Origin of the sequence: Agromyces bauzanensis (genome assembly GCF_014645655.1) — a bacterium.
In the GTDB taxonomy this organism is placed as follows: Bacteria; Actinomycetota; Actinomycetes; order Actinomycetales; family Microbacteriaceae; genus Agromyces; species Agromyces bauzanensis.
Genome location: NZ_BMMD01000010.1, coordinates 1 through 111,856, shown reverse-complemented (window position 1 = coordinate 111,856; position 111,856 = coordinate 1). Strand labels below are relative to the sequence as shown.

General features: G+C 71.4%; 115 protein-coding genes (1 of these 115 cut by a window edge). 51 read left to right on the top strand and 64 right to left on the bottom strand.

Annotation, left to right across the window (positions count from 1 at the left end):
* The 3 genes from IEX31_RS10255 to IEX31_RS10245 form a co-directional block, all read right to left on the bottom strand.
* On the bottom strand, positions 1–207 hold the 5' end (the start) of the coding sequence (locus tag IEX31_RS10255; protein ID WP_188743357.1) for a cation diffusion facilitator family transporter. It extends 855 nt beyond the left edge of the window; 207 of the gene's 1,062 nt are visible here — the first part of the coding sequence; it begins with the start codon at positions 205–207; its stop codon lies beyond the left edge, outside the window.
* A gap of 14 nt (positions 208–221) precedes the next feature.
* Positions 222–593, bottom strand: coding sequence for an ArsR/SmtB family transcription factor (locus IEX31_RS10250; protein WP_188743356.1), 372 nt, complete (start codon positions 591–593; stop codon positions 222–224).
* Between the two features lie 254 nt (positions 594–847).
* Positions 848–2,341, bottom strand: a complete 1,494-nt coding sequence (locus tag IEX31_RS10245; protein ID WP_188743330.1) for a glycosyltransferase family 39 protein — start codon at positions 2,339–2,341, stop codon at positions 848–850.
* 153 nt (positions 2,342–2,494) lie between these two features.
* On the opposite strand from IEX31_RS10245, the gene lpdA reads away from it, so the two are divergent.
* Positions 2,495–3,895 (top strand): dihydrolipoyl dehydrogenase, encoded by a 1,401-nt coding sequence (gene lpdA / locus IEX31_RS10240; protein WP_188743329.1) that lies wholly within the window; start codon positions 2,495–2,497, stop codon positions 3,893–3,895.
* 55 nt (positions 3,896–3,950) lie between these two features.
* The gene (locus IEX31_RS10235) at positions 3,951–4,334 is read left to right on the top strand and encodes a hypothetical protein (protein WP_188743328.1); all 384 of its coding nucleotides are present in this window, start codon (positions 3,951–3,953) and stop codon (positions 4,332–4,334) included.
* A gap of 127 nt (positions 4,335–4,461) precedes the next feature.
* On the opposite strand, the gene IEX31_RS10230 is transcribed toward IEX31_RS10235, so the two are convergent.
* Positions 4,462–6,075, bottom strand: coding sequence for a monocarboxylic acid transporter (locus IEX31_RS10230; RefSeq protein ID WP_188743327.1), 1,614 nt, complete (start codon positions 6,073–6,075; stop codon positions 4,462–4,464).
* The gene (locus IEX31_RS10225; RefSeq protein WP_188743326.1) at positions 6,075–6,452 is read right to left on the bottom strand and encodes a DUF485 domain-containing protein; all 378 of its coding nucleotides are present in this window, start codon (positions 6,450–6,452) and stop codon (positions 6,075–6,077) included. Before IEX31_RS10225 ends, IEX31_RS10230 begins: the two co-directional genes overlap by 1 nt.
* Before the next feature lie 181 nt (positions 6,453–6,633).
* Between IEX31_RS10225 and IEX31_RS10220 the strand changes: the two genes are divergently transcribed.
* Genes IEX31_RS10220 through IEX31_RS10205 form a run of 4 tightly spaced genes read left to right on the top strand, consistent with a single transcriptional unit; the run spans position 6,634 to position 10,509 of the window.
* Positions 6,634–7,860 carry a sensor histidine kinase gene (locus IEX31_RS10220; RefSeq protein WP_188743325.1) on the top strand — a complete coding sequence of 409 codons (1,227 nt, stop codon included), beginning with the start codon at positions 6,634–6,636 and terminating at the stop codon, positions 7,858–7,860.
* Complete coding sequence (locus tag IEX31_RS10215; RefSeq protein ID WP_188743324.1) at positions 7,857–8,606, top strand: LytR/AlgR family response regulator transcription factor; 750 nt, start codon at positions 7,857–7,859, stop codon at positions 8,604–8,606. Before IEX31_RS10220 ends, IEX31_RS10215 begins: the two co-directional genes overlap by 4 nt.
* Complete coding sequence (locus IEX31_RS10210) at positions 8,603–9,043, top strand: DUF485 domain-containing protein (protein ID WP_229662254.1); 441 nt, start codon at positions 8,603–8,605, stop codon at positions 9,041–9,043. Before IEX31_RS10215 ends, IEX31_RS10210 begins: the two co-directional genes overlap by 4 nt.
* The gene (locus tag IEX31_RS10205) at positions 9,040–10,509 is read left to right on the top strand and encodes a sodium/solute symporter (protein ID WP_188743323.1); all 1,470 of its coding nucleotides are present in this window, start codon (positions 9,040–9,042) and stop codon (positions 10,507–10,509) included. Before IEX31_RS10210 ends, IEX31_RS10205 begins: the two co-directional genes overlap by 4 nt.
* Before the next feature lie 77 nt (positions 10,510–10,586).
* Here the strand turns inward: IEX31_RS10205 and IEX31_RS10200 are convergent, their stop codons facing one another.
* On the bottom strand, positions 10,587–11,240 hold the full coding sequence (locus IEX31_RS10200) for a GNAT family N-acetyltransferase (RefSeq protein WP_188743322.1): 654 nt from the start codon (positions 11,238–11,240) through the stop codon (positions 10,587–10,589).
* Between the two features lie 602 nt (positions 11,241–11,842).
* On the opposite strand from IEX31_RS10200, the gene IEX31_RS10195 reads away from it, so the two are divergent.
* Complete coding sequence (locus IEX31_RS10195; protein ID WP_188743321.1) at positions 11,843–12,340, top strand: YggT family protein; 498 nt, start codon at positions 11,843–11,845, stop codon at positions 12,338–12,340.
* An 11-nt stretch (positions 12,341–12,351) separates the two neighbouring features.
* Here IEX31_RS10195 and IEX31_RS10190 read toward each other — a convergent pair whose 3' ends face one another.
* Positions 12,352–13,638: an adenylosuccinate synthase gene (locus IEX31_RS10190; RefSeq protein ID WP_188743320.1), complete on the bottom strand. Its 1,287-nt coding sequence runs from the start codon at positions 13,636–13,638 to the stop codon at positions 12,352–12,354.
* Positions 13,639–13,641: 3 nt separating this feature from the next.
* Complete coding sequence (locus tag IEX31_RS10185) at positions 13,642–14,187, bottom strand: DUF3151 family protein (RefSeq protein ID WP_188743319.1); 546 nt, start codon at positions 14,185–14,187, stop codon at positions 13,642–13,644.
* 103 nt (positions 14,188–14,290) lie between these two features.
* On the opposite strand from IEX31_RS10185, the gene argG reads away from it, so the two are divergent.
* Both argG and cls read left to right on the top strand, forming a co-directional pair.
* Positions 14,291–15,718, top strand: coding sequence for an argininosuccinate synthase (gene argG / locus IEX31_RS10180; RefSeq protein WP_188743318.1), 1,428 nt, complete (start codon positions 14,291–14,293; stop codon positions 15,716–15,718).
* 142 nt (positions 15,719–15,860) lie between these two features.
* The gene (cls, locus tag IEX31_RS10175) at positions 15,861–17,333 is read left to right on the top strand and encodes a cardiolipin synthase (RefSeq protein ID WP_188743317.1); all 1,473 of its coding nucleotides are present in this window, start codon (positions 15,861–15,863) and stop codon (positions 17,331–17,333) included.
* 127 nt (positions 17,334–17,460) lie between these two features.
* Here the strand turns inward: cls and IEX31_RS10170 are convergent, their stop codons facing one another.
* The 3 genes from IEX31_RS10170 to IEX31_RS10160 all read right to left on the bottom strand — a co-directional run bounded on the left by IEX31_RS10170 (position 17,461) and on the right by IEX31_RS10160 (position 19,672).
* Positions 17,461–17,829: a nuclear transport factor 2 family protein gene (locus tag IEX31_RS10170; protein WP_188743316.1), complete on the bottom strand. Its 369-nt coding sequence runs from the start codon at positions 17,827–17,829 to the stop codon at positions 17,461–17,463.
* Positions 17,830–17,901: 72 nt separating this feature from the next.
* A complete protein-coding gene (locus tag IEX31_RS10165) occupies positions 17,902–18,918 on the bottom strand; it encodes a magnesium and cobalt transport protein CorA (RefSeq protein ID WP_188743315.1) in 1,017 nt (338 codons plus the stop codon).
* Between the two features lie 55 nt (positions 18,919–18,973).
* A complete protein-coding gene (locus IEX31_RS10160) occupies positions 18,974–19,672 on the bottom strand; it encodes a TetR/AcrR family transcriptional regulator (protein WP_188743314.1) in 699 nt (232 codons plus the stop codon).
* A 55-nt stretch (positions 19,673–19,727) separates the two neighbouring features.
* On the opposite strand from IEX31_RS10160, the gene IEX31_RS10155 reads away from it, so the two are divergent.
* The gene (locus IEX31_RS10155; protein ID WP_188743313.1) at positions 19,728–21,074 is read left to right on the top strand and encodes an MFS transporter; all 1,347 of its coding nucleotides are present in this window, start codon (positions 19,728–19,730) and stop codon (positions 21,072–21,074) included.
* On the opposite strand, the gene IEX31_RS10150 is transcribed toward IEX31_RS10155, so the two are convergent.
* Positions 21,037–21,735, bottom strand: coding sequence for a TrmH family RNA methyltransferase (locus IEX31_RS10150; protein ID WP_188743312.1), 699 nt, complete (start codon positions 21,733–21,735; stop codon positions 21,037–21,039). The two genes, IEX31_RS10155 and IEX31_RS10150, sit on opposite strands and share 38 nt — an antisense overlap.
* A gap of 89 nt (positions 21,736–21,824) precedes the next feature.
* Between IEX31_RS10150 and IEX31_RS10145 the strand changes: the two genes are divergently transcribed.
* The 4 genes from IEX31_RS10145 (at position 21,825) to IEX31_RS10130 (ending at position 25,082) form a co-directional block, all read left to right on the top strand.
* Positions 21,825–23,180, top strand: coding sequence for an Nramp family divalent metal transporter (locus IEX31_RS10145; RefSeq protein WP_188743311.1), 1,356 nt, complete (start codon positions 21,825–21,827; stop codon positions 23,178–23,180).
* Between the two features lie 126 nt (positions 23,181–23,306).
* The gene (locus IEX31_RS10140; protein WP_188743310.1) at positions 23,307–23,969 is read left to right on the top strand and encodes a metal-dependent transcriptional regulator; all 663 of its coding nucleotides are present in this window, start codon (positions 23,307–23,309) and stop codon (positions 23,967–23,969) included.
* A gap of 94 nt (positions 23,970–24,063) precedes the next feature.
* On the top strand, positions 24,064–24,318 hold the full coding sequence (locus IEX31_RS10135; protein ID WP_188743309.1) for a hypothetical protein: 255 nt from the start codon (positions 24,064–24,066) through the stop codon (positions 24,316–24,318).
* Positions 24,285–25,082 (top strand): HAD-IIA family hydrolase, encoded by a 798-nt coding sequence (locus tag IEX31_RS10130; protein ID WP_188743308.1) that lies wholly within the window; start codon positions 24,285–24,287, stop codon positions 25,080–25,082. The genes IEX31_RS10135 and IEX31_RS10130 overlap by 34 nt, the downstream gene beginning before the upstream one ends.
* Positions 25,083–25,110: 28 nt before the next feature.
* Here the strand turns inward: IEX31_RS10130 and IEX31_RS10125 are convergent, their stop codons facing one another.
* From IEX31_RS10125 to IEX31_RS19285, 6 genes are all read right to left on the bottom strand, one after another.
* The gene (locus tag IEX31_RS10125; protein ID WP_188743307.1) at positions 25,111–26,043 is read right to left on the bottom strand and encodes a nucleoside hydrolase; all 933 of its coding nucleotides are present in this window, start codon (positions 26,041–26,043) and stop codon (positions 25,111–25,113) included.
* A complete protein-coding gene (locus IEX31_RS10120; RefSeq protein ID WP_188743306.1) occupies positions 26,040–27,017 on the bottom strand; it encodes a ribokinase in 978 nt (325 codons plus the stop codon). Before IEX31_RS10120 ends, IEX31_RS10125 begins: the two co-directional genes overlap by 4 nt.
* Position 27,018: 1 nt before the next feature.
* Positions 27,019–30,069, bottom strand: a complete 3,051-nt coding sequence (locus tag IEX31_RS10115; protein WP_188743305.1) for a septum formation family protein — start codon at positions 30,067–30,069, stop codon at positions 27,019–27,021.
* Positions 30,069–30,641 (bottom strand): orotate phosphoribosyltransferase, encoded by a 573-nt coding sequence (gene pyrE, locus IEX31_RS10110; RefSeq protein ID WP_188743304.1) that lies wholly within the window; start codon positions 30,639–30,641, stop codon positions 30,069–30,071. Before pyrE ends, IEX31_RS10115 begins: the two co-directional genes overlap by 1 nt.
* A 9-nt stretch (positions 30,642–30,650) precedes the next feature.
* A complete protein-coding gene (locus tag IEX31_RS10105) occupies positions 30,651–32,051 on the bottom strand; it encodes a threonine/serine exporter family protein (protein WP_188743303.1) in 1,401 nt (466 codons plus the stop codon).
* A gap of 167 nt (positions 32,052–32,218) precedes the next feature.
* Positions 32,219–32,341, bottom strand: a complete 123-nt coding sequence (locus IEX31_RS19285; protein WP_268236978.1) for a hypothetical protein — start codon at positions 32,339–32,341, stop codon at positions 32,219–32,221.
* A 136-nt stretch (positions 32,342–32,477) separates the two neighbouring features.
* On the opposite strand from IEX31_RS19285, the gene IEX31_RS10100 reads away from it, so the two are divergent.
* The 3 genes from IEX31_RS10100 to IEX31_RS10090 are packed head-to-tail and all read left to right on the top strand — an operon-like array spanning position 32,478 to position 34,737.
* Positions 32,478–33,395 (top strand): LysR family transcriptional regulator, encoded by a 918-nt coding sequence (locus tag IEX31_RS10100; protein ID WP_188743302.1) that lies wholly within the window; start codon positions 32,478–32,480, stop codon positions 33,393–33,395.
* A 30-nt stretch (positions 33,396–33,425) separates the two neighbouring features.
* Entirely contained in the window at positions 33,426–34,226 is an 801-nt protein-coding gene (locus tag IEX31_RS10095) for an enoyl-CoA hydratase/isomerase family protein (RefSeq protein ID WP_188743301.1), read from the top strand.
* Between the two features lie 37 nt (positions 34,227–34,263).
* On the top strand, positions 34,264–34,737 hold the full coding sequence (locus tag IEX31_RS10090) for a CinA family protein (protein ID WP_188743300.1): 474 nt from the start codon (positions 34,264–34,266) through the stop codon (positions 34,735–34,737).
* A gap of 38 nt (positions 34,738–34,775) precedes the next feature.
* Here the strand turns inward: IEX31_RS10090 and IEX31_RS10085 are convergent, their stop codons facing one another.
* The 4 genes from IEX31_RS10085 to IEX31_RS10070 are packed head-to-tail and all read right to left on the bottom strand — an operon-like array spanning position 34,776 to position 37,927.
* Positions 34,776–35,522, bottom strand: coding sequence for an HPr family phosphocarrier protein (locus IEX31_RS10085; protein ID WP_188743299.1), 747 nt, complete (start codon positions 35,520–35,522; stop codon positions 34,776–34,778).
* Positions 35,519–36,178, bottom strand: a complete 660-nt coding sequence (gene dhaL, locus IEX31_RS10080; RefSeq protein ID WP_188743298.1) for a dihydroxyacetone kinase subunit DhaL — start codon at positions 36,176–36,178, stop codon at positions 35,519–35,521. Before dhaL ends, IEX31_RS10085 begins: the two co-directional genes overlap by 4 nt.
* Before the next feature lie 4 nt (positions 36,179–36,182).
* Positions 36,183–37,175, bottom strand: coding sequence for a dihydroxyacetone kinase subunit DhaK (gene dhaK, locus IEX31_RS10075; RefSeq protein WP_188743297.1), 993 nt, complete (start codon positions 37,173–37,175; stop codon positions 36,183–36,185).
* The gene (locus IEX31_RS10070) at positions 37,172–37,927 is read right to left on the bottom strand and encodes an MIP/aquaporin family protein (protein ID WP_188743296.1); all 756 of its coding nucleotides are present in this window, start codon (positions 37,925–37,927) and stop codon (positions 37,172–37,174) included. The genes dhaK and IEX31_RS10070 overlap by 4 nt, the downstream gene beginning before the upstream one ends.
* A 185-nt stretch (positions 37,928–38,112) precedes the next feature.
* On the opposite strand from IEX31_RS10070, the gene IEX31_RS10065 reads away from it, so the two are divergent.
* Positions 38,113–38,892 (top strand): IclR family transcriptional regulator, encoded by a 780-nt coding sequence (locus tag IEX31_RS10065; protein WP_188743295.1) that lies wholly within the window; start codon positions 38,113–38,115, stop codon positions 38,890–38,892.
* 12 nt (positions 38,893–38,904) lie between these two features.
* Here IEX31_RS10065 and IEX31_RS10060 read toward each other — a convergent pair whose 3' ends face one another.
* The 9 genes from IEX31_RS10060 to IEX31_RS10020 form a co-directional block, all read right to left on the bottom strand.
* Positions 38,905–40,455: a CoA-acylating methylmalonate-semialdehyde dehydrogenase gene (locus IEX31_RS10060; RefSeq protein WP_188743294.1), complete on the bottom strand. Its 1,551-nt coding sequence runs from the start codon at positions 40,453–40,455 to the stop codon at positions 38,905–38,907.
* A gap of 3 nt (positions 40,456–40,458) precedes the next feature.
* Positions 40,459–41,787, bottom strand: coding sequence for an aspartate aminotransferase family protein (locus IEX31_RS10055; RefSeq protein WP_188743293.1), 1,329 nt, complete (start codon positions 41,785–41,787; stop codon positions 40,459–40,461).
* 73 nt (positions 41,788–41,860) lie between these two features.
* Complete coding sequence (locus IEX31_RS10050) at positions 41,861–43,009, bottom strand: ABC transporter substrate-binding protein (RefSeq protein ID WP_188743292.1); 1,149 nt, start codon at positions 43,007–43,009, stop codon at positions 41,861–41,863.
* Between the two features lie 88 nt (positions 43,010–43,097).
* The gene (locus tag IEX31_RS10045) at positions 43,098–43,931 is read right to left on the bottom strand and encodes an ABC transporter permease (RefSeq protein ID WP_188743291.1); all 834 of its coding nucleotides are present in this window, start codon (positions 43,929–43,931) and stop codon (positions 43,098–43,100) included.
* Positions 43,931–44,767, bottom strand: coding sequence for an ABC transporter ATP-binding protein (locus IEX31_RS10040; protein WP_188743290.1), 837 nt, complete (start codon positions 44,765–44,767; stop codon positions 43,931–43,933). The genes IEX31_RS10045 and IEX31_RS10040 overlap by 1 nt, the downstream gene beginning before the upstream one ends.
* The gene (locus IEX31_RS10035; protein WP_188743354.1) at positions 44,764–45,594 is read right to left on the bottom strand and encodes an ABC transporter permease; all 831 of its coding nucleotides are present in this window, start codon (positions 45,592–45,594) and stop codon (positions 44,764–44,766) included. Before IEX31_RS10035 ends, IEX31_RS10040 begins: the two co-directional genes overlap by 4 nt.
* A gap of 161 nt (positions 45,595–45,755) precedes the next feature.
* Positions 45,756–46,772 (bottom strand): TIGR03842 family LLM class F420-dependent oxidoreductase, encoded by a 1,017-nt coding sequence (locus IEX31_RS10030; protein ID WP_188743289.1) that lies wholly within the window; start codon positions 46,770–46,772, stop codon positions 45,756–45,758.
* Between the two features lie 14 nt (positions 46,773–46,786).
* Positions 46,787–48,223: a dihydropyrimidinase gene (hydA, locus tag IEX31_RS10025; protein WP_188743288.1), complete on the bottom strand. Its 1,437-nt coding sequence runs from the start codon at positions 48,221–48,223 to the stop codon at positions 46,787–46,789.
* Between the two features lie 111 nt (positions 48,224–48,334).
* Entirely contained in the window at positions 48,335–49,183 is an 849-nt protein-coding gene (locus tag IEX31_RS10020) for a nitrilase-related carbon-nitrogen hydrolase (RefSeq protein ID WP_188743287.1), read from the bottom strand.
* Positions 49,184–49,433: 250 nt separating this feature from the next.
* On the opposite strand from IEX31_RS10020, the gene IEX31_RS10015 reads away from it, so the two are divergent.
* Positions 49,434–50,858 carry an aminotransferase-like domain-containing protein gene (locus IEX31_RS10015; protein WP_188743286.1) on the top strand — a complete coding sequence of 475 codons (1,425 nt, stop codon included), beginning with the start codon at positions 49,434–49,436 and terminating at the stop codon, positions 50,856–50,858.
* A gap of 265 nt (positions 50,859–51,123) precedes the next feature.
* Here IEX31_RS10015 and IEX31_RS10010 read toward each other — a convergent pair whose 3' ends face one another.
* Positions 51,124–53,220, bottom strand: a complete 2,097-nt coding sequence (locus tag IEX31_RS10010; protein WP_308423494.1) for an elongation factor G — start codon at positions 53,218–53,220, stop codon at positions 51,124–51,126.
* Between the two features lie 52 nt (positions 53,221–53,272).
* Between IEX31_RS10010 and cofD the strand changes: the two genes are divergently transcribed.
* Positions 53,273–54,277 carry a 2-phospho-L-lactate transferase gene (gene cofD, locus IEX31_RS10005; RefSeq protein WP_188743285.1) on the top strand — a complete coding sequence of 335 codons (1,005 nt, stop codon included), beginning with the start codon at positions 53,273–53,275 and terminating at the stop codon, positions 54,275–54,277.
* 69 nt (positions 54,278–54,346) lie between these two features.
* On the opposite strand, the gene IEX31_RS10000 is transcribed toward cofD, so the two are convergent.
* Positions 54,347–56,197: a pyruvate kinase gene (locus IEX31_RS10000; RefSeq protein ID WP_188743284.1), complete on the bottom strand. Its 1,851-nt coding sequence runs from the start codon at positions 56,195–56,197 to the stop codon at positions 54,347–54,349.
* A gap of 205 nt (positions 56,198–56,402) precedes the next feature.
* Here IEX31_RS10000 and IEX31_RS09995 point away from each other — a divergent pair, with 205 nt between their 5' ends.
* The 5 genes from IEX31_RS09995 to IEX31_RS09975 are packed head-to-tail and all read left to right on the top strand — an operon-like array spanning position 56,403 to position 60,446.
* A complete protein-coding gene (locus IEX31_RS09995) occupies positions 56,403–57,404 on the top strand; it encodes a putative F420-0 ABC transporter substrate-binding protein (RefSeq protein ID WP_188743283.1) in 1,002 nt (333 codons plus the stop codon).
* The gene (locus IEX31_RS09990) at positions 57,404–58,534 is read left to right on the top strand and encodes a putative F420-0 ABC transporter permease subunit (RefSeq protein WP_188743282.1); all 1,131 of its coding nucleotides are present in this window, start codon (positions 57,404–57,406) and stop codon (positions 58,532–58,534) included. Before IEX31_RS09995 ends, IEX31_RS09990 begins: the two co-directional genes overlap by 1 nt.
* On the top strand, positions 58,531–59,379 hold the full coding sequence (locus tag IEX31_RS09985) for an ABC transporter ATP-binding protein (protein WP_188743281.1): 849 nt from the start codon (positions 58,531–58,533) through the stop codon (positions 59,377–59,379). Before IEX31_RS09990 ends, IEX31_RS09985 begins: the two co-directional genes overlap by 4 nt.
* A gap of 10 nt (positions 59,380–59,389) precedes the next feature.
* The gene (locus IEX31_RS09980) at positions 59,390–59,878 is read left to right on the top strand and encodes a nucleoside/nucleotide kinase family protein (RefSeq protein ID WP_188743280.1); all 489 of its coding nucleotides are present in this window, start codon (positions 59,390–59,392) and stop codon (positions 59,876–59,878) included.
* Positions 59,879–59,888: 10 nt separating this feature from the next.
* A complete protein-coding gene (locus IEX31_RS09975; protein ID WP_188743279.1) occupies positions 59,889–60,446 on the top strand; it encodes an SAM-dependent methyltransferase in 558 nt (185 codons plus the stop codon).
* Positions 60,447–60,461: 15 nt separating this feature from the next.
* Here the strand turns inward: IEX31_RS09975 and IEX31_RS09970 are convergent, their stop codons facing one another.
* From IEX31_RS09970 to IEX31_RS09955, 4 genes are all read right to left on the bottom strand, one after another.
* Complete coding sequence (locus IEX31_RS09970; protein WP_188743278.1) at positions 60,462–61,025, bottom strand: DUF3267 domain-containing protein; 564 nt, start codon at positions 61,023–61,025, stop codon at positions 60,462–60,464.
* A complete protein-coding gene (locus IEX31_RS09965) occupies positions 61,022–61,822 on the bottom strand; it encodes an ABC transporter permease (RefSeq protein ID WP_268236980.1) in 801 nt (266 codons plus the stop codon). Before IEX31_RS09965 ends, IEX31_RS09970 begins: the two co-directional genes overlap by 4 nt.
* Before the next feature lie 127 nt (positions 61,823–61,949).
* Positions 61,950–62,882 (bottom strand): ABC transporter ATP-binding protein, encoded by a 933-nt coding sequence (locus tag IEX31_RS09960; RefSeq protein WP_188743277.1) that lies wholly within the window; start codon positions 62,880–62,882, stop codon positions 61,950–61,952.
* A gap of 11 nt (positions 62,883–62,893) precedes the next feature.
* Entirely contained in the window at positions 62,894–64,132 is a 1,239-nt protein-coding gene (locus IEX31_RS09955) for a LolA family protein (RefSeq protein ID WP_188743276.1), read from the bottom strand.
* 214 nt (positions 64,133–64,346) lie between these two features.
* On the opposite strand from IEX31_RS09955, the gene ggt reads away from it, so the two are divergent.
* Positions 64,347–66,131: a gamma-glutamyltransferase gene (gene ggt, locus IEX31_RS09950; protein WP_188743351.1), complete on the top strand. Its 1,785-nt coding sequence runs from the start codon at positions 64,347–64,349 to the stop codon at positions 66,129–66,131.
* Between the two features lie 201 nt (positions 66,132–66,332).
* On the opposite strand, the gene fgd is transcribed toward ggt, so the two are convergent.
* From fgd to cofE, 4 genes are all read right to left on the bottom strand, one after another.
* Positions 66,333–67,352, bottom strand: coding sequence for a glucose-6-phosphate dehydrogenase (coenzyme-F420) (gene fgd / locus IEX31_RS09945; protein WP_188743275.1), 1,020 nt, complete (start codon positions 67,350–67,352; stop codon positions 66,333–66,335).
* Positions 67,349–68,110: a 2-phospho-L-lactate guanylyltransferase gene (gene cofC / locus IEX31_RS09940; RefSeq protein WP_188743274.1), complete on the bottom strand. Its 762-nt coding sequence runs from the start codon at positions 68,108–68,110 to the stop codon at positions 67,349–67,351. Before cofC ends, fgd begins: the two co-directional genes overlap by 4 nt.
* Positions 68,111–68,299: 189 nt before the next feature.
* Positions 68,300–69,298 (bottom strand): TIGR03557 family F420-dependent LLM class oxidoreductase, encoded by a 999-nt coding sequence (locus IEX31_RS09935; RefSeq protein WP_229662252.1) that lies wholly within the window; start codon positions 69,296–69,298, stop codon positions 68,300–68,302.
* A 34-nt stretch (positions 69,299–69,332) separates the two neighbouring features.
* A complete protein-coding gene (cofE, locus tag IEX31_RS09930; RefSeq protein ID WP_229662251.1) occupies positions 69,333–70,112 on the bottom strand; it encodes a coenzyme F420-0:L-glutamate ligase in 780 nt (259 codons plus the stop codon).
* Between the two features lie 171 nt (positions 70,113–70,283).
* Here cofE and IEX31_RS09925 point away from each other — a divergent pair, with 171 nt between their 5' ends.
* The 10 genes from IEX31_RS09925 (at position 70,284) to IEX31_RS09880 (ending at position 78,366) form a co-directional block, all read left to right on the top strand.
* Positions 70,284–70,436, top strand: coding sequence for a hypothetical protein (locus IEX31_RS09925; protein WP_188743272.1), 153 nt, complete (start codon positions 70,284–70,286; stop codon positions 70,434–70,436).
* Between the two features lie 63 nt (positions 70,437–70,499).
* On the top strand, positions 70,500–71,120 hold the full coding sequence (locus IEX31_RS09920; RefSeq protein ID WP_308423493.1) for a DUF6328 family protein: 621 nt from the start codon (positions 70,500–70,502) through the stop codon (positions 71,118–71,120).
* Positions 71,121–71,129: 9 nt separating this feature from the next.
* Entirely contained in the window at positions 71,130–71,969 is an 840-nt protein-coding gene (locus IEX31_RS09915; protein ID WP_188743271.1) for an exodeoxyribonuclease III, read from the top strand.
* 93 nt (positions 71,970–72,062) lie between these two features.
* Entirely contained in the window at positions 72,063–73,322 is a 1,260-nt protein-coding gene (locus IEX31_RS09910; RefSeq protein ID WP_188743270.1) for a serine/threonine-protein kinase, read from the top strand.
* Entirely contained in the window at positions 73,319–73,771 is a 453-nt protein-coding gene (locus IEX31_RS09905; RefSeq protein ID WP_188743269.1) for a hypothetical protein, read from the top strand. Before IEX31_RS09910 ends, IEX31_RS09905 begins: the two co-directional genes overlap by 4 nt.
* Positions 73,772–73,836: 65 nt before the next feature.
* Complete coding sequence (locus tag IEX31_RS09900) at positions 73,837–74,652, top strand: alpha/beta fold hydrolase (protein ID WP_188743268.1); 816 nt, start codon at positions 73,837–73,839, stop codon at positions 74,650–74,652.
* Between the two features lie 58 nt (positions 74,653–74,710).
* Positions 74,711–75,178, top strand: a complete 468-nt coding sequence (locus tag IEX31_RS09895; RefSeq protein ID WP_188743267.1) for a GNAT family N-acetyltransferase — start codon at positions 74,711–74,713, stop codon at positions 75,176–75,178.
* A 142-nt stretch (positions 75,179–75,320) separates the two neighbouring features.
* Positions 75,321–76,202 (top strand): ABC transporter ATP-binding protein, encoded by an 882-nt coding sequence (locus IEX31_RS09890; protein WP_188743266.1) that lies wholly within the window; start codon positions 75,321–75,323, stop codon positions 76,200–76,202.
* A gap of 49 nt (positions 76,203–76,251) precedes the next feature.
* Positions 76,252–77,283 (top strand): aliphatic sulfonate ABC transporter substrate-binding protein, encoded by a 1,032-nt coding sequence (locus IEX31_RS09885; protein ID WP_188743265.1) that lies wholly within the window; start codon positions 76,252–76,254, stop codon positions 77,281–77,283.
* A gap of 102 nt (positions 77,284–77,385) precedes the next feature.
* Complete coding sequence (locus tag IEX31_RS09880) at positions 77,386–78,366, top strand: ABC transporter permease (RefSeq protein WP_229662250.1); 981 nt, start codon at positions 77,386–77,388, stop codon at positions 78,364–78,366.
* Positions 78,367–78,434: 68 nt separating this feature from the next.
* Here IEX31_RS09880 and IEX31_RS09875 read toward each other — a convergent pair whose 3' ends face one another.
* From IEX31_RS09875 to IEX31_RS09855, 5 genes are all read right to left on the bottom strand, one after another.
* Complete coding sequence (locus IEX31_RS09875; protein WP_188743264.1) at positions 78,435–78,983, bottom strand: polysaccharide deacetylase family protein; 549 nt, start codon at positions 78,981–78,983, stop codon at positions 78,435–78,437.
* A gap of 333 nt (positions 78,984–79,316) precedes the next feature.
* Positions 79,317–81,068 carry a DUF5671 domain-containing protein gene (locus IEX31_RS09870; protein ID WP_229662249.1) on the bottom strand — a complete coding sequence of 584 codons (1,752 nt, stop codon included), beginning with the start codon at positions 81,066–81,068 and terminating at the stop codon, positions 79,317–79,319.
* Positions 81,026–81,493, bottom strand: coding sequence for an LpqB family beta-propeller domain-containing protein (locus tag IEX31_RS09865; protein ID WP_188743263.1), 468 nt, complete (start codon positions 81,491–81,493; stop codon positions 81,026–81,028). Before IEX31_RS09865 ends, IEX31_RS09870 begins: the two co-directional genes overlap by 43 nt.
* Positions 81,490–82,668 carry an RNA polymerase sigma factor gene (locus IEX31_RS09860; RefSeq protein WP_188743262.1) on the bottom strand — a complete coding sequence of 393 codons (1,179 nt, stop codon included), beginning with the start codon at positions 82,666–82,668 and terminating at the stop codon, positions 81,490–81,492. The genes IEX31_RS09865 and IEX31_RS09860 overlap by 4 nt, the downstream gene beginning before the upstream one ends.
* A 43-nt stretch (positions 82,669–82,711) precedes the next feature.
* Complete coding sequence (locus IEX31_RS09855) at positions 82,712–83,071, bottom strand: YciI family protein (RefSeq protein WP_188743261.1); 360 nt, start codon at positions 83,069–83,071, stop codon at positions 82,712–82,714.
* 295 nt (positions 83,072–83,366) lie between these two features.
* Here IEX31_RS09855 and IEX31_RS09850 point away from each other — a divergent pair, with 295 nt between their 5' ends.
* On the top strand, positions 83,367–83,522 hold the full coding sequence (locus IEX31_RS09850) for a hypothetical protein (protein ID WP_188743260.1): 156 nt from the start codon (positions 83,367–83,369) through the stop codon (positions 83,520–83,522).
* A 1-nt stretch (position 83,523) separates the two neighbouring features.
* On the opposite strand, the gene IEX31_RS09845 is transcribed toward IEX31_RS09850, so the two are convergent.
* On the bottom strand, positions 83,524–84,144 hold the full coding sequence (locus IEX31_RS09845) for a TetR/AcrR family transcriptional regulator (protein ID WP_188743259.1): 621 nt from the start codon (positions 84,142–84,144) through the stop codon (positions 83,524–83,526).
* A 59-nt stretch (positions 84,145–84,203) separates the two neighbouring features.
* Between IEX31_RS09845 and IEX31_RS09840 the strand changes: the two genes are divergently transcribed.
* Positions 84,204–85,691 (top strand): DHA2 family efflux MFS transporter permease subunit, encoded by a 1,488-nt coding sequence (locus IEX31_RS09840; protein WP_229662248.1) that lies wholly within the window; start codon positions 84,204–84,206, stop codon positions 85,689–85,691.
* A 43-nt stretch (positions 85,692–85,734) separates the two neighbouring features.
* Here IEX31_RS09840 and IEX31_RS09835 read toward each other — a convergent pair whose 3' ends face one another.
* Both IEX31_RS09835 and IEX31_RS09830 read right to left on the bottom strand, forming a co-directional pair.
* Positions 85,735–86,532: a DNA alkylation repair protein gene (locus IEX31_RS09835; protein ID WP_188743258.1), complete on the bottom strand. Its 798-nt coding sequence runs from the start codon at positions 86,530–86,532 to the stop codon at positions 85,735–85,737.
* Between the two features lie 82 nt (positions 86,533–86,614).
* The gene (locus IEX31_RS09830) at positions 86,615–87,007 is read right to left on the bottom strand and encodes a hypothetical protein (RefSeq protein WP_188743257.1); all 393 of its coding nucleotides are present in this window, start codon (positions 87,005–87,007) and stop codon (positions 86,615–86,617) included.
* Between the two features lie 348 nt (positions 87,008–87,355).
* On the opposite strand from IEX31_RS09830, the gene IEX31_RS09825 reads away from it, so the two are divergent.
* A complete protein-coding gene (locus tag IEX31_RS09825) occupies positions 87,356–88,810 on the top strand; it encodes a DUF6421 family protein (RefSeq protein WP_188743256.1) in 1,455 nt (484 codons plus the stop codon).
* A gap of 1 nt (position 88,811) precedes the next feature.
* Complete coding sequence (locus IEX31_RS09820; RefSeq protein WP_229662247.1) at positions 88,812–89,507, top strand: SDR family NAD(P)-dependent oxidoreductase; 696 nt, start codon at positions 88,812–88,814, stop codon at positions 89,505–89,507.
* A 9-nt stretch (positions 89,508–89,516) separates the two neighbouring features.
* Here IEX31_RS09820 and IEX31_RS09815 read toward each other — a convergent pair whose 3' ends face one another.
* Both IEX31_RS09815 and IEX31_RS09810 read right to left on the bottom strand, forming a co-directional pair.
* The gene (locus IEX31_RS09815; protein WP_188743255.1) at positions 89,517–90,173 is read right to left on the bottom strand and encodes a hypothetical protein; all 657 of its coding nucleotides are present in this window, start codon (positions 90,171–90,173) and stop codon (positions 89,517–89,519) included.
* 109 nt (positions 90,174–90,282) lie between these two features.
* Complete coding sequence (locus IEX31_RS09810; RefSeq protein ID WP_229662257.1) at positions 90,283–91,578, bottom strand: MFS transporter; 1,296 nt, start codon at positions 91,576–91,578, stop codon at positions 90,283–90,285.
* A gap of 166 nt (positions 91,579–91,744) precedes the next feature.
* On the opposite strand from IEX31_RS09810, the gene IEX31_RS09805 reads away from it, so the two are divergent.
* Together IEX31_RS09805 and IEX31_RS09800 are read left to right on the top strand one after the other, a co-directional pair.
* Positions 91,745–91,993 (top strand): hypothetical protein, encoded by a 249-nt coding sequence (locus IEX31_RS09805; protein WP_188743253.1) that lies wholly within the window; start codon positions 91,745–91,747, stop codon positions 91,991–91,993.
* A gap of 130 nt (positions 91,994–92,123) precedes the next feature.
* Positions 92,124–92,504: an SHOCT domain-containing protein gene (locus tag IEX31_RS09800; RefSeq protein WP_188743252.1), complete on the top strand. Its 381-nt coding sequence runs from the start codon at positions 92,124–92,126 to the stop codon at positions 92,502–92,504.
* Positions 92,505–92,775: 271 nt separating this feature from the next.
* Here the strand turns inward: IEX31_RS09800 and IEX31_RS09795 are convergent, their stop codons facing one another.
* A complete protein-coding gene (locus IEX31_RS09795) occupies positions 92,776–93,153 on the bottom strand; it encodes a cupin domain-containing protein (protein WP_188743251.1) in 378 nt (125 codons plus the stop codon).
* Between the two features lie 130 nt (positions 93,154–93,283).
* Between IEX31_RS09795 and IEX31_RS09790 the strand changes: the two genes are divergently transcribed.
* From IEX31_RS09790 to IEX31_RS09780, 3 genes are read left to right on the top strand one after another with little or no spacing between them, the layout of a single operon-like run.
* Complete coding sequence (locus IEX31_RS09790; RefSeq protein WP_188743250.1) at positions 93,284–93,619, top strand: ArsR/SmtB family transcription factor; 336 nt, start codon at positions 93,284–93,286, stop codon at positions 93,617–93,619.
* Positions 93,616–94,110: an SRPBCC family protein gene (locus IEX31_RS09785; RefSeq protein ID WP_188743249.1), complete on the top strand. Its 495-nt coding sequence runs from the start codon at positions 93,616–93,618 to the stop codon at positions 94,108–94,110. Before IEX31_RS09790 ends, IEX31_RS09785 begins: the two co-directional genes overlap by 4 nt.
* Positions 94,107–94,670 (top strand): dihydrofolate reductase family protein, encoded by a 564-nt coding sequence (locus IEX31_RS09780; protein ID WP_188743248.1) that lies wholly within the window; start codon positions 94,107–94,109, stop codon positions 94,668–94,670. Before IEX31_RS09785 ends, IEX31_RS09780 begins: the two co-directional genes overlap by 4 nt.
* Here the strand turns inward: IEX31_RS09780 and IEX31_RS09775 are convergent.
* The 3 genes from IEX31_RS09775 to IEX31_RS19280 are packed head-to-tail and all read right to left on the bottom strand — an operon-like array spanning position 94,645 to position 95,464.
* Positions 94,645–94,986, bottom strand: a complete 342-nt coding sequence (locus IEX31_RS09775) for a hypothetical protein (protein WP_188743247.1) — start codon at positions 94,984–94,986, stop codon at positions 94,645–94,647. The two genes, IEX31_RS09780 and IEX31_RS09775, sit on opposite strands and share 26 nt — an antisense overlap.
* Before the next feature lie 35 nt (positions 94,987–95,021).
* Positions 95,022–95,363, bottom strand: coding sequence for an OsmC family protein (locus IEX31_RS09770; protein ID WP_229662246.1), 342 nt, complete (start codon positions 95,361–95,363; stop codon positions 95,022–95,024).
* On the bottom strand, positions 95,336–95,464 hold the full coding sequence (locus IEX31_RS19280) for a hypothetical protein (protein WP_268236977.1): 129 nt from the start codon (positions 95,462–95,464) through the stop codon (positions 95,336–95,338). The genes IEX31_RS09770 and IEX31_RS19280 overlap by 28 nt, the downstream gene beginning before the upstream one ends.
* A gap of 145 nt (positions 95,465–95,609) precedes the next feature.
* Here IEX31_RS19280 and IEX31_RS09765 point away from each other — a divergent pair, with 145 nt between their 5' ends.
* The gene (locus IEX31_RS09765; RefSeq protein WP_188743245.1) at positions 95,610–96,680 is read left to right on the top strand and encodes a threonine aldolase family protein; all 1,071 of its coding nucleotides are present in this window, start codon (positions 95,610–95,612) and stop codon (positions 96,678–96,680) included.
* 45 nt (positions 96,681–96,725) lie between these two features.
* Here the strand turns inward: IEX31_RS09765 and IEX31_RS18850 are convergent, their stop codons facing one another.
* From IEX31_RS18850 to IEX31_RS09755, 3 genes are all read right to left on the bottom strand, one after another.
* Complete coding sequence (locus IEX31_RS18850; protein WP_229662245.1) at positions 96,726–96,869, bottom strand: hypothetical protein; 144 nt, start codon at positions 96,867–96,869, stop codon at positions 96,726–96,728.
* Positions 96,866–97,210 (bottom strand): hypothetical protein, encoded by a 345-nt coding sequence (locus IEX31_RS09760; RefSeq protein ID WP_229662244.1) that lies wholly within the window; start codon positions 97,208–97,210, stop codon positions 96,866–96,868. The genes IEX31_RS18850 and IEX31_RS09760 overlap by 4 nt, the downstream gene beginning before the upstream one ends.
* A gap of 86 nt (positions 97,211–97,296) precedes the next feature.
* Complete coding sequence (locus tag IEX31_RS09755; RefSeq protein WP_188743244.1) at positions 97,297–97,836, bottom strand: flavodoxin domain-containing protein; 540 nt, start codon at positions 97,834–97,836, stop codon at positions 97,297–97,299.
* A 207-nt stretch (positions 97,837–98,043) separates the two neighbouring features.
* On the opposite strand from IEX31_RS09755, the gene IEX31_RS09750 reads away from it, so the two are divergent.
* Complete coding sequence (locus IEX31_RS09750; RefSeq protein ID WP_188743243.1) at positions 98,044–98,637, top strand: nitroreductase family protein; 594 nt, start codon at positions 98,044–98,046, stop codon at positions 98,635–98,637.
* A gap of 114 nt (positions 98,638–98,751) precedes the next feature.
* On the opposite strand, the gene IEX31_RS09745 is transcribed toward IEX31_RS09750, so the two are convergent.
* Positions 98,752–100,494 (bottom strand): S8 family peptidase, encoded by a 1,743-nt coding sequence (locus IEX31_RS09745; RefSeq protein ID WP_188743242.1) that lies wholly within the window; start codon positions 100,492–100,494, stop codon positions 98,752–98,754.
* 206 nt (positions 100,495–100,700) lie between these two features.
* Positions 100,701–101,750, bottom strand: coding sequence for a zinc-dependent alcohol dehydrogenase family protein (locus IEX31_RS09740; protein ID WP_188743241.1), 1,050 nt, complete (start codon positions 101,748–101,750; stop codon positions 100,701–100,703).
* A 237-nt stretch (positions 101,751–101,987) separates the two neighbouring features.
* Here IEX31_RS09740 and IEX31_RS09735 point away from each other — a divergent pair, with 237 nt between their 5' ends.
* Both IEX31_RS09735 and IEX31_RS09730 read left to right on the top strand, forming a co-directional pair.
* Positions 101,988–103,151 (top strand): Fic family protein, encoded by a 1,164-nt coding sequence (locus IEX31_RS09735; protein ID WP_188743240.1) that lies wholly within the window; start codon positions 101,988–101,990, stop codon positions 103,149–103,151.
* Between the two features lie 64 nt (positions 103,152–103,215).
* Entirely contained in the window at positions 103,216–104,508 is a 1,293-nt protein-coding gene (locus tag IEX31_RS09730) for an MFS transporter (protein ID WP_229662243.1), read from the top strand.
* Positions 104,509–104,658: 150 nt separating this feature from the next.
* Here the strand turns inward: IEX31_RS09730 and IEX31_RS09725 are convergent, their stop codons facing one another.
* The gene (locus tag IEX31_RS09725) at positions 104,659–106,218 is read right to left on the bottom strand and encodes a carboxylesterase/lipase family protein (protein ID WP_188743238.1); all 1,560 of its coding nucleotides are present in this window, start codon (positions 106,216–106,218) and stop codon (positions 104,659–104,661) included.
* A 139-nt stretch (positions 106,219–106,357) separates the two neighbouring features.
* Positions 106,358–108,580 (bottom strand): ATP-dependent Clp protease ATP-binding subunit, encoded by a 2,223-nt coding sequence (locus IEX31_RS09720; protein WP_188743237.1) that lies wholly within the window; start codon positions 108,578–108,580, stop codon positions 106,358–106,360.
* A gap of 190 nt (positions 108,581–108,770) precedes the next feature.
* Here IEX31_RS09720 and IEX31_RS09715 point away from each other — a divergent pair, with 190 nt between their 5' ends.
* Positions 108,771–109,211, top strand: a complete 441-nt coding sequence (locus tag IEX31_RS09715; protein ID WP_188743236.1) for a nitroreductase family deazaflavin-dependent oxidoreductase — start codon at positions 108,771–108,773, stop codon at positions 109,209–109,211.
* A gap of 14 nt (positions 109,212–109,225) precedes the next feature.
* Complete coding sequence (locus IEX31_RS09710; RefSeq protein ID WP_188743235.1) at positions 109,226–109,906, top strand: M23 family metallopeptidase; 681 nt, start codon at positions 109,226–109,228, stop codon at positions 109,904–109,906.
* Positions 109,907–109,917: 11 nt separating this feature from the next.
* Here the strand turns inward: IEX31_RS09710 and IEX31_RS09705 are convergent, their stop codons facing one another.
* Together IEX31_RS09705 and IEX31_RS09700 are read right to left on the bottom strand one after the other, a co-directional pair.
* A complete protein-coding gene (locus IEX31_RS09705) occupies positions 109,918–111,054 on the bottom strand; it encodes an FAD-dependent oxidoreductase (RefSeq protein WP_188743234.1) in 1,137 nt (378 codons plus the stop codon).
* Positions 111,047–111,847, bottom strand: a complete 801-nt coding sequence (locus tag IEX31_RS09700; RefSeq protein WP_268236976.1) for a methyltransferase domain-containing protein — start codon at positions 111,845–111,847, stop codon at positions 111,047–111,049. Before IEX31_RS09700 ends, IEX31_RS09705 begins: the two co-directional genes overlap by 8 nt.
* Positions 111,848–111,856 lie beyond the last annotated feature (9 nt).

Sequence of the window (111,856 nt, the reverse complement as noted above, 5' to 3'; positions counted from 1 at the left end):
CCCCTGTGCGCTCGCCTCGAGCGCGTCGTCGACGGCGTCGGCGGCGTCATGGGTGTGCGGGAGGAACAGCTCGCGGACGAACCCGCGGAACCCGCCCGGGTGGTCGTGATCGTGGTCGTGATCGTGGTCGTGGTCGTGGTGGTGGTCGTGATCATGGTCGTGGTCGTGATCGTGGTCGTGGTCGTGGCCCTGCGGGTGCGCCGGCATGCGGCTGTGCGTGCTCACTCGCCGACTCCCGCGTCGGCGTGGTGGTGGCGAGGCGTTCCTCCGAGCGCGTGCTCGGCCTGGAGGATGGCGGCGGTGACGAGCTGCGTCGCGTGCTCGTCGGTGAGCCGGTAGAACACCCGCGTGCCGTCGTGGCGCGTCGACACCATGCGCGCCAGGCGCAGCTTGGCCAGATGCTGCGAGACGGCCGCCGGCGACTTGCCCGCGACATCCGCCAGCCGGTTCACCGACAGCTCGCCGTACTCCTTGAGTGCGAGGATCAGGCGCACCCGCGTCGCATCGGCCAGCATCGCGAAGACCTCCACCGCGAGCTCCACGTACTGGCTGTCGGGAAGGCGCCCGCACGCGTCTTCGGTATCTGCATTCATACGCAGATTATTGCAGAGTTGCTTCGCTCGCTGCTGCGAGGCGGCGTGGGCCGTCGACCCAGGTGCGGTACGCCACGAAGCGGAACGCCGAGCCGAGCAGGCCATGTGCGCAGACAGCGCGGTGGCGGTGAGCAGGTTGAAGCCGCCGACGTCGACGAACACCCCGGCGCCGCCGACTGCGGCGAACGCGACGACCTGCCGCGCCAGCCGCCGCAGGTCGCGCGCACGGCCGCTGGGCGATTCGGCCGGCGAGGTCATGGCTGCGACCTCACGAGTTCGTAGATCATCGTGCGATGCACGGGGATGGTGCGCTCGACCCGGTACCCGAGGAGGCGCAGCGCCGCGACATCCGACGCATCGGCATCGCTCTCGACCGCCCACACCCGCTGGTGCGCCAGCACCCGGTCGGCCACCTCGGGCAGCGGCGCCACCTCGTCCCAGAGACTGGTATGTGCCTCGTGGGGCTTCACGAGTTCGACGTCCTCGACGCGGGCGAACTTGTCGGGGTACAGGTTCAGTGCCAGGCGCGGGCGCCGCGACGGCTTGACCGTGCGATCGAACACGATCGCGTCGCCCTCGACCGCGTGCGCCGCGATCACCTCGGCGGTCTGGCGGAGGTCGCTCCCGCCGTCCTTCGCGTACGGACCGCGTTGGGCGACGTAGGCGGGCGCGGCGAGCGCGACGACCAGCCCGAGACCGACGAGCGGCACGGTGCGCAGCAGCATCGGCCGCGCGGCGAGCCTCGCCGCGTACACGCCGAGCGCGCGGAGCCCGGCCGCGATGAGCAGCGCGACCGCCGGGGCGCAGAACGCGAGGTACCGAGGGTTGTACAGGGGGGTGAGCCAAGCGTCGCCCGCGAGGAGCACGGCAGTGGGCACCGCCATCCATACGACCACGACCACGACGCCCGAGCGCGTCGAACGACCGGCCTGCGCGAATGCGGCCGTCGCCACGGCGACCGCCATCGCGCACCACGCGGCGACGGCGAGGACCCAGGCCGAGCCGAACCACTGCTCCACGAGCACGGCGCCGGCCGTGGCGTAGTCGCGGCGCGCGAGGAAGCCGATCTGCTCTCGCTGCGACATCGCGAGGACGAGGATCGGCGCGGCGAGCACGGCGGCGCCGACGGATGCCGCGACCCAGCGCAGGACCACGGGGCGCGACGCCCGGGCGCCCAGCACGATCGCGAGGTGCGCGGGCGCGAGCAGGGCGAGGTAGAGGAACAGGTACACGCCACCGGCGAACCCGACGGCGAAGAGCGCCCACGCCCACCACCGCGACTCGCGACGCTGCACGAGCTCGTGCAGCCACACGGTCAGCCAGACCGCCGCGGCCATCGCGAACGCGTAGGAACGCGCCTCCATGCCCATGCGCGTGGCGATCGGCAGCACCGCGAACACGAGGCCGGCGAGGACCCCGATCCCCGGGCCGAGGAGGCGCGAGCCGAGCACGACGACGCCGGCAGCGGCAACGCCGATCGCCACCGCACTCGGGATGCGCACGGCCGCCTCGGAGGTGCCGACCAGCCGGATCCATTCGTGCAGGAACAGGTAGTAGGCGCCGTGCACCGCATCGACCCGGCCGAGGAGGCCGATGAGGCCCGGAACGGATCGCTCCGCGGACAGCACGCTTGCCGCCTCGTCGCCCCAATACGAGGGAACGCCCGCGCCGACGTGCGCGAGGATGCCGGCGAGCACGCCGACCAGCGGCGCACCATGGCGCGACCATCGCGTCGACCAGCGGGTCACCGCGATCTCCTTCCTCGACCTGAGCCGATCGTGACTCGCCCGGCTATGACACGGCTGAGTGCCGCGACGGCCGCGAGCTCGAGGGATCGCACCGACGAGGCGCCGATTCCGCCGCGTTTCCGAGTCCCCCGGGCGCACGCCTAGGCTGGCAGCATGACCAGCCATTTCGATGTCGTCGTCCTCGGCGCCGGTCCCGGCGGTTACGTCGCCGCCGTCCGCGCCGCCCAGCTCGGACTCAAGACCGCCGTGATCGAGGAACGCTACTGGGGCGGCGTCTGTCTCAACGTCGGATGCATCCCCTCGAAGGCGCTCCTGCGCAACGCGGAGCTCGCGCACATCTTCCACGCGCAGGCCAAGACGTTCGGCATCTCGGGCGAGGCGACGTTCGACTACGGCGTCGCCTTCGACCGCAGCCGCCAGGTGGCCGACGGCCGCGTCAAGGGCGTGCACTTCCTCATGAAGAAGAACGGCATCACCGAGGTCGACGGCCGCGGCACGTTCCGTGACGCGAACACGATCGACGTCGCGAAGGCCGACGGCTCCACCGAGACGCTCACCTTCGACAACGCGATCATCGCGACCGGCTCGCGTGTGCGCCTCCTGCCCGGCGTGCAGCTCTCGCAGAACATCGTCACCTACGAGACACAGATCCTGAGCCGCGACCTCCCGAGGTCGATCGCGATCGTCGGCGCCGGCGCCATCGGCATGGAGTTCGCCTACGTGCTGCGCAACTACGGCGTCGAGGTGACGATCATCGAGTTCCTCGACCGCGCGCTGCCCAACGAGGACGTCGACGTCTCGAAGGAGATCACCAGGCAGTACCGCAAGCTCGGGGTGCCGATCCTCACCTCGACGAAGGTGCAGACCGTCACCGACAACGGGGCGAGCGTGACCGTCGCCTACGAGGGGTCGGACGGGCAGCCGGGCTCGCTCGAGGTCGACCGAGTGCTCATGGCCGTCGGCTTCGCGCCGAACGTCGAGGGCTTCGGCCTCGAGGCGACGGGCGTGCAGCTCACCGACCGCGGGGCGATCGCCATCGACGACTTCATGCGCACGAACGTGCCGCACATCTACGCCATCGGCGATGTGACCGCGAAGCTCATGCTCGCGCACGTCGCCGAGGCGATGGGCGTGGTGGCGGCCGAGACGATCGGCGGCGCCGAGACCATGGCGTTCGGCGACTACCGCATGATGCCGCGCGCGACGTTCTGCTCGCCGCAGGTCGCGAGCTTCGGCCTCACCGAGCAGCAGGCGCGCGACGAGGGCCACGACGTCAAGGTCGCGACGTTCCCGTTCTCGGCCAACGGCAAGGCGCACGGCCTCGGCGACCCCGTGGGCTTCGTCAAGCTCGTGGCCGACGCGAAGTACCTCGAGCTCCTGGGCGGCCACATCATCGGGCCGGATGCCTCGGAGTTGCTGCCCGAGCTGACCCTCGCGCAGAAGTGGGACCTCGGCGCCGTCGAGCTCGCGCGCAACGTGCACACGCACCCGACGCTCTCGGAGGGACTGCAGGAGGCGTTCCACGGGCTCGTGGGCCACATGATCAACATGTGAGGTGCGTTCGTTGCGTCCCGACCCGAGCGGATCGAGAATCTGACCCGGGGGGATCATGGAAACCGACCTGTTCGTGCACTTCGCCGAGATAGCCGTCAACCGCTACGGGGTGGAAGATCGCACGCTCTGGCTGTCGTGCGCCGTGGCGGCAGTCGCTGTCTGGGTGATCGCCGTCTTCGGCCTCAACCGCACGGCCGACCTGAGGGCGTTCAACCGGGAGCCCGAACCGATCGATCGATTCTTCCCCGTCGTCGGACTGCCACTGCACCTCGTCATCGTCGGCAGCCTGATGCTCGTGATCGTGGGTGTCTGGCCCGGCGCCGAGGAGGCGCTGTACGTGACGGCACTCACGTCCGGAGTGATCTTCGGCGGGTACACCCTCCTCGTGACCGTGCTCAGCCAGAGGCACCAGTCAGGCGCGGAGCGCGAGGAACCCTGACGGCGGGGTCGGCTCCCGGGCATGACAACGGGGGCGGATGTCACGACTCGCCGTCGTGGCATCCGCCCCCGTCTGTTCATTCGACGCGGCCCGGGCAGGCGTTCCCGCCGCGTCGAAGCTGCGCCCGCTAGTGGTGCGTCGCCTTCTCGGCGCCGATGCCCGTGAGCGAGCGGACCTCCATCTCGGACTGCTTGGCCGGGTCCTCGCGCCGGTTGTCGATGACGCTCACGATCCACCCGAGGAGGAAGGCGAGCGGGATCGAGACGATGCCCGGGTTCGACAGCGGGAACCAGGCGAAGTTGATCCCCTCGGTCTTCAGCATCGAGGTGGCGGATCCCGACACGACGGGCGAGAACGCGATGAGCACGATGGCCGAGATCAGTCCGCCGTACATGCTCCACAGGGCGCCCCGGGTCGTGAAGCGCTTCCAGAACAGCGAGTACACGATGGTCGGCAGGTTGGCGGATGCCGCGACGGCGAACGCCAGCGCCACGAGGAACGCGATGTTCTGGCCGTTCGCCCCGATGCCGCCGATGATCGCGACGATGCCGATGATGACCACGGTACGACGCGCGACCTTCACCTCGGCGCCCGGCTCGGGCTTGCCCTTCTTCACGACCGACGCGTAGATGTCGTGCGCGAACGAGGCCGCCGCGGTGATCGTGAGCCCCGCGACGACCGCGAGGATCGTCGCGAAGGCGACCGCCGAGATGATGCCGAGCAGCAGCGGGCCGCCGAGCGCGAACGCGAGCAGCGGTGCCGCAGAGTTCGGGCCCCCGGGCGCTGCCGCGATGACCTCGGGGCCGACGAGGGCCGCCGCGCCGTAGCCGAGCACGAGCGTGAACACGTAGAAGATGCCGATGAGCCAGATCGCCCAGACGACCGACTTGCGGGCCTCCTTGGCCGTGGGCACGGTGTAGAAGCGCATGAGCACGTGCGGGAGTGCCGCGGTGCCGAGCACGAGCGCGAGGCCGAGCGAGAGGAAGTCGACCTTCGCGAGGTCCGAGACGCCGTACTTCAGGCCCGGGTCGAGGATCGCGGGGTTGCCGGCGACCTCGACGGCGCGGTCGAGCAGCGCCGAGAAGTCGAACCCGTTGAGGGCGAGCACCCACACGGTCATCACGCCGGCGCCGACGATGAGCATCACGGCCTTGATGATCTGCACCCAGGTGGTGCCCTTCATGCCGCCGACCAGCACGTAGAGGATCATGAGGCCGCCGACCACGGTGATGACCACGGCCTGGCCGACGCCGTCGCCGATGCCGAGGAGCAGCGACACGAGGCCGCCGGCGCCCGCCATCTGCGCGAGCAGGTAGAAGAACGACACCGCGAGCGTCGTGATGGCCGCCGCGATGCGGACCGGGCGCTGCTTGAGCCGGAAAGAGAGCACGTCGCCCATGGTGAACTTGCCCGTGTTGCGGAGGAGCTCCGCGACGAGGAGCAGCGCGACGAGCCAGGCCACGAGGAAACCGATCGAGTAGAGGAAACCGTCGTAGCCGGTCGTCGCGATCGCGCCGACGATGCCGAGGAAGGATGCCGCAGACAGGTAATCGCCCGCGATGGCCGAGCCGTTCTGGCCGCCCGTGAACGAGCGCCCGGCCGCATAGTAGTCGGCCGCGGTCTTGTTGTTCCGGCTGGCACGGAAGACGATCACTAACGTGATCGCGACGAACGCGCCGAAGATGCCGATGTTGAGCCAGGGGTTGCCGGGCGAGGTGCTCGCCGCTTCGAGGTGCAGCATCAGCGAGCCACCCCCTCATCGGCCTTGTCGAAGAACACGCCCGTCTCGATCTCGTCGCGGATCTGCTCCGCCTTCGGGTCGAAGTGCGTGTCGGCCCACCGCACGTACCACATGGTCACCGCGAAGGTCGTGACGACCTGTGCGAGACCGAGCAGCATCGCGATGTTGATGCTCCCGAAGACCCGGGTGGACATGAACTCCACGGCGTAGACCGCGAGCAGCACGTAAGCGAAGTACCACACGAGGCATGCGGCGAGGACGGGGAAGACGAAGCTCCGGTGCGTCTTGCGGAGCTTCTGGAACTCTGGCGATTGCTGTACCGCGTGATAGTCGACGTGACTGAGGTCGACCTCCGCGCTCAGGGCGTCATTGCCCATGGCGTCTCTCCTTCGAGTGGGAATCAGCGGGGCGGCAGCCTCGCCGCTGCGTTCGCAGTGCACCAATGCTCACCCTCGCGGCCCGCCGCAGGGGCCGCCTGCCGTTCGTCGTCGGTGAACGGCGTCCACCGTGCGACGAACGGCTCCATTGCGACGACGAACGACGGCTACGCTGGCGTGCATGCCCGAGTCGATGCTGCTCGCCGCTGCCGCCGGCGTCGTCGCGGGCGCGCTCGCCGTGGGCGTCGTGGTGCTGCTGCGCCGGCTCGTGGTGACGTCGAAGGAGCTCGGCACCGACGCCGAGCGGGCCACCTACGAGACGCTGCACCTCGCCTCCCGCGCGGCGAAGCACCTGCGCGGCGACATGACCGAGGCGGATGCCGCGCGCGCCGGCCGCCACCTGCGCTCGATGCTCGGCGCCGACAGCCTCGCGATCGTGATGCCGCACGGACTCGTGGCGATCGACGGCGACGAGTCGGTGCGAAGGGTCGCCGAGCGCCTCGCCGAGGAGGCTACCGCGACCGGGAAGCCGCAGGTGCAGCGACGCATCGCCCTCGCGACGGACACTGCGGAGACGGATGCCGTCGCCGCGCCGATCCGCGCGGGCGGCGCCGCAGTCGGCGCGATCGTGGCCTTCTCCGCTCCCGTCCGGGCGGGGCTCGTGCGCGCCACGGGCGAGGTCGCCGACTGGGTCGCGGCCCAGGTGGAGCTCGGGGAGCTCGACGCGTCGCGCACCGCCCTCGCGGAGGCGGAGGTGCGAGCGCTCCGCGCGCAGATCAGCCCGCACTTCATCTACAACTCGCTCAACGCGATCGCGTCGTTCATCAACACCGACCCGGCGAAGGCGCGCGAGCTCGTGCTCGAGTTCGCCGACTTCACGCGGTACTCGTTCCGCCGGCACGGCGACTTCACGACCGTCGCCGAGGAGCTGCGCTCGATCGACTCCTACCTGAAGCTCGAGCGCGCCCGCTTCGGCGACCGGCTGACGGTCACCCTGCAGGTCGCGCCCGAGGTGCTCTCGACGGTCGTGCCGTTCCTCTCGATCCAGCCGCTCGTAGAGAACGCCGTGCGGCACGGGCTCGAGTCGAAGGAGGGCGGCGGCCGCATCACGATCACCGCCGAGGACCAGGGCGCGTTCGCCGAGATCACCGTCGAGGACGACGGCGTCGGCATCGACCCCGAGGGGCTCGCCGACGTGCTCGCGGGCGGCACCCCGGGCGAGCACGTCGGGCTCCGCAACGTCGACGCGCGCCTCCGGCAGGTGTACGGGGACGAGCATGGGCTCGTCGTCGAGACGAACGTCGGGGCGGGCACGCTCGTGCGTATGCGGGTGCCGAAGTCCCAGCCCGGCCGCACCGCGGCATCCGTCGACGCCGTCTCGCGACCCGATGGGAGACTGGTGCCGTGATCTCCGTGCTCATCGCCGACGACGAGCAGCCCGCCGTCGACGAGCTGGCGTTCCTGCTCGGGCAGGATCCGCGCGTCGGCACGATCCACCGGGCCGACTCGGGGTCCGAGGCGATCCGCCTGCTCACCCGCGAGCCGGTCGACGCAGCGTTCCTCGACATCCACATGCCGGGCCTCACGGGCTTCGACCTCGCGCGGGCGCTGCAGCGCTTCGAGCACCGCCCTGCGTTCGTGTTCGTCACCGCCGACGAGGAGGGGGCGCTCGAGGCGTTCGACCTCGCCGCCGTCGACTACCTGCTGAAGCCCGTGCGCGCCGAGCGGCTGGCGCGGTCGGTCACCCGCATCGTCGAGGCGATGAAGGCGGCGGGCACAGGGGCAGCGGATGCCGCGACGTCGGCGCCCGCACTCGAGATGATCGCCGTGACGCTCGGCGCCACCACCCGCATGATCCGGCGCGACGAGGTGCGCTACGTGCAGGCGCAGGGCGACTACGCCAGGCTGCACACCGACGAGGCGAGCTACCTCGTGCGGGTGCCGATGGCCGACCTCGAGCGGCAGTGGGCGGATGCCGGCTACGTCCGCGTGCACCGCTCGTACCTCGTCTCGCTCGCCCACGTCACTCGCGTGCGGCTCGGCGCCGACCGTCCGACGATCTCGGTCGGGCCGGTCGAGCTCCCCGTGAGCCGACGCCTGCTGCCCGCACTCCGCGACCGACTCGAGGCGGCGACCCTACGGCCTCGGACGTGACCGACGAGCAGCCCGCCGCGCCGCCGCAGCGGGTGCGCGTGACGGCGCCGCGGAACGGTCCGCCCGCGGCATCCGCGCCCGCCCGCACCGGGCCGATCCGGCGCCCGACGCCCGGCGCCGCAGGCGTCGCGCCCCACGCCCCCACGAGCGACATCCAAGGCGTGTACGTGCGCTCGCTCATCCGCTCGCAGCTGCGGATCGGGCTCGTCTTCGCCGCGGGGTTCGCCGTCGCGACCGCGCTGTTCGCGATCGCCCTCGCGCTCACCCCAGCGCTCGACGTGTGGACGATCGCAGGCGTTCCCGTGTCGTGGCTGCTCCTGGCCGTGGGCGTCTACCCGCTCGCCCTCACCGTCGCGGCCATCTACGTGCGGGCGGCGAGCCGCAACGAGGCACGGTATCGCTCGCTGTCGGAGCTCGGCGACGAGGAGCGGCCGTGAACCCCGCGATCGGCTACGTCGCGATCGCCGCGGTCGCGATCGCCTCGGCGCTCATCGGCTTCTACGGGCTGCGCGTCTCGCGCACGACGAGCGACTTCTACGTCGCCTCGCGCACGGTGCGGCCGTGGTGGAACGCGTCGGCGATCGGCGGCGAGTACCTCTCGGCTGCCTCGTTCCTCGGCATCGCCGGGCTCATCCTGCTCACGGGGTCCGACGCGCTGTGGTTCCCCATCGGCTACACCGCGGGGTACCTCATGCTGCTGCTCTTCGTGGCGGCGCCGCTGCGCCGATCGGGCGCGTACACGATCCCCGACTTCACCGAGGCGCGGCTCGAGTCGCCGTGGGCGCGTCGGGTCACGAGCATCCTCGTGATCGTCATCGGCTGGTTCTACATCGTGCCGCAGCTGCAGGGCGCCGCCCTCACGGTGCGCATCGCGACGGGACTGCCGAGCTGGGTGGGGTCGGTCGCCGTGGCCGTCATCGTGGCGGGCGTCGTCGCTGCGGGCGGCATGCGGTCGATCACGTTCGTGCAGGCGTTCCAGTTCTGGCTGAAGCTCACCGCCCTCGCGGTGCCGGTGTTCGCGCTCCTCTTCGTGGTCGCCAGCGGCGCGCCTGCCGCACTGCCCCCCGTCGAGGCGTTCCCGCCGTCGGCCGGCCCCGGCGACCATGACGTCTACCGCACGGTGTCGCTCATGGTGGCGCTCCTGCTCGGCGCCCTGGGGCTGCCACACGTGCTCGTGCGCTTCTACACGAACCCCGACGGCGACGCCGCCCGCCGCACGACGCTCATCGTGCTCGGCCTGCTCTCGGTGTTCTACCTGTTCCCGACGGCGTTCGGCCTGCTCGGTCGCGCCTTCGCCCCCGACCTCGCGACGACCGGCGAGGCCGACGCGCTCGTGCTGCTGCTGCCCGGACGGCTCGTGCCGGGGCTCTGGGGCGACCTGCTCACGGCGCTCGTCATCGGCGGCGCGTTCGCGGCTTTCCTCTCGACGTCGTCGGGGCTCGTCGTCTCGCTCGCGGGCGTCATCAGCCAGGACCTCCTCGGCGGCAGCGTGCGCGGCTTCCGCATCGCGGCCGTCGCCTCCGCGATGGTGCCGCTCCTCGTCGCGCTCGCGACCGAGCCGGCGGGCCTCGCGGGCAGCGTGGGACTCGTGTTCGCGTTCACCGCGTCGACGCTGTGCCCGGTGCTCCTCCTCGGCATCTGGTGGCGCGGGCTCACCGCGCGCGGCGCGATCGCCGGCATGATCACGGGCGCCGTGCTGTCGGGGGCGGCGATCCTCGGCGGTGCGGCCATCTCGGCGGCGGTGCCCGGCGTGCGGCCGCTGCTCGAGCAGCCCGCCGCATGGACCGTGCCGATCGCCGTGCTCGTCACCGTGTTCGTGTCGCGCGCCGACCGTGGGCGGGTGCCGCGCGGCGTCGACGCGTTCCTCTCGCGACTGCACGTGCCCGAGCACGAGACCCGCTGAGCGCGTGCTCCCGGTGCCGGCGAGCGCCGCAAGGCAATGCAGGGTGGGGCAGGGCAAGGCAGGGCGACCGGATGCCGCTACTCCGCGCGTTCCGGCGGCCCGAGCCGCAGGGGCCCGCCGCCCCAGGCCGCGACGCGCGCCTCGAGTCCGGCTCGCACCCCCGGCCACTCGTCGACGATGATCGAGGAGATGGCGGTGTCTCGCCACGTGCCGTCGGCGCGCCGCTTGTGCCGGCGGGCGATGCCCTCGAAGCGGGCGCCGAGCTTCGCCATTGCGGCACGGGAACGCGCGTTCGCGGCATCCGCCTGAATCTTCACCCGGCCGAACCCGTGCTCGAACGCGAGGCCGAGCACGAGCAGCTTCACCTCGGGGTTGACGACCGTTTCCCACACGCGCGGGTCGTAGGCGGTCCAGCCGAGGTGCGCCGACTCGTTCGCGAGGTCGATGTCGCCGAGCTTCGTCGCGCCGATGATCGTACCGTCGTCGTCGCCGCCGCGCACGCGCACGGCGAGGGGGATCGCGTCGTCCGCGGGCGTGTACGAGGCGGCCGCGAAGCGCTGCCACCCGTCGGCGTCGCGCTGCAGCCCGCCCGCACCGCCGCCGAAGCCGCCGGCGAACACCTCGGGCTTCGCGATCGCCTCGGCCAGCGCGGCGTAGTCCGCGGGGGTCATCGGCGTGAGGGTGAGGAAGCGGCCGATGAGCGGTGCATCTGCCGGGCGTCGCGCGGTCACCGGTCAAGTCTCGCACGTGCCGGGTGACCCTCCGGAAGCCATCGGGTGACGGACCGGTGCGCGGCCGGGTGGCCTCGGGCGGCGATCGGATGACGGACCGGTGCGCGGGTCCGATGGCCCGGCTGGAAGCTCGGTGGGAATCCTCCCGCGGCGGCATCCGGTGTGCCGAGACCCACGAATGGGGCGGATGTCGCGTTGCCGCGGCATCCGCCCTCGTCATGTCCGCCCGGGGCATCCGCCCCGCGCCCACCCTCAGGCCGCTGCGGCTGCCCGACGGCGCCATCCGGCCGCATATCAGCGGAACGCAGCCTCGGGATCGGGCACGTACCGAACGGCGTCGGGGCCGGGCGTCGCGAGATCCGGGATCACGACGCTCTTCGCACCGCTGATCCGCCGAGCGATCGCCCGGGAGGACGGCGTGCAGCTCGCACGCCTGAAGGAGTGGATCGAGCGGCCCGTGCCGTCGGCCCACGGCTGACCGCGGCCACGGCCCGGAAATGCCCGGAGCATCGCGCGCTCGCCGGGCCTCGCACAAATGACGCCGAAGTGGGATCCTGAGACCGGGGCCGCGCCGGAGGATGCGCGCCGACGAGGGGGATCTCATGAGCCGAACCACTCCGGACGCGCTTCCGGACATCCACGTGCCGTGGTACCTGACGGTGCTGCGCGTCTTCGCGTGGGTCCTCTACGTCTGGGTCATCGTCGGAATCGTCGCCCTGACGCTCCGGGTGTTCCTGATCCTGTTCGGTGCGAATCCGGAGGCGGGGTTCGCGGCGTTCGTGCTGCGCGTGTCGCAGCCGTACATGCAGCCCTTCCGCGACATCTTCCCGCCCCGACCGGTCGGGGACACCGGCTACTTCGACGTCTCGGCGATGTTCGCCATCATCATCTACGGCCTGCTCGCCGGTCTCGTGGCCGCCGGGATCGCGGCGATCGGACGAGCGGTGATGCGTTCCGAGCGGCGGCAACGCGACGAACTCGCGCGCCGCGTGCTCGCCGAACGGGCCGGGTCGGATGCCGCGACCGGTGCAGCCGGCACCACGGCGCCGCCCGCGGAAGTGCAGGCGCCCCCGCCGCAGGCCTGGCCGCCGACCTCCTGACGGAGGGACGCCTAGTCGAGCAGGTCGTGCAGCTGCACGATCTCGTCCCGACCCGGGCCCACGCCGATCGCCGAGATGCGCGAGCCGCTCATCGCCTCGAGCTCGCGCACGTAGCTCTGCGCGTTCGCCGGCAGCTCGTCGAACGACCGGGCGGCCGAGATGTCCTCGGTCCAACCGGGGAACTCCTCGTAGACGGGCTTCGCGTGATGGAAGTCCGACTGCGACACGGGCACTTCGTCGACGCGCTGCCCGTCGACCTCGTAGGCGACCGCGACCGGGATGCGCTCGAGCCCCGTGAGCACGTCGAGCTTCGTGAGCACGAAGTCGGTGACGCCGTTGATGCGCGCCGCGTACCTGGCGATGGGCGCGTCGTACCAGCCGGTGCGTCGGGCGCGGCCCGTGGTGGTGCCGAACTCGTGACCCTTCTCCGAGAGGAACGCGCCCCATTCGTCGAAGAGCTCCGTGGGGAAGGGGCCCGCGCCGACGCGGGTCGTGTAGGCCTTCACCACGGCGATGACGCGGTCGATGCGGTTCGGCGCGATGCCCGAGCCCGTGACGGCGCCGCCGCTCGTCGCATTCGACGACGTTACGAACGGATACGTGCCGTGGTCGACGTCGAGCATGGTCGCCTGGCCGCCCTCGAACAGCACGGTCTCGCCGCGCTCGAGGGCCTCGTGCAGCAGCAGCGACGTGTCCGTGACCATCGGCCGGAGCCGCTCGACGTAGCTGAGCAGGTCTTCGACGATCTCGTCGACGCCGATCGCGCGGCGGTTGTAGACCTTCACCAAGAGGTGGTTCTTCTGGTCGAGCGCGCCCTCGACCTTCTGCCGCAGGATGTTCTCGTCGAAGAGGTCCTGCATGCGAAGGCCCACGCGGTTGATCTTGTCGGCGTACGCCGGTCCGATGCCGCGGCCGGTGGTGCCGATCTGGCGCTTGCCGAGGAACCGCTCCGTGACCTTGTCGAGGGTTCGGTGGTACTGCGTGATGAGGTGGGCGTTCGCGGACACGTGCAGCTTCGAGACATCCACGCCGCGCGTCGCGAGCGCCTCGAGCTCCTCGAAGAGCACCTCGATGTCGACGACGACGCCATTCGCGATGACGGGCGTGACGCCGGGCGTGAGGATGCCCGACGGCAGCAGGTGCAGGGCGTACTTCTCGTCGCCGACGACGACGGTGTGCCCCGCGTTGTTGCCGCCGTTGAACTTCACGACGTAGTCGAGACGCGAGCCGAGCAGGTCGGTCGCCTTGCCCTTGCCCTCGTCGCCCCACTGTGCACCGATCAGTACGACTGCGGGCATGGCTCAGTCCTCTCCTGCCGCGTGCGCGGCGTGGGGTTCGTCGGTCGGGTCGCCGGCGTGTGCCTCGGTCTCGATCGCGGGTTCGAAGAGGCCGGCGGATGCCACGATCGGCATGAGCTGGGTCGGCGTGAACTCCGAGGCGATGCGCGCGGGCGCCTCGGCATCGGCGGCGGCGAGCTCGCCGGCGAGTCGCGCCGCCCGGTCGTGGAGGCCGAGTTGCGTCGCGGCACGCCGCTGCGCGTCGAGGGCGCGAAGGTACGCGCGGTTGGGCTCGTCGGACCACCGCACGGGGGCGCCCGGCGTCCAGCCGGAGTCCGTCAGCTGCTCGCGGGCGAGGTCGACGGCGACCGCGGCGTACGCGAACGCGCTGATGGGATTGCCCTCCGAGTCGGCGAGATCGGCCAGCTCGGCCCAGGCGAGGGGCGACGACGGATGCTCCGCCACGACCGACGCGATGGATGCGCGATCGGCTTCGGCGAGCGCCTGCCGCACCTCGGGGTCGTCGACGAGCGACGCCTCGGTGTCAAGTGCTGATTCGTCTTGGGTCACACTCAACCTTATCGTGGGGTCTTCCGCGGCCCGGACGTCGCGTGGCCGGCGGGACATCCGTCGCAGTCCTCCCGCGCGAATGCGCGCAAGTAGGCTGGAGGGCATGTCGAAAGTCCTCTCCAGCCTGCCCGTCGGCGAACGCGTCGGCATCGCCTTCTCCGGGGGTCTCGACACCTCCGTCGCGGTCGCCTGGATGCGCGAGAAGGGCGCGGTGCCGTGCACGTACACGGCCGACATCGGCCAGTACGACGAGCCCGACATCGCCGCGGTCCCGGGCCGCGCGAAGGAGTATGGCGCCGAGATCGCACGCCACGTCGACGCCAAGGCGCCGCTCGTGGAGGAGGGCCTCGTCGCGCTGCAGTGCGGTGCGTTCCACATCCGCTCGGGCGGCAAGACGTACTTCAACACGACGCCGCTCGGCCGCGCGGTCACGGGCACACTGCTCGTGCGCGCCATGAAGGAGGACGGCGTCGACATCTGGGGCGACGGCTCGACCTACAAGGGCAACGACATCGAGCGCTTCTACCGCTACGGCCTGATGGCCAATCCGCGGCTGCGCATCTACAAGCCGTGGCTGGATGCCGCATTCGTCACCGAGCTCGGCGGCCGTAGGGAGATGAGCGAGTGGCTCGTCGCGCGCGGCTTCCCGTACCGCGACTCGACCGAGAAGGCGTACTCGACCGACGCGAACATCTGGGGCGCGACGCACGAGGCGAAGCGCCTCGAGGAGTTGAACGCCGGGCTCGACATCGTCGAGCCGATCATGGGCGTGGCCGCCTGGCGCGATGACGTCGAGGTGCGCACCGAGGAGCTGTCGATCCGGTACGAGGCGGGCCGCCCGGTCGCGATCAACGGCGCCCGCTTCTCCGACCCCGTCGCGCTCGTCTACGAGGCGAACGCGATCGGCGGCCGGCACGGCCTCGGCGTCTCCGACCAGATCGAGAACCGCATCATCGAGGCGAAGAGCCGCGGCATCTACGAGGCCCCGGGCATGGCGCTCCTTCACATCGCGTACGAGCGCCTCCTCAACGCGATCCACAACGAGGACACCATCGCGAACTACCATGCCGAGGGCCGCCGGCTCGGCCGCCTCATGTACGAGGGCCGCTGGCTCGACCCGCAATCGCTCATGCTCCGCGAGTCGATCCAGCGCTGGGTGGGCTCGGCCGTGACCGGCGAGGTGTGGTTGCGCCTTCGCCGCGGCGACGACTACACGATCCTCGACACGCAGGGCCCGGCCCTCAGCTACCACCCCGACAGGCTCTCGATGGAGCGCGTGGGCGACGCCGCGTTCGGCCCCGAGGACCGCATCGGCCAGCTCACCATGCGCAACCTCGACATCGCCGACTCCAGGGCCCGTCTCGAGCAGTACGCGATGCAGGGCATCGTGGGCGGCGCCACGGCCGAGCTGGTGGGCGACCTGAAGCCGGGCGAGGCGCCGGAGATCTCGGCCGGCGAGCTCGAGACCGAGTTCGAGCTGGCGACGGACGCCGCAAACGAGGCTGCGGCGTTCGACCTCGGCACCGACTGACGCCCGCGGCACTTTCCCGAGCGCGGCAGCGATGCCATACTCAGACGACTGCCCGTCACGCGGATTCTGGTGACGGGGGACGCTACCGGACGGAGGGGGGCGCGATGGACGCTGTTCTCATGATCCGTACAGGTCAGCGCTCGTGAACGCCGAGACCGCCAACATCGTCGGCGGCGTGCTCATCCTCGTCGACCTGGCGATACGCATCGCGGCGCTCATCATCATCCCTCGCGATCGCAAGCCGACGGCGGCGATGGCGTGGCTGCTCGCGATCTTCCTCATCCCCTTCATCGGGATCCTGCTGTTCCTCCTCATCGGCAACTTCAAGCTGCCGAAGCAGCGTCGAGAGCGCCAGCACGAGATCGACCGCATCATCGCCGAGCACGGCGACAAGGGCGACCTCATCGCGGACCGATCCGACTGGCCCACCTGGTTCGCTTCAGTCGTCGAGCAGAACCGGGTGCTCGGCGCCCTTCCGGTCGTCGGCGGCAACACCGCCACCCTCATCGGCGACTACCAGGCGTCGATCGATGCGATGGCGGCCGACATCGACACGGCGGAGCGCTTCGTGCATGTCGAGTTCTTCATCGTGTCACTGGATACGACGACGAAGGGCTTCTTCGCGGCGATGGAGCGTGCCGTGCAGCGAGGCGTGATCGTGCACGTGCTCCTGGACCACATCTCCACCGGGCGTTCGGCGACCCATGAGGCGACGTACGCCGAGCTCGACCGGATCGGCGCGAAATGGAGCTTCATGCTTCCCGTGCAACCGCTCAAGGGCAAGTTCCAGCGACCAGACCTCCGCAATCACCGCAAGCTCGTGGTCGTCGACGGGAGGGTCGGATACCTGGGCTCCCAGAACCTCATCGACCGCAGCTACAACGCCAAGAAGAACCTCAAGCGCGGACTCCAATGGCAGGAGCTGGTGGCCCGTGTGACCGGGCCGGTCGTCACGGGCATCAACGCCGTCTTCCTCTCCGACTGGTACGCCGAGACCGACGAGGTGCTCCTCGAGACGGAGAACGTGCCGGCCGAGCAGGTCGCGTTCGACACCTCTCCCGACGCGCTCGACTGTCAGATCGTGCCGAGCGGGCCGGCGTACGACGGCGAGAACAACCTCCGCCAGTTCCTCGCGCTCGTCAACTCGGCGCAACGACAGGTCATCATCACGAGCCCGTACTTCGTGCCCGACGAGGCCATGGTCTACGCGATCACCTCGGCGAGCTTCCGTGGTCTCGACGTGCAGCTGTTCGTCTCCGAGATCGGCGACCAGGGCTCCGTCTGGCACGCGCAACGCTCCTACTACGGTGCGCTGTTGCGCGCCGGGGTACGCATCTGGTTGTATCCGGGCCCGTACATCCTGCACGCGAAGCACGTGTCGATCGACGACGACGTCGCCGTGATCGGCTCGAGCAACATGGACATCCGCTCGTTCGTCCTCAACTTCGAGGTCACGATGCTCGTGCGGGGTCGGTCGTTCGTCGCGCAGATGCGCGACGTCGAAGCCGGATACCGGGCCATCGGGCGCGAGCTCACGCTCGAGGAGTGGGAGCGGGAGCCGGCATCCGCCACCTTCCTCGACGGCATCGCCCGGCTCACGTCGGCGCTGCAGTAGGGCCGACGAGGAGGATCGGTGCCGCAGGCCATCGGGCACCTCCTTCGATCGCCCTCGCCGTGGCGATCAGCTCGGTGCCCGTCCTGGCGACGATCGTCATCCTGCTCTCGCCGGACGCGCAGGAACGTCAGGCCGGGGTCAGCTGGTGCGCGGCGACGCGCCACGCGCCGTCGTCGTAGAGGTACGTCGTCGACATCCGCAGGTTCGCCGTGTCGTCGCCGCGACGCGCGATGGCGCGATAGACGAGGATGCCGGCGTGGTCGCCGAGGCGGATGACGGCCGGTTCGTGCAGCTCGTAGGAATCCCACGTCGGCGCGCTGCGGAACGCGGCGAGGACGTCGTCACGGCCGAGCATCGCGCCCTCCACGACCATGAGTGCGTCGCGCGTCATGGCGCGCTGGTAGTGCTCGCCGCCGCGACCGTCGAGGATCGCCTTCCATCCGGCGTGCTCCTCGTGCAGGAGCCGGGCGGGCAGATCGTCGGTGATCTCGGTCATCCTCCAACGCTAACCGCGATCGGATGCCCGCAAAAAACGCGGAGCGGTCCCGGGGCGATGCCGGCAGGAGGCTCAGAGCCAGTTGCGGCGCTTGAAGATGACGTAGAGCGCGACGCCGAAGCCGACCATGAGGAGCAGCGCGAAGGCGTAGCCGTACTCCCAGTAGAGCTCGGGCATGTTCCTGAAGTTCATGCCGTACACCGTGCCGATGAGCGTGGGCGCGAAGATGATCGCGGCCCAGCCCGAGATCTTCTTCACCTCCTCGCTCTGCGCGATGTTCGTCTCGCTGAGCAGCCGCATCTCGTCGTTCTGCCGCTGCGCCACGAGCGTCGCGTGCACCTGCATGGCGTTCTGCAGGAGCGCCCGGAACGACTCGCCGCGCTCCGAGATGCGGATCGAGTGGTCGAGCACGTCACGCAGGTAGTGCTGCAGCTCCGGGTCGACCCCGTACTTCTCGAACCCCCGCTGCAGCGCGGTGATCATGTCCTGGAGCGGGTTCGTGGCCCGCTGCAGTTCCATCACCTCGCTCGCCAGGTCGTAGATGCGGCGGGTGACCGCGGGGTCGCCGTCGAAGAGCTGCTCCTCGATCTCATCGATGTCGTTCTCGAGGCCCGCGAGCACGGGCGAGTACTCGTCGACGACCTCGTCGAGCACCGCGTAGAGCACGGCTTCCTGCCCTTTCGCGAGCAGTTCGGGCGTCCGCTCCAGACGGCGGCGAACACGCCCGAGGTCGGGGGACTCGGCATGGCGGATCGTGATGGCGAAGTTCCGCCCGATGAACACGTGGAGCTCGCCGAACTCGACCCGCTCGACGTCGTCGAGGTAGCGCGCGGGCCGCAGCACGACGAAGAGGGTCTCTCCGTGCCGCTCGAGCTTCGCGCGCTGGTGGCCCTTGCCGGCGTCCTCGATGGCGAGGTGGTGCAGGTCGAACTCCCGAGCGAGCGAGTCGAGCTCCTGGTCGGTGGGGCGGTAGAGGACGATCCACGCGAACCCGCCGTGCTCGACGAGAGCCTCGAAGGTCTCATCGAGGCTCCCGGGGGTGGCGACACGGTGGCCGCCCAGGTAGATCGCGTTGTCGACGACGGGCATCGGGTCCAGTCTCGTGCGCGTCGCACGCCGGACGCCGCCGACACGCGGCAGCGGGTCAGCGGATGCCTCGGCCGCGGTGTTCGGCCGGGCCGCTCGCGACGACGGCACGAGCACCGGCGGCCGCACCAGCGGCCGCCCACTGGCCGCGGGCCGCCGTCGGACGGGAGGCGGCGAGCGTGCCCCGTTCGAGGCCGAGCCGCTCCTCGGCCGCGGTGAAGACGACGCGGTCGGCCTCAGCGCGGTCGATGAGGTCGATAGCGTGGTGCTGCACGGCGAGGCCGTCGACGAGCGCCGTGAGAATCTTGGCATCTGCCGCCGGGTCGGCGCTCGCGCCGCGGCCGGATTCGGCGAGCCGCTCGATGATGCGCGCGAGGCGGCGCTCGCAGTCGCGGTGGTGGCGGGTGAGGGCAGCGAGGAGCTCGGGATTGCGGTGCGCCTCGCTCCACGCGTCGATCCAGACGAAGTAGTGGTCACGCGGTGTCGTGGTGAGCCAGTCGGCGAGCGCCTCGACGGGCTCGACGCGTTCGGCGACCTCTTCGTCGCCCTCGAGTTCGGCGAGCACGGCGGCATCGAACGCCTCGGCCATGAGCTGCTCGCGCGTGGGGAAGTAGTGCCGGATGAGCCCGTGCACGACACCGACCTCGGCCGCGACGTCGCGCAACGTCACGCGCGCGAAGCCGTCGCGTGCCACGAGCCGCAGTGTCGCAGCGAGGATCTGGTCCCGCCGCGCTGCGGGCTCGAGTCGGGTCGCCATGCCACCGATCCTACCGCTCTTGTCCATGCGGACAACGGCTGCTAGCCTACTGTCCATGTGGACAAGAAGGGTCCTGACCCCCGACGCCGTCGACGTGCACCGCCGTCGGCTCACGATCGGAGTGGTCGTCGCGACGGTGCTCATGTCGTCGGGCGCCATGGTGATCTTCCCCCTGCTGCCGGCGCTCCAGCTGCAGCTCGGCATCTCCACCGCCGACGTCGGCGTCGTCGCCGCCGCCGGCTTCGCGGCGTCGCTCGCCGCCGAGCTCATCGTCGCGCCGTTCGCCGACCGCGGGCGTGCCCGCCTCATGGGCGTCGCCGGCGTGCTCCTCATGGCGGCCGCGCTCACGGGATCGGCCCTCGCGACCGAGGCATGGCACCTCGTGGCCGGTCGCGCCGTCGGCGGATTCGGATTCGGCGTCTTCATGGCCGCGGCCAGCGCCCTGCTAGTGCGCGCCGACCCGCTGCGCGCCGGCGAGTCACTTGGCAGGCTGGGCGCGGCCGAGCTCGCCGGCGTCTCGCTCGGCCCGCTCGCTTCCGGCCTCGCGATCGCGATCTCTGTGCCGGGCGCGATCCTCGGATGGTCGGCGGCGGCCGTGCTCCTCGGCGTGGCACCCGTGGCGCTCGCCTTCCGCGAGCGCGTCGCGGCGACGGTGACGGCGCAGGGGGCGGCCGCAGCATCCGCCGAACCCGCTGGAGCGACCCCGCGGGTGAGCTTCGGGCTGCTGCGCTCGCCCCGCGTCGTCGGCGTCCTCCTGCTCTACGGCGCCATCATGGTGCCCACGGGCGCCTACGACGGCATCTGGCCGCGGTTCATGGCCGACATCGGCGCGAGCGAGCAGCTCACCGCGCTCAGCTACACCCTGTTCGCGGTGCCCTACGCGATCGTCGCGGGCTGGGCCGGGCGGCTCGCCGATCGGCGCGGCGGCGTCTCGGCGTTCGTGCGGGGCGCCGTCGTGCTCATGCCGATCGTCGCGCTCTACGGCGTGATCGGCGACCCGTGGGTCGCCACGGGCGTGGGCTTCGTCGAGTCGAGCGGCCAGGCGCTCGCGTTCATCGGGGCGGCCGCCGCCATGGCGCAGGCCGTGCCTGCCGAGCGCGCCGGCGCGTCGCAGGGGTTCATGCGCGCGTTCGGCCTGCTCACCGCCACCGTCGCGGCGGCGCTGTCTGGCGTGGCGTACGAGCTCGGCGGTCCGCTCGCGCTGTTCGGCGGCACGGCGATCGTCGTCATCGTCATGGTCGTCGCCGGACTGGTCGTGGTGCGGGCCGCGCGGCGCCGCCGGCCGAAGCGAGCGGGTTCCGAGACGAGTGCGGCTGCGCTCGGCGCTCCGCGACCGGCGGGCCAGGTTGCGGCATCCGTCGACCTCAGCGACGCGCGTGCCTGCGCACCCACTCGTGCATGACGATCGCCGCGGCCGCGCTCGCGTTGATCGACCGCGTCGACCCGTACTGCGTGATCTCGACCACCAGGTCGGCCGCGGCGAGGGCCTCGGCGCTGAGCCCCGGGCCCTCCTGCCCGAAGAGCAGCACGCAGCGCTCGGGCAACTCCACGTCGTCGACGGGCCGGGCGCCCTCGACGTTGTCGACGGCCACGATCGGCAGCGACTGCGAGCGCGCCCACGCGACGAAGTCGGCGACATCCGGGTGATGCAGCAGGTGCTGGTAGCGGTCGGTCACCATCGCACCGCGCCGGTTCCAGCGGCGTCGCCCGATGATGTGCACCGTCTCGGCGGCGAAGGCGTTCGCGGTGCGCACGATCGAGCCGATGTTGAGGTCGTGCTGCCAGTTCTCGATCGCCACGTGGAACGGGTGCCGCCGCTCGTCGAGGTCGGCGACGATCGCGTCGAGGCGCCAGTACCGGTAGCGGTCGACGACGTTGCGGGTGTCGCCGTGCGCGAGCAGCTCGGCGTCATAGCGCGGATCGTCGGGCCAGGCGTCGGGGCCGCCGGGCCACGGGCCGACGCCGTGCGCGAGCGTGGGCTCGGGGTGGTCGGTCTCGTCGCGCGGGTGCTCGGGCTCGCGGCCGGGCTCGGGCCCCGCGGCATCCGTCGGCTCGTGCGTCACGCGACCACGCTAGCCGCTCGCCCGCATCCGGGATGTGACAGGCATCCGGGGGACTTTTCGGGGTGCCGAAATCTCGATACGATTTCGGTATGCCGAAACCTCCGGATGCCGCGCCGGCGCGTACCGCCGTCGACGAAGCCGTGCCCGCCCCCGCGGGCGCTCCCCCCGCGCTGCCCTCGGTGCCGCGCCTCGCGTGGCTGATCGGCCCGGCGCTCGTCGCCGGCGTCGCCTACCTCGATCCGGGCAACGTCGCGAGCAACATGACCGCGGGCGCCCAATACGGGTACCTGCTCGTCTGGGTCGTCGTGCTCGGCAACGTGATGGCGTGGCTCATCCAGTACCTGTCGGCGAAACTCGGCGTGGTCACCGGCAAGAGCCTGCCCGAGGTCCTCGGCGAACGCATCGGCAACCGGTGGGGCCGTCGTGCCTACTGGCTGCAGGCCGAACTCGTCGCCATGGCGACCGACCTCGCCGAGGTCATCGGCGGCGCGGTGGCCCTGAACCTCCTCTTCGGTGTGCCGCTCGTCTGGGGCGGGCTCATCACGGGCACGATCTCGCTCATCCTGCTCGTCATCCAGTCGCGGCGCGGAGCCCGCCCGTTCGAGTTCGTCATCGTCGGCCTACTCGTCATCATCGCGGTCGGGTTCAGCGTCGGCGTCTTCGTGGCGCCGCCCGACCCCGCCGGGCTGTTCGCGGGTCTCGTGCCGCGGTTCGCGGACACGAACTCGGTGCTCCTCGCGGCATCCATCCTGGGCGCCACGATCATGCCGCACGCCATCTATGCACACTCGGCCCTGAGCCGCGACCGCTTCGCGCCGAACCGCCGGCCCGCGGGCGGCGCCGCCGGCCGCCACGAGACCGAGCAGCCGATCGAGGTCGGCCGCGGCATCCCCACCGCGCGCCTGCTCGTCGCCACTCGCTGGGATGTGTCGATCGCGATGCTGATCGCCGGCAGCGTGAACCTGTGCATCCTGCTGCTGGCCGCCGCGAACCTCGCGGGCGTGGAGGGCACCGACAGCCTCGAGGGCGCGCACGCGGCCCTGGAGTCGTCGCTCGGCCCCATCATCGCCACGCTGTTCGCCGTGGGCCTGCTCGCGTCGGGCCTCGCGTCGACCTCGGTCGGTGCCTACGCCGGCGCCGAGATCATGCACGGGCTGCTGCACGTGCGCGTGCCGCTGCTCGCCCGCCGACTCGTCACGCTCATCCCCGCGCTCGTCATCCTGAGCCTCGGGTTCGACCCCACGATCTCGCTCGTGCTCAGCCAGGTGGTGCTCTCGTTCGGCATCCCGTTCGCGCTCGTGCCGCTCGTGTCGATCACGGCCAGGCGAACCGTGCTCGGCCGATTCGCCAATCACTGGGTCACCACCGGGCTCGGCGTCGCGGCATCCGTCTTCCTGATCACCCTCAACGGCCTGCTGCTCTGGCTGGTGTTCACGGGGGCCTGAGCGGATGCGCCGCCGCGCTCCCGCGCCTGACGTTTCCGTTCGCGCGTGAGGTGCCCGCCCGGGCGGGCACCTCACGCGCGAACGGGAACACGGCGCGACGCCGACCCCCCGGGTATCCTGAGGCCGATGCCCGCCAACAGCCCCGCCATCGAGGACTACCTCAAGACGGTGTACGCCCACACCGAGTGGCAGCCCGATTCCATCACGCCCTCGGGCCTGGCCGGGGCGCTCGGCGTCGCGCCGTCGTCGGTCACCGAGATGGTGAAGAAGATGGCGGCGCAGGGCCTCGTGCAGCACGTGCCGTACGGTGCGATCCGGCTGACGGATGCCGGCCGGGCCCGTGCGCTCGCGGTCGTGCGGCGGCACCGGCTCATCGAGACCTGGCTCGTGCGCGAGATGGGCTACGCGTGGGACGAGGTGCACGACGAGGCCGAGATCCTCGAGCACGCCGTCTCCGACCGTCTGCTCGAGGCGATCGACGAGCGGCTCGGGCGGCCCCAGCGGGATCCGCACGGCGACGCCATCCCCGCGGCCGACGGCTCGCTCGTGTCGGAGCCGTGCGTGCGCCTCGACGAGGCGCCCGCGGGTCACGCCGGCCGCGTCATCCGGATCAGCGACCGCGACCCCGCCGTGCTGCGGGAGCTCGACGACGCCGGCGTGAGGCCGGGATGCGAGCTGAAGCTGGTCGACGCGGCGGGCGCGGCATCCGTCGCCCTCACCGTCGCCGTCGAAGGCACCCCCCGCACCATCGCCCGCGCGGCGGCCGAGGGCATCTGGATCTCCGCATGATCTTCGCAGGCCCCTCCCGCGGCGCGCCTCCGTCGGCTCGACCTCGTGCCTGGCCTACGCGCCCGAGGAGGATCCCACGGTCGACCTCGCCGTCGTGAGCGGCGATCAGCTGACCGCGCAGGCCTCCATGCAGGCGTTCAAGTTCGGCGTGCGCGTCTTCGCGCCCTGCGAGGCGGTCTCGCTCACGTCCGCCCCGGACGCGCGGCACGTCACGCTCGCCGAAGGCGCGGGCATCCACTACGCGGCTGCACTGAGCGTGCGCTCGCGGCATCCCGCGTTCATCGGCTTGCGACCTGGGCATCCTAGGCTTGCCGCATGGGACGACGTGAAGAGGTCGAGGCCTGGCTGACCGACATGGACGGCGTGCTCGTGCACGAGAACCACGCGCTGCCGGGCGCCGACGAGCTGCTGCAGCAGTGGGAGGATGCCGGCACGCCGTACCTCGTGCTCACGAACAACTCGATCTTCACGGCTCGCGACCTGTCGGCCCGGCTGCGGGCGAGCGGGCTCAACGTTCCCGAGGAGCGCATCTGGACCTCGGCCCTCGCAACGGCCGACTTCCTCAAGCAGCAGCTGCCCGGCGGCACCGCATTCGTCATCGGCGAGGCCGGCATCCTCACCGCGCTGCACGAGGCGGGATTCGTGATGACCGAGACGAACCCCGACTTCGTCGTCGTCGGCGAGACGCGCAACTACTCGTTCGAGGCGATCACCAAGGCGATCCGGCTCATCGGCAAGGGCTCGCGGTTCATCGTCACGAATCCGGATGCCACGGGGCCGAGCGCCGAGGGCCCCCTGCCCGCCACCGGGGCGATCGCCGCCCTCATCACGAAGGCCACGGGCAAGAAGCCCTACGTCGTCGGCAAGCCGAACCCGATGATGTTCCGCTCGGCCCTCAACAAGATCGGCGCGCACTCCGAGAACACGGCGATGATCGGCGACCGCATGGACACCGACATCGTCGCGGGCATCGAGGCCGGCCTGCACACGGTGCTCGTGCTCACGGGCATCAGCGACCACGCCGAGATGGAGAAGTACCCGTTCCGCCCCGACGAGGTGCTCTCGGGCGTGAGCGAGCTCGTGGTGCGCGAGCCCGTGGAGACCGAGCTGTAGGCACGCCGCCCCGCCGGGTGCTGCGGCGTCAGGCGAGCCGAGCGACGGCCCCCTCGACGACGCCCCAGAACCGGTCGACGTCGAGCCGGGTCGCGACCCACGCGTTCGGCTCCCGCCGCAGCATGCCGCCGAGATCCACGCTCGTCGCCCCGGAGGTCTCGGTGCCGGCGAGCTCGACATCGAGCCTCGTGTACGTGAGCTCGACCGAGCCGGGATCGGCGAGCACGGCCACCGCGACCGGGTCGTGCAGGGGACTGTCGGGCATGCCGAAGACCTCGTCGTTCGTGCGACAGAAGAACTCGAGCAGCTCGTCGCCGAATGCCGCCGTGCGAGTGCCGACCGCGGCGAGACGCTCGCGCACCGCGGTCGTCACGAGCGCGTGATGGGTCACGTTGAGGCCGACCATGGTGAGGCGGATGCCGCTGCCGACCACGATCGAGAGCGCCTCGGGGTCGACCCACGCGTTGAACTCCGCGTACGGCGACACGTTGCCTCGCTCGGTGGAGCCGCCCATCCACACGATCTCGCGGATGCGGTGCGCCAGCTCGGGCCGGTCGCGCAGGAAGATCGCGACGTTCGTGATCGGGCCGGTCGCGACGATGGCGACGGGCTCATCCGAGGCGGCCAGGGTGTCGGCGATGAGCTCGGTCGCTCCGCGGGCGTCGAGTGGCACCGCGGGCTCGGGCAGCTCGGGGCCGCCGAGCCCGTTCTCACCGTGGATCCACTCCGCGGTCTCGAGCACGCGGCTGAGCGGCCCCTCCGCGCCGGCGGCGACGGGGACGTCGGTCACGCCCGCGACCGTGAGCGCGATGCGCGCGTTCCGGCTCGTGTGCTCGAGCGGTACGTTGCCGCCGACGGTCGTCACGGCACGGAGCTCGAGCGACGGATGCCCCGCCGCGAGCCACAGTGCGAAGACGTCGTCGTGCCCGGGGTCGCAGTCGACGATCACGGGGCTTCTCATGCGGGCGCCGCTCCCCCGGCGGGAGCCGTGCGCTCCGGCGCGGCGCGTCGCGCCGCCTCGAGGACTGCCTCGCGCGGCGCATAGGCGCCGACCGTGCCGCGATCCTGCACCGCGAGCGCACCCGCCGCCACCGCGATGCGCAGCGCCTCGCTCAACGGGAGGCCTTCGGCGAGGAACGCCGCGAACGTGCCCGTGAAGCCGTCGCCCGCCCCCGTCGTGTCGACCACGGTCACGCTCGGTGCTGCGACCGACCACGCGCCGTCGGCCGAGGCCGCGACGGCGCCCGCCGACCCGAGCGTCACGACGACGGAGCGGGAGACCGTGCCGGCGGCGGATGCCGCGACCGAGCGCCAGTCCTCGAGCGTCGCGACCGCGGCATCCGTGCCGATCCCGACCGCCCGCGCCTCGTGCTCGTTGACGACGAGCGGATCGGCGACGGCGAGCGTCTCGGGTGCGACGCCGGCGGGCGGCGCGAGGTTGAGCATGAAGCGCACGCCTGCCTCGTCGGCGACGGCGGCGAGTCGGTCGATCGTCGCGACGGGAAGCTCGCCCTGCGTGAGCACGAGCACGGCGGCGGCGATCCGGTCGCGTTCGGCGTCGACGACGGCCGGCGTGAGCGCGAGGTTCGCGCCGCCCGTCACGACGATCGTGTTCTCGCCCGAGTCGGCGACGGTGATCTGGGCGACGCCGGTCGGGGCATCCGTCTCGCGTGCGATCGCACCGGTCGGCAGGCCGAATCGGTCCAGCGCGGCCACGGCGAAGTCCCCCGCGGCATCCGCGCCGACCCGCGCCACGAGCTCGACGGCAGCGCCTGCCACGTGTGCCGCAACCGCTTGGTTCGACCCCTTGCCGCCGAGCGCGACCTGGAAGCCCCACGAGAGGATCGTCTCCCCGGGCGCGGGGAACGACGCGACGTAGCTCGTCGAATCGACGTTCAGCGAGCCGAAGACGACGACCCGAGCGGATGCCGCCACGCTACGCCGTGGGCCCCGGGCCCTGGATCGAGCCGGTCAGGGGCTCGCCGCCCGAGCGGTTCGCGAAGCAGTAGTACGTGCGCTCACCGCTCGTCCACTGCTCCTCGGTGACCGGGAACGCGGCCTGGACCTGCAGGTCGGGGACGCCTGCGACCAGACCCACATCGATGATGCCGGACGTGCTGCAGAGCTGGCCCATCTGCGCCGCGATGGCCTCCTCCCCGGGGAACGGTGCGGCCGCATCGTCGGGCAACTCCCCGCGGTACACGAGCTGGGCGGTGTGCGGGGCGGCGCAGTCGACGACCGTGAACTCCTCGGCCCACGCCGACTCGAACGGATCGATGCACTCGCCGCCGAAGAGCGTGTTCCACGCGTGCACGCCCATCGGCTGCGGTGCGCTGGGCTCCGCCACGGGCGCCTCGGTGGCGCTCGGCGATGCCGACGGGGACTCCGCCCCGACGCCGCCCGAGAGCTGGGTGCCGAGGTAGAACAGGCCGGCGAGCACCATGGCCACGACGAGGCCGCCCGCGATCCACAGGAGGGTGCGCACGGCTCGGTTGCCGCCTGAGCCCCCGGCCGAGCCGCCGCCGGGACCTCTCCCGGCGCCGGCACCGCCCGGTGCGGGCATGGCCACGGGGTTGCTGGGTGGCGACGCGATGCCGGCCGCCGGGGACGCGAACGCCGTCGGCGCGGATGCCGCGGCAGGCGGCCACGGGGCCGCGCCCGACTGCTGAGCGGCCGATGCGCTGAAGAGGGAGGCGAGCGGATCGTCGTCGTCGGTGGTGTTCGGGGTCGGTGACGCAGGAGCCGGGGCCGCCGGCCGCGTCGACGCCGCGGCCGGGGGGAACATCGCGCTCAGGTCATCGCCGCCGAACGACCACTCGGGGTCGGGCTCAGGTTCGCGCTCGGGCTCGGGCTCGGGCTGCCATGCGGGCTCGACCTCGGCCTGCCATTCTGGCTCCGCCTGCCACGCCGGCTCGGGCTGCCACACAGGCGCGGGTTCGAAGTCCGCAGGCGGCTCCTGGACGCCCTCGGGCTCGACGGCGAACGGCGACGGTTGGTCGAATGGCGAGGGCACCGAGGTGTCGGCCTGCCGCGCCGCCTTGGGATCGGACGCCGTGGGATCCGGGGTCAGGTTCCAGAAGTAGCCGGTCTCGGCGATCTCACGTGCGATCGTCGACTCGACCTCTTCGTCGCTCCGACCGTCGTCGTCGGCTCCGTCGCGGTCGTCGCGGTCGTCGTGGTCGTCGTGGTCGTCGTGCCCGAATCCGAACGCATCCGGTCCATCGCCGGACGGCCCGGACGGCTCCCGGGGCGGCAGATCGCCGCGCCGCGCGGTCCCGAAGCGGTCGGCGCCGTTCCGGTCGCCGGTCCCGTCGTCACGGGAGGATCGGATCCCGCCGCCGAGCGCCGCGAGCAGGTCGTCGACGGGTGCGTTGGGCTGCTCCTCGCCGCGCTCGGGCCGGTCGTCGCCTCCGTTCGACGCGAACACCGGGAACGGACCGCGTCGATCGGCCATCGACCCGGCGGCCGTCGCGCCCACGGTCGGCACCGGTGAGCCGGCCTCGCCACGCACCTCGATGAACGGGAATCCCTGGGAGTGCGACGACCCGGCCGAGGCGGTGGTGGTTGCGGGAGCGGACGGGATCTCGAAGGGCACGGCCGGCTGCATCGGAGCGACCGCCGGCGGCACGGCCGTGACCGGCGGTGGCACCGCAGCGGCCGGCGGAAGCGGAGCGGGCGGCATCGGCGGCTGCGTTGCCGCCGGCGGCTGCTGCATCGGAGCGGGCGGAACCGGATGAGCCGGCGGCGGCTGGCTCGCCGCCGACGGCAACGAAGCGGCCGGCTGCACCGGCGCAGCCGATTCCAGCGCGGCAGCCCACTGCTCGAACGGGAGGGCAGGGCCCGCCGTCTCGGCCGGCGGCACGACCGTCGTGGGCGGCACCGAAGGGGCGACAGGCGGCGGCACCGCAGCAGGCGGCTCCGCGGCGGGCGGCTCCGTCGCGGCGGGCTCGACCGCAGCGGCCGACGACGGCGTGGCGGAGGCCGGCTGCTCGTCGTCCTCATTGAGCGCCGACCACAACTCGTCATCGAAGTGCGTTGGAGCTGTCGGCTGCGCGGCACGCTCCTCCCAGCTCGGCGGTGCGGTCGTCGGCGCGATCGGATGGTGCTGGGGCGTCGGACGCGTCACCGGCGTGAACGACTGATGCGCCACGGGCGGCGGCAGATGGCCGGCGAAGGGGTCGGGTGGGGTCGAGGCCTCGCCCGGGGGCGAAGCCGCGGCATCCGGAACGTGCGGATGCGGCGGCTGAGCAGGCCCGGCCGATGGGGCGGGCGTCGTCTCGGGCATCGCCAGCCCCGACGTCGAGAGGCTGCGGAACGCGGCACGGACCGCCTCCTCGGAGTCGAGGTCGCCACCGCCCCACGTGAGGGCGAACTGCGCGGGCGGCGTCACGGGACCCGGCGGCGGGGCGGGAGCGACGGGCTCGGATGGGAGGACCGGCGCGGCCTCCTGCGGCGGCAGCGATGCGATGCGCTCGGGCGGCGACAGCGGTGCGGCCCGCTCGGACGTCGGCACGGCGCCGACGGGCGGCTCGACCGAGGTCAGCGGCAGCGGCGTGGGAGGCACGGCCGACGTGGGGGGCACCGGCGGCGTGGGAAGCATGGCCGGCGTGGGAGGCACGGCCGGCGTGGGAGGCACGGGCGGCACCGCGGCCGGCGGCACCGCAGCGGGAGGCACCGGCGGCGTGGGAGGCACTGGCGGCGCCGGGGGCGGCGTCACGGCGGGCGGCTCGACCCGCTCTGCGGATGGGCCGACCCCGGGCAGTGCACGCGTCACGTCCGCAGGCTCGCCCTCGGGCTCGGCGAGCGAGAACCAGTCGAGGACCTCCTCGCTGCGCGGTGCCGGGGTCGGAGTGACGATGGGCTGCGCCGGCGGCTGCGCGACGGGCGGGGGGGCGACCGGCGGGTCCTGACGAGCCGGGGTCCGGCCGCTTGCGAGTTGCGCAAGCAGCCAGTCGGCGTCGTCGGCGTCTCGCCCGTCGCGGTTCATCAGGCCAATCCAAGGTCTTCGAGGCCGACTGCGGCGCGGTACGGCACACCTGCCGCCTCGATCACTTCACGTGCACCCGTTGCACGGTCGACGACCACGGCGACGGCGACGACCTCGGCACCCGCCGTGCGCAGCGCCTCGATCGCCTTGAGCGGGGAACCACCGGTGGTCGAGGTGTCCTCGAGCACGATGACACGCTTGCCCGCGACATCCGGACCCTCGACCTGCTTGCCCCGGCCGTGGTCCTTCGGTTCCTTCCGCACGACGAACGCGTCGAACGCGAGGCCGCGCGCGACGCCCTGGTGCAGCACGGCGGCGGCAATCGGGTCGGCGCCCATGGTCATTCCCCCGACTGCGGCGACGTCGGGGATGTCGCCGATGAGGTCGAGCATGACCTGCCCGATGAGCGGCGCGACGCGGTGGTCGAGGCTGACCTTGCGGAGGTCCACGTAGTACGACGCCTTCTTTCCGCTGGCCAGCGTGAAGTCGCCGTGGAACACCGCGTCGGCCGCGATGTGCTCGATGAGCTGGCGGCGCGTGTCGGTGCTCCGGTCCTGAGGCGCAAGGGTCACCCGAATACTCTACGACTCCCCTGTCTGAGAGGAAGGTTCGGATGCCGCGGGCGTGCGCCCCGTTCGGGAGGCATCGGCCCGCCGCCGCCCCCAGAAGGACTTCGGCGTTCCCGGGACGAGCCTCGCCCACAGTGGAGGCGCCGTCTCGTCGGCGAGGGCGGGCACGTCGATGTGGAATTCTGCGATCTCCTGGGCGCCGTGGTGCGCCACCCGGTAGAACGCCGTGCCGATCAGCACGCCGAGAGCGATCGACATGACCGACGTGAGCGCCGTGACGAAGTCGTCGACACCCTGGCTGGATCCGACCGCCTCGGTGAGCCCGACGAGCCCGGCCGCGCCGGGAACGAGCAGCCAGAAGGCGGGCAGGAACGTGAGCTGCGACGGAGCCCCGTTCCGGAGGCTCGCGATCCAGAGCACGACGGGCGTCATCGCGACGGCGCCGATGAAGCCGCTCACCGTAGGCCCGATGAGTGCGGATCCGAGCGACTGTCCCGCGTAGGCGACGACCAGCGTGAGCAGCACCCAGCCGAATGTCGAGGGCGGCGCGGAGAAGTGCAGATGGTTGCCGATTGCGAACAGCAGCACGCCGAGCGCCGCGGTCCACCAGGGAAAGGTCCCGGATGCCTCGAGCGTCTCGTAGGTCGAGCTCGCGACCCCGACGACCGTGCCGGCGGCGATGATTCCGAACGCGAGCAGCGCGAGCTGGACGAGACCGAACACGAGACGTGACGCGCCGGCCAACATCTGACCCGCGGCGAGCTCGACGGTCCCGGTCGTGAGGGCACCGCCGGGCAGGAACGTAGCGAGCGGGGCGATGAGCACGCGGACGGGGTCGCCGACCTCCACGTGCTGCGCGAGGATGAACACGGCGAGCCCGCACGCGAAGGCGGCGAAAACGGGGAAGACGAGCTGCAGAGTGGGCGAGCGCACGAGCTTCGCAAGGCCGATGAACCAACCGAGCACGAACGCCACGAGCGCGCCCTGCCACGTCGGGGTGAGGAGTACTGCGAGTCCCGTGGTCAGCAGCGCGTGGCCCAGGGTACGTACGAACCATCCGTGCCGCGGCCGCATCGCCCCGATCTCGTTCAGCCGACGGATGCCCTCGGCGGGGTCGACCGCACCCCGGCGAGCCTGCTCGATGAGCACGTACAGCGCGGCAATCTGGTCGAACCGAAACGAGACGTTCACCGCCGACCGGATGGCGACCCGGCCCTCCTCACCGACGCCGGTCTCGACGATGATCGCCGTCGGCAGGACGAGGAAGTCGCTGTCCCGCCGCCCGTACGATCGGGTGACCTGCGTCATCGTGTCGCTGATGCGGTCGACGGACTCGGCGGCGGCGATCATTCCCTCGGCCAGGCCGAGGAGGAAGCGCCGAAGCACCGCGCGATCGACGGGGTCGTCGGTCATCGCCACGCCTCCTGTCACGGATGCTGCATCCCGGCACACGCTATCGCCGCTGGTCGACGACGGCAAGGAGCGCGGCTGCTGACGCGGAACGACGAAGGGCCGCTCCGGGGGGTGTTCCTCCCCGCCCTGCGGCCCTGCACCCGGTCGCGCCGGGTGGTGCGACGACCTCAGACGGTGCGTGCGAACGTCTCCCGCGGCTGACGGCGGTAGCCGTCGCGCGCGGAGACGACGATGGAGCCGACGATGCCGGCGACAGAAGCAATACCGAGCATGACCAGAAGCGTGAACACGGTTGGTTCCTTTCGACGGAGTGACGGTTCGTCGAGCGACGGAGGCGCCGTTGCACGTGTTCGACCCTTCAATCATTGCGCCGCGGACCATGCAGCACAAGCGCACGATCCTTCACTGACGATGTAGTCTGGCTACATGGACGTTGGGCGGCTCGACTTGCTCAGGGAACTCGCGGAGCGCGGCAGCGTCACTGCGGTCGCCGAGGCCACCGGCCGCACCCCGTCGGCCGTGTCCCAGCAGCTCAAGGTGCTCGAGCGCGAGGCCGGGATGCCGCTCACCGCCCGCAGCGGCCGCGGCCTCGTGCTCACCAGCGCCGGGCAGGCACTTGCACGCAGCGCCGCCGAGGTCGCGATCGCCGTCGAGCACGCCGCTGCGCTGTGGGACGAGTTCCGCAACCACCCGAGCGGGGAGGTGACGCTGCTCACGTTCCCCACGATCGGCGCCACCCTGCTGCCCGCCGTGCTCACCGACCTCGCGCAGGTCGCGGGGCTCGTGGTCCACTGCACCGACCTTGATCCCGAGCTCGCCGAATTCCCCGACCTCACGGCCGACTTCGACATCGTGCTCGCGCACACCATGCCGGGCGAACTGCCGTGGGGCGGTCGCGGGCTCAGGGCCGTCCCGCTCCTCACCGAACCGCTCGATGTCGGCGTCCCGGCCGACCACCGTCTCGCGAACCGGGCATACGTGACGCCGGCCGACCTCGTCGAGGAGACCTGGCTCGGCGTGCCGCCCGGGTTCCCGTTCGAACGCATCCTGCACGCCATCGAGCAGGAGGGCGGCAAGCGGGTGCATGTCGCCCAGCGCTTCAGCGACATGCGCATCGTCGAGGCGTTCATCGAGGCGGGCTTCGGCATCGCCCTCGTGCCCAGGCTCACGTCGGGCACGATGACCTCCGGGGTCGTGTTGAAGCCCGTCCGCGGCGTCGCGTCGGCGCGCCAGATCGTCGCGCTGCTGCGTCCGGATGTCGCGGAGCGGCTCGCCGTGCGCACGGTGCTCGACGTGCTCGTGGCGCGGGCCGCCCGGCTGGCCGAGGCCCACGCCGAGGTCTGATCCCGGTGCCGCGAAGTAGACTCCAGCACCATGAGCGACGACGCGATCCTGTTCCATGTCCACGAGGGGCTCGCCCATGTCACGCTCAACCGACCCGCACGACTCAACGCAGTCGATCCCGACGCGATCGGGCGCTGGCAGTCGATCACGCACGAGATCGCCGAGCGCGACGACATCGGCGCGGTGCTCTTCGACGCGGTCGGCCGCGCCTTCTGCGCGGGCGGCGACGTGATCGCGATGTCGGGTCTCGCTGCGGACCAGCCCGACGCCGGCCGTATCATCCAGGGCCTCGCCGACCGGATCCACGACGGCCATCGCACGCTCCGCGAGAGCTCGAAGCCCATCGTCGCGGCCGTGCAGGGGCCGGTGGTGGGCGGCGGCCTCGGCTTCATGCTGGTCGCCGACCTCATCATCGCCTCGGAGGCCGCGACGTTCGCGAGCCGCTACTCGGACGTTGGACTCACGCCGGACTGCGGCGTCAGCACGCTGCTTCCCGAGGCGGTCGGCACGCGGCGCGCGCTCGAGCTCACCCTCACCTCCCGCACGCTGGGCGCCGCCGAGGCGCTCGACTGGGGACTCGTGAGCGAGGTCGTTCCGGCCGATGCGGTCGCGGCGCGCGCCCGCGCGGTCGCGGACTCGTGGCTCTCCGGCGCGACGGCGGCGTTCGGACAGGCCAAGCGGCTGGTGCGGTCCGGACTCGGACGCGCCTTCCAGGAGGCGCTCGATGACGAAGCGCGCACGATCGCGGCCTCGTTCGAGACACCCGACGCGCAGGCGGCCATCGCCGCGTTCACCGGGGCCTCGCAGCGCGGCTCGCGGCCGCGGGACTGACGCGCGCGGGGCGATCGGAAGCGAACAGGGGGACGACATGCAGGATCCGGCCGACGAGTTCGCCGGGCTCGCGGCGGAGGTCGCGCGCCGAGCCACGGCCGCGGGCCTCACCGTCGCGGCGGCGGAATCGCTCACGAGCGGCGCCATCACCAACGCGCTCGGCGCGGCACCGGATGCCTCGGAATGGCTGCGCGGCGGCGTGATCGCCTATGCCGAGGAGGTGAAGCGAGACCTCCTCGGCGTCACCGCCGACGACATCACCTCGGCGCAGTGCGCGCGCGAACTCGCGACCGGGGTCGCCCGACTCCTCGGGGCGGATGCCGCGGTCAGCGTGACCGGGGTCGGCGGCCCCGAGCCCGACGACGGGGAGCCGGCGGGCAGCGTCTACGCGGCCGTAGCGGTACGCGGAGACATCCGCGATGTGCACTTCCAGTTCGACGGCGACCCGTCGGAAGTCGTGCACGCGACCGTGCGAGCCGGGCTCGAGCTGCTGCGCGACGCGCTCGCCTGACGTGCCGACCGCGGCCGAACGCCTACAGCATCGGGTCGTCAGCCAGGTGCCGACGTCGCCTCGCCGAACCCGTCGACGAGCAGGCGGCGGAGCGCGCCGACCGCCGTCGCCGCGTCGGGCCCCTGTCCGTCGAGCCGAATGCGGTGGCCCTGCTTGGCCCCGAGCGACAGCAGGCCGATGAGGCTCTTCGCCGTGACCGGTCCGGTGCCCGTGGTCAGGTTGGTGACGTCGACGACGGCGTCGTAGCCGCCGACGGCCTGCACGAACATGGCGGCGGGCCGGGCGTGCAGGCCTTCGGGGTTGATGAGCACCTCGTCGGCGGAACGCGGATCAGGCGCATCCGGAACATCCGAAGTGTCCGGAGCGGCGGCGACCGCCGCCTCCGGCAGCGGTTCGAGCTGCGCGGCCTTGGCGTCGAGCGCGGAGGAGACCTCGCGCGCGACCTCCGCCAACGGCGCACCGGTCGCGGCGAGGACGAGCGCCGCGGTGATGCCTTCGACGAACGGACCGCCGCTCAGGATCACCTCCGTGCTCGACCCCGTGAGCTCCAGGGCGAGCCCGGCACTCAGCACGGCCGAGCCGAGGTCGGCGATGACGAGCACGCCGTCGGAGCCTCCGACCTCGTCGATGGCCGCCGCGACCGCCGCGGCATCCGTGCCGAAGCGCCCTTCGACGCCAGCGGCGATGCGAGTCGGCGGAACACTCCCGTGCACCATCTGCAGCGCCAGCTCGACCGCCGCCTCCGCAAGCCGAGGGCTGTGCGAGACGATGACGAGCCCGATCACCGGCCACGCTCCGCCAGCGAGTCCGCCAACGCCTGCACGAGGATCGCCGCGGAGGTCGCACCGGGATCGAGGTGGTCGGCGCTGCGATCGCCCAGGTAACTGGCGCGACCCTTGCGGGCGACGAGCGGGATGGTCGCATCCCGTCCGGCCGCGGCGGCGTCCGCCGCGGACCGCAGTGCGTCCGCGAGGGGGACGCCGTCGGCAGCGGCCGTGTCCAGGACGTCGACCGTCGGCTGGAGCGCGTCGACCATGGTCTTGTCGCCGAGCTCGGCGCGGCCCCGGGCGACGACGCCGGCGACGCCCGAGCGGAACGCAGCGGCGAAGACGGTCCTGTCGAGCTCCGAGGCCGCGCCGACGCGCCTGGCCATCTCGAGGAACAGCGTGCCGTACAGCGATCCGCTCGCACCGCCGACCGTCGACACGAGCGCCATGCCGCAGGACTTCAGCAGCGCGCCCGCGTCGTCGGGACGCGCGGCCGAGAGCCGCGACCGCACGGCGGCGGTGCCCCTGGCCATGTTCGTGCCATGGTCGGCGTCGCCGATCGCGGAGTCGAGCTCAGTCAGGCGCTCGGCCTGCCGGGTGATCTGCTCGTCGAATCGCATCAGCCACGCGATCAGGTCGTCGACCGTGAGTCGGCTGTCCTCGAGCGTGCGCATCGCCTCATACCCCCCAGCGAAGCGCCGCGGTGCTGACCGGCGCGTCCCAGAGGCGAAGCAGCTCCTCATCCGCGCGGAGGAGGGTGATCGAGCATCCGGCCATGTCGAGGCTCGTGATGTAGTCGCCGACGAGCGCCCGCTCGACGGTGACGCCACGCTGCTCGAGCAGGGCGGCGACGTCGCCGTACATCGCGTACAGCTCGATGAGGGGCGTGCCGCCGAGGCCGCTGAGCATCGCGATCACGGGGGCGCCCGTGAAGTCGAAGTCCGCGAGGATCGACGACACGAGCTCCTCGGCGATCTCGGCCGCGGGTACGAGTGGCACTCGCTTCCGACCCGGCTCCCCGTGGATGCCCACGCCCATCTCGATCTCGTCCTCGGGCAGGTCGAAGCTGGGCTTCCCGACGGCGGGCAGCGTGGCGCTCGTGAGCGCGACGCCCATCGACCGGCCGTTCTCGGAGACGCGCGTGGCGATCGCATGGACGGCCTCGAGGTCGGCGCCCGCCTCGGCGGCGGCGCCGGCGATCTTCTCGACCAGCACCGTCGTGCCGACGCCCCGCCGACCGGCGGTCCACGTCGAGTCCTCGACCGCGACGTCGTCGGCCACGAGCACGGTCTTCACCGCGATGCCCTCCGCCTCGGCGAGTTCGGCGGCCATCTCGAAGTTGAGCACGTCGCCGGTGTAGTTCTTCACGATATAGAGGACTCCGGCCCCGGCGCTCACCGTCTGTGCGGCGGCGAGCATCTGGTCGGGTGTCGGCGACGTGAAGATCTCGCCGGCGCACGCGGCATCCAGCATCCCGAGGCCGACGAAGCCGCTGTGCAACGGTTCGTGACCCGAGCCGCCGCCCGAGATGAGCGCCACCTTCCCCTGCGTCACCGACCCCCGCGAGACGACGCGGTTGGCGAAGTCGACGCTGAGATCGGGATGGGCCGCCGCGACGCCCTTGAGTGCGTCGGCGAGCACCGCCGCCGGTGCGTTGATGAGCTTCTTCATGCGCGGGCCTCCTCTTCGACGAGCGCTTCCGTAAGGGTGGTGCGGTCTGCTTGCGTGCGCGAGATCAGGCCGAACAGCACGCCCGCGAGGATGCCGGCGGCGACCTCGGCGATGACGTAGACCGGCCACTGCTCCCACTGCACCGTGCCGCCGAGGATCTGCTGCACGAGCATCGGCCCGGTGGTGCGGGCGGGGTTGATGGAGGCACCGGTCGCCGGCGCGACCGGAATGATCGCGGCGAACACGACGAGACCGATCACGAGGCCCGCGAATCCGGGCGCCGCCTTGCGGTGGATCACGCCGAAGACGGTGAACACGAGCAGGAACGTGCCGAGGAACTCGGCCGTGAACGCCTGCCAGATGGGGATGTCGCCGTACGCCGCCACGCCGAGTCCGAGTTCGCTCGCCTGCGGACCGAGCGCCCCGACGATCGCGAACGCGCCGACCGTGGCGCCCAGCAGTTGCGCGACGAGGTATCCCGGCACCTCGCGCCAGGCGAACTTTCCGGTGACCGCGAGTGCCAGGGTGACGGCGGGATTGATGTGGTTGCCCGAGATGTACCCGAACACGTACACCGTCGCGACGACGATCGTGCCGAATGCCAGCGAGATGAAGCCGAGGTCGGCTGGTGCGAACGGCGCGTCGCCCCGCACGAGTGCGAACGCCGGCACCGAGCCGACGCCGACGAATACGAGGAAGGCCGTGCCGAGGAACTCGGCAGCGAGCCGCTGCCAGGTCCTGTTGTCGTCCATGTTGCGTTCTCCTTTGAACCGTTGGAACCGGGAGAGCCCGTGGGCTCGGGAACCGTGTTAGATTCGACATTGTCGAATCGCCTTCGGTAATACCGAATACTGCACCTCAGTCTTCGGCCTGTCAAGAACCCGACAGAATGGAAGGCGGCGCAGGGCCGCGACGACACAGCGGGAGGTGGGACGCGATGATCCAGTCGATCGATCGGGCCGCGAAGATCCTCGGCCTGCTGCAGGGGTCGCGCCGCATGGGCATCACGGAGATGGCGGCCGCGCTCGACCTGCCGCCGTCGACCGTGCACGGCATCGTCAAGTCGCTGCAGTCACATGGGCTCGTCGCGCAGCAGCCGAGCGGGAATCGATACGTGCTGGGCCCTGCCCTGCTGAAGCTCTCGAGCGTCTACCTCGACACGCTCGACGTGCGTGCGCGATCGATGCGCTGGATGCACGAGCTGTCGAGCCGCACCGGGCTCGCCAGCCGACTCGGCGTCGAGCTGTTCGGCGAGGTGATCGTCATCCACCACAACCGGCGGCCCGACGGCAGCGAGCAGATGCCCGAGACGGGCGTGACGATTCCGAGCCACGCCTCGGCGATGGGCAAGGTGCTCCTGGCCTACGACGCGGCGCACGCCGCGGACGTGCTGTCGCGTCCGCTCATCGCCCTCACGGCCGAGACCACCACCGAGCCCGACCGCATGCGGGAGGAGTTCGAACGCATCCGGCAGGAGGCGCTCGGGTTCGAGAACGAGGAGGCGGTCATCGGCGAGGCGTCGGTCGCGGCGCCCATCTGCTCCGACGAGGGCGAGGTGATCGCCGCGATCGCGGTCGTGCTGCCGGCCACCGAGTGGCCCCCGTCGGATATGGTCATCAGCGACCTCCGCGAGGCGGCCCGGAACGTGTCGCGCGAGCTCGGTGCGCCGACCTGGCCGCGCCCGATCGCGGCGGCCGATCCGACCGACATCCAGTAGCGCTTCGCCCGATCAGTCGTGCTGCGGGAACCCGAGGTTGATACCGCCGTGGCTCGGGTCGAGCCACCGCGACGTGATCGCCTTCTCCTGCGTGTAGAAGTCGAACCCGCGGGCACCGTACGCCTTGGCGTCGCCGAAAAGCGAGTCCTTCCAGCCGCCGAACGAATGGTAGGCCACCGGCACCGGGATCGGCACGTTGATGCCGACCATGCCGACCGTCACCTCGCGCTGGAAGCGCCGCGCGGCGCCGCCGTCGTTCGTGAAGATCGCCGTGCCGTTGCCGTAGCGGCTCGAGTTGATGAGGTCGAGGCCGTCCTCGTAGCCCTCGACGCGCACGACCGACAGTACGGGCCCGAAGATCTCGTCGCGGTAGACGGCCGACGAGGTCGGCACCTTGTCGACGAGCGTCGGGCCCATCCAGAAGCCGTCGGGCTCGCCGTCGACCTCTGGGTCGCGTCCGTCGACCACCACCGTGGCGCCGTCGGATGCCGCGACATCGAGGTAGCCCGCGACCTTGTCCCGGTGCTCCCGCGTGATGAGCGGCCCCATGTCGCAGCCGCGCGTGCCGTCGCCGGTCCTCAGCCGCGACATCCGCTCGCTGATCTTCGACACCAGCTCGTCGGCGATGGTGTCGACCGCGAGCACCGCCGAGATGGCCATGCAGCGCTCGCCGGCCGAGCCGAAGCCCGCGTTCACGGCCGCGTCGGCGGCGAGGTCGAGGTCGGCGTCGGGCAGCACGAGCATGTGGTTCTTCGCGCCGCCGAGGGCCTGCACGCGCTTGCCGTTCGCGGTCGCCGTCGAGTAGATGTACTGCGCGATCGGCGTCGAGCCGACGAACGAGATCGAACGCACCGTGGGGTGGTGGAGCAGCGCGTCGACCGCGACCTTGTCGCCGTGCACGACGTTGAACACGCCGTCGGGCAGGCCCGCCTCCTTCATGAGCTTCGCCAGCCAGATCGACGCCGACGGGTCCTTCTCCGACGGCTTCAGCACCACCGTGTTGCCGGTCGCGATCGCGAGCGGGAAGAACCACAGCGGCACCATGGCCGGGAAGTTGAACGGGCTGATGATGCCGACCACCCCGACGGGCTGACGGGTGGTGTACACGTCGATGCCCGTCGACACGTTCTCGGAGTACTCGCCCTTCGTGTAGCCCGGCATGGCGCAGGCGAGCTCGACGACCTCGAGTCCGCGCGCGATCTCGCCCGCGGCATCCGACAGCACCTTGCCGTGCTCGCTCGTGAGGATCGCCGCGAGCTCGTCGGTGCGCGCCACGAGCAGCTCACGGAACCTGAACATCACCTGCTGCCGTTTCGCGATCGAGGTGTCGCGCCAGCCGGGGAAGGCGCGCGCCGCGGCCTGCACGGCGACGTCGACGTCGTCGGTCGAGGCGAAGCGCACGCGCTTCTGCTCCACGCCGAGCGCGGGGTTGTAGACGGGTCCGGTGCGGTCGGAATCGCCCGCGACGGATGCCCCGTCGATCCAGTGCTCAACGGTCACCCTGGTGGCGGCCGACGGCTGGATCTCGGTCAGTGACGGTGCTTGTGACGCTGTCTGGCTCATGAGTCAGCCCTCTCCTTCGAGTGCGGTGCCCAGTACTCCATCGTAGATCGTCATGGCCTCGGCCACCTCTTCTTCGGTGACCACGCACGGCGGCACCACGTGGATCCGGTTGTCCACGACGAACGGCAGCAGCCCGCGCGCGACGAGCGCCGACTTGAGTCGGGCCATGGCTGCGGCCGGCAACGGCTCGCGGGTCTCCCGGTCGGCGACGAGCTCCATCGCCCAGAACACGCCCTCGCCGCGCACCTCGCCGATCACGGCATGGCGTTCGGCGAGGCCGGCGAGTCCCGGCCCGATCGCCGTCTCGCCGATCTCGCGCGCGTGGTCGACGATGCCCTCGGACGCCATCGCGTCGAGCGCGGCGACGATCGAGGCCATCGCGAGCGGATGCCCCGAATACGTGAGCCCGCCTGGGAACACCCTGTCTTCGAACGTCGCCGCGACGGGGTCGGAGATGAGCACGCCGCCCACCGGGATGTAGCCGGAGTTCACGCCCTTCGCGAACGCGATGAGGTCGGGGCGCACGTCGTACCCGTCGAACGCGAACCACCGTCCGGTGCGGCCGAAGCCCGCCATCACCTCGTCGAGGATGAGCAGGATGCCGTGCCGGTCGGCGAGCTCGCGGACGCCTGCCAGGTAGCCGGGCGGCGGCACGAGGATGCCGGCGGTGCCGGGGATGCTCTCGAGCAGGATCGCCGCGATCGATGACGGCCCCTCGAACTCGATGACGTGTCGCAGGTGCTGCAACGCCCGCTCCGACTCCTCCTCGGGCGTCGTGGCCCAGAACTCGGAGCGGTAGAGGTACGGCCCGAAGAAGTGCACATGGCTACGCGCGAACTCGTTCGGAATCCGCCGCCAGTCGCCCGTCGCCACGATCGCGGCACCCGTGTTGCCGTGGTACGAGCGGTACGTCGAGAGGATCTTGTCGCGGCCCGAGTGCAGCCGCGCCATCCGGATCGCGTTCTCGATGGCGTCGGCGCCGCCGTTCGTGAAGAACACCTTGTCGAAACCCGGCGGCGCGTGGCCCACGATGCGCTTCGCGGCCTCGCCGCGGGCGAGGTTCACGGTGGAGGGCGCGACGGTCGTGAGGAGCTCGGCCTGTTCCCGGATCGCCTGCACGACCGCCGGATGCTGGTGGCCGATGTTGACGTTCACGAGTTGGCTCGAGAAGTCGAGGTACTCGCGACCGGCGTGGTCCCAGACGCGGGTTCCGCGGCCGCTCGCGACCACGAGCGTCGAGCGTTGCGACTGAGCCGACCACGAGTGGAAGACGTGGTCGGCGTCGAGCTCGCGCGCGAGCGCGTCGAGGTCCTCGGCGAGGTTCTCGGTCATGGCTTCGGTGCCTTTCGTTGGGGAGGGGCGCCGCGCGGCCGGCGGGATGCACCGGCCACGCGGCATCCGTTCGCTAGTTGCCGCCCTCCTCGAGGGTGACGTCGATGGGCTCGAAGCCCTCGCCGGTGAGGTCGAGGTCTTCGCCCTCGAGCTCATCGAGCGCCTGCTGGATCCACTCGTTCGACCACGCGGTCGCCGGCGGCTCCTCGGTGATGAGGTGGGCACCGGCCTCGTTCACCGCGGCGAGCGCACCCGCCACGGTCTTCTCCCACGCAGCCTCGTCGATGATGCCGATGCCATCCGGCGACGGCCAGATGAGCTTGTTGGTCTCGTTGACCATCCAGAGCTCGTGGCTCGGACCCCAGCCCGAGCCGGCGGCGATGGTGATCTCCGACGCCCCCTCGGGGTTCTCTGCGGCGTAGACCCAGCCCTTGATGACGGCCTTCAGGAACTTGACCGTCGTATCCTGGTACGCCTCGTCGCTCTCGAGCCGCGCGGTGTCGGCCCAGATCGCGTCCTGGAGCATGGCGCCCTCGGTGTCCTCGTAGCTGATGACGTTGAAGTCGTCCTCGGTGTACAGCTCTCCCGTGTCGGGGTTCACCGCCTCGAGCAGCTGCGCGTACTCGTTGTAGGTCATCGCCTGGGCCGCGTCGATGTCGCCCTGCAGGAAGGCGTTCATGTTGAAGTCCTGCGTGATGATCTGCACGGTCGTCGAGTCGAGGCCCTCGGCCGCCATTGCGGCGAAGATCTCCCACTCGTTGCCGAAGCCCCAGGAGCCGATCTTCTTGCCCTCGAAGTCCGCGACCGACTCGATGCCCGAATCCGCCCACGACACCTGGAGGGTGCCCGATCGCTGGAAGATCTGGGCGATGTCGGTGAGGTTCGCGCCCTGCTCGATCGAGCCGAGCACCTTCGGCACCCAGGCGATGGCGTAGTCCACGTCGCCGTTGGCGAGAGCGTCCTGCGGCACGATGTCGCCGCCCGAGGGGATGATCTCGACCTCCAGGCCCTCCTCCTCGAAGTAGCCGAGTTCCTGGGCCGCGAAGTAGCCGGCGAACTGGCCCTGCGGGAGCCACTGGAGCTGGAGCTTCACGGGCGTGAGATCGCCCCCTCCGTCCGTCTCACCCGACCCGTCGCCGGATGCCGAACATGCGGTGAATGCGAGCGTGGCCGCGAGGGCGAGCCCGCCGACCGTCGCGAGGCGACGTCTGCTGTGGTTCATGTCAGTCCTTTCGGTGCTTCTCGGGTGTGCTGCTCGGTGCGGGTTGTGCTGTGTTCCCCCGGGCCCGCGGGCCGCGGTGGCTTGGGCGTCAGGGGCGTCGTCGCGCCTGGGGCGTGTGGCGTTGCAGCAGGCGCTCGAGGCCGAGCGTCGCGAGGTAGAAGACGAGGCCGAGTGCGATGGATGCCACGACGTACGCCCAGGCGCGGGCGTACTGGCTCGACGCGGCCGACGTGGAGATGAGCGAACCGAGACCGCCGCGCGGGCCGCCGAAGTACTCGGCGACGAGCGCCGAGATCACGGCGAGCGATGACGCGATGCGGATGCCCGTGAGGATGAACGGCCGGGCCGTGGGCAGGGTGAGCGTGCGCAGCACCTGCCCCGACGACGCGGCGTACGCCCGCATGAGGTCGCGGTGCACGGGCACCGTCTGGCGGAAGCCGCGCAGCGTGTTCAGGAACACGGGGACGAACGACGCGAGTGTCGCGATCGCCTGACGCCCGAACTGGCTGTCGGCGCCGAACATGGAGTTGAGCACGGGCGCGAGCGCGACGATCGGCACGACGGCGAGCATCGCCACGACCGGGGCGCTCATGCGGTCGATCGGGCGCCAGCGAGCCGCGACCGCGGCGAGCAGGATGCCCAGGATCGATCCGAGCACGAGTCCGATGAGGGCGTTGGTGCCGGTGATGAGCGTGGCCTGCACGATGGAGTCCCAGGAGGCGATGAGTTCCTCGATGATCGAGACCGGGCTCGGCAGCAGGTAGTCCGAGACCCCGACGACGCTCACGAGGAACTGCCAGATGCCCAGCACGATGAGCCCCACGGCCACGGGCGCGACGATGCGCAGCGTCGCCTCGGTGCGCGGGCCCATGCCCTTCGGCCGCCCGGGGGCGGTCGCGGCGGTGACGGCGCCCGCGCTCATCAGCGCGTCTCCACCCCGCGCGCGCCCGTGCCGATGGGCGAGCCGCCGTGCAGCGCCTCGCGCACGGCGGTCACCATGTCGAAGAACACGCGCTCCTCGCGGAGCTCCTCGGTGCGCTCGGCGCGCTCGGCCTCGGCGCCGAGGCGCATCGCCACGATCTCGCGGATGCGGCCCGGCCGGGGCGACATCACGACCACCCGGTCCGACAGGAACACCGCCTCGGGGATCGAGTGCGTCACGAACACCACGGCGGCGCCGGTCTCGGCCGAGATTCGCACGAGCTCGGTCTGCATCTTCTCGCGGGTCATCTCGTCGAGCGCGCCGAACGGCTCGTCCATGAGGAGGAGCCGCGGCCGCTCGGCGAGCGCGCGCGCGATGGCGACGCGCTGCTGCATCCCGCCCGAGAGCTGGTCGGGGTAGCGGTCGGCGAAGTCGGCGAGGCCCACCATGTCGAGCAGTTCGGCGATGCGCGACGCGCGGGCGGCGGATGCCTCGCCGTGCAGTTCGAGGGGGAGCGCGACGTTCCCGGCGACCGTGCGCCAGGGCAGGAGCCCCGCCTGCTGGAACGCGATGCCGTACTCCTGGTCGAGCCGGGCCCGCCGCGAGGTCTTGCCGAACACCTCGACCGTGCCGGCCGTGGGCTCGTCGAGGTCGGCGACGAGCCGCATGAGCGTCGACTTGCCACATCCGCTCGGTCCGATGAGCGAGACGAACTCGCCGGCGGCGACCGTGAGGTCGATCGGCTCGAGCGCCTGCACGTTCCCGGATCGTGTCTCGAACACCTTGTCGACGCCGCGCACCTCGACCGCGGCGACCTGCGTGACCGGCTCGCTCATGAAGCCTCCTCCGTTCGTCGGTAGTTCCCGAGGATCACGCCGAGCAGCGCGACCGAGCCGGCGGCCACGAGGCCGAGCACGACGGCTCCGAAGATCGGCCCCCACGCCTTCGCCGGGTCGCCGGAGGCCTGTCCCGCGAACTGGATGAGGATGCGCCCGATGCCGCCCTGGAGGCCCGTCGACACCTCGGCGACGACGGCGCCGACCACGGCGTTCGCGGCGCCCAGCCGGAGCGCCGGCAGCAGGTAGGGCACGGCGGCGGGGAACCTGAGCTTCACGAGCGTCTGCCAGTAGCCCGCCGCGTAGCTCCGCATGAGCTCCTCGTGGATCACGTCGGGCGACTGCAGGCCCTTGAGCGCACCGATCGCGATGGGGAAGAACGCGAGGTAGCTCGCGATGAGCGCGACCGACATCCAGTCCTGCCACTCGAACGCTCCGATCTCCACGCGAGACCCCCAGCTCTTCACGACGGGGGCGAAGGCGATGAGCGGCACGGTCTGGCTGAGCACGATCCAGGGCAGGAGGCCCCATTCGGCGATGCGCCAGCGCTGCATCACGAGCGCGAGTCCCACGCCGACGACGAGCCCCACGAGCCATCCCACCGCCGCGATCCCGAGCGTCGAGAGCGCGGCGAGCACGATCACGAGCCACAGCGGCTGCGCCGACGCCGAGCGCGTCACCGGCTCGCCCAGACGCGCGATCATGTCCCACACGTGCGGCATCGCGAGGTCGGTCGTGCGCGGCAGGACCCGCGCATCGCCGATCACGACGCCGTCGGCCGGTCCGAGCAGCTTGTAGACCTCCCAGATGAGCGCGATGGCGACGATGCCCGCGAGTCCCCAGAGCCAGGTGGCGAGGCGCCGGCCGCCACGCCTCGCCGGTCGAGTAGGGCCGCCAGGCCCGTATCGAGACCCGGGTCTCGATACGCTCGCTGCGCTCGCTCCTCGACCAGCTCGGGCCGACTCCGTCTCGCGCACGTCGGTCTCCGTCACGCCTTCGCCCGGATGTGCTCGGTGAGCGCGGGGATGACGGTCTCGCCGTAGACCCGCAGGGTCTCCTCCTTGTTGTCGTGCTGGAGGTAGCCCGCGAACTGGTCGACGCCGAGGGCCTTCAGCTGCTCGAGCTTCTCGATGTGCTCCTGCGCCGAACCGAGCACGCAGAACCGCTCGACGATCGCGTCGGGCACGAACTCGGTGTGCACGTTGCCGGCGCGGCCGTGCTGGTTGTAGTCGTAGCTCTCGCGTCCCTCGATGTACTCGGTGAGCGCGGTCGGCACCTCGCCGGCCTTGCCGTACTTCGCGACGATGTCGGCCACGTGGTTGCCGACCATGCCGCCGAACCACCGGCACTGGTCGCGCATGTGCTCCCAGTCGTCGCCGATGTACATGGGCGCGGCGACGCAGAACTTGACCGCGGCCGGGTCGCGACCGGCGTCCTCCGCGGCGCGCCGCACCGTCTGGATCATCCACGAGGCGATGTCGATGTCGGCGAGCTGCAGGATGAACCCGTCGCCCACCTCGCCGGCGAGCTTCAGCGCCATCGGGCCGTAGGCGGCGACCCAGACCTCGAGCTCGGATCCGCGGCTCCAGGGGAACTGGATCTTCGAGCCGTGGTAGTCGACCGCACGTGAGTTGCCGAGCTCCCGGATGACGTGGATCGACTCCCGCAACTCGGCGATCGTCGTCGGCTTGCCGTTCGTGACCCGCACGGCCGAGTCGCCGCGACCGATGCCGCAGACGGTGCGATTGCCGAACATCTCGTTGAGCGTCGCGAAGACCGACGCCGTCACTGTCCAGTCGCGCGTGGCGGGGTTCGTGACGAACGGGCCGACCTTGATGCGCTGGGTCTGCGCGAGGATCTGGCTGTAGATGACGTAGGGCTCCTGCCAGAGGATGTGCGAGTCGAACGTCCACACGTGGCTGAACCCGTGCACCTCGGCGAGCTTCGCGAGCTGGACGGTTCGCGATGCCGGGGGGTTGGTCTGCAGGACCGCTCCGAATTCCATGGTGCTCCCGTCGCTCAGATGAGGTACTGGCTCAGGCCGCGCCTGAGGTAGCGGCCGTCGCCCTTCGCGCCGAGGTAGGTGTCGTTCTCCACGACGACCTTCCCACGGCTCATCACCGTGTCGACGTGCCCGTCGATCTCGTAGCCCTCCCATGCGGAGTGGTCGATGTTCATGTGGTGGGTCTTCTCGTAGCCGATCGACGTGTGACCCTCGGGGTCGTAGACCACGATGTCGGCGTCGGCACCCGGCTGGATGACGCCCTTCTTCCCGTACAGGCCGAACATCCGCGCGGGCGTGGTGCTCGTGAGTTCCACCCACCGCTCGAGGGTGATCTCGCCGGTCACGACGCCCTGGTACATGAGGTCCATCCGGTGCTCGATCGAGCCGATGCCGTTCGGGATCTTCCGGAAGTCGCCGAGCCCGAGCTCCTTCTGGTCCTTCATGCAGAACGGGCAATGGTCGGTCGAGACCATCTGCAGGTCGTTCGTGCGGAGCGCCTGCCAAATCGATTCCTGGTGGCCCTCGGCGCGGCTGCGCAGCGGCGGCGAGCACACCCACTTCGCGCCCTCGAACGCGCCCCACTCGTCGGACTTCGCGCCGAGCTGGTCCTCCAGCGACAGGTAGAGGTACTGGGGGCACGTCTCGCCGTACACGTTCTGGCCCTTGTCGCGCGCCCACGCGAGCTGCTCGACGGCCTGCTTCGCCGACACGTGCACCACGTAGAGGGGCGCGCCGGTGAGCTTCGCGAGCATGATCGCCCGGTGCGTGGCCTCCTCCTCCATCTCCCAGGCACGGGCGACGCCGTGGTAGTACGGGTCGGTCTTGCCCTGCTCGACGAGCTGCTGCGCGAGCACGTCGATCGCGGGGCCGTTCTCGGCGTGCATCATCGTGAGCATGCCCGTGTCGCGCGACACCTGCATGGCCTTGAGGATCTGCGCGTCATCCGAGTAGAAGACGCCCGGGTAGGCCATGAACATCTTGAAGCTCGTGATGCCCTCGTCGGGCAGGCGCTTCATGGCCTCGAGCGAGGCTTCGTTGACGTCGCCGACGATCTGGTGGAAGCCGTAGTCGATGGCGCAGTTGCCGTCGGCCCTCTCGTGCCAGGCCGCGAGCCCGTCTTCGATGCGCTGCCCGTAGGTCTGCACCGCGAAGTCGATGATCGACGTCGTGCCGCCGTGCGCGGCGGCTCGGGTGCCCGATTCGAAGGTGTCGGATGCCTCGGTGCCGCCGAACGGCAACTCCATGTGCGTGTGCGCGTCGATGCCGCCGGGGATGACGTACTTGCCGGTGGCGTCGATGACCCGGTCGACGGATGCCGCGACATCCGTGCCGAGCAGTGCGCTGCCGGGCTGCAGGACGGCGACGATGGTCTCGCCGTCGACGACGACGTCGGCGTGGGCGCGACCCGTCGCGCCCACGACGGTGCCGCCGGAGATGAGGGTGGTGGTCATGTGGAGCTCCTGTTCCCGGTGGTCGAGTAGGCCGCCTGCCTGCGGTGATCGAGTAGGGGCGCCAGGCCCGTACCGAGATCCGCTGCACTCGCTACTCCATCACCGAATCGGCTACGGCTTGGGGATCGAGGTGTACGACTCGGGCCGGCGGTCGCGGTAGAACTGCCACGCGTTGCGCACCTGCCGGATCATGTCCATGTCGAGGTCGCGCACCACGACCTCCTCGTCGGTCTCCGAACCGTAGTCGCCGACGATGTTGCCCTGCGGGTCGACGAACTGGCTCTTCCCGTAGAAGTCCACCGCGAGGTCGCCGTACTCGTTGTCCTCCAGGCCCACACGGTTGGCGGCCCCGATGAAGTACCCGTTCGCGGCGGCCGCGGCGGGCTGTTCGATCTCCCAGAGTCGGTTCGACAGGCCGGGCTTGGTCGCGTTGGGGTTGAAGACGATCTGCGCGCCGTTGAGGCCGAGCTCGCGCCACCCCTCGGGGAAGTGCCGGTCGTAGCAGATGTAGACGCCGATCGGGCCGACCGCGGTCTGGAACACCGGATAGCCGAGGTTGCCGGGGCGGAAGTAGAACTTCTCCCAGAACTTGTCGAGGTTGGGAATGTGGTGCTTGCGGTACGAACCGAGGATCGTGCCATCGGCGTCGACGACGACCGCGGTGTTGTAGTAGACGCCCGGCTGCTCCTCCTCGTAGATGGGGAGCACCATCACCATGCCGAGCTCCTTCGCGAGCGCGGCGAAGCGCTGCACGATCGGGCCGTCGGCGGGCTCCGCGTAGTCGTAGTACTTCACGTCCTCGGTGATGCCGAAGTACGGACCGTAGAAGAGCTCCTGGAAGCAGATGACCTGGGCGCCCTGCTCCTTCGCCTGGCGGGCGAACTGCTCGTGCTTGTCGAGCATGGACTCCTTGTCGCCGGTCCAGGTCGTCTGCGTGATGGCCGCTCTGACGATCGTCATATTGCCTCCTGAGTCGGTCGGCGCCGTTGCCGTCCGCTCGGTGGGTGCCTGGCGTGGAGCTGGTGTCAGGGACTCACCGGGCGTTGCGTTGGCGCCGAGAGGGAAATGCCGAGTGGCTGCTCCCGGGGGAACCGCCGAACGAGCTTGCGACCCGTTCTGTTATTGTTCGGCGTGAACATTTCTCTTTTGTTTCACTCTGTGACGCTGTGGTTACTTATCCTGTCGCCTGCTTCGTGAGGAGGCAATGGTCATGTCAGGTATTCAGGTGAGATCTGCTCCTGCCGACGTCTCCACGCTCACCGCGCTCGTCGACTTCCCCGATACGAGTCCGGGCGGCATCGCCGGGGTCATCGCACGGCTCGTGAACACCGGCGAGCTCGCCGGCGGGGACCGCTTGCCCACCGTGCGCGAACTCGCCGGCAGCCTCGGGGTCAGCCCCGCGACCGTGAGCCAGGCGTGGCAGGCGCTCGCCCGCGCGGGCCTCATCGAGTCGCGCGGCCGCGCCGGCAGCTTCGTGCGGCCGACCTCCCCGAGCCGGCTGGCGCCGCGGATGCGCGGCATGGCCGCCCCGAACGATCCCGTGCGCCTGGACCTCTCTCGCGGTACGCCCGACCCACTGCTCCTCCCCGCGCTCGGCCCGGCGCTCTCGCGCGTCTCGGCCCGCGCCGAGACCGGCAGCTACCAGGACGTGCCCGTGATCCCGGGGCTCGCGGCCGTGCTCGCGCGCTCCTGGCCGTCGCAGGCCGAGTCGATCATGGTCGTCGACGGCGCGCTCGACGCGATCTCCCGCACGCTCGAGCAACTGGTGCGGTTCGGCGACCGCGTCGTCGTCGAGCATCCGGGCTTCCCGCCGTTCCTCGACCTGCTCGACATGCTCGGCGCCGAGGCCGTGCCCGTTCGGCTCGACGAGCACGGCGTGGTGCCCGAGGCGCTCGCGCGCGCGCTCCAGCTTCGTCCGGTCGCGGTGCTGCTGCAGCCGCGCGCGCAGAACCCCACGGGGGCGTCGATGACACCTGAGCGCGCCGACGAGTTGGCCCGCGTCATCCGCTCGGCCCGCAACGTCGACGGCCTCGTCGTCATCGAGGACGACCACTCGGGACTCATCTCCACCGAGGGCGACGTGACGCTCGGCGTGTCGCTCCCCGATCGCGTGGTGCACGTGCGCAGCTTCTCGAAGTCACACGGACCCGACCTGCGCATCGCCGCGCTCGGCGGACCAGGCGCGCTCGTCGAGCGCATCGCCGCGCGCCGCATGCTCGGTCCCGGCTGGACCTCCCGCATGGTGCAGACGATCCTGCTCGACCTGCTCACCGAGGGCTCCTCGATCGACGCGGTCGCCGAGGCGCGACGCCAGTACTACACGCGGCAGCGCACGCTCGGCGACGCGTTGCGCGCGCGCGGGGTCGCGGTTGCGCCCACCGACGGCATCAACCTGTGGATGCCGGTGCTCAGCGAGCGCTCGGCACTCGTGCAGCTCGCGGCGGCCGGCATCCGAGTGGCCGCGGGCTCTCCGTTCCTCGCCGCCTCGGAGGCGACGGATGCCCCGAACGGCCCGCGCGGCCGGGCCGAGGGCGACTTCGTGCGCGTGACCGTCGGCGTGCTGCGCGAGGGCACCGAGGAGGTCGCGGACGCGCTCGCCTCGGCGGCGCAGCACCTCGCGGCGGGGGGCTACTGAACGCGGTCGCTCGCGGATGCGGCGACCACCTCGAGCCTTCCTTCGCCGGCCTTGCGCGGCAACATCGACGCGGAACTCGACGTCCTCGCGGAACGGGTTCGAGTACTCGTGTGCCCGCCCCGGCACCAGTCCTGACGGGCGACCAGCGGATCGTTCCAGGTCGCAGTAGTGCCGCTTCACCGCCGCCAGCACATGCACGACTGCGACCCAGCCGGCCCCGTCATCCCGATACCGGCTCGGAGTGGATCAGCCGTGCACTCGCGCGTCAGACCTTGGCCGAGCTCGGCGCCGTCGCGTACCGGTCGGGCGTGATCACGAGCTCGGCCTGCCCACCGGTCATCGACCGCAGGTCGAGCACGTACCGTTCGAGCTCGGCGTCGGGCACGCTCGCCACGACGCGAGCCCGACCGTCGTCGGCCGCCTCCGTGGCGCTCACCCGGCCGCGGCGACCCGACAGGTCGGTGAGCACCGCGCCCTGCAGCTCACTCGGAACGGTGACGGTCACCGTCGACACGGGCTCGAGCAGCACGGTGCCGGCCTCGGCGAGCGCGGACTTCACACCGATCGACGCGGCGGTGCGGAACGCCATCTCCGACGAGTCCACCGAGTGCGACTTGCCGTCGTAGAGCTCCACGCGAACGTCGACGACGGGATGTCCCTGCGGTCCCCCGGTGGCCAGCGCGTCGCGTGCGCCCTTCTCGACCGCGGGTATGTACGTGCGTGGCACGGCGCCGCCGACCACCTTGTCGACGAACTCGAACCCCTGGCCCGGCGGCAGGGGCGAGAGCCGCAACTGCACCACTGCGAACTGCCCGTGCCCGCCCGACTGCTTCTTGAGCTTGCCCTCGGCCTCCGCGCTTCCCGCGATGGTCTCGCGGTAGGCCACGGGGGCGGGTCCTGTGGTCACGTGCACGCCGAACACGCGCGCGAGCCGCTCCACGGCGACGGCGAGGTGCGTGTCCCCGAGGCCGCGCAGGATCGTCGCGCCGCCGGTGCGGTCGATGACAAGCGTCGGGTCCTCCCCGACGAGGCGGGCCAGCGCGCCCGACAGCTTCTCGTCGTCGGACTGCGACGCCGGCTCGAGGCTCACCGCGAACACCGGTGCCCGCCGCGGCCGCGGCGCAGGTCGTGCGCTGCCGCTTGTGCGCGACCAGAGCAGGGAGCTCGAGGGCGACCCGGTCAACTTCGCCACGGCGCCCACCTCGCCCGTCCGCAGGGCGTCGGCCGGCAGGTGCTCGGCGCCGCGGAGCCGGAAGAGTCCGTGAATGCGCTCGTCGACGCCCGTGGTGGCGTTGCGCAGGCGGTCGCTCGGCCGCAGCACGCCCGAGAGCACCTTGAGCATCGACACCTGCCCGACGAACGGATCGGCGACGGTGCGGAAGACGTGCACGAGCAGCTCGCCGTCGGGACTCGGCGCGACCGCGACCACGGTGCCCGCCTCGCCCTCCCCCACGACGATCCTTCCGTCGAGGTCGAGCGCCGACGGCGCCAGCGCGCATATCAGGTCTGCCACCCGATCCACGCCGGTGCCGGTCAGGCCCGAGCACACGACCACGGGCACCGCCTCGCCCGTCGCAACCTCCCGAGCCAGCGTGCGCTCGAGATCGCCAGCGGGCGGCTCGTTGCCCTCGAGGTAGGCCTCGAGCTGCTCGTCGTCGTGCGAGACGATCTCCTCGGTCACGTCGAGGTGCATGCGATGCTCCTCGGCCTCCGCCTCGGGCGGCAGCGACTCCTCGCGATGGCGGCCCGTCTCGTCGTATTCGAGCGCCTGCTCGCTCAGCACGTCCGCGACGCCGTGGAACGCCTGCTCCTCGCCGAGCGGGAGCTCGAGCGGCCACAGGTGCTCGCCGAACGTCGCTCGCAGCTCCGCCAGCACGCGCCGGAAGTCGGCGCGGGCCTTGTCCTCCTGCGTGACGACGACGATGCGCGGCACCCCCGCCGCCTCCGCGGCCGACCAGACGAACCGCGTGCCGGCCGTCACGCCGTCGACCGCGCTCACCACGACGATTGCGACCTCCGCCACCGACAGCGCCGTGTCGACGCCGCCGACGAAGTCGGGGTGCCCCGGCGTGTCGGCGAGGGTGACGGAATGCTCGGCGCCGTCGGGCCCCGTCCACCCCAGGTACGCGAGCGAGAGCCCGAGGGTCGTGCCACGCGCGATCTCCTCGGGCTCGTGATCGCACACGGTCGAGCCCTGCTCCACGCTGCCGGCTCTCGTGATGGCGCCGGCGCGATGCAGCAGCGCCTCGGCCAGGGTGGTCTTGCCCGAACCTGGGCCGCCCACGAGGGCGACCGTCCGGTGCGTCGGTGTCGTTGCCGAGTTCATGTGGCCTCCCGCTCCGCTGCGGATCCTGCGTTCCATCGTGTACCCCTCGGGCGCGGAATGCCAGAGGCGTCGCGCATAGGCTGGCCGGATGCGGATCACGGTGCTCGCCGGCGGGGTTGGAGGCTCGCGCTTCGTGCGCGGCGTGCGCGAAGAGTGCGGACGGCGCTTGCCCGACGGGCCAGGCGGCACCGAGGCATCCGTCACCGTGATCGTGAACACCGGCGACGACCTGTGGCTCGCGGGCGTGCGCCTGATGCCCGACTTCGACTCGCTGCTCTACTCTCTCGCGGGCGTCAACGACACCGAGCGCGGCTGGGGCCGGGCCGGCGAGACCGAACGCGTGTCGACGGAACTGCGCGAGTGGGGCGTGGGCTGGCCGTGGTTCACGCTGGGCGACCTCGACCTGGGCACCCACCTCGCGCGCACGGCGTGGCTGCGCGAGGGCCTCTCGCCGTCGCAGGTCGCCGAGCGCCTGCAGCGGCGATGGCCGCTCGGGGTGCGGCTGATCCCCGCGACCGACACGGAGGTCGACACGTACGTCGAGGTGGCCGACCCCGACGCGCCCGGCGGCGTACGCGAACTGCACTTCCAGGAGTGGTGGACTCGCCACCGGGCGGCGCTTCCCGCGCGCGCGTTCCGGCAGCGCAACCTCGACGAGGCACGCCCCGCGCCCGGTGTCGTCGAGGCGATCACGGGCGCCGACGTCGTGCTCTTCGCGCCGTCGAACCCCGTCGTCTCGATCGGCACGATCGTGGCCGTCCCCGGCATCCGGGAGGCCCTCGCCGAGACGCGCGCATCGGTGGTCGGCGTCTCGCCGATCATCGGAGGGCAGGTCGTGCGTGGCATGGCTGACGCGTGCCTCACCGCGATCGGCGTGGAGACGGATGCCGCGGCCGTCGCCCGGCACTACGGCGCACGTTCGGCGGGAGGCCTCCTCGACGGCTGGCTCGTCGACGAGGTGGATGCCGCGGCGGTCGCGCCGCTCCGGGCGATCGGCCTCGCCGCGACATCCGTGCCGCTCTGGATGCGCGACCTCGACACCTCGGCCGCGCTCGCGGGCGCCGCGATCGACCTCGGAGCCGTGGCGCGCTGACGCGCGGACGGCAAGTCGTGCCGACCGCGCGGCACCAGGGACGGGGATCAGGGTTCCCTGGCGCCTCGCTCAGGCCTCCCAGCTCGTGAGCCGACGCAACAGCGACTGCTTCTTGCGCTGGTGATCGTCCATGCGTCCAAGGATGTCGTCGAGCGCCTCCACCGCCGCGCCGACCCAGGGGCCCTTGTTGAGCATCACGCACTCTGCGCGACCCGACATCGCCGCATCCGTCACCTCGGCACGCGACGGGCGGCCGGTGCGGGCGAGCGTGTCCAGCACCTGCGTCGCCCAGATCACGGGCACGTGCGCCGCCTCGCAGAGCCAGAGCATCTCCTCCTGCAGCTCGGCGAGGCGGCGATACCCGGCCTCCACGGCGAGGTCGCCGCGCGCGATCATCACCCCGACGCGAGGCCACCTCATTGCTGCGAAGAGGATGTCGGGCAGGCGCTCGAATCCCGCGACCGTCTCGATCTTGAGGATGAGTCCGAGCTCGTTGCCCCCGAGGTCGGTGAGGTGGCGCTGGAGGAGCAGCACGTCGTCGGCGCCGCGCACGAACGACAGGCTGACGGCGTCGGCGTGCTCGACGACGAACGGCAGGTATGACAGGTCGGCGTCGGTCAGCGCCGGGAGCCTGAGGTCGGTGTCGGGCAGGTTGATGCCCTTCGCCGCGCCGAGCTTCACCGCGCCGCCGTCGGCCTCGGTGATCCGCACACGCACCGCACCGGGGGAGACGTGCTCGATGCGGCCCGACACCTTGCCGTCGTCGAACATGATGCGGTGTCCGTGCGCGGCGTCGCGGAACACCTGCGGCAGCGTGCAGCCGATACGCCCGGCGTCGACCGGCACGGGCTCGAGCGAGGGCACGAGCGTGAGCACGTCGCCCGGATGCAGCAGGAGACGCTGCTCCGTCGCCGGCAGCGCGCCGACGCGGGTCGTCTCGCCGCCGGACCTCAGGCGGATGCCGGGCGTGAAGTACACCGTGCGGTCGACCTCGACGATCCGGTCGGGTCCGGCGACGCCCACGACGCGCAGGCGGCGGCGCCGGCCACGCGCGTCGCGCAGGCGCACGGCGTCGCCCTCGGCGAGGCCGCGGAGCCAGGCCTGGTCGGCGACGGCGACGACCGGCAGCCGGGCCGGTCCGTCGGCGGCGGGCTCCTCCGCGGCGGGCTCGGTGGCGGTGGCGGATGCCGCGGCCGCGGCATCCGGTATCTCCGCCGTCAATCGCAGGCGAGCCGGCTCGACGGTGCGCCCGAGTGCATCGCGTACCGGCCGCACCTTGAGCACCTGCGGGCCAGGCTGGATCGGCCCCGTGCGCAGCTTCGGACCGGCCAGATCCATGGTGACCGCGACGCGGCGGCCGTGCGCGCGCTCGGCGCGCCGGACATTGCGGATCATGGCCGACCACGCCTCGGGGCCGTCGTGTGCGCAGTTGATGCGCACCACCTCGGCGCCTGCCGCGACGACGCGGTCGGCCAGGCCGGGGTCGGTCGCCGCCTCCGTCGGCAGGGTCACCATGATGCGGGTCCGTCGGCGATTGCGCGCAGTTCCCAGCAGGTCGTCGGCGTTCTGCGCGAGCAACTCGGGACCGGTCACGAAATCGACCGGGGGATCGACGACGACCGGATCGGGCAGTCCCGCGAGGCGCGCGAGCGCGACCCGGACGGCCTCGAGCGTGGCGAGCACGTGCGGCTCGGTGCGACCGAGCGAGGAGAGTCCCAGCTCGGCGAGCGACTCCTGCAGGGGGCGGATGTCGTGCTGGCGGAGTTCCACGTACTGGGCGAGGTTCTGCGCACTCCCACGGTTGTCCGGGTGTGCGTCGGCGACGGCCGCTCCGGCATGTCCGGTGGCGCGGAGGAGGTCGTCGTGCAGGGCATCGAGTCGTGCCGCGACAGCGGTGAGGTGGGCGGGATCGCGCTGCATGCCGGCATCCTACGATCGGCGTGTGAACAGGGGCTGGACGGCCGGGGACCATGGTTCCCTGACGCCTCCCCACGGCCTTCCGGCGGGTCTACGATGGTGAACGACCCCTCGATCTGGATCTGATCGATGCGTGTGGCCCGGGATTGGGCTGCGAGTCGCCGACGTTCGTCGGAGTCGACGTTGCACCTATCATCCCGGAGGCCTCATGCCCGCTCCCCGCCGTCTCGCTCCCCTGCTCACGCTCTCAGCCGCGGCCCTGCTCCTCGCCGGCTGTGCGGCGACCTCCACGGCATCGTCGGGCGCCGACGACGCGACCGCCGCCGCGGCATCCGGCTATCCGGTCACGATCGACAACTGCGGCACCGAGGTGACCCTCGACGAGGCGCCCGAGCGCATCGTCACGATCAAGTCCTCGACCCTTGAGCTGCTCCTCGCGCTCGGGCTCGAGGATCGCATCGTCGGCACCGCCTTCGGCGACGGACCCGTGCCCGACGCGTACGCCGACGCGGCATCCGGCCTCGAGGCGCTCTCCGACAAGGTGCCCTCGCAGGAGGTCACGCTCGCGGCCGAACCCGACCTCGTCTTCGCGGGCTGGGAGTCGAACCTCTCCGCAGAGGGCGCCGGCGACCGCGAGACGCTCGCGAAGCTCGGCGTCGCGACCTACGTCGCCCCCGCCGCGTGCAAGGCCGAGGGCTACATGCCGAACCCGCTCACGTTCGACGAGGTCCTCCGCGAGTTCGAGGAGGCCGGCGAGCTGTTCGGCGTTCGGGATGCTGCGGCCGACCTCGTGGCGGAGCAGCGCGCCGAGCTCGACGCCATCGAGCCGAACGACGAGGGCCTCACGGCGCTCTGGTACTCCTCGGGCGACGACACGCCCTACGTCGGCGCGGGCATCGGCGCGCCGCAGATGATCATGGACGCAGCGGGCTTGGAGAACATCGCCGCCGGCGTCGAGGACACGTGGACGTCGATGAGCTGGGAGGCGATCGTCGCGGCGAACCCCGACGTCATCGTGCTCGTGGATGCCGCGTGGAACACCGCCGAGCAGAAGATCGCGCACCTCGAGCAGAACCCCGCCACTGCGGCGCTGCCCGCCGTGCAGGAGCAGCGCTACCTGATCGTCGACTTCCCGGCGACCGAGGCGGGCGTGCGCAACGTGGGCGCGGTCGCGTCGCTCGTGGAGCAACTCGGCAGCCTGGAGAACTGATGGAGTCCGTTGGTCGAGCAGCGGCGCAGCCGCGTATCGAGACCAGCCGTTCGAGCAACGGCTCGCCGGGTCTCGATACGGACGCTGCGCGTCCACCTCGACCGCCGGGTGCGCGCAGCGGCGACGGCGCGCGCTCCGCGGCGTGGGCCGTCACGCTCGGCCTGCTGCTCGCCGCATCCGTCGTCGTCGCAGTGACCATCGGCCCGGCCGGCCTCAGCCCCGCCGACGTATGGGCGAGCGTGCTCGCGCACCTCGGCATCGGCGAACCGACCCTCAGCCCGCTCCGCGACGGCATCGTGTGGGAGCTGCGGATGCCTCGCGTGCTCAGCGCCGCCGCCGTCGGCGCGGGCCTCGCCCTCTGCGGCGCGGTCATGCAGGCGCTCACCCGCAACCCGCTCGCCGATCCGTACCTGCTCGGCCTCTCGTCGGGCGCGTCGGTCGGCGCGGTCGTCGTGATCGTGCTCGGCGTGGGCCTGCTCCTGCCGGTCGCGGCCTTCGCCGGCGCACTGACCGCGCTCGTGGCCACGCTCGCCCTCGCGAACGCGGCCGGGCCGCTGACGCCGACGCGCACGGTGCTCGCGGGGCTCGCGGTGTCGGCGGTGTTCGGCGCGTTCACGAGCCTCATCATCTTCTGGAGCGCCACCGGCGACTCCTACCGAGAGATCCTCAACTGGCTGCTCGGCTCGCTCGCCGGCACCGACTGGACCTCGGTCGCGATCGCGGGCGGCGCGGTCATCCTCATCGGCGTACCACTCCTCGCGAGCGCCCGAACGCTCGACGCGTTCGCCTTCGGCGACACCGCCGCGGCAGCCCTCGGCGTGCACGTGGGTCGCAGCCGCGCGCTGCTCCTCACCGGCACGGCCCTGCTCACGGGTGCGCTCGTCGCGGTCAGCGGGTCGATCGGCTTCGTGGGCCTCATCCTCCCGCACGCCGTGCGGTTCCTCGTCGGAGCGCGCCACCGCGCGCTGCTGCCGCTCTCGGCACTCGCGGGCGCCCTGTTCCTCGTCTGGGCCGACACGGGCGCCCGTACGCTCTTCGACCCGCGTGAGCTGCCCGTCGGCATCCTCACCGCGCTCGTCGGCGGGCCCGTGTTCGCCGTCCTGATGCTCCGCAACCGGAGGCTCGCATGACCGATGCCCGCAGTGTCGATGGCCTCTGGGCCGACCGCGTGCGCTTCACCCGCGGACGCCGCCTCATCATCGACGACGTCGACTGCACCGTCCCCGGCGGCCGCGTCGGCGCCCTGCTCGGACCGAACGGCGCCGGCAAGTCGACGCTCCTGCACCTCGTCGCGGGCGTCGAGCGGGCGGATGCCGGCACCGCGCGACTCGGCGACCGCGATCTCGCCGCCCTGCGTCGACGCGACCGCGCTCGTGTCGTGGCCCTCGCCGAGCAGGAGGTGACGGATGCCCCGGGCCTCCGGGTCGCCGAGGTCGTCGCGCTCGGGCGCACGCCGTACGTCGGCGCCTTCGCGGGCCCGGGCGAGCTCGACCACGCGATCGTGCGCCGCTGCCTCGAGGACGCGGAACTCACCGAACTCGAGGGCCGCGAGTACGCGACCCTGTCCGGCGGTGAGCGCCAGCGCGTGAACCTCGCCCGCGCCCTCGCGCAGGAGCCCGAGCTGCTGCTCCTCGACGAGCCGACGAACCACCTCGACGTGCACGCCCAGCTCACGATACTCGGCCTCCTGCGCGAGCTGGCGCACGGCGGCCTCACCGTGCTCGCCGCGCTGCACGACCTGTCGCTCGCCGCGGGGTACGCCGATCACGTGATCGTCCTCGCCGAGGGGCGGGTCGTGGCCGCGGGCGAGCCCGGTGCAGTGCTCACCCCCGAGCTGATCCGCCGCGTGTGGGGTGTCGAGGCGACCGTGCTGGAGCATCCGGTCAGCGGCCGCCCGCTGATCGCCTACTCGGAGGTCGCAGGGGAACGGATGTCCCGTGCGCGAGCCGTCGCGACCGTCGATGCCGAGGCGTAGCCTAGGCGCCATGGACGAGCTGACCGAGGCACGCCAGGCGCTGCTCGACTCGATCGCCGACGAGTTCCTGCACAACTCGCCGCGGGGTCGCCGGCTCCTGGCCGTCGAGAGCGAGGCGGGGGAGCCGGCTACGCGCTTCGCCGACGAGCTGGCCACCGTGCTCGGCGCCCACGGGCAGCGCGTGGCGCGGGCGTCGCTGGGCGACGTCGACGAGCAGACGCTCCGGCACGACACCATCGAGCCGTTCCGCGCCGGCAGACTGCCCGGCGCGGCCGACCCCGACACGGTGATCGTGGTCGACGGCCGCCGGCTGCTGAACCTCGCCGTGCGCGGCATCTGGCACTTCTCGGTGTGGGTGCTCGCGGGCGACGAGCTGCCGCACGCGTCCGTCAACGTGATCGTCGACGCGACCGACGAGTCGGCGCCGAAGCGGTACTTCTACGACCTGTGCCGGCTTCCGCCGAGCGTCGGCGAGCGCCCGGCGACGCGGGTCGGATAGTCTCCGCGCCATGGCGCCGACGGCGGTTCCCGCGCGGGTCCGGTGGGCGGTCGAGCACCTCGCACCGCGGCCCGGCGAGCGGGTGCTCGACATCGGCTCGGGCACCGGCGCCTCGGTCGAGCTGCTCCTCGAAGCGCTCGACGGCGCGGATGCCGCGGCCACGGGCCACCCGGCGGTGGTCGCGATCGACCGTTCGGCGAATGCCGTCGATCGCATCCGGCGCCGCGTACCGCAGCAGGTCGACGCCGGGATCGTCGACCTGCGCGTCGCCGACATCGCCGGGCTCGACCCCGCGGTCGGGCCGCTCGACGCGGCCATCGCCGTCAACGTCAACGTCTTCTGGACCTCGGATTCCGCGCCCGAGCTCGCCTCGCTCGCCCACGTTTTGGCACCCGGCGGGCGCCTCCTCATCGTCTACGGCGACGGTCCGGCTCCCGGCATGGATCGGCGCCATCTCGACCGGGTCGAGGCATCCGTCACGGCCTCACCGTGGTTCGACGTGACGCGACGCCTCGACGGCGATCACGGGTCGGCGCTCGTCGCCGTCAGGATCGCCACCACGGCGTGAGGATGCGGTGTCGGCTCAGTCCACGGGCAGGAAGACGTGGATGCGGTCGCCGTCGTCGCGCACGAGCGCGTCGCGGCGCTGGCGCGACAGCACGACCGCCTCGACGAGGTCGCCCGAGGAGCCGGCGAAGTCCAGGGCCAGCACCACGTAGACGGTCAGCCGCCAGTCCTGCGGCACGAGCAGCAGCGCGACGATCAGCACGACCGCCCAGATCACCATCGGGGCGAGCGCGATCACGATCGCTCTCCGCGGCGTGAGAAAGGCGTTGCCCCCGGTGGTCAGGAACGGGAACCGCATCCGGTACGAGGGCTTCACCTTGGTGAGCAGCTGCAGCATCACCCCGTGGGTCGCCTCGTGCACGATCATGTAGACGAGGCAGGCGACCACTGTCACGACGATCGCGACGAACGGGTTCCACTCGGTCTGCAACGGGAGGTTCGCAAGCCACGCCACCGCAACGGCGAGCGCGGCCAGCACGACGAAGCCGCCCTGCACCGCGAGGGCGAGCTTCCGGTCCTTCTTGAGGTCGATGGTGTCGTCACGTCGATAGCTGTCGGGAAGTTCGGCGGCGTCGCTCATGACAGCACGTCCTTCGTGAGGAACCGGCCGACGGCGAGCGCACCGAAGACCACGATGTAGCCGCCCTGCAGCAGGGCGTTGTCGGCGAACGAGTCCCACACGATGGGTTCGCGCAGGAGATCGCCGAAGCCGAGCCAGTGGTGGGTGAAGAGCCACGGATGCAACGCCTCCAGCTGCGGCAGGGCGTCCATGATCTGCGAGACGACTGCGAGGATCGCGGTGGCCGCCATGGCGCCGACGGGCACCGTCGTGAGCGTCGAGAGGAACAGCCCGATCGCCGACATGCCGAGCAGCGACACTGTGACGTAGGCGGCGACGGCGAGGAGGCGCAGAAGCCCCTCGCCCACGCTCACCGTGGCGCCCGAGAGCAGGGTGACCGGACCCACCGGGAACAGCGCCCACCCGATCAGCGTGCCGACGATCACGACGGTGAGGGTCGCGGCCGCGCAGAAGGCAGCGGCGGCGGCGTACTTCACGACGAGCAGGCGGATGCGGCCGGCGGGGGCGATGAGCAGGTACCGCAGCGTGCCATGGCTCGCCTCGCCCGCGATCGAGTCACCCGCCACGACGCCGATCGTGAGCGGGAGGAACAGCGGGATCGCCACGGTCATGGCGGTGACCCCGACGAACAGCCCGTTGCCGGTGACCTGATCGAGGAACGCGGGGCCGCGGCCGGGCGATGAACCGCCAGCGATGCGGGTCGCCACGGCGATGAGGATGGGGATGAGCGCGAGCGCGCCGAGCATGGCCCACGTGCGGCGCCGGCGGAACAGCGTGAGCAGCTCCGAGCCGAGCAGCGAGAGGGTGCCGCCCGCCGCTCGCGCGGGGGACTGCGCCTCCGGTGGCCGAGTGGGCCGCGAAGCGGCCGTCTCCCCCGCTGGTCGAGGAGGCAGCGCAGCGGCCGCCTCGAGACCCTGGCCCGCCTCACTGGACAACGTCGAACCCCTCCCCGGTGAGCTCCACGAACCGCTGCTCGAGGTCCGCGTGCAGCGTCTCGAACCCGCGCACGCGCACGTCGCCTTCGACGAGGGCGACGACGACCCGCTCGGGCGGCGTCGCCCCGAGGCGGGCCGTCATCGAAGCGTCCCCCGCGGCATCCACGTCGAGCCCCAGCCCGGCAAGCACCTCGCGCGCCCGTGCCACGTCGGGCGTGCGCACGAGCACGCGCGTCTCGCCCTCGGCGCGGAACTCGTCGAGGGTGCCCTGGGCCACGAGCCGCCCCGCGCTCATGACGCCCACGTGCGTGCACACCTGTTCGACCTCGGCGAGCAGGTGGCTCGACACGAACACGGTGGTGCCGTCGTCGGCGAACGACCGGATGAGCGCACGCACCTCGCGCGTGCCCTGGGGGTCGAGGCCGTTCGTCGGCTCGTCGAGCACGAGCAGCTCGCGAGGCGTGAGCAGCGCGTTCGCGAGCCCGAGCCGCTGCTTCATGCCGAGGGAATACGCGTGCACCTTCTTGCGCGCGGCGTGCGAGAGCCCGACCCGGTCGAGCGCCTCGGTGACGCGGGCCGCACGGGTTCGGCGCGGCGCCCACCGGTCGGCCGCGTCGAAGCGGCGCAGGTTCGCCTCGCCCGAGAGGTACGGCGAGAACGCGGGACCCTCCACGAGTGCCCCGACGCGGGGCAGCACGGTGTCGACGTGCCGCGGCATCTCCGCGCCGAGCACGCGCGCATCGCCCGCCGTCGCCGCGACGAGCCCGAGCAGCATCCGGATCGTGGTGGTCTTGCCCGAGCCGTTCGGCCCGAGGAAGCCGAACACCGAGCCGCGCGGCACTGCGAGGGCGAGCCCGTCGACGGCGAGTTGCGAACGGAAGCGCTTGGTGAGGTCATGCGTCTCGATCGCGAGCTCGGCCACCGCAGCGACCGTCAGCGACCGGCGACGTCGACGAGGTGGTCGATGGTGACGGCGCCGGCCAGCACGCGGCCGTCGTCGGTGAGGAGCACGGTCACGAGCGAGGTCGACAGCATGCGGCCGCCGTCCACCCGCTGCGTGAGGGTGTCGAGCATCGCGGATGCCTCGGGGTCGAGGCCTGCGGCGGCTCCCTCGCCCGCGGTCAGTTCGACCACGGTCGTCCAGCCCTCGCCGTGCACGACCGGCTGCGGCATCCGCTCGCCCTTCGCGCCCGACTCGGCCTCGGCCTTGCCCTGCTCGAGCTCGGCGAGGGTCGGCGCCGTCACCACGTGCTCGGTGACCGCGGTTCCCTCGGGCGGCGTGAACGCGAACACCGACGCGTCGGGGGCCTCGAACGAGACGTCGGTGAACGCGACGCTGAAGGCGGGCTCATCGGAGCCCCTGGCGGTGATGGATGCCGCGAGCGCCGCGCCCGTCTCACCATCGATCGCGACCGCGACCTCGCCGACGAGCGTCTCGGCGTCGCGGGGCTCGAGCACGAGCTCGTACGCCTCGCGGCCGGCGACGCGTGCGTCGGTACCGACCGAGACCTCGGTGGTCTCGTCGAGCTTCGCGAGGGCTTGGTCGAGCAGTTCCTCGGGCGTCGGCAAGGGTGCTCCGAGCTCGGCCTCGAGCTCGGCGCGAAGCTCATCAGCGCGCGCCTCCGCGTCGGTGCCGTAGGTCGCCTCGAGCTTCTGTTCGAGCGCCTCGAACGAGCCGGTGTCGACGGCGACGTGGGTCGCCGCCTGCTCCGGGGAGTCGTAGACCCAGACACCGTCGGCGCTGACGTACACGTCGCGCTCTGCGAGCCGGTCGAGCACCTGCAGCCGCGCGTCGTCGCCGTCGACGTAGACGCGCGCCGTATGCGTGCCGGTGGCGAGCGAGATGAGGTCGTCGAGATCGGTGGCGGATGCCGCGTCATCGCCAGCGGCGGGCCCGTCGCCGTCGCCCGAGCCGCCGCCCATGGCGCCACTCAGTCCGGAGAGGTCGGGGAGGCCGAGCTCGGAGGTCTGCTCGATCGTGCCCGAGAGCGCGTCGACCTCGCTCGACGCGGCCAGCTCGAGGAGTTCGGCGGGGCTGAGGTCGGGCAGGTCGACCGCGGCGTTCGCCTGCATCGGCACGAGCACGACGCCGACGCCGATCGCGATCGGCGCGGCGATGGCGGGAATCCAGCGGGTGAACCGGCGGGACGCCCCGGTATCACGGGCACGCATGACTTCAGGCTACGCCTGCGCGCGGCATCCGGCGCCGAAACGAGGTGAACATTCAGGATGGGTCGCGCTCGATCGCCGTCAACCGTTGCCGCCGGGTCGACCACGCCGCTAATGTGAGCGGAATCGGCAGCTGTACCCAGTTCTGGGGGTTCTCATGGTCATCGTCCACCGTCGCTCCGCGCTCCGCCGCGTGGGCATCGCACTCGCCGCCACGATGTCGCTCGGGGCCGTCGCCGCCGTCGCGCCCGCGTCGGCGCTGCCCACGGTCACGTCGGCTGCGGTGGGCTCGGTCGCGGCCGGGCGTCCGGCGCCCCCCGCCCCATCGACGTCGACGGGCCACGGCGGCGCCGTCTCCTCCGTGGACGCCGAGGCCAGCCGCATCGGACTCGAGGTGCTCCGCGACGGCGGCAATGCGGCGGACGCCGCCGTCGCCGCGGCCGCTGCGCTCGGCGTCACCGAGCCGTACAGTGCCGGCATCGGTGGCGGCGGGTACTTCGTCTACTTCGACGCCGCGACGGGCGAGATCACCACGATCGACGGTCGCGAGACCGCGCCGGCCGGGATGGAGAGCGACGCATTCCTCGACCCGGCGACCGGGCAGCCGTACTCGTTCGCCGACGCGGTGTCGTCGGGCCTGTCGGTCGGCGTGCCCGGCACCCTCGCGACGTGGGAGGCCGCGGTCGACGAGTTCGGCACCGAGTCGCTCCGCGACCTGCTCGAGCCCTCCATCCTCCTCGCGACGCGCGGCTTCCGCGTCGACGAGACCTTCCGCGCCCAGACGCTCGCCAACAAGGACCGCTTCGCCCAGTTCCCCGACACCGCGGAGCTCTTCCTTCCCGACGGTGACGCGCCCGTGGTCGGCGCGACCTTCAAGAACCTCGACCTCGCGAAGACGCTGCGGCGGATCGCACTCAAGGGCACCGACGTGTTCTACGGGGGGCCGATCGCCGACGAGATCGCGGGCGTCGTGCAGGACCCGATCACGACCGACGACGCCACACTCCCGGCGTACCCCGGGTTGATGACGGCCGAGGACGTCGCAGACTACAAGGTGCTCTTCCAGGACCCGACGTACGTCGACTACCGCGGCCTCGACGTCTACGGCATGGCCCCGTCGTCGTCGGGCGGCACGACCGTGGGCGAGTCGCTGAACATCCTCGAGAACCTCGAACCGTCGGCGGATGACCCGGGGAAGGCGCTGCACCTCTACTTCGAGGCCACGGCGCACGCGTTCGCCGACCGCAACGCGTACGTGGGTGACCCCGCGTTCGTGGACGTGCCGACCGAGACGCTGCTCAGCCAGGAGTTCGCCGACGCACGGGCATGCGAGATCGACCCCGAGCAGGCCTCGCCCCGGCCCGTGTCGCCGGGCGACCTCAGCGCGACGGGATGCGTCGCGGCTGCGGCATCCGATCGCTCCGACTTCGAGGGGCCGTCGACCACGCACCTCTCGGTCGTCGACCAGTGGGGCAACGCCGTCGCCTACACCCTCACGATCGAGCAGACCGGCGGCTCGGGCATGACGGTGCCGGGCCGGGGCTTTCTCCTCAACAACGAGCTGACCGATTTCAGCTTCGTCCCGAACCCGGATGACCCCAATATCGTGGAGCCGGGCAAGCGGCCCCGCTCCTCCATGTCGCCGACGATCGTGCTGGACGGCGGCGAGGTGCGGTACGTGCTCGGCTCGCCCGGCGGGTCGACGATCATCACGACCGTGGTGCAGATCCTGCTGAACCGGATCGACCTCGGGATGACCATGCCCGAGGCCGTGGCGGCGCCGCGCGCCACGCAGCGGAACACCGTCGCCACCCTGGCGGAGGCCGACTTCATCGCGGAGTTCCAGGACGACCTCGCGCCGTACGGGCAGGGACTCACGCCGACCGGGGAGATCGGCGCGGCCGCGGCGATCGAGGTCGACTCCGAGGGGCTCATGACGGCCGTCGCCGAACCGGTGCGCCGCGGCGGCGGAACGGGGCTGGTGGTCGACCTGGCCGAGTGAGCCGGCCGGTGGTCGACCAGCGACGATGGAGCGTATAGAGACCCGCGCACGGTGGCAGGGTCTCGGTACCGGCGACGTGCGGGCACGGGAGCGGGTGCCGCTCGACGACGGCGATTGACGCATGTCGCAGAAGTCGCAGTCGTGCGGGCTCAGGATGCCCCGGATGATGAACGACTGCGACTTCTGTTCTGCTCGTCGCGGTCAGCGTGCGCGCAGTCGCGGCGCGAGGTCGCGCTCGAAGAGCTCGAGGAACCGGCGCTGGTCGTGACCGGGCGCGTGGAACACCAGGTGGTTGAAGCCCCAGTCGACGTACTGCCCGATCTGCTCGACGACCGCGTCGGGGTCGGTGCCCACGATCCACCGCTTCGCGATCTGCTCGATCGGCAGGGCGTCGGCTGCGCGCTCCATCTCGACGGGATCGGTGATGTCGTGCTTCTGCTCCTTCGAGAGCGACAGCGGCGACCAGAAGCGCGTGTTGTCGAGCGCGGCCTCCTCGGTCTCCTCGTACGACAGCTTGATCTCGATCATCCGGTCGAGCGCGTCGTAGTCGCGCCCGCCGGCCGCCGCGCCCTCCTTCACCGCCGGGATGAGCTCGTCGACGTACAGCTCCGGCCCCTTGCCCGACGTGCAGATGAACCCGTCGCCCGAACGGCCCGCGTACTTCGCCACGGTCGGCCCGCCGGCCGCGATGTACACCGGCACCGGGGCATCCGGCCGGTCGTAGATCGACGCGTCGTGCGTCGAGTAGTACTCACCCTCGAAGCTCACCTGGTCGTCGCCGGTCCAGAGCGCGCGCATGAGGCGCACCGCCTCGCGCAGCCGCGCGAACCGCTCCCGGAACTCGGGCCAGTCCTGCTCGCCCGCGCCGCGGAACCCGGTCGCGATCTCGTTGAGCGCCTCGCCCGTGCCGAACCCCGCGATCACCCGCCCCTGATACAACACCCCCAACGACGCGAATGCCTGCGCCAGCACCGCGGGGTTGTACCGGAACGTCGGCGTCATCACGCTCGTGCCGATTCTCACGGTCGACGTGCGCTCGCCGACCGCGGCCATCCACGTGAGCGAGAACGGCGCGTGCCCGCCCGTGTGCCGCCACGGCTGGAAGTGGTCGCTCGTCCACACGGACTCCATGCCGTGCCCCTCGGCCGCGACGGCGATCTCGACGAGCTCGCGCGGGTCGAACTGCTCGGCCGAGGCCTTGTATCCGAGTGTGAGCGTCATGCGGTTCCCTTTCGATCGGCGAGGTGCGCCACGACGTCGGCGGTGTGGTCGCCGACTCCATGGTGCAGCACGGTTTCGAGGCCGTCGACCGTGTCGACGTCACGCGTGAGTCCAGGAGCACCGGATGCCTCGAGCTCGACGAACCCGGCCGCGGCGTGCCGCGCGGCCGACCCGGGCCCGAATTGCGGATCGAACGCGACGCCGACGGCGGCGGTCGCGAGGGTCGTGCCCGTGCCGTCGGCGTCGCGCACGAAGGCGAGCGGATGCCGCGACGCCGCCTCGAGGGCCGAGTCGAGCTCGTCGGCGGTGAGCGCCGGCAGGTCGCCGAGCAGCACGGCGACGGCGGCATCCCGCCCGTCGGGGAGCGGAGCAGTCGCGGCATCCCGCCCGTCGGGGAGCGGAGCAGTCGCGGCATCCCGCCCGTCGGGGAGCGGAGCAGTCGCGGCATCCCGCCCGTCGGGGAGCGGAGCAGTCGCGTCCCGAGACCCGGTGCGCGCGTACGCGATGCCATGGCGGATCGCCGGGAGCAGGCCTCGCTCGCCGGGCGATTCGGCGAGGAACTCCGCGCCGTCGGCGAGGTCGGGATCGTCGCCCACGACGATCACGCGCTCGACCGAACGCGCCGCACGCGCCGCCGCGATCGTGTCGAGCGCGAACGCGCGGGCGAGGGCGGCGCGCGCGGCATCCGTCACGCCCGGAACGAGCCGCGACTTGCCCGACGCGGGCGCCTTCACGGGGATGACCACCGTCCACCTCATCGCGGTTCCTTCGCGAGTCGATGCCGTCTGCACCGGTGGTCGATCCGGGCGGTGCGGATGGCATCGACTCGCGACATCTGCCGCCCACGAGCCCTCACGCGCGAACCCCGACACCATGCCGAATGCACCGGACGCCCACCCCGACGGTGCGGATGGCATGCACTCGCGACATCCGCCGCCCGCTCCCCCTCACGAGTGCAGCCCCGGCAGCACCTCGCGGCCGAAGACCTCGAGGAACTCCGCCTGGTTGCGACCCACGTTGTGCAGGTAGACGCGGTCGAAGCCGAGGTCGAGGTGGCGCTGGATGTCGGCGCGGTGCACGTCGAGGTCGGAGGAGACCACCATGCGACCGGCGAAGTCCTCGGGTCGCACCGTACGAGCGAGCTGGTCGAACTCGTAGGGCGAGCGGATGTCGCTGCGCGGGAAGCGCATCCCCCCGTTGGGCCACTCGCGCAGCGCATTGCGCATGGCCTCCTCGTCGGTCGCGGCCCACGACAGGTGCAACTGCACGACCCTCGGCATGGCGGCGGGATCGCGTCCGGCCTCGCGGGCGCCCTCGGCGAAGCGCGTGATGAGCGGAGCGAGCCGATCCGTGGGGCCGCCGAGCGTGATGAACCCGTCGACGTTGCGTCCGGCCCGGCGGGCCGTCACGGGGCCGGATGCCGCGACCAGGATGTCGGGCGCGACCGCGGGCATCGTCCAGAGCCGCGTCGACTCGAGCCGGAAGTGCGGTCCGGCGTGACGCACGTCGCGCCCGGCGAGCGAGCCCGCGAAGAGCTTGCGGATGACGTCGACGGCCTCGAACATGCGGTTGATGCGCTCGTGCGCCTCGGGCCAGTACCGGCCGACGACGTGTTCGTTGAGGGCCTCGCCCGATCCGATGCCGAGCCAGTGCCGGCCGGGGTACAGGGCGCCGAGCGTCGCGCTCGCCTGGGCGGCGACGGCCGGATGCATCCGGAACGTCGGCGTCGTGACCCCGGGGCCGAGGTCGCCCGTGGTACGCTCGCCGATCGCGGCGAGCACGCTCCACACGAACGAGGACTCCCCCTGCGCGGGCACCCACGGCTGGAAGTGGTCGGTCGCCATGACGCCCGTGAATCCGTGCGACTCGGCGAGCGCGGCGAGCGCGACCACCTCCGCGGGCGGGAACCGTTCGAGCATCGCGGCATAGCCGATGTGCGCTGACACCCCTCCATCCTCTCTCGATTCGGAGAGGCCCTGGTCACCCCGCGGGGTTCAGCGGGCCCTCGGCCTGCGCCTCGTCGAAGCCGTCGCGGTAGCCCTCGTTGTAGGCCTCGTCGGCGCCGATGCGGAACAGGTCGCGTTCGGCGGGCCGCTGGATGCTGCGCGCACCGGGCAGGTCGAGGTCGCCCACGAACCGTCCGAGTCCGCGCACGACGGCGACCGGAATCCGGGAGGCCTTCCCTTTCACGAGCTCGGCGGCGCCCGCGACCTCGTCGGCGACGCACGGCATCGTGACGACGAGCGGCTTGCCCGAGGCATCCGCCTGGCCGCGCAGGTCGTCGAACACGTGCACGCCGGCCGCGCCGATGGCGATGTCGGTCTGGCCCTCGCGCCAGGGCCGACCGAGGGTGTCGGACAGGATGACCCCAACGGTCGCTCCCGTGAGGGCACGGATGCCGGTGGCGAGCGCCCGCGCGGAGGCGTCGGGATCGATGGGCAGCAGCAGCACCGTGCCGTGCGGCGCGTTGGACGCGTCCACGCCTGCGGCCGCCCCGATGATGCCCTGTCGGTTCTCGACGATGCGGGTCACGCCGCCCTCGTGCTCGCGCGTGGCGACGACGCGCACGGTCTCGGCGGCGATGGCGGCCTCCCGATCGTCGGCCTGCACGACGCGGCCCTCGGACTTCGACACGACCTTCGACGTGACGACGAGGATGTCGCCGTCGGCGAGGTCGACGGCGCCCGCGACGAGCGCCGCGAGGTCGTCGCCCCGCGAGATCTCGGGCAGCCCCTCGACGCCTTCGATGCTGAACTTCACGGCCACCCCCGCCTCCCTGGCTCTCAGTCGATCCTTGCAGCATGCGGCGGTCCGCTGCCAGGATTCGGCGTGGCGCGCCCGATCGAGCGACGACGGCGATGGGGGAGCCCGTGATCGAGACATCCGCTCCACCCAAGCGGCCCATCATCATGTGGGATCTCGTGCTCACGAGTGCTGCTGGTGCTCATGGCCGGCACGGCACTCGTCGTGTCGTTCCTGTCGTTCTTCCTCGCGTTCGCGAGCGACCCGTGCGGGCCGGCCATCACCCGCGACTACGACCGGATGGGTGCCCGGCTCGACGTTCCAGGCGAGTCGAAGTTGTAGGCGAGCATCGCCCCGCCGCGCAAGGGCTTGAATCGCGGCGGAGTCGCGTGGCTACGATCGAGCATGAATGCCCCCCGCCACGCCGACAACGCGCACCGCGACGGCCGCAGCGAGACGCCGAACGAACGCAGCGATCGCAACTGGAACGACATCCTGCAGGAGCTCCGCGTCTCGCTCACGGGCACGCAGCTCATCGGAGGCTTCCTGCTCGCGGTGGCGTTCCAGCCGCGATTCGCGGAGCTCGACGGCTACCAGCTGACCCTCTACCTCGTGCTGGTCGCACTCGCCGGACTCGCCACCGTGGTCGGGCTCGCGCCCGTGACACTGCACCGTGCCCTGTTCCGACGGCAGGCGAAGGAACGCGTCGTGCGCACCGGCAACCTGCTCCTCATCGCGAACCTCATCGTGGTCGCGCTCCTGGTGGTCGGCGTCACGAGTCTCGTCTTCGATATCGCCCTGAGTCGCACCGCGGGATTCGTGGCGCTCGGCGTCGGCACCGTCGTGCTGATCGGCATCTGGATCGTGGTCCCGCGGCTGCACCTCGCCGACCTCGACGGCGGCGACGGCGACGACGCCCGCGGCGGCGGCGGCCGCGGCGGCGAGAACGCGAATGCAGAGCGAGGCGCCGATGACGACGGCCCCGACGCGCCGTCCGAGCGGGAAGGTGTCGGCACGCCGTCCTAGTCTGGTGCCATGCGCATGGCCACCTGGAACGTCAACTCGATCCGCACCCGCGTCGACCGTGTCGTCGACTGGATGGTGCGCGAAGACGTCGACGTGCTTGCGATGCAGGAGATCAAGTGCAAGCCCGAGCAGTTTCCCGCCGAGGCGTTCGAGTCGCAGGGGTACGAGCTCGCGATCCATGGGTTCGATCAGTGGAACGGCGTCGCCATCGCGAGCCGATCGCCCATCGAGGGCGTCGAGACCAGCTTCCCCGACATGCCGGGCTTCCTGAAGGGCGTCGAGGGTCCCGACCAGCCGCAGGAGGCGCGCGCGATCGGGGCGGTCGTCGACGGCGTACGGCTCTGGAGCCTGTATGTGCCCAACGGGCGCGCGCTCGGGGATCCGCACTATGGCTACAAGCTCGACTGGCTCGCCGCCCTCGCCGAGTACGCGCGCGGTGAGACGACGGCCCATCCCGAGGTGCCGCTCGCGCTCATGGGCGACTTCAACATCGCCCCGTTCGACCAGGACAACGGCGACCCGGCCGTCGTCGAGGGCATCTCGACGCACGTGTCGCCGCAGGAGCGGCAGGCGTTCTTCGCGCTCGAGGCGGCGGGGGTGACGGATGTCGTGCGCCCGCGAGTGCCCGAGGGCTACACGTACTGGGACTACAAGCAGCTGCGGTTCCCCCGCAACGAGGGCATGCGCATCGACTTCATCCTCGGCTCCGAAGCCTTCGCCGCTGCGGTGACGGATGCCTCGATCCACCGCAACGAGCGCAAGGGGCAGGCCCCCTCCGACCACGTTCCCGTGCTCGCCGAGCTCGACCTGGGCGCCGACGACGAGGACATGCCCATGATCTTCGGCTGACGCGGCTGCACACGGGTTGCACCACCGGGCTCCCGTCGTCAACCCCATCCACCGGATGGGCGACGCTCAGGCGCGACGGCTACCCTCGGTAGCGTGACGACCTCCCCTGACCGCGTCGCCGGCGACTCGTTCGTCGGCACGACGCTCGGCGAGCGCTACCGCCTCGACGGCCTGATCGGCCGTGGCGGCATGGCGAGCGTGTACCGCGGAGAGGACCTCGCACTCGGGCGCCCGGTGGCGGTCAAGGTGTTCGCCGAGGCCGCCGAGGGCATCGACGACACCGAGCGCCGCAGGTCGGAGACGGCGCTGCTCGCGAGCCTCGCCCATCGTGCGCTCGTGCGGCTCTACGACGCCGCCCACGATCCGGACAGCGGGCGCGAGTTCCTCGTCATGGAGCTCATCGACGGCCGCGACCTGCGCGAGGCGCTGAAGCTCGGTCCGCTCGGTCCGGCCGATGCCGCGGGCATGCTCGCCGACCTCGCCGAGGCCCTGCATGTCATCCACGAGCGCGGCATCGTGCACCGCGACGTGAAGCCCGCGAACGTGCTGCTCGAGCCCGCGCACCTGCCCAGTCGCACCTGGAACGCGAAGCTCGCCGACTTCGGCATCGCGCGCCTCATCGACGATGCCAGGCTCACCCGCACCGGCCTGCTCGTGGGCACGCCCGGCTACCTCAGCCCCGAACAGGTCACCGGCACAGCCCCCGGACCCGCCGCCGACGTCTACTCGCTCGGCCTGCTGGTGCTCGAGGCGCGCACGGGAAAGACCGCCTTCCCGGGTCCCGCCGTCGAGGCCGCGAGCGCACGTCTCGTGCGCGATCCCGACGTCCCGGCGTCGCTCGGCGCCGATTGGGTGACGTTGCTCAGCGGGATGACCGCCCGCGAGCCCACCGACCGGCCGAGCGCGCTCGACATCGCGGTCGCCGCCGCGACGCTCGACACGACGGACGGGGCCGTCACCGCCCCGACGGTCGCGTTCGGCGATCTCGCGGCGCCGGCGACTCAGGCGGGCGGCGGGGCGGCGCCGAGCACCGACGAGGAGACGGATGACTCGACCGCCGACACCCGGATCCTTCCCGCCGCCGACCGTTCGTTCTTCGGCGTGCCCGCGGCATCCGCGTCCGACGGGGCGACCTCCCGCAGGGCCGCACGGGCCGGCGAGCGCTCACGCCGCTGGGTCCGTCCGGCCATCGCGGTCGGCCTGCTCGCGACCATCGCGACGGTCGTCGCGCTGCTGATCGGCTCGGCGTTGTCGGCACCGCCCGCCGCGGAGTCGACGCCCGCACCGTTGCCGGAGGTTCCCGGCGAGCTCGGCGTGCACCTCGAGGAGCTCGACGATGCGGTGACCGGATGATCCGCAGCACGCGTCTGCGCGGTCGCCGTGCCGCCCTTCCCGCCGCCGCGATCGCCGTCGCCCTGACGTTCGGCCTCTCCGCATGCGGCGCCTCGACCGAGGAGACCACGGCCGCACTGCACGCGTCGGTCGTGCAGGTCGCCGAGCGCGCCGCAGCGGGCGATTACGCCGGCGCCCTCGCCGAGCTCGCCCTGCTCGAGCGCGATCTCGCCGCCGCCGTCGATGCCGGAGGCATCGACCCCGAGCGGGAGCAGCGCATCCGCGCCGCCATGGAACTCGTGCGCGCCGACCTCGAGGCCGCCGAGGTCGCGACGACGACGCCCGAACCCGAGCCGTCGCCCGACAGCGTGGACAGCGGCAACGACGGCACCGACGCCCCAGGCAACAGCGGTGACGCGCCCGGGAACAGCGGCGACAAGGGCAAGGGCAAGAACAAGGGCGACGACTGATGGCTGCCGCGTCACCGACGGCCGGGACCGCTCGCGTTGCGGCATCCGTTGCGTAGTCTCGAAGCATGCCCCGACTGACCGTCCCCGGAGCCGACCTCGCCTTCGAGACCGACGGCCGCGCGTCGGCCCCCGCGGTGCTGCTCCTGCCCACCGGCGTCGCGACCATGCGCATGTGGGATCCGCAGATCGCCGAGCTCGCGGCCGGGCACTTCGTGGTGCGCATGGATCCGCGGGGATCCGGCGCGACGCGGCACGACGACGTGCCGTACTCCGATCGCGATGACGTGCGGTCGGTGCTCGATCACCTCGGCGTGGAGCGAGCGACCGTGGTGGGCGCCGGACGCGGCGGCACGATCGCGCTCGACCTCGCGCTCGAGTCCCCCGAGCGCGTATCGGGTCTCGTGGTCGTCGGCAGCGGCCCGAGCGGGTATCCCGAGGCCGATCTCACGACGGAGGAGCATCGACGCATCGACGAGCTCGACGCGGCCATCGCGGCATCCGACACGGCGCTCCTGATGCGCCTCGAGACGGCGCTCTGGGCCGCAGGTCCGCTGCGACTCGAGAGCAACCTCGATCCCCGATTCGTGGCGCTCGCCCACGAGCTGAACGCCCCGAACGCCATCCACGCCGATCACCCCGCCCGCCCCGAGCCGCTCGAGCCGCCCGCCTATGGGCGGCTCGGCGACATCCGGGTGCCCGCGCTCGTCGTGGTCGGCGACTACGACCTCAGCGCGACGCGCGCCCAATACGAGCACCTCCTCGACGCGCTGCCTGCGGCCACGGGATTCCGCTGCCACGAGGCGGCGCACCTCGCGAACATCGAACGCCAGGCGGAGTTCACGCACGTGCTGCTCGACTGGCTCGGCGAGCACGGCCTGTAACCGCGGCCGGCCACGCCGCAGCGCAGCGACTGCGCCGGGTTCGTGCGAGCATGGGCGGATGGCGACGCCCGACATCCGACTCGTTCCCAAGTCCGACGACGAGACCGCACGTTGGCTCCCCGTGGCCATGGCCGCGTACGAGCAGGCGCGCATCGCGGCCGGGGATACGCCCGATCAGGCGGCTGCCACCCGCCGCGCGTCGGAGGAGCAGTTCTTCCCCGACGGGCGGCCGGTCGAGGGGCACTTCCTCTTCACGATCCTGGCCGGCGACGAGGACGCAGGCTGGCTCTGGATCGGACCGTCGCCCGACGGGGCGAGCTGGTGGATCTGGGATGTCGCGGTGCACGACACGCATCGCCGGCGCGGTATCGGCCGAGCCGCCATGATCCTCGCCGAGGACATCGCCAGGTCGCAGGGCGCGTCCGAGATGCGCCTGAACGTCTTCGCGTACAACGAGCCGGCGATCCGGCTCTACGACGAGTTGGGGTACGAGACGGCGGCGGTGCACAAGCACAAGCGGCTCTGAGCGCGCCGCGGCCGCACCCGGGCCGGGTGTTACCTCACGTGTCGCGGGTGTTACGCCGCGGGTCGCGCGCGGCTGACACATCGGCCGCACGTGGGTAGCGTCGGGGCATCCATCCCCCCTGTACGCCCCGCGAGGAGCTGCCATGACGGCGACATCCGTGACCGGCCGCCAGCCGACCGTCCGCTCGGCCGCGCGCGCCGACGCGACCGCCGCCGCGCCGGTCGCGTTCCGCGGGGTCGGCCGCGCCTTCGAGTCGGCAGGCGCGGTTCGACCCGTGCTGCGGGACCTCGACCTCGACGTCGCCGCGGGTGAGATCCTCGCCATCCTCGGGCCGAGCGGCTGCGGCAAGTCGACGCTCCTCCGGATCGCCGGCGGCCTCGACCGCCCCACGAGCGGCGAGGTCGCCATCGACGGCACGCCCGTCGCGCCCTACGATCGCCGCACGGGTGTCGGGTTCCAGGAGCCGCGGCTGCTGCCCTGGCGCACCATCGCGAAGAACGTCGCGCTCGGCCTTCCACGCGGCACGCCGCGGGAGACGGCCCGGACACAGGTCGCGCGCCTCCTCGAACTCGTGGGGCTCGCCGACTTCGCCGGCCATCGTCCGCGCGAGGTCTCGGGGGGCATGGCCCAGCGCGCGTCGCTCGCCCGGGCGCTGGCGCGCAACCCCGGCGTGCTGCTGCTCGACGAGCCGTTCGGCGCGCTCGACGCGCTGACCCGGCTGAAGATGCAGGACCTGCTGCTCGACGTGCACGCCGCCGAGCCGACCACGGTGCTCCTCGTCACGCATGACGTCGACGAGGCGCTGCAGCTCGCCGACCGTGTGATCCTGCTCGGCGCCGAGGGCGACGAGCCGGGCGCCGTGATCCGCCAGACCGTCGTCGTGCCCGGCCGCCGCCCACGCGACCGCGGCTCGGCCGAGCTCGCCGAACTGCGGGGGCGCCTCCTCGACGGCCTCGGCATCGACCGGCACGGCGTCGCGCGCGGCGTCGAGACCACCACCACCATTCCGCACTATCCGTACTGAGGGCGCCGCCACGGCATACGGCCCCGCACGAACCACCCCAAGGAGATCCATGTCCCGCACTCCCTTCCTCAGCTCCGCGCTCGTCGCGGGCGCCGCCGCCACCGCGCTCCTGCTCTCGGGCTGCGTCGCCGGCGAGGGCCAGGCCGCAGAGCCCGAGCCCGCGGCATCCGGTGCCGCGTCGCTCGAGGGCCAGACGCTCAACATCGACTTCGCGACCTACAACCCGCTGAGCCTCATCATCAAGGACCAGGGCTGGCTCGAGGACGCCGGCCTCACCGTGACGTGGGTGCAGTCGGCGGGCTCGAACAAGGCGAACGAGGCGCTGCGGGCCGGTGCCATCGACGTCGGATCGACGGCGGGCTCGGCGGCCCTGCTCGCGCGCTCGAACGGCTCGCCCATCCACGTCATCGACATCTACTCGCAGCCCGAGTGGTCGGCGCTCGTCGCGCCGGCCGGTTCCTCGATCGGCTCCGTCGACGACCTGAAGGGCAAGCAGGTCGCGGCCACCAAGGGCACCGACCCGTACTTCTTCCTGCTGCAGGCACTCGAGGCCGAGGGGGTCTCGCCCGACGACATCGTGCTGCAGAACCTGCAGCACGCCGACGGCTGGGCGGCCCTGCAGAACGGCTCGGTCGACGCGTGGGCGGGCCTCGACCCGATCATGGCGGGCGCCGAGGAAGAGGGGGCGACGCTGTTCTTCCGCAACGTCGACTTCAACAGCTACGGCTTCCTGAACGCCACCGAGTCGTTCCTCGCCGAGAAGCCCGACGTCGCGCAGGCCGTCATCGACGCGTACGAGAGCGCCCGCGCCTGGGCCGCCGAGCACCCCGAGGACACCGCCGAGATCCTCGCCGAGGTCGCGGGCCTCGACCTCGCGGTGGCCACGAAGGTGATCACCGAGCGCTCGAACCTCGACGTCGACCCCGTGCCGGGCGATGCGCAGGTCGAGGTGCTCGAGAAGATCGGCCCGATCTTCGTCGAGCTCGGCGACGTCGCGACGCAGCAGCAGGTCGATGAGGCGCTCGCCACGCTCATCGACGACGAGTTCGTGAAGCGGGCCGACGCCGCCCGCTTCGAGTAGGACCATTCGCCCGATGTCTCCGTTCCCGCGTCGGGTGCCCGTTGGGGCGGGCACCCGACGCGGGAACGGAGACATACGGCGACGAGCACAGGGAGACCGAGCATGAGCGGGACGGATGCCGCGAAGACGACGTCCACTGACCGGGCGGGCCTGCCCGACGGCTCGGTCGACCGGCACTTCGCGGCGCCCGTCGTCGTCGGCCGGCCCACTGCTGCGGCCGGGTCGTACGATGAGTCGGGTACCGACGTAGGTCCCGACGCGAAGGACACCGGCCCTGCGGCATCCGTCGCCCCTCGATCGCGGGAACCGCGCGACCGGCGCCCGCTCACCCGGCGACGCTGGTTCGTCGTGGTGGGCGGTGCGCTGCTGCCGATCGCGCTGCTCCTCGTCTGGCAGCTCGTGTCGACGAACGGACTCGTGCCGGTGTCGCAGCTGCCGAGCCCCGAGATGGTGTGGCTCGCGGCCATCGACCTCGCGCAGCGGGGCCTCCTCGGCCAGTACGTGGCGATCTCGACGCAGCGCGTGCTGCTCGGCTTCGCGACCGGTGCGGCGATCGGCCTCGCCCTCGGCGCCGTCGTGGGGCTGAGCCGCCTGGGCGACATCCTGCTCGCGCCGACGCTCGGCGCGATCCGCGCGGTGCCGTCGCTCGCGTGGGTGCCGCTGCTGATCCTGTGGTTCAAGATCGGCGAGGAGTCGAAGATCATCCTCATCGCGATCGGCGCGTTCTTCCCTGTCTACACGATCGTGGCGGCGGCGCTCCGGCACGTCGACCGCCAGCTCCTCGAGGCCGGCCGCGCGTTCGGCCGGCACGGCATCAGCCTCTTCGCGACGGTGCAGCTGCCCGCCGTCGTGCCGTCGGTGCTCTCGGCGCTGCGGCTCGCACTCGCGCAGTCGTGGCTGTTCCTCGTGGCGGCCGAGCTCATCGCGAGCTCGATGGGCCTCGGGTTCCTGCTGGTCGACTCGGGCAACAACGGGCGGATCGACCGGATCTTCCTCGCGATCATCCTGCTCGCCGTGCTCGGCAAGCTCACCGACGCGATCATCGGGCTGTTCGAGCGCCGAGCCATCCTCCGCTGGGCGTAGTCCTGCTCAACGTGGGCCGTGCGACACCAGCGTGCCCGAGCCCGGCAGCACCCCGCCGAACTGATCGCTCACCGTCGCGAGCGTGAAGCCGCGGTCGCACAGGCCGTCGATGATGCCGGGCACTGCGGCCAGGTCTCCTCGTGCGTGTCGTGCATCAACACGATGCTGCCGCGTGACGACCGAGAGATCGCACGCTCTGCCACGACGTCGCCGCCCGGTTCCTGCCAGTCGTTCGTGTCGACGTCCCAGACGACGATCGGCAGTCCGGCGAGGCCGCGAACCCGGTGATCTACGTCACCGTAGGGCGGCCGCAGGCTGGTCGGCTGCACGCCGGCCGCCGCCGAGATCGCCACCTGGGTGCGTTCGATCTCGGCGCGCACCTCCGGGTCGGGCAGCTTGGTGAGGTACGGGTGCCCCCAGGTGTGGTTGCCGAGCTCGTGCTCCTCGGCGACGAGTCGACCCACGACATCGGCTCGGTCCTCGACGTTCACGCCCTGCAGGAAGAACGTCGCCGGCGCACGGAGATCGCGAAGTGCCTCGATGAGCGCCTCGGTGTGCTTCGAGGGCCCGAGGCGGGCGACGAGGCCCGGCGCCTCTTCGGGTCCGAGACGCGGCATCGGGTAGCCGACATCCACTCGCCGCTGCGGCGGCACCTCGGTCGTCGTCGGAGCCGATCGAGCATCCGACCAGCGCGACGACCGCGGCGGCGCAGGCGCGAGCGGGACCCGCGCGGCCGTGGGCCGCCGGCCGTCGACCCCACCGGGAGCGCGTCATTCCGCCACCCTGTGCCGAACGGTTCCGAGCTGCGCCGGAAGCGGGCGCGCGCCGGCGCGCGGCGCGGCCGATGTCTCCGTTCGCGCCCAACGCGCCTGTTGCGGTGGAAACACTGCGCGGGAACGGGAACAGTCGGCGACGACAGGCCCGAGCGCGACAGCCCTCGGCGCGGCCTCTCACTCCGCGAGCGGCACGACCTCGACCCGGTCTCCGGGCCCGGCGATCACGAGCACACGCTTCGCCGAGACGCCCTCGAGCGCGCCGACGACGGCCGCGGCATCCGACAGCGCAGCCGGAGCGGCCTCGGTCAGCGCACCCGGCTCCGTCACCGCCCGCTGCCACACGGTGACGGATGCCCCGGTGGCATCGCGCACGGCTCGCTCGAGCGCCTCGGCGTCGCCCGCGGCCACGAGGATGACCCGGCCGATGCGGCGCTCGGGCGCCAGGCCGTGTGCGGCGATGACCGCCCGGTCGTGCCGCCAGACGGCGAAGTGGTAGCCGAACACGAGCGCCGTGGCGACGAGGAGGCCGAGCGGTGCCCGCACCCGGTCGATGAGGCTCGCACCCGAGACCGGATCGAGGAAGTACTCGAACAGCCGGAAGCCGACCACGAGCAGGGCGATGAGCGCCACGACGGCGCTCACCCCGAACACGGCGATGAGGTACACGCGACGGCCGGTGTACGCGATCTCGGTCGGCTCGACACGCCTCGTGGGCTTCCAGCTCAGCCACCAGACGGGACCCCCGACCACGAGGGCGCTGATGCCGCCGAGGAGGAGGGTGCGGGTGTCGGATGCCGCGAGCGGACCGACGAGCGCCGCGAGGGTGGCGTTCAGCACGACGCCGATGCCCGAGGCGGCCGCCGCGAGGCCCACGGCCGACATCACGAGCGCGCTCGCACGACGCGTGTCGTCGGAGCGCTCGGCGGCGATGCGGCGGTGGTGGATCCAGACCACCGCACCGACGAGGACGGCGGCGAGCGCGGTCCCGAGCGGGCGGAGGATCTCGCTCGACGCGTCGCTCGGGTCGAACGCGAGACGGAGCCCCACGAACAGCGCGGTGCCGATCCCGCCGAGCATGAGGATGCCGGCCCCCATCACGCCGACGACGACGAGGGCCACGGCGGCGAGGCCGGTGTTCAGGCGCTTGGTTCCGTCGCGGTACCAGTGCCACCACCACATCAGCCCGCCGACCGCCGCCCAGATGAGCGCCTCGATCGCACTGCGCCACCACGGGCTCCCCGCGATCGCCTGTGCGGATGCGCCGCGGATGGCGGTGTCGAAGAGCGATCCGAGCGCGTTCACGGCGCCGCCGACGCCGATGATGAGTCCGTACACCGACCCGGCGACGGCGGGCACCGTGCCCAGTCGCACCGGGCGCTTGACCGGATGCCGCCACATCCATCGGTGCCAGATCCAGACGCCGGCCCACACGACGCCCACGGCGAAGCCGTCGGGCAGCCACCGGCCCTCCACGCCTGCCGTCGCCGTATTGAGCAGGGCCGTCGCCGCGACGATCAACGACACGGTGTACATGGCCGCCAGGTAGAGGCCCCATGCCAGCGACGTGCGTTCGGATTCCTCGCGGAGCCGGCGCCAGACCGCCCACCAGAGCACTGCCGCGAGCGGTCCGCCGATCAGGGCGAAGGCGAGCGAGAGGGCGAGGCCGGTGTCGTCGACGACCACGAGCCGGTCGCCGAGCCGGAGCAGGCGCTCGAGCAGGCCCGCGATTCCGATCGCGGCGATCGTAACGAGGGCGAAGAGGATCGTGTAGACGATGAGGCGGCGTACGGTACCCTGCGCCGAACCGGCTGCTGCGGGAGCCGGGCCGGGCGCGGGGGTGCGCGGTGGAGTGGGAACCGGCGCTGCCGGGTTCTCCATGGCGGTCATCCCTTCACCGACGTCGGGGTGCACACCGTGAACTGCCACGGCGCGGATTCGATGAGCCAGGTCCCGTCGGCCCTCACGAGGTCGAAGACGGCCTGCTCCTCGTACTGGGATGAGCCGAACAGGCCGCCTTCGTAGGTGGTGACGATGAGCACCTCGACGTCGGCCGTGTCGTCGCGCTCCGTGGTCGAGACGAGCGTCACCCGCAGGTCCTGCACCGGGCCGGTGTCGAAGCGCTCGCAGTCGTCGGCGAGTTCGGGCACGAGGTAGTCGATCGCCGCCGCCTCGTCGCCGTCGATGACGGCGGCGGCGTATCGCTGCACGACGCCCTCGGGTGTGGACTCGTCGAGCAACTCTGGCTCGCCGCGGGTGAAGACGACGACGAGGGCGATCACCACCAGGGCGCCGATCACGGAGAGGATGATGATCAGGGTTCGGTCGGGCTTCGCTGCCGGTGCGTCCGTCATGCCCTCATCTTGGCGTGGCGGGGTGGCGCTTGGCTATGACGAGCATCGGCGGCTCTGGGCGGCCCGCGCGGCCTGCGCCCGGCGCGCGAGCAGTGCCCGCTGCCGCGCGCTCGGCCGAGCGCGACGGCGCGGTTGAGCTCGACGACCGGCGATCCCGTGCGGCGGGAGAGCCGCTCGTAGAGCGCCGCGATGCGCGCCCAGTCGGTGTCGTCGACGGATGTCGCGCGTGCATGCTCCGCGGCGATCGACGCCTGCAGCACGTAGGGACCGGGTTCGGCGTCCGCCTCGGCGGCGACCACGAGTTCCTCGGCGCGAGCGAGGGCGTCGAGGCCGCGGCGGATGCGCGCGGCATCCCATCGCCTGCGGTCCTGTGCGTCGAGCAGGATCGGCTCGCCGTCGGCATCTGCTCGGGCCGCGAGGCGCGAGGACTGGAGTTCCATGAGCGCGGCGAGGCCCAGCACCTCGGGGTCGCCGGGCACGACCGCCGTGAGGATGCGGCCGAGGCGCACCGCTTCATCGCAGAGCGCCGGACGCATCCAGTCCTCGCCCTCGGTCGCCGAGTATCCCTCGTTGAGGAGCAGGTACACGACGCCGAGCACCGTCCCGAGACGCTCGGCTCGCTCGTCGCCACTCGGCTCCTCGATCGCGGCGCCCGCCTCGGCGAGCGTGCGCTTGGCGCGCGAGACGTGCTGCGCCACGGTCGCCTCGGGCGCGAGGTACGCGCGGGCGATCTCGCGCGTCGAGAGCCCCGCGACGAGCTTCAGCGTGAGCGTCGTCTGCGCCTCGGACGTGAGCGCCGGGTGGCAGCAGATGAACATGAGGCGCAGCACGTCGTCTTCGACGTGGTCGATGCCGGCGGCCGGATCCGCATCGACGGCCTCGGCGAGGTCGTGCGCGAGCCGGGCCGCCGCCTGATCGTGCCGGGCGCGAGCCCGGAACACGTCGATGGCACGGCGCTTCGCGGTGGTCATGAGCCACGCGCCGGGGTTGTCGGGGATGCCGGTGGCCGGCCAGGCGGCGAGCGCGGCCACGATTGCGTCCTGCGCGACGTCCTCGGCGAGCGCGACGTCGCGCACGATGCGCACGAGCGCGGCGATCAGGCGCGTCGACTCGAGCCGCCAGACCGCCTCGATCGCGGCGCGCGTGGCCTGGTCGCCGTCCGGAGCATCCGCCACGGGAGCGATCGGATCACACGCGCCGCGCGAGACGCAAGGCCCGTCAGTACTCGGCGATCTGGCGGATCTCCACGCTGCCCTCCCAGCCGGGCCAGTGGTCGACGTGGATCTGCATGAGGCGTCGGCCCAGCTCGACGGCCTCCTCGCGCGAACGCACGTCGACCACGGCGTATCCGCCGACGAGTTCCTTGGCCTCGGCGAACGGCCCGTCGGTCGCCTTGATCCTCCCGTCGGCGAGCGAGACGATCGCGCCGGCCGCGCTCGGAAGCAGACCCTGGCTGTCGATCAGGGTGCCGTTCACGCGGCCCTCCCGGTCGTAGTCGGCCATCGCCTGGTAGAGCTCGGGCGGGGCCTCGCCCTGCGGATTCGTCTCGTCCATCTTCACCATGCACATGAATCGCATCGCGATCTCCTCGGTCTCGGCACGCCCCGTCGGTGTGCCCTCACGATAGCGTCGGCGACCCGGTCGGGTTCTCGACATCGAAAGGACATCGTCATGGACAGCGCCACTACCCGTGTCGGAGCGCCGATCGCGCACGCTCCGCTCCCGCTCCGCCGTCCGGTGCACTCCGCCGACCCCGCCGCCCGTGCCCTCGTCGTCGCGGGAGTGATCATGCTCGCGTTCGCGGTGGGCGCTCGCCGCAGCTTCGGCGATGGACCCGGCCGACGCGCGGCGCCCGTGCTCTTCGCGCTCTACGGTGCCGGCCTCGTGCGTCACGGGCGTCGTGTGCCTCCTGCTGTGCGTGCCCGTCGGACCGGGAGCGAGCGTTCGCCTCTTCGTGGGAGTCTCGCTCGCGTTCGCGTGGATCGCCGCCTACGCGATCTCGCTGCTCCGCCGCCGCGCGGCCACGTGAGTCACCAGGGCTCGTCGGCCGCGGGCATGAACTCGCGCACGCGGTTCACCGCGTCGGGGAAGCACGCGTCGAGCACCTCGGTCACCGACGCCTCGGTGCCGTAGGCGCCTACGAGGCGGAGCCCGACGACGGCGTTGATGAGCATGCCGCTGGCCATGAAGTCGCGGGTCTCCTCCTCCGTGAACCCGGCCTCGTCGCGCACGAAGCGCCACACCGATGCGAAGCCGCCCCGCGCGACGGGGCCGATCTCGGGGTCGCCGCCGAGCGCGGTGGAGTTCGCGATGACGGGCAGCATGCCGCGCTCGGCGAGGAGCCCGGCATACGCGGCCCCCATGCGCCGCCGTCGTTCCTCGACGGGTCCGGGCAGTGCTGACTCGAACTCGCCGATGATGCGGGCGTACGCCCGCTCGATCACGGCGATGTAGAGCTTCGCCTTCGTGCCGAAGAGCCGCACGACGTACGGCTGGCTCACACCCGCGGCGTGGGCGACCTCGTCGGTGGTCGTGCCCACGTAGCTCTTCGCGCCGAACACGGCGGTCGCCGCCTCGAGGATGAGCTCTCGCCGGTCGGCGGCCTTCATCCGCGGGGCGGTCTGGACCTCGTCGACACTCATGCTTGACATGTTATCAGTCGATTACTACAGTCCGAAGTAATCATTCGATAACAACTTGGGAGTCCACCGTGTCATCCACCCGCATCCAGGCGCCGCCTAGGCCCGCCACGCGCCGACCGAGCCCGCTCTGGCTCGTGCTCATCGCCACCGCGTTGCCCATGTTCATGGCCACCCTCGACAACCTCGTCATGACGAACGCGCTGCCCGTGCTGCACGCCGACTTCGGGGCATCCGTCGAAGAGCTGCAGTGGTTCATGAACGCCTACACGCTCGCCTTCGCGAGCACGATCCTCATGGCCGTCGCCCTCGGCGACCGCTACGGCCGGCGCACGGTGTTCCTCGCCGGCATCGTCGTGTTCACGCTGAGTTCCGCGCTCGCGGCACTCGCGACCGACCCGGGCCAGCTCATCGTTGCCCGCGCGGCGCAGGGCTTCGGCGCGGCGGCCATCATGCCGCTCTCGCTCACGCTGCTCGCGGGAGCCGTGCCCATCGCCCGCCGGCCGCTGGCCATCGGCATCTGGGGCGGCGTCGCGGGCCTCGGCGTGGCGACCGGACCGCTCATCGGCGGCGCCGTGATCGAGGGCTGGGCCTGGCAGGCGATCTTCTGGCTCAACGTGCCCGTCGGCGTCGCGTCACTGGCCCTCGCCATCTTCGCCCTGTCGAACAGCTTCGGCGCCCGACTCCGGGCCGATGTCGCCGGCCTCGTGCTCTCGGGTCTGGGCCTGCTCGCGCTCGTGTACGGCATCGTGCGCGGCAACGACGCCGGCTGGGACAGCCTCGAGGTGCTCGGCAGCCTCGTCGCCGGCGGCGTGCTGCTCGTCGCGTTCGTGGCGTGGGAGTCGCGCGCCGGCGCGCCGCTCCTGCCGCTCCGGCTCTTCCGCGATCGCAGCTTCACCGTCGCGAACCTCGCCGGCCTCGGCTTCAGCTTCGGCGCATTCGGCTCGATCTTCATCCTCATCCAGTTCCTGCAGGTGGTGCAGGGCGCATCGCCGCTCGAGGCAGCATGGCAGACCTCGCCGTGGACCCTCGCCCCCATGCTCGTCGCACCCCTCGCCGGCTTCATCGCACCCCGCGTCGGCACGCGAACCCTCATCGTGGCCGGCCTCGCCGCGCTCGCCGCGGCCATGTTCTGGATCGCGTTGCTCGTCGACACGGGCAGCGCGTACCCGGCCTACGTCGCGCCGTTCATCGTGGCCGGCGTCGGCATGGGGCTCGTGTTCGCCCCGTCGGCGACCGCCGTGCTCGCCACCATGGCGCCCGACGACCACGCGAAGGCCAGCGGCACCAACTCGATGCTCCGCGAGGTTGGGGTCGCCCTCGGCATCGCGGTGTCGACGGCCGTGTTCACCGGGGCCGGCGGCGCGCTCACGCCGATCGACTACACGATCGGCGCCCAGCCCGCCGTGCTCGTCGGTGCCGCGGTACTGCTCGCCTCGGCGCTCGTGGCGATGCTGCTGCCGCCGGGTCGTGCGGCGCGGCGTCCGGCGACCTCGTCCGTCGCGATCGATGAGCCCGAGTCATCCGAGCAGCCGTTGCCGGTCGGCGTGAGCGCGTGAGGCACGGGCTCGTGGGGGCCGGGGACGCGAGGCCAGGGCGCGGTCAACGCCGCGCGCGATAAGCCGCCCGCTCCTCGGGCGTGAGGTGTTCAGTCGCGTACGAGAGCATCGTGCGCGGCATCCTCGCGGCGTACTCGTCGAGGAAGGCGAGGAGTGCGTCCCGATCCACCCGCTTGCCGAGCTCGCGGAGCATCCACCCCACGGCCTTGTGCACGAGGTCCTCGCGGTCGTCGAGCAGCCGCGGTGCGAGCCGAAGGGTCGGGGCGCCATCGCCGGCCTTGATGAACGCGAACGTCGCGAGCACCGCGACCCGGCGCTCCCACAGCGAGGCGGATGCCGCGAGCCGGTCGAGCAGCGGATCGTCGCCGCGCCCCGACTCCAGCAGGAACTCGCCCACGAGCACCGGCGCCGAGCTGTCGACGAGGTCCCAGTTGTTCACCCGGCCGCCGCGTACGGCCGCGAGGTACGCCTCGTGCAGGGCGGCACGCGCGGCGTCGTCGCGCGTGCGAGGGCGGCTCGCCGTCTGGAACTGCCGCACCATGATGAGAAGCGCCGTCATGCGATGCTCGTGCACGTCACTCGCGAGGAGCAGCGCGTGCTCGGCGAGCGGAAGGCGGGCGAAGCGGGCGACGATCGCCCGGGTCGCGGGCAGCGTGGAGCCGATGAACCGGTCACCCTCGCCGTACTCCCCCGGCCCGGTCTTGAAGAAGCGCGCCGACCCGGCCGCCCGCTCGGGCGACGCGTGCTCGGCGAGCGCGGCCTGCACCTCCCCGGCCGTGCCGGCCGCGGACGCCGTGACCGCGGCATCCGCTCGGCCGGTCGTCCCGGTGACCCCGCCCATGCTCCGCACCTTACCGCGCACGCGAACGACGCGGTGCTCAGATCGAGTCACCGCGCCGGTCGAGCGGGGTCGAGGTCGTCGTTCAGCGCGGGCCTCCCAGGGGCGAGAGGTCGTCGTCGACGTCGAGGGGCGCGCCGCTCTTCAGCTCGCGCATCGCTTCCCCGCTGAACCCCTGCGCGGTCGAGGCGGCCTGCGCATGCAGCTCGCGACGCGCCTCCGCCGTCCAGGGCGGGCTCACCTCGGCCTGCACCGCCTGTTCGACCGACCCGGCCGTGATGCGGTTCTGCGCACGCTCCGGGGAGAGGTCGTCGCGGACGATGACGTGGCCGCGAGCGAGGCCAATGACTGCGGCGTTCTCCGCAGTGCGGACGTCGTCGCGCACTCCTCCGCCTGCCGTTGCCGCTCCTGCGCAGCCGCTCATCAGTACTGCCAGCGACACGGCGACGATCACCGGTGCCGCGATTCGTGTGGTCATGGCTCCATTCCTTCCTCGAGTGGGGACAACTGCGAACGTACGGATCCGCGTGCCGCGCCGGATCCGTGCCGACACCCGCACAGGCCGCCGGGTTTCCTGAGTTCTCCTCAGGCAGAGCGCGATCATCCGGCTCCAAACGGTTCGCGAGTGTCAGGGTGCACCCCTCAGGGCGCCGTTGCGCGCGGTGATGAAGTCCGCCGCGGAATCTTGCGTGCACGCAAGAAAGTCGCGCCCGACCGCAACACATCGCGGGATCCTGCGACCTAGCCTTGAAGCAGCGGTCGACCGGCCGCGTCACGACCACGCGAGGCCGCATCCGCGGCCCACAACCGGGGAACGGAGGTTCACATGTCGAATGTCACGATCGACGCCATCATCGGCGAACCCGAGGTCCTCGAAGACGAGGTCACACGCGAGCAGATCGCGCTGGCGCACGACGTGGAGGCCGATTCCGCCTGGCTCACGCTCAAGGGCTCGGCGACGCGCCTGCAGGGCCTGCAGGCGAAGGACGGGTCGGTGCCCGAGGAGGGCGACACGCCAGAGGCATCCGCCCTCGTCGACGCCATCGCCGAGTCGATCGAGGCGCTCGCGCCGCGGTTCCCGCACGAGGCGACATACCTTGCGGCATCCGTGAAGGATTTCCGCCGTTGGCAGGCCGAGGGATTCGGCGTGCCCGACTTCCTCGACTCGCTCGTCGAGTTCCAGCCGCAGCGCCACCGCGTCGACGGCATCCGTCACCTCGTCGTGTTCCCCATGTACACGCAGAACGGCTCGAGTGATCGGCACGTCGAGGCGCTCGTCGTCGAGACGATCTGGCCGGAGTTCATCGCCGCCCTCGAGGCGGGCGACTACGGCAACGAGCTGTTCGTGTCGCTCCGGCTCGTGGACTTCACGCCGGGCTACGACACCAACTCGGCCGTGCTGTTCCCCGAGACGGTGGCGATGCGCGAGATCCCGACCTTCACGTGGGGCGCGATCTTCCAGGATCGCGAAGCGGCGCGCTACCGCAGGGTCGTGCGAGCGGCATCCGGCATCACGAAGCTCGAGCTTCCGGACGACGCGGCCGCGCTGCTCCACGACCAGCAGCTCGCCGAGCGCACCTTCGTGATGTGGGACATCATCCACGACCGCACGCACATGCGCGGCGACCTGCCGTTCGACCCCTTCATGATCAAGCAGCGGATGCCGTACTTCCTCTACTCGCTCGAGGAACTGCGCTGCGACCTCACGGCGTTCCGCGAGGCCGTGAAGATCGAGCGGAGCCTTCGCGCGCGGACTAATGCCGGCACGCCGCTCCCGGAGGTCGAGGCGCAGCTTCTCGAGCACGCGAAGCTCGTGCAGTACTCGGTCATCTTCGACCGGATCTTCCGGTTCGCGATCACGGGCTCGCGGGCACGCAACTACGACGGGCTGGGCGGCCAGCTGCTGTTCGCGTGGCTGCACCAGAAGCACGCCCTCGAATGGACCGACGTGCAACTGAGCTTCGCGTGGGATTCCGTGCCCGACGCGGTCGTGGAGCTCGGGGATGCGATCGACGAGCTGTACTGGAAGTCGATCGACCGCCCGAAGACGGTGCACTGGCTCGCGGCGTACGACCTCGTGCGCAGCGTGCTGACCCCGAACCCCGCATCTGTGTGGGCGCAGGGCCTGCCCCGCGAGGTGCTCGCCGGACCGCCCAAGGGCTACACCGACCTGGTGATGGACGACGAGTTCCCGCTGTCGATGTTCTACGAAGCGCTCGACAGGAAGATGAAGCCGGTCATCGAGTCGACGGTCGGCATCACGGGCACGACGGAGGACTGACGTGTCGGTCGAGGGGCGCACCGTGCTGATCGCGGGTGCGACGAGCGCGTCGGGCCGGGCGGTCGCGCGTGCGCTCCTCGACGCCGGCGCGCGCGTCGTCGCGGTCGGCAGCGACCAGGGACGCATCGACGCGCTCGAGTCCGAGCTCCCGGGCGTCATCGGCGAGCGTGCCGACCTCACCGACGGCGACGACGTGCTCGAGCTCGCCATGCGCGTGCACGCTCGCGTCGGCGACGTCGACGGCGTCGTGCAACTCGTCGGCGGCTGGCGCGGCGGCGGCGGCATCGCCGACCAGACCGAGGAGGACTATCGCGTGCTCGAACGCTCCTTCAGCGCGCTCCGCCACGTGAGCCGGGCCTTCTGGGACGACCTCGTCGCCTCGCCGGCCGGCCGCATCGCGATCGTGTCATCGACGACGGTCGCGGCACCGACCGCCGGGGCGGCCAATTACACGGCCGTCAAGGCGGCGGGCGAGTCCTGGATGCAGTCGCTCGCCCACGGCTTCGCCGCCCTTCGGCAGACTCGGCGACCAGGCGATGCTCAGGGATCGGGAGGGGGAGCGGCCGCGGTGACGTTCCGGGTGAGCTCACTCTCGGGCCTGGAGGATCGGCTCGCGGCATCCGTCGTCGACCTCTGGCTGGCGGATGCCTCGACCATCAACGGCTCGGTCACAGAACTCGCCGGCGACCGAGCGTGAGCGGCATCGTCAGCGCTTGCCGCCCGTGATCTGCACGGCGCGGCCCCAGCATCCGGCATCCTGCCAGCGGTAGTCGTCGCCCGTGCCCGTGTCCCCGTTCAGCGCGAGCTGCCACGCGGCGAGTTCGTCGGGCGTGAGGTCGGCCGGCATCGCGGGGAACCGGTTCGAAGTGTCGGCGCCCGGGTTCCACCACTCCCAGTACAGGTACTCCTGCCCGGCGTCGGCCATGCAGTCGCGCACGACCTGCTGGAACGCGAGCCACCGCTTCTGCTCGTCGGGAGTCGGCGCCGTCACGGGCGCGCCCGACTCGGAATCGATCTCGTCGGACGGTTCATCCTCGGATGGCTCGTCGTCGGGGCCGGGCGTCGTCGGCGGCGAACTCGCCGGCGGCGCCGTCGGCGGGGTCGGGCCGGCCGACGCCCCGGGTGCGTCGGGCACGGTTCCGTCGGCGACCGCCTGACCGGCATCATCGACCGGAGCACCGGCAGCCGGCACGTCGGCATCGTGTGCCTCGACGTCGTAGACGTCAGGGCCCGTCGTCACCGGGGCGGGGTAGCGGGCGTCGTAGAAGACGGGGGCGCCGGTCGTCGCGGCCGCGGCGCCGACGAAGACGGCCGCCACGAGGGCGGCGGTGACGCCGAGGCCCAGCAGGAGCACCTTCTGCATGGTGCCTCCTCCCCGCACCGGCGGCCGCTCCACGACCGCGTGTGTGCCCGACATGCTATCCACGATCGTCACCCGCGGAAAGCGTCACATCGCCAGCGTGACGAAACCGTCACACGGACGGCAGCGAGGCATCCGACTCCGGCTCGTCGCCGGGCGTCGGCTCACCGGGCGTCGGCGCGGACGGTGTGACCTCGCGAGCCGTGTCGGCGGGGGGCTTCTGTGCTCGACTGAGGAGCACGAACGGCGTGGCGACCGCCGCGATGACGCCGCTCCAGAGCATCGAGGCGCCGTAGCCGCCGAGGTCGGCCGAGCGGCCGAGGATCGGCTGGAACACGGCGCCGCCTGCGCTGCCGAGCAGCGAGTCGAACGACAGCACCGTGGCCCGCTGCTTCGACGGGATCATGTCATTGAGGTAGGCCCGGTGCACGGGGTCGTCGATCGACGACGCGATGCCCCACGCGGCGACGAGCGCGATCGCGACCCAGAAGTTCGTCGTGAACGCGAGCGCGACGAGCACGACGGCGCTCGACACCGTGGCGAGCAGGATGGCCGACGTGCGCTTGCGGAACAATCGACGCACGTACGGCGCGAGCAGCCCGCCCACGATGCCCGCCCCCGAGAGGAGGGCGGCCGCGAGTCCCGCGATCGAGTACGCCCCCTCGTCGCCCCAGAGTTCGAGCAGGTAGGGCTGCAGCGCGTAGAAGACGTAGAAGCCGACCCCGGTGATGAACGGCGTGGTGAGCATCAGCCAGCGCACCGGCGGATTGCCGAGGCCGTACCGGACCGAGGCCCGCAGCACGTTGCTCGTTGCCTTGATCGGCCCGGCGCCACGCTCGGGCGTGAACCCGAGATCGCGCATGAGCAGCGCCGCGACGACGAGCATGAGCACGAGCACGCCGGCCCTGAGGAGGAACGGCACCCCGAGATCGGTGAGCTGTGCCACGACGCCGCCGAGCACGGACCCGGCGAGCATGGCCGAGCTCCCCACGATCATGGCGCGGCCGAACACGGCTTCGAGGCTCCCACGGTATTCGGTCGCGTGGAGCGCATCGACGAGCCACGCGTCGACGGCCCCCGAGAAGAAGGTGAACCCGAGCCCGAGGAGGACCGACACGATCGCCCACGCCCAGAAGGGGGATTCCCACACCCAGAGGAGCCAGTAGAGCACGGTCGTCACGGCGAGGGTGATCGTGCCGAGCAGGTACGAGGCGCGGCGGCCGAGCGTGTCGGCGACGACGCCGGTGGGGATCTCGAAGAGGAACATGCCGGCGCTGAAGAACGCGTTGGCGGCGAACGCCTCGAGGTTACTGAGCCCCGCGTCGAGGAGGAACAGCGTGTTGATGCCCCAGATGAACGAGGCCGCGAGCGTGTTGCCCAGCGTCAGCGTGTAGTACACGCCCTGCACTCTCCCCGCGGTGGGGACGCGTCGTGCTGCGGCGCTCACGGAAGCCTCGAGCGGGTCACCCGATCATCTTGCTCCCGGCCACCGTCACCGGCAACGGATTCCGCCGATCCGGGCTCGTTGACCGGGCTCGTCGACCGGCCTCGGCGCCGACCGATAGCCTCGCGGCATGCTGCGATTCCTGATCCGCATCGCCTTCTCCCTCGTCACCTCCGCGCTCGGACTGCTGCTCGCGATGTGGATCCTGCCCGGCTTCCACATCGAGTGGGGCGGCTTCCTGGTGGCGATCCTCGTGTTCACGATCGCGCAGGCCGTGCTCGCGACGCTCATCGTATGGATCGTCACGGCGCTCGGCGCGTGGCTCCTGCCGCTCGTCTTCCTGAAGCGACGCGCGGGCGACCGCGCGAACGCCGCCTGACGTCGACGGATACCGCGGCGGCGCGCCCGGAATCCCCTCACGACTCGGAGGCTCCGCGGGCCCTTCGTCCCGCGGCCGCCGCTCGAACGGGTGTCGACTGGGTGCGAAATCCAAACGAGTGGAGGTCGACATGACCGGGTTCTGGGATCTGTTCTGGTGGTTCTTCTGGGTGTACGTCTTCGTGGCGTACCTGATGGTGCTGATCTCGGTCTTCGTCGACGTCTTCCGCGACCACGACCTGAACGGGTGGGCGAAGGCCGTGTGGGTCGTCGCACTCGTGTTCCTCCCATTCATCACCGCGCTGGTGTATCTCATCGCGCGTGGGCGGGGGATGTCGGAGCGTTCGGGCCGCAGAGGACAGGAGTTGCACACCGCGCAGGACGACTACATCCGCGAGGTCGCGGGCGCGAGCCCGACCGACGAGATCGCGAAGGCGAAGTCGCTGCTCGACGCCGGAACCATCAGCCAGGGCGAGTACGACCTCCTGAAGTCGAAGGCGCTCGCTCGCTGACGTGGGCGGATGCCGCGGCACCGCGCCGCGGCATCCTTCGGTGCCGGCCATCCGATCACGACCCGCACGGATTCGGTGTTCGGATCCGTGCGGGTCAGCATGCTTGACGCCCGATCGCCCACGCGATCGACCCCGCACACCGAAGGACCGGTCGAGATCGATGCTCGCTTCGATCCTGCCCCGGGCACGCCTCGGATCGGTCATCGCCCACGCCCTGTCGATGTTCGGCGGAAGCCGGCCGTGGCGCGAGTGACCCCGAGCGCCGGTTCGATCAGTCGAGCTCGCGAAGCACCGCGGTGCGCTCGCTCGGGGCGGTGTCGCCCGTGTTGACCGTGCCCTGCGGCTCGATGAGGATCGCCGACACCTCGCCGTCGGCGCGCGGGCAATGCTCGACGCCGCGCGGCACGACGTAGACATCCCCCGGCCCGAGCACGACGTCGCCGCCGTCCTCATCGCGCAGCTGGATCACCAGCTCGCCCGAGACGACGAGGAACAGCTCGTCGGTCTCGGGATGGCTGTGCCAGATGAACTCGCCCTGCAGCTTGACGACCCTGACGTCGTAGTCGTTGACGGTCGCGAGCCGGCGCGGTTGCCAGTGGTCGGTGAACGAGTCGAGGGCCGTCTGCAGGTTCCGCATGTGATTCGCCATGTACCGATCATCGCGGATTCCGCCGCGGTCGGCATGCGAGTCGCAGGAGGATCTCCGAACGAGCAAGGGGTTGACGCGGCATCCGCTCGCTCGTATATTTAAGGAAATCATTGATTAAGGAGTTGCTTACGTGACTGGCGCCGACGACGAGCTGAGTCTCGTCTTCCACGCACTCGCCGACCCGACCAGGCGCGCGATCCTCTCGCGCCTGCACGGCGGGCCGACGACGGTCGGCGAGCTGGCCGAGCCGTTCGCGATGAGCCGCCCCGCGATCTCGCAGCACCTCAAGGTGCTCGAGCGCGCCGGGCTCATCGAGCGCACCACCACCGCGCAGTGGCGAACCTGCACGCTGCGCACGGAGCCGCTGGACGAGGCATCCGAGTGGGTGGAACGGCACCGCGGCGAATGGAACGAGCGCTTCGACCTGCTCGACGAGCACCTCTGCCGGATGAAGGGGACGTCATGACCGACCAGCGAACGCCGGTGACCGCAACCACCGACACGCAGACCGCGCAGTTCACCATCACGCGCATCTTCGACGCGCCCCGCGAGCTGGTCTGGCACGCTTGGACCGAGCGGGCGGATGCCTCGGAATGGTGGCACCCGCGCGGCATCTCGATCAAGCCCGGCAGCCTCGCCGTCGACGCACGGGTCGGCGGACGTTACGCCGACACCATGGTGAACGACGTCGACGGGTCCGAGTACCCGACCGCGGGTGTCTACCGTGAGGTCGTCGAGCCCGAGCGGCTCGTGTTCGCGTGGGCATCGCCCGGCGACGACGACGCGACCGCCCCGGTCATCACCGTGACCCTGCGCGAGCTCGCCGGAGGGCGAACCGAGATGCTGTTCCACCTGCTCGGCTGGGAGGGTCGTCCGGGCGACGAGAACGTCTACGACGGCTGGGACTCCGCGTTCGACCTGCTCGCGGAGCACCTCGCGGGGGGAGTGACGCCATGACCGGCCGCCTCACCGTCGAGCAGATCGTGAGCGTCGACGGGTACGCGGCCGAGCCCGACGGCGGCATCCGGTTCATGCAGGCAGCTGAGACGGGCGACCCGAACGACGCCGACCAGCTCGCGTTCCTCGAGCACGTCGACGCCATCCTCCTCGGCGCCGACACCTATCGCATGTTCGCCGACTACTGGCCGGCCGCCGACCCGGCGGTCGAAGCGGTCGCCGAGCCGATCAACCGCCTGCCGAAGTTCGTGGTGTCGAATGCGCTGACGGATGCCCCGTGGGGCGAGGGTTCGGTCGAGATCCTCCGCGGCGACGGCGCCGACTCGGCCGCCGCGCTCAAGGAGCGGTTCGACGGCATCGTCGTGTGGGGCAGCCTGACCCTCGCCGACGCGCTCTTCGAAGCCGGGCTCGTCGACGAGTTGCGCCTTCGCGTGCTGCCCGTGCTCATTGGGGCGGGCCGCTCGTTCACCCCGGCGGATCTCGGCGAGCGCCGTCTCGACCTCGACCGCGTCGTGTCGCTCCCGAGCGGCGTCGTCAGCCTCCGCTACGTCGTGCGCTGAGCCGGTGCGCCGCCGGATGCCTCGATCGGGGCATCCGTCGGCGGCTCACCCGGCCCGGCCCCTTGGAACTCCGCCGACAGCACGCGGTAGGAGCGCGTGTGAAGGCGACGAGGGCGAGGGCCACGAGCACGAGCCCGCTGAATTCGACGGCTCCGCGTGGGAGCCGATCGAGGATCGGGGCGGGGTATCCGAGCCGCTCCGCCAGCGCACGCCCCACCTCGAAGTGGTACTGGCCGCCTGGGTCCTCGGCCACCGCACGATACATCTCCTTCACTCGCACCCCGAGGTCCACGACGTCGACCGTCGTCCCGCTCATCGTCATCACCGTCCTCCGAGAACCCACGCGGATGCTCACACGACCTCGAGGGTGGTCTCCACGGGGATCGGGTTGACGAGGCAATCCAGCACCGGCGATGTCGCCTGGACGTACCGGCTCAGCTCGTCGAGTTCCTCTGTCGTCACGTTGGAGCTCGAGACGATGCCCCTGGCCCGGATCTTCGTGAACCCCGGACGTTGTCCTTCCAGCCCCAGGAACCGCCGCACGTCGAGGTCGCCCTCGATCTCGTAGTCCAGGCGGGCGATCTCGATCCCCCGGGCGGCAGCGTTCGCGACGTTTCCGACGGCGTAGCAGTACGCGAGTGCCTGGAGGGTCAGCTCCACGGCGTTCAGGCCGTGGTTCGAGCCGAGCAGCACGGGCGGCTCGTCGCCATCGAGGACGAACGGCGCCGTTCGTCCTCGATGGTCGCGACCAGCCGGTCGACGTCGACTCCGTTGCGGGCCGTCATGGTGGTCATGGTCCGTCCTCCTCGTCTGCATCGTGGTCATCTCGAGCCTGCGCGTCGGCGGTGGCTCCCGCATCGGGAGCGGCTACCCAGGTGAGAGCGTCGGAGTACCCATCCGACGGACCGGGCCGGGCGCGGGAAATGGGAGGATGGTCCGGTGAACCAGCTCCACGACACGGCCGTCCGCGGCTTCGCCTCCGACAACTACTCCGGCGTGCACCCCGAGGTGCTCGCCGCGATCACCACCGCGAACGGCGGGCACCAGGTCGCCTACGGCGAGGACGTCTACACCGAGCGACTGCAGGAGGTCTTCGCGCACCACTTCGGCGCGGGTGTCGAGGTGTTCCCCGTGTTCAACGGAACGGGAGCGAACGTCACCGGCCTGCAGTCCATGCTGCCCCGCTGGGGCGCCGTCATCAGCGCATCGACGGCGCACATCAACTCCGACGAGGGCGGCGCCCCGGAACGCGTGGGCGGCATCAAGCTGCTCACCGTGCCCACGCCCGACGGCAAGCTCACGCCCGAGCTCATCGACCGGGAGGCGTGGGGCTGGGGCGACGAGCACCGGGCGCAGCCGCTCGTGGTCGCGATCACGCAGACCACCGAGCTCGGCACCGCGTACTCCGTCGAGGAGGTGCGGGCGATCTCCGAGCACGTGCACCGGCACGGCATGAAGCTGTACATGGACGGCGCGCGGCTCTCGAACGCGGCGGCCTCGCTCGGCCTCCCGCTGCGCGACTTCACGCGCGACGCGGGCGTCGACGTGCTGAGCTTCGGCGGTACCAAGAACGGAGCCCTCGGCGGCGAGGCCATCGTGGTCCTGAACCCCGAGGCATCCGTCGGGCTCAAGTACCTGCGCAAGCTCAACATGCAGCTGGCCTCGAAGATGCGCTTCGTCTCGGCGCAGCTCATCGCGCTGCTCGAGGGCGACCTGTACCTGCGCAACGCGTCGCACGCGAACGCGATGGCGCGGCGCCTGCGCGACGCCCTCGACGCGGGCATCGCGGCGGGCGACTTGCCCGGCCTCGGGTTCACGCAGGAGACGCAGTCCAACGGCGTGTTCGCGACCCTGCCCCCGGGCGTCGCCGATCGCCTGCGCGAGCGGTTCCGGTTCTACGACTGGAACGCCGCGCGCGGCGAAGTGCGCTGGATGTGCTCATTCGACACGAGCGAGGACGACATCGACGCGTTCGTCGCGGCCATCCGCGAGGAGCTCGCGCGCGCATAGCGGCAGGGCGAGCGGCCCGCGCTCCGGCTCGGTTGATCGCCGCGCTCAACCGGCCGGCGTGAGCCGCATGATCCAGTTGGTCGACCAACTGCTGCCGCCGTCGTCGGAGAACGACTGACGCCATTCGGGCGCCCGCGGGTCGTCGCTGCGCCACTCGAAGCGCACCCGAACGTCGCGGCCGCCGATCACGTCGTCGCACTCGAAAGTGCCGTGCGTGCCGTCGAAGGCGCCCTCGACGGGCACGTCGAGCTTGCCGGGGGTGGAGTCGAGCTCCACCAGATCGACCAGCGCTCGGTGGCCGGGCCGAAGAGGCGCAGCGTGAAGCCCTCGAACGGATCGCCGTCGGGCGGGTCGAGCACGGTCATGCGGTCGATATGCCCGTATCCGTGCAGGATCGGGAACACCTCGCTGGTCGCTTCGAACTCCACCCACTCGTCGCAGGTCGGATCGGTGGTGTCGCGCAGCTTGGCGTTGTGCACGTTCCACCTGCCGTAGACGAAGTCGAAGTCGTGCGCGCCCGTCGCGGTCATGCGTCGATCATGGCGGCGGCCACCGACACGCGATCGCCGGGGCGGTCCGGGACGAACGTCGCGAACGAGGGCGGCGGGCGCCGGCGTCAGGCACGAGCGGCCGGTTCCCCCATCTCGTCGGCGATCGTCGACGCCCACGCGTCGATCGCGTCCCACTCGCGGAAGTCGCCCTCGGGCAGGATGTCGCGGACGGCCGGCATCCACGCGACGATGCGGTCGACACCGCGGATCTCGTCGTGTTGATAGGCGCCGCGGAACACCTGCGTCCCTCGCGGGTGCACGAGTTCGCGGTACTCCGCGAACTGCTTGGGCTCGGCCCCCTTCAGCACGTCGTTGCCGTCCTTGTCGACCTTCTCCGTTCCGAGCGGGCCGCTCGAGAACAGCCAGGTCGGCGTCGCGGTGAGCACCTCGGCATTGCGTTCGACGAACTTCCTGGCACTCCTGCGCCAGTTGAACTCGTACGCCGCCGAGCCGACGACGTAGGCGTCGTAGCCAGATGCCTCGTGCACGTCCTTGCACCTCATGACGTCGACCTCGAGCCCTCGCTTCCGCAGCCCCTCGCCGAGCCGTCGTGCGATGCCCTCCGTCGCGCCGTACTTGCTCGCATACGCGACCAGCACCTTCATCGTGTCTCCCCCTTCGTCGATGCGCTCTCCCCAGATGCCGCACGCTACGCCGAGGGGGTTCTGGACGGAGTGACGAAGGTCCCGCTGCCGCCGGTGCACGTGCCCTCGAACGCCACTCATGGAATATGCATGTGCATGGAATACGTTGGATGAAGCGGGACGACGGAGCCCCGACATCCGTTCCTCTCGCACGAAAGCAGCATCCGCATGTCCACTTCGACCCCCCTCGCCTCGCGCCGCGCCGAGACCGACGCCCCGCTCATCACGCCGCTCGTCGAGCGCTGGAGCCCACGCGCGTACGACCCGTCCGCCGAGATCGATCCCGAGGTCGTGCGCACGATCCTCGAGGCGGCCCGCTGGGCGCCGTCGGCGAACAACGCCCAGCCCTGGCGCTTCATCGTCGCCCGCCGCGGGACCGATGCGTTCGCGACCGTGCACGACGCGCTGAACGGTTGGAACCAGGCGTGGGCCGACTCCGCCGCGCTCCTCATCGTCAATCTCGCCGAGGTCGTCGATCCCGACGGCCGCCCCCGCCGCTGGGCGCGGTACGACCTGGGCCAGGCCGTCGCGCATCTCACCATCCAAGCGCAGCACGAGGGGCTGCACACGCACCAGATGGGCGGGTTCGACGGAGCGCGGCTCCGCGACGCGTTCGGCCTCGACGAGCACCTCGAGGCCGTGTCGGTCACGGCGATCGGGGTGCTCGGCGACGCGGACGTGCTGCCCGAGCCCCTTCGCGAGCGCGAGGTCGCCCCGCGCCGACGCAGGCCGCTCGACGAGCTCGTGCTCGCGGGCGCGTAGAGCTCGGACACGACGAAGGGGCGGATGCCGCAACTGCGCCATCCGCCCCTCGCGTCGGTTTCAGCCGGTCAGCGGACCGGCCTCACCGACTCATCGGCCGACCAAGTCAGCCGATCAGCCGCCGACGGCAGCGAGCGCGTTGATGATGCCCGCGCCGTAGAAGCCGTTCGACTCGGTGGTGCCCTCGCACGTGTGCGTCGCCGTCACAGTGCTGCCGTTCGGCAGGATCCGGGTGTAGGTGTACGCCGCGGGGTCGGGGCAGGCCTTCGCCGTGGCGGACTCGAGCAGCACGCCCTCCACCTCGGCCGCGTCGAGCGTGAGCCCGCCGCGCTGACGCTCGCCGTAGGCGCTCACGATGAGCGCCGCGACGCCGGCCGCGTGCGGCGAAGCCATCGACGTGCCCTGCAGGTACTGGTAGTACGCGCACTCCTTGCCGTTCACGTCGCAGCTCTTGACCGCCCACGGCACGACCACACCGCCGTTCTCGTCGATCGCCCCCTCGGCCGCGGCGAGGGCCGCCGGGTAGGCGGCGAGGATGCCGGCCTTGTAGTCGCGCTTCAAGTCGGCCGTGTCGTACACGTCGCCACCGGGCGCCGCGACATCCACGAACCCGTTGCCGTAGTCCGAGTAATACGACTTGCGTTCCGAGATGCCGGTGCTCGAGACCGTGATCACGCCGTCACCCTCGCTCGGCATCGAGATGCACGACTCGGGATCGAGCAGGTCGCGCACGTAGGCGACCTCGCCGGGGACGCTCGCGAAGTCGGGGCTCGACGCGTCGGAGAGCACCTTGGTGTAGTCGCTCGCGCCGTTGCCGGCCGCCGCGACGAGCGTCACGCCGTTCGCACGGGCGAAGTCGAGCGCGCGCTGCATGGCGGTGATGATCGTCTGCTGCTCTGCCTGGTCCTCGGCGCTGTCGGCCGGGTGGTCGATGCAGTTGAACAGCCACGGGTCGACGTAGTAGCTCATGTTCACCACGTCGATGCCGTTCTCGCCGGCGTACGTGAGCGCGTCGACCGAGGCTTGCAGGAAGAAGTACCCCGAGTCCTGACCCGCGCGGAGGTTCACCAGGGTGACCTCGGGCGCGACACCCGCGATGCCGATGCCGTTGATCGGCGAGCCGATGGTCGAGGCGACATGCGTGCCGTGGCCGTTCTCGTCGACATCGGCGGGGTCCTCGCAGGACTGGTCGGGCTCTTCCGCACAGTCACCGTCGATGGAGGCGCCGTTCGCGTCGACCGGGATGTCGACCGTGAAGTTGCGGCTGAGGTGCTTGTCGAAGTTCGGCTTGATGTCGGGGTGGCTGCCGTCGACACCGGTGTCGATGATTCCGACCGTGACCTTCTTGTCGCCGCGTTCGACGGCGTACGAGCCGTCGACGGTGGCGTCGATCTGCTGCATGTCCCACTGCAGGTCGGCGAGCGGCTCGGCGCCCTTCACGGGCTTGCCCGGGTCGTTCGGCTTGCCGAGGGCGGCCGCCTCCTCGGGCGTCACGCGCGTCTCGCGCTCGACAGCGTCCTCGCGCAGCTTCTGCTTGGCCGCGGTGTCGTCGGGAACGCCGCCGACCACGCGGTTCTGCGCGGTGCCCTCGATCACGGACTGATCGGCGGCCTGGTCGGCGAACTCCGCGTCGGTCGTGACGACGGTGGCGACGCCGATCGCGGTGTTCGCGCTCAGGATGGTGCCGCCCGCAGCCTCGACGGCGGCCTGCGCCTCGGCCGATGACGTGCCCTCGGCGAACAGCACGACGTACTGGTCCTCGCCCTCGTTGGGGGCGGCGGATGCGGCGATCGCGGATCCGGCTGCCAAGCCGGTGACGGCCAGTGCGAACACTGCCGTCGTGGCGATGGATCTCATCACTCTCATGGAGTTGGATGTCCCTTCTTCCAGATGGCACCCGAATGATGGTGCTCACTCGCGCCATGCTGGCAGAGGCGGGATCGGAACGGAAGGGTCTCCTCCGAATGTCGCGGATGTCGCGAATGTCGCAGATTCTGCGGCGCTGCGTCGGGGCATGCGCCCGGGGCATCCACCCCGGGGCATCCGCTCGGCCCCGCAGCCGGTTACGGCCGCAGAAGCACCTTGACGGCGCGTCGCTCGTCCATCGCGGCGTACGCCTCGGCCGCCTCGGCGAGCGGCAGCTCGAGGTCGAACACGCGCCCCGGCTGGATCGCGCCCGAGAGCACGTCGGGCAGCAGCTCCTCGATGTAGCCCCGCACCGGTGCGACGCCGCCGTTCACGCCGATGTTGCGGTTGAAGAGCGGCCGCACGGGGAGCTCGGGCCCGCCGTTCGGCGCCCCGACGTACCCGACCATGCCGCCGGGACGGGTGGAGCGGATCGCCTGGTCCATCGACTCCTTGGTGCCGACGCACTCGAGCACCCGGTCGGCGCCGATACCGTGGGTCAGTTCCTGCACGGCCTTGATGCCAACCTCGCCGCGCTCGGCGACGATGTGGGTCGCGCCGAAGTCGCGCGCGAGGGCCTGGCGCTCCGGATGCCGAGACATCGCGATGATGGTCGTCGCGCCGAGTCGGCGCGCCGCGATGATCGCGCACAGGCCGACGGCGCCGTCGCCCACGACCGCAACCGAGTCGCCGGGGCCGACACCCGCTGAGACGGCGGCGTGGTGACCCGTGCCCATCACGTCGGAGAGGGTGAGGAGCCCGGGCACCTGGTCGTCGGCGACCTCGCCGGGCACGGCGACGAGCGTGCCGTCCGCGAGGGGCACACGTACGCGCTCGCCCTGGCCGCCGTCGGCGAAGCCGCCGAGCCGGTCGTCGCTGCCCCACCAGCCGCCGTGCAGGCACGAGGTGCTCACGCCGTTGCGGCAGTTGATGCACGAGTTGTCGCACACGTAGAACGGCGCGATGACGAAGTCGCCGACCCCGATGCGCTCGACGTCGTCGCCCACCTCCTCGACGACGCCGACGAACTCGTGCCCGATGCGGTGCGGCTCGCGCGTCGGCGTGATGCCGCGATACGGCCACAGGTCGGAGCCGCACACGCACGACGCCACGACGCGTACGATCGCGTCGCCGCCGGTCGACAGCTCGGGGTCGGGCACGGATTCGACGCGGATGTCGCGGGCGGCGTGGATGACGGTGGCGAGCATGTTCTCGAGGGTACGCGCGCGCCCCACGCGGTGCGTGTCGGCAACCGGCTCAGTGCAGTACGGCCGTCCTCGCAGATTCGCCCACAAGCCGAATGTCGACCGATGGCCGACAAGAACCGCAGCATCGCCTTGACAAATAATCTCGAATGTGGATCGCGTACAATCCGCTCGTTTCCCGGCTAGTATCGGCACCGTGCACAAATACTTCTCGAATGGCGAACAAGTTCGGATCTCGCCGTGAGCAACAGGTATGAACTGCCGCCGGTCGATTTCGGATCCGATCTCGTTCGCTATGCCTTCGAAATCGAGCGTCTCCGCGGCAACCTCGGCGGTGGCACGACGCCCGCACGCACGCTCACCGAACTCCACGCCCTCTTCCGTGTCGTGATGAGCGTGATCTCCGCCCGGATCGAGGGCAATCGCACCACGGTCTATGACGCACTGGCAGACATCCCGGCGGTCGCGTCCGGGCGCCCCGCGACATCGGATTCACTGCGGGAGATCACCAATATCCTCGCCGGCATCGATTTCATCGACACCACCGATCCTGCACGGCCGCTGACTCACGTCCTCATCCGGGAGCTGCATCGCATCACGGTGGACGGACTGCACCGTGAGGGAGACCGTACGCCGGGCGAGTATCGCGCCAACGAGGTCTCGATCAACGGTTCCGCCCATACGCCGCCATCGCACGTGTACGTCCACGCGGAGATGTCGGAGCTGCTCGACTTCGCGAATCGTGACATGCCAACGCACGAACAGATGCTCCATGCGGCGATCGCTCACCACCGGTTCGTCTGGATCCACCCGTTCACCAACGGCAACGGGCGCGTGTCACGCCTGTTCACGTACGCGATGTTGCGTCGAAACGGCTTCGACTCGGTCCCCGGCTACCGTGCCGTGAATCCGACGGCGGTGTTCGGCAACGATCGCGACGGCTACTATGCGGCATTGGAAGCCGCGGACGATCTTTCGCCGACCGGGACGGTTGCGTGGTGCGAGTTCTTCGTGCGCGGCCTGCGCCACGACCTCGAGCGTCTCGTGCAGATGCAGGACTTCGCGTTCGTCATGGACGAGCTCATCGACCCGGCTATCGACCGCCTCACCACGAGTGGAGCGGCGACCGCCGCCGAGAGCGCCGCTCTGAAAATCGCCGTGCGTCACGGCGTCGTGAAGGCGGGCGATCTGGAACCTGCGCTGCCCGGGAGCCCGTCGCAACGCTCCGTGACGATCCGATCGCTCGTCGAGCGCGGCATTCTGGTGCACGACGAACGCGGCCCGCGCTTCTACCGGGTCTCGCTCGCCAGGGCACCGCTCGGCCAGTTCGTCATTCGACAGCTCGACGCGCTCGGGTACCTGCCCCGTATCCTCAAGGACGACGAACCGAGTGGGCCGGCCTGACGGACGGACCGGCGGCGACGGACCGCAGGTTTGCGATGTCGGAGGCCTCCGGCAGGATGCTCTGGTGACCGGTATCAAGACCTTCTGGAGCGCGCTTCCCACCGAGGGCCGATGGCTGCTGTCGACGGTCGCGATCCAGACGCTCGGCCGCGGGCTGACCCTGCCGTTCACCATCATCTACCTGCATGAGGTGCGGGGCTTCGATCTCGGGCTGTCGGGCGCATTGATGAGCCTGATCGCGATCACCGGCCTGGCCGTGACCGGCCCGGGCGGCACGCTCATCGACCGGTTCGGCGCCCGCAAGGTGCTGCTCACCGGGCTGGCGGCGATGATCGCCGGCTGCACCCTGCTCGCGTTCGCGACCCACCCCGCGGTCGCGGCGGTCGCGCTCGTGCTCATCGGCGTGAACTTCGGCGTGTCATGGCCCGGATTCAACGCGCTGGTCGCGGCCGTGGTCGAGGGTGACCTGCGTCAGCGCTACTTCGGCGTCAACTTCGCGCTCGTGAACCTCGGCATCGGCATTGGCGGCATCATCGGCGGGTTCTACGTCGATGTGCACTCCCCCGAGACGTTCACCGCGATCTTCCTCGTCGACGCGATCAGCTGCCTCGTACCGGCGGCGCTGCTGCTGGGTCCGCTCCGGCACGTGCGTACCCAGGCGGAGCCCAGCAACGAGGCGCCGGCGGCCGGAACCTACCGCGAGATCCTCCGACAGCCGGCGGTGCTGTGGCTGACCCTGCTCACGTTCATCGCGATGTTCATCGGCTACGGCCAGATGGAGGCCGGATTCCCGGCCTACGCGCGGCAGGTGGCCGAGGTCTCGACCCGGGTGGTCGGCCTCGCGTTCGCCGTCAACACCGCGGTGATCGTGCTGCTCCAGTTCACGGTGCTGAACCGCATCAGCGGCCGCCGCCGCACCCGCGTCATGTGGGTGATGGCGCTGGTGTGGGCGGGATCATGGCTGATCCTGGGCGGTGCCGGGCTGCTGCCCGATTCGGTGGCGACCGCGATCGGCGTCCTGGCGTTCATGGGCGTCTTCGCGTTCGGCGAGACCCTGCTGCAACCCACCGTGCCCGCGATCTACAACGACCTCGCCTCCGACCACAACCGCGGTCGGTACAACGCCATCAACGCGGCGGCCTTCCAGGTGGGCGCGATCACCGGCCCGATCGCCGCGGGACTCCTCCTCGGCCAGGGCCTCGACGCGATCTACATCATGGTCATGGTCGTCGGATGCCTCGGCATCGGCGTGCTGGCCACGGCGCTCGAGCGCCGCATCCCGGCCAGCGCGAACGGCGTGGTGGCCGAAGAGACGTCGAGCCGACCGCGGGCGGCCTCCTCCACCCACGAGGTGTAGCGGCGGCTCCTCCTCGACCGCACGAGTTCCCCCGCCCGGTGCCGCGGGTGCTGCGGGTTCACGCACGGCGTTCCCCCACGTTTCCGTTCGCGCGCAGTGTCTCCATCGGAAGGGCGACGCAGCGCGCGAACGGAAACGTGGGGCGCACCCTCACACGTGCGGCACGAACTCCTGCCACGCGAGCCGCTTCTCGCGCCGCGGGTCGAGTTCCACGTGGTCGACGCGGTCGAACACGAGCGTCCGCCGCCCGGCCTCGTCGTACCGCGGCCACTCCGACCCGGGAGTGCCGGATGCCGCGAACGAGGTCCAGTGCCGTTGCATCCGTCGCCCGATCTCGCGGTACATCCGCCGCCCGCCGAGCAGCGTGACCCCGGCCCCGGTGAGCGTGTCGAACTTCTCGAACAGGGCGAAGAGCTCGAGACCGTGCGTCGCGTCGAGGCCGAGCAGCCGCGGCATCCGAGGCGCCGCATCGAATCGGTAGAAGTACGTCGGGGCGTAGCGCGAATGGCGCTCGCCGACCTTCACGGAGGGGAACCAGAACGTGAAATCGCCGCCGAAGTCGGCCGCCGGGCGCCGCTCTGGCAGCCCCGGATACTGCCGCTTGATCGCCTTGCGCGCCTTCTTGCGGGTGTTCGCGAAGATGGCGCGGATGCGCGGCTTCGTGGTCGGGAGGATGCCGATGCGGCCCTCGAACAACGAACCCTCGCGGTCGTTCGTGCCGATGATGAGCGGCACCCGGTGCGCGAGCCCGTCGCGGAACGCGTCGAGCGGTCGGTGGGGAAGGAATTCGCCGTCGATGACGGGAGCGAGGCTGATGGTGCCCGGGTGCTCGTCGGGGGTGCGGACGCTGAGCGCGGTCGTCGCCGCGGCGAGCACCGTCGGGTGGGCCGCTCGCAGCATGACCGCGGCATCCTCGGGGGATTCGCTCTCGAGGTCGTCGTCGTCGACGATGCGGCTGAGCATGCGTACGTACTCCCCCGCCCACTCGGCGGCCACCTCGGGCAGGTATACGGCGTTCGCGGGCGAGCTCTGTGCGATCGCGCGGGCGATGAGCCCCTCGGCCGCGGGCACCGTGAGCAGCGTCGTGACCGAGTTCGCGCCCGACGACTCGCCGAAGAGCGTCACGTTGCCGGGGTCGCCCCCGAACGCGCGGATGTTGCGGCGTACCCACTCGAGGGCGGCCACCTGGTCTTGCAGGCCGAGGTTGACGTCGAACGGATGCCGCGGCGTCGAGTACGCCCGGAAGTCGAGCCAGCCGAGCGCACCGAGCCGGTAGTTGAGGCTCACGTACACGACCCCGTGCTGCCGCACGAGGCGCTCGCCCTGTCGCGGATACTCGCCCGACGAGCCGACGCTGTACGCGCCGCCGTGGATGAAGACCATGACCGGGCGGCCGTGGGCCGGGGCATCGGCCTCGTCGGGCGCGATCACGTTGAGGTTCAGGCAGTCCTCGCTGCGCACCAGCCGTGGATTGGCGCCGATGAACTGGCCCCGACGCAGTTGCGGGGCGACCGGGCCGAAGTCGGCGGCATCGCGCACGCCGTCCCATCCGGGCGAAGGCTCCGGCGCCCGGAACCGGCGGGCGCCGCCGGTGTCGGCCGCGTACGGGATGCCCCGCCACATCCGCACCCCCCGACGACGGATGCCCCGCACGGCGCCCTCCGCGGTCTCCACGAGGAGGGCGTCAGGGCGCGTACCGCTCAGCACCATGTAGGCGACCCTACGCCCGCGAGGTGAACGCACGGAATCGACGGGCTCGCGGCATACGTCATCCCCTGTTTCCGTTCCCGCGCCGCGTCACCCGCCCGATGGCAACGCCGCGCGCGAACGGCAACGTGGGGCGGAGGGACTACTCGATGATCTCGGCGTCGATGACATCCTCGACGGCGCCGCCGCCCTCGCCGCCGGCCGCGACGCCGTCGGCGCGCGCGACGGTGAGCGACTCGCCGTCGGCGCCGAGGTCGACCTTCACCGTGTCGCCGTCGCGGATGTCGCCCGTGAGCAGTGCCCGCGCGAGGCGGTCGTCGATCTCGTGCTGCATGAGGCGGCGCAGCGGACGAGCGCCGTAGAGCGGGTCGTAGCCGCGCTCGGCGAGCCAGGCCCGCGCGTCGGGCGTGACCCCGAGCTGCAGGCGCCGGTCGTGGAGCCGCACCGACAGCCGGTCGATGTACAGGTTGACGATCTCGCCGAGCTCCTCCTCGCTGAGCGCCGAGAACACGACGATGTCGTCGAGGCGGTTCACGAACTCGGGCTTGAACGACTGCCGCACGGTCTGCAGCACGGCCTGCTCCTTCTCGTCCCACGAGAGCGACGGGTCGATGAGGAACTGCGACCCGAGGTTGGACGTGAGGATGAGGATCGTGTTGCGGAAGTCGACGGTGCGGCCCTGGCCGTCGGTGAGCCGGCCGTCGTCGAGCACCTGCAGCAGCACGTCGAAGACCTCGGGGTGCGCCTTCTCGACCTCGTCGAAGAGCACCACCGAGTACGGGCGCCGCCGCACGGCCTCGGTGAGCTGGCCGCCCTGGTCGTACCCGACGTATCCGGGAGGGGCGCCGAGGAGCCGGGAGACGGAGAACTTCTCGCCGTACTCCGACATGTCGATGCGCACCATGGCGTGCTCGTCGTCGAAGAGGAACTCGGCGAGCGCCTTCGCGAGCTCGGTCTTGCCGACGCCCGTGGGGCCGAGGAAGAGGAACGAGCCCGTCGGACGGTTCGCGTCGCTGATGCCGGCGCGCGAACGGCGCACCGCGTCGGCGACCGCGCGGACGGCCCGCTTCTGGCCGATCAGGCGCTTGCCGAGCTCCGCCTCGAGCTGCAGGAGCTTCTCGGTCTCGCCCTGCATGAGCTTGCCGACGGGGATGCCCGTCCACGCCGAGATGACCGCGGCGATGTCCTCCTCGGTGACCTGTTCGTTGACCATGCGGGTCTCGTCGGGCACCTCCTCGGCGCGTTCGGCCTCGGCGAGGTCGCGTTCGAGCTGCTTGATGGTCTCGTACTCGAGCTTCGACGCCCGCTGGTAGTCGGCCTCGCGCATGGCGCGGTCGCGCTCGGTGACCGCCTCGTCGAGCTTCTTCTTCAGCTCGCCGACGCGGTTCAGCCCCATGCGCTCGCGAGCCCAGCGCGCCTCGAGCTCGGCGAGCTCGCGCTCCTGCTCCACGAGCGTCTCGCGCAGCTTCGCGAGCCGCTCCTTCGACGCCTGGTCCTTCTCGCGCTTGAGGGCGAGCTCCTCGAGCTTCAGCCGATCGACCTGGCGCTTCAGCTGGTCGATCTCCACAGGGCTGGAGTCGATCTCCATCTTGAGCCGGCTCATGGCCTCGTCGATGAGGTCGATGGCCTTGTCGGGCAGTTGGCGGGCCGTGATGTAGCGGTTCGACAGGGATGCCGCGGCGACGAGCGCGGCATCCGAGATCGTGACCCCGTGATGCGCCTCGTACCGACCCTTGAGGCCACGCAGGATCGCGACGGTGTCTTCGACTGACGGCTCGCCGACGTACACCTGCTGGAACCGGCGCTCGAGCGCGGCGTCCTTCTCGATGTACTCGCGGTACTCGTTGAGCGTCGTCGCGCCGATGAGGTGCAGCTCGCCGCGGGCGAGCATGGGCTTCAGCATGTTGGATGCCGCGACCGAGCCCTCTCCGCCGCCCGCGCCCATGAGCAGGTGCAGCTCGTCGACGAACGTGATGATGGCGCCCTCGGCGTCGTTGATCTCCTTGAGCACGGCCTTCAGTCGTTCCTCGAACTGGCCGCGATACATCGCGCCGGCCACCAGCGCCGAGATGTCGAGCGAGACGAGCTGCTTGTTCTTCAGCGACTCGGCGACGTCGCCCGCGACGATGCGCTGCGCGAGCCCCTCGACGACCGCGGTCTTGCCGACGCCGGGCTCGCCGATGAGCACGGGGTTGTTCTTCGTGCGGCGCGTGAGCACCTGGCTGACGCGCCGGATCTCGGCGTCGCGCCCGATCACGGGGTCGAGCTTGCCCGCCTTCGCGAGGTCGGTGAGGTTCATCCCGTACTGTTCGAGCGCCGATTGCTGCTCCTCCTGCGAGCTCGGCGCACCCTGCATGTTGGCCATCGGCATCCCTTCGTCAAAATTGAGTCTACTAGGCTCAACTTTGAATGGGAGGGTGAATATTCCGGATGTCCCGCCGTGCTCGTCCCCCCGACGTTCACGGTAGACGGATGCCGCAGCCGCCGCCAGCGCACGGAATGCGACAGAGCGGCATCCGTGTTGTGATGAGGGGATACGGCGAAAGAGGATGCGCATGCCACTGGTGGGAGAGTACGAGCCGAGCATATCGGAATGGGCTCGGGTCCAGGCCGAGACCTTCGAGGCGTCGAACGGCGACGAGGCCAACACGTTGCGGGGTCGCCCCATCATCGTGATGACGTCGAAGGGCGCGAAGACGGGCAAGCTCCGCAAGACGGCCCTCATGCGCGTGGAGCACGACGGTCAATACGCCGTCGTCGCCTCGAGGGGCGGCTCGCCCGCGCATCCGACCTGGTACTGGAACCTCAAGAAGCATTCGCACGTCGAACTGCAGGACGGCGCCGAGAAGCACGACTACGAGGCGCGGGAACTCGAGGGCGAGGAGCGCGGGATCTGGTGGCGCCGTGCCAACGAGACGTGGCCGTCGTACGACGAGTACCAGACCAAGACAGGCCGGCAGATCCCGGTCTTCCTCCTCACCCGCATCTCCTTCTGAGCACCGGCACCGCGATGCCGCTGACGCATCCGGTCGTGCTCGCCCTGCCGTTCACGGAGCGGTGGCTCGTGCAGAACAGTCCGGCCCGGCGCGTGCCGAGCCATGGCACCGACCTCTTCGGCGGGCGGTACGCCACCGACTTCGTCGGCGTCGACGAACGCCGGCGCACAGCGGGGGAGCGGGACTGGGGCACCCTGTTCGGCACCGAGCCGCCCGAGCGGTTCTTCGCATTCGGCCGCCCGATCCTGGCGCCGGCCGATGGTGTGGTCGTCGCAGTGCACGATGGCGAACCCGACCATGAGGCCCGCCGGTCGCAGCTTGCCCTCGTCGGGTACATGCTCGGCCAGGCCCAGCGGGCGCGGCGGGGCGTCGGCGCCATCGCCGGCAACCACGTCATCATCGCGTTGCGCGACGGCAGCGCGTTCGTCGCACTCGTACACCTGCGGAAGGGATCGTTGCGGGTCGCCGTCGGCGATGCCGTGACCACCGGGCAGCAGGTCGGCTCGTGCGGCAACTCGGGCAACTCGACGCAGCCGCACGTGCACGTGCAGGTCATGGACGGCCCCGATCCATCGGTCGCGCGAGGCGTGCCGATGGCGTTCCGGAACTACCGCGAGTGGCCGGCGGCCGGGGTCGGACCCCGAACGGTCGAGTCAGGCATCCCCGGCGAGGGCGCGGTCGTCGAGCCGCTCTGAGTCACCACCTCTCAGAGCCACCGCATGGTGAATGCACGCGCGAGCAGCGCGCGCAGCGGCGGGACCCCGAGCACATGCACGCCCGCGTTCCGGATGCGCAACCTCGTGCCCGAGGCGGGCGCACCCATCGCCATGTTGAAGGCCGCCTGCCGCAGGGCGCGACGGGCCGATGCGCGCCGCAGCCGGTCGTAGGCGTCGAACGCCTCGAACGGCGCACCCGCCTGAAGTGCGAGCGCGAGATCGTGGTCGAGGCGCATCGCATCCATCCAGCCGAGGTTCATGCCCTGACCGCCGATCGGGCTGACCTCGTGGGCCGCGTCGCCCGCGAGCGCGACGCGGCCTCGCGACATCCGCTCGGCGAGGTGCTGTCGCGCCTCGAACGCGCTCGGCTCGGCCGCGACGGATGCGTCGAACTCGCCGCCCGTGCGCGAGCGCACGATCGTCGCGAGGTACTCGGGCTCGAGCTTCGCGGGCGGGCGCCGCACCCAGGCGACCCAACGGCGCAGGCCGCCGGGCATCGGGAACGACTCCACGACCCCAGCCGGCTCGAAATGCAGCAGCGCCGAGGCGGGAGCCCCAGTGTCGTCGCGCGTGTCGCCCATCACGTAGTGCGCCCGTCCGCGCCGCGCACGCCAGCCGATGCCGAGCTGCCCTCGGATGCCGCTGCGAACGCCGTCGGCCGCGACCGCGTACCACGCCCCCACCGCGACCGGCTCGCCGCCCGCGTCGCCCGTGACCTCCACGTGCGTGCCGCGGTCGTGGATGGCGTGCACCTCCACCCCGCGGCGCAGCGCCCCCGGGCGCAGCTCCTCGAGCCGCCGTTCGAGCATCGCCTCCGTATCGAGTTGCGGCAGCGACAGCACGGTGCCCGCGCGCCGGAACGACATCGCCCCGAGCACGCGGCCCCGGCACGTCACGCGCCCGTCGACGATCTCGACGGCCTGCGCCCTCGCCTCCTCGACCAGGCCGGCCAGCGCGAGCGCCTTGAGCCCCGGCGGATGGATGCCGATCGCGCGAGACCGGCCCGAGCGCGCCGAGCGCCGCTCGAGCACGACCGCGTCGATGCCGCGGCGGGCGAGGAGGCATCCGAGCAGCAGGCCGACGGGCCCACCGCCCACGATGACGACGTCGTGCCGCGGCTCAGCCACTCGCACCCCAGATCACTTCGAGCCGGGATGGGAACCCGCGTCGCACGCGCCAGCCGGCGGGCAGGACCGCCCGAAGTTCGGCCGCGGTGTGGCTGCGCCGGATCGACGTGAGCCCGTCGGCGCGGATGAAGGTGTCGGCCAGCAGGTTGCCCGCGAAGGGCAGCGTGCCGATCCCGAACAGCGCGTAGCCCAGGCGCGACCGCTCGATGTCGCCATGCACGGCGAGTCCCCCGCCGGCCGCGAGCCGCTCGGACTCGGCGAGGAGCGCCCCCAGCTCCCGCCCGTCGAGATGGTGCAGCACGTGGTTCGAGGTCACGACGTCGAACCGTTCGCCCGCGTCGGCGAGCTCGCGGCTCGTGACCTGGCGCAGCACGAGTCCGGGCACGGGCGGACGGCGGCGAGCCCACGCGATGGCGCGCTCGTCGGGATCGATGGCGGTCACCTCGAGGCGCAACCCGTCGGCCCGCGCCCAGGCGAGCATCGCCTGCGGCAGGTCGCTCCCGCCCGTGCCGATGTCGAGCACGCGGCGGGTCTCGATGGGCGACAGTCGCGGCCGGATCCAGCGCCGGTACACGGCGCGAGGGTTCGACACCACCGCGTTCACGAGGCGGAACCGGCCGTACGTGCGCTCCAGCATGTCGAGGTCGGCGCCCGGGTCGTCCATGAGCTCGACCGCGGCATCGTCGCGCCGCCCGAGGAACCGCCCAGTGTTTCCGTTCGCGCGGTGCGTCTGCCGGAACGGCGACGCACCGCGCGAACGGAAACATGCGGCGAGAGCGCGACAGCGGCACACTCACTCAGG

Coding starts and splice junctions, on each gene's coding strand:
- IEX31_RS10145 (WP_188743311.1), top strand. CDS start 21,825: ATGCCGAAACCTCCGGATGCCGCGCCGGCGCGTACCGCCGTCGACGAA.
- IEX31_RS10045 (WP_188743291.1), bottom strand. CDS start 43,931: ATGAGCGCGGGCGCCGTCACCGCCGCGACCGCCCCCGGGCGGCCGAAG.
- IEX31_RS10020 (WP_188743287.1), bottom strand. CDS start 49,183: ATGACGATCGTCAGAGCGGCCATCACGCAGACGACCTGGACCGGCGAC.
- IEX31_RS09905 (WP_188743269.1), top strand. CDS start 73,319: ATGATCCGCAGCACGCGTCTGCGCGGTCGCCGTGCCGCCCTTCCCGCC.
- IEX31_RS09710 (WP_188743235.1), top strand. CDS start 109,226: ATGCCGCTGACGCATCCGGTCGTGCTCGCCCTGCCGTTCACGGAGCGG.
- fgd (WP_188743275.1), bottom strand. CDS start 67,352: ATGACGCTCACACTCGGATACAAGGCCTCGGCCGAGCAGTTCGACCCG.
- IEX31_RS09900 (WP_188743268.1), top strand. CDS start 73,837: ATGCCCCGACTGACCGTCCCCGGAGCCGACCTCGCCTTCGAGACCGAC.
- IEX31_RS10065 (WP_188743295.1), top strand. CDS start 38,113: ATGATCCAGTCGATCGATCGGGCCGCGAAGATCCTCGGCCTGCTGCAG.
- IEX31_RS10230 (WP_188743327.1), bottom strand. CDS start 6,075: ATGCTGCACCTCGAAGCGGCGAGCACCTCGCCCGGCAACCCCTGGCTC.
- IEX31_RS09715 (WP_188743236.1), top strand. CDS start 108,771: ATGCCACTGGTGGGAGAGTACGAGCCGAGCATATCGGAATGGGCTCGG.
- IEX31_RS09855 (WP_188743261.1), bottom strand. CDS start 83,071: ATGCGATTCATGTGCATGGTGAAGATGGACGAGACGAATCCGCAGGGC.
- IEX31_RS09895 (WP_188743267.1), top strand. CDS start 74,711: ATGGCGACGCCCGACATCCGACTCGTTCCCAAGTCCGACGACGAGACC.
- argG (WP_188743318.1), top strand. CDS start 14,291: ATGTCGAAAGTCCTCTCCAGCCTGCCCGTCGGCGAACGCGTCGGCATC.
- IEX31_RS09975 (WP_188743279.1), top strand. CDS start 59,889: ATGGCGCCGACGGCGGTTCCCGCGCGGGTCCGGTGGGCGGTCGAGCAC.
- IEX31_RS10155 (WP_188743313.1), top strand. CDS start 19,728: ATGTGGACAAGAAGGGTCCTGACCCCCGACGCCGTCGACGTGCACCGC.
- IEX31_RS10235 (WP_188743328.1), top strand. CDS start 3,951: ATGGAAACCGACCTGTTCGTGCACTTCGCCGAGATAGCCGTCAACCGC.
- IEX31_RS10040 (WP_188743290.1), bottom strand. CDS start 44,767: ATGAGCGAGCCGGTCACGCAGGTCGCCGCGGTCGAGGTGCGCGGCGTC.
- IEX31_RS09880 (WP_229662250.1), top strand. CDS start 77,386: ATGAGCGGGACGGATGCCGCGAAGACGACGTCCACTGACCGGGCGGGC.
- IEX31_RS10015 (WP_188743286.1), top strand. CDS start 49,434: ATGTCAGGTATTCAGGTGAGATCTGCTCCTGCCGACGTCTCCACGCTC.
- dhaL (WP_188743298.1), bottom strand. CDS start 36,178: ATGCGCACGCTCGAGGACAGCCGACTCACGGTCGACGACCTGATCGCG.
- IEX31_RS09985 (WP_188743281.1), top strand. CDS start 58,531: ATGACCGATGCCCGCAGTGTCGATGGCCTCTGGGCCGACCGCGTGCGC.
- IEX31_RS09800 (WP_188743252.1), top strand. CDS start 92,124: ATGACCGGGTTCTGGGATCTGTTCTGGTGGTTCTTCTGGGTGTACGTC.
- IEX31_RS10070 (WP_188743296.1), bottom strand. CDS start 37,927: ATGGACGACAACAGGACCTGGCAGCGGCTCGCTGCCGAGTTCCTCGGC.
- lpdA (WP_188743329.1), top strand. CDS start 2,495: ATGACCAGCCATTTCGATGTCGTCGTCCTCGGCGCCGGTCCCGGCGGT.
- IEX31_RS09830 (WP_188743257.1), bottom strand. CDS start 87,007: ATGACCACACGAATCGCGGCACCGGTGATCGTCGCCGTGTCGCTGGCA.
- IEX31_RS09785 (WP_188743249.1), top strand. CDS start 93,616: ATGACCGACCAGCGAACGCCGGTGACCGCAACCACCGACACGCAGACC.
- IEX31_RS09745 (WP_188743242.1), bottom strand. CDS start 100,494: ATGAGATCCATCGCCACGACGGCAGTGTTCGCACTGGCCGTCACCGGC.
- ggt (WP_188743351.1), top strand. CDS start 64,347: ATGTCGCTCGGGGCCGTCGCCGCCGTCGCGCCCGCGTCGGCGCTGCCC.
- IEX31_RS09980 (WP_188743280.1), top strand. CDS start 59,390: ATGGACGAGCTGACCGAGGCACGCCAGGCGCTGCTCGACTCGATCGCC.
- IEX31_RS09890 (WP_188743266.1), top strand. CDS start 75,321: ATGACGGCGACATCCGTGACCGGCCGCCAGCCGACCGTCCGCTCGGCC.
- IEX31_RS10095 (WP_188743301.1), top strand. CDS start 33,426: ATGAGCGACGACGCGATCCTGTTCCATGTCCACGAGGGGCTCGCCCAT.
- cofC (WP_188743274.1), bottom strand. CDS start 68,110: ATGAGGTGGACGGTGGTCATCCCCGTGAAGGCGCCCGCGTCGGGCAAG.
- IEX31_RS09920 (WP_308423493.1), top strand. CDS start 70,500: ATGAATGCCCCCCGCCACGCCGACAACGCGCACCGCGACGGCCGCAGC.
- IEX31_RS09775 (WP_188743247.1), bottom strand. CDS start 94,986: ATGAGCGGGACGACGGTCGACGTCGTGGACCTCGGGGTGCGAGTGAAG.
- IEX31_RS09835 (WP_188743258.1), bottom strand. CDS start 86,532: ATGGGCGGGGTCACCGGGACGACCGGCCGAGCGGATGCCGCGGTCACG.
- IEX31_RS09750 (WP_188743243.1), top strand. CDS start 98,044: ATGTCCACTTCGACCCCCCTCGCCTCGCGCCGCGCCGAGACCGACGCC.
- IEX31_RS10000 (WP_188743284.1), bottom strand. CDS start 56,197: ATGCAGCGCGATCCCGCCCACCTCACCGCTGTCGCGGCACGACTCGAT.
- IEX31_RS10170 (WP_188743316.1), bottom strand. CDS start 17,829: ATGACCGAGATCACCGACGATCTGCCCGCCCGGCTCCTGCACGAGGAG.
- IEX31_RS09720 (WP_188743237.1), bottom strand. CDS start 108,580: ATGGCCAACATGCAGGGTGCGCCGAGCTCGCAGGAGGAGCAGCAATCG.
- IEX31_RS09955 (WP_188743276.1), bottom strand. CDS start 64,132: ATGCGTGCCCGTGATACCGGGGCGTCCCGCCGGTTCACCCGCTGGATT.
- IEX31_RS10050 (WP_188743292.1), bottom strand. CDS start 43,009: ATGAACCACAGCAGACGTCGCCTCGCGACGGTCGGCGGGCTCGCCCTC.
- IEX31_RS10160 (WP_188743314.1), bottom strand. CDS start 19,672: ATGGCGACCCGACTCGAGCCCGCAGCGCGGCGGGACCAGATCCTCGCT.
- IEX31_RS09740 (WP_188743241.1), bottom strand. CDS start 101,750: ATGCTCGCCACCGTCATCCACGCCGCCCGCGACATCCGCGTCGAATCC.
- IEX31_RS09725 (WP_188743238.1), bottom strand. CDS start 106,218: ATGGTGCTGAGCGGTACGCGCCCTGACGCCCTCCTCGTGGAGACCGCG.
- IEX31_RS10125 (WP_188743307.1), bottom strand. CDS start 26,043: ATGAGAAGCCCCGTGATCGTCGACTGCGACCCCGGGCACGACGACGTC.
- IEX31_RS09815 (WP_188743255.1), bottom strand. CDS start 90,173: ATGCAGAAGGTGCTCCTGCTGGGCCTCGGCGTCACCGCCGCCCTCGTG.
- IEX31_RS09970 (WP_188743278.1), bottom strand. CDS start 61,025: ATGAGCGACGCCGCCGAACTTCCCGACAGCTATCGACGTGACGACACC.
- IEX31_RS09845 (WP_188743259.1), bottom strand. CDS start 84,144: ATGTCAAGCATGAGTGTCGACGAGGTCCAGACCGCCCCGCGGATGAAG.
- IEX31_RS19280 (WP_268236977.1), bottom strand. CDS start 95,464: ATGACCACCATGACGGCCCGCAACGGAGTCGACGTCGACCGGCTGGTC.
- IEX31_RS09805 (WP_188743253.1), top strand. CDS start 91,745: ATGCTGCGATTCCTGATCCGCATCGCCTTCTCCCTCGTCACCTCCGCG.
- IEX31_RS10105 (WP_188743303.1), bottom strand. CDS start 32,051: ATGACCGACGACCCCGTCGATCGCGCGGTGCTTCGGCGCTTCCTCCTC.
- IEX31_RS09915 (WP_188743271.1), top strand. CDS start 71,130: ATGCGCATGGCCACCTGGAACGTCAACTCGATCCGCACCCGCGTCGAC.
- IEX31_RS10225 (WP_188743326.1), bottom strand. CDS start 6,452: ATGGGCAATGACGCCCTGAGCGCGGAGGTCGACCTCAGTCACGTCGAC.
- IEX31_RS09995 (WP_188743283.1), top strand. CDS start 56,403: ATGCCCGCTCCCCGCCGTCTCGCTCCCCTGCTCACGCTCTCAGCCGCG.
- IEX31_RS10055 (WP_188743293.1), bottom strand. CDS start 41,787: ATGACCGAGAACCTCGCCGAGGACCTCGACGCGCTCGCGCGCGAGCTC.
- dhaK (WP_188743297.1), bottom strand. CDS start 37,175: ATGAAGAAGCTCATCAACGCACCGGCGGCGGTGCTCGCCGACGCACTC.
- IEX31_RS10090 (WP_188743300.1), top strand. CDS start 34,264: ATGCAGGATCCGGCCGACGAGTTCGCCGGGCTCGCGGCGGAGGTCGCG.
- IEX31_RS10250 (WP_188743356.1), bottom strand. CDS start 593: ATGAATGCAGATACCGAAGACGCGTGCGGGCGCCTTCCCGACAGCCAG.
- IEX31_RS09885 (WP_188743265.1), top strand. CDS start 76,252: ATGTCCCGCACTCCCTTCCTCAGCTCCGCGCTCGTCGCGGGCGCCGCC.
- IEX31_RS09990 (WP_188743282.1), top strand. CDS start 57,404: ATGGAGTCCGTTGGTCGAGCAGCGGCGCAGCCGCGTATCGAGACCAGC.
- IEX31_RS10130 (WP_188743308.1), top strand. CDS start 24,285: ATGGGACGACGTGAAGAGGTCGAGGCCTGGCTGACCGACATGGACGGC.
- IEX31_RS10115 (WP_188743305.1), bottom strand. CDS start 30,069: ATGAACCGCGACGGGCGAGACGCCGACGACGCCGACTGGCTGCTTGCG.
- IEX31_RS10030 (WP_188743289.1), bottom strand. CDS start 46,772: ATGGAATTCGGAGCGGTCCTGCAGACCAACCCCCCGGCATCGCGAACC.
- IEX31_RS09760 (WP_229662244.1), bottom strand. CDS start 97,210: ATGACCGCGACGGGCGCGCACGACTTCGACTTCGTCTACGGCAGGTGG.
- IEX31_RS10165 (WP_188743315.1), bottom strand. CDS start 18,918: ATGCCCGTCGTCGACAACGCGATCTACCTGGGCGGCCACCGTGTCGCC.
- cofD (WP_188743285.1), top strand. CDS start 53,273: ATGCGGATCACGGTGCTCGCCGGCGGGGTTGGAGGCTCGCGCTTCGTG.
- IEX31_RS09795 (WP_188743251.1), bottom strand. CDS start 93,153: ATGGCGAATCACATGCGGAACCTGCAGACGGCCCTCGACTCGTTCACC.
- IEX31_RS10140 (WP_188743310.1), top strand. CDS start 23,307: ATGCCCGCCAACAGCCCCGCCATCGAGGACTACCTCAAGACGGTGTAC.
- IEX31_RS10195 (WP_188743321.1), top strand. CDS start 11,843: ATGAGCCGAACCACTCCGGACGCGCTTCCGGACATCCACGTGCCGTGG.
- IEX31_RS10220 (WP_188743325.1), top strand. CDS start 6,634: ATGCCCGAGTCGATGCTGCTCGCCGCTGCCGCCGGCGTCGTCGCGGGC.
- IEX31_RS09780 (WP_188743248.1), top strand. CDS start 94,107: ATGACCGGCCGCCTCACCGTCGAGCAGATCGTGAGCGTCGACGGGTAC.
- IEX31_RS10190 (WP_188743320.1), bottom strand. CDS start 13,638: ATGCCCGCAGTCGTACTGATCGGTGCACAGTGGGGCGACGAGGGCAAG.
- hydA (WP_188743288.1), bottom strand. CDS start 48,223: ATGACCACCACCCTCATCTCCGGCGGCACCGTCGTGGGCGCGACGGGT.
- IEX31_RS10060 (WP_188743294.1), bottom strand. CDS start 40,455: ATGAGCCAGACAGCGTCACAAGCACCGTCACTGACCGAGATCCAGCCG.
- IEX31_RS10100 (WP_188743302.1), top strand. CDS start 32,478: ATGGACGTTGGGCGGCTCGACTTGCTCAGGGAACTCGCGGAGCGCGGC.
- IEX31_RS09865 (WP_188743263.1), bottom strand. CDS start 81,493: ATGACGGACGCACCGGCAGCGAAGCCCGACCGAACCCTGATCATCATC.
- IEX31_RS09825 (WP_188743256.1), top strand. CDS start 87,356: ATGTCGAATGTCACGATCGACGCCATCATCGGCGAACCCGAGGTCCTC.
- IEX31_RS09755 (WP_188743244.1), bottom strand. CDS start 97,836: ATGAAGGTGCTGGTCGCGTATGCGAGCAAGTACGGCGCGACGGAGGGC.
- IEX31_RS09875 (WP_188743264.1), bottom strand. CDS start 78,983: ATGCCGCGTCTCGGACCCGAAGAGGCGCCGGGCCTCGTCGCCCGCCTC.
- IEX31_RS10010 (WP_308423494.1), bottom strand. CDS start 53,220: ATGGAACGCAGGATCCGCAGCGGAGCGGGAGGCCACATGAACTCGGCA.